The sequence below is a fragment of the Nocardia sp. NPDC056564 genome, assembly GCF_042793755.1.
GTDB lineage: Bacteria > Actinomycetota > Actinomycetes > Mycobacteriales > Mycobacteriaceae > Nocardia.
On the sequence record NZ_JBHTUR010000006.1, the window covers coordinates 173,015 to 288,357 of the forward strand.

At 69.1% G+C, this 115,343-nt stretch carries 73 protein-coding genes (2 of these 73 running past the window's edge); 39 read left to right on the forward strand and 34 right to left on the reverse strand.

Annotation, left to right across the window (positions count from 1 at the left end; all coding sequences use genetic code 11):
- The 6 genes in view from ACFQ9K_RS17870 to ACFQ9K_RS17895 are tightly spaced (at most 28 nt apart) and all read right to left on the reverse strand, a layout consistent with a single transcriptional unit that may run on beyond the window.
- A protein-coding gene (locus ACFQ9K_RS17870; protein ID WP_378715619.1) for a GNAT family N-acetyltransferase crosses the window boundary here: on the reverse strand, positions 1-417 show its 5' portion. Its footprint begins 261 nt before the window's first position; 417 of the gene's 678 nt are visible here — the first part of the coding sequence; its start codon is at positions 415-417; its stop codon lies beyond the left edge, outside the window.
- On the reverse strand, positions 418-1,560 hold the full coding sequence (locus tag ACFQ9K_RS17875; RefSeq protein WP_378715617.1) for an acetyl-CoA carboxylase biotin carboxylase subunit family protein: 1,143 nt from the start codon (positions 1,558-1,560) through the stop codon (positions 418-420).
- On the reverse strand, positions 1,547-2,665 hold the full coding sequence (locus ACFQ9K_RS17880) for a pyridoxal phosphate-dependent aminotransferase (protein ID WP_378715615.1): 1,119 nt from the start codon (positions 2,663-2,665) through the stop codon (positions 1,547-1,549). The genes ACFQ9K_RS17875 and ACFQ9K_RS17880 overlap by 14 nt, the downstream gene beginning before the upstream one ends.
- Positions 2,655-3,638, reverse strand: coding sequence for an arginase family protein (locus ACFQ9K_RS17885; protein WP_378715613.1), 984 nt, complete (start codon positions 3,636-3,638; stop codon positions 2,655-2,657). Before ACFQ9K_RS17885 ends, ACFQ9K_RS17880 begins: the two co-directional genes overlap by 11 nt.
- The gene (locus ACFQ9K_RS17890; RefSeq protein WP_378715610.1) at positions 3,631-4,653 is read right to left on the reverse strand and encodes a methyltransferase domain-containing protein; all 1,023 of its coding nucleotides are present in this window, start codon (positions 4,651-4,653) and stop codon (positions 3,631-3,633) included. Before ACFQ9K_RS17890 ends, ACFQ9K_RS17885 begins: the two co-directional genes overlap by 8 nt.
- 28 nt (positions 4,654-4,681) lie before the next feature.
- Positions 4,682-5,908 carry a 4-hydroxyphenylacetate 3-hydroxylase N-terminal domain-containing protein gene (locus ACFQ9K_RS17895; RefSeq protein WP_378715608.1) on the reverse strand — a complete coding sequence of 409 codons (1,227 nt, stop codon included), beginning with the start codon at positions 5,906-5,908 and terminating at the stop codon, positions 4,682-4,684.
- A 663-nt stretch (positions 5,909-6,571) separates the two neighbouring features.
- Here ACFQ9K_RS17895 and ACFQ9K_RS17900 point away from each other — a divergent pair.
- The 9 genes from ACFQ9K_RS17900 to ACFQ9K_RS17940 all read left to right on the forward strand — a co-directional run bounded on the left by ACFQ9K_RS17900 (position 6,572) and on the right by ACFQ9K_RS17940 (position 19,597).
- Positions 6,572-11,398, forward strand: a complete 4,827-nt coding sequence (locus ACFQ9K_RS17900; RefSeq protein ID WP_378715606.1) for an SDR family NAD(P)-dependent oxidoreductase — start codon at positions 6,572-6,574, stop codon at positions 11,396-11,398.
- Positions 11,395-12,237, forward strand: coding sequence for a 3-hydroxyacyl-CoA dehydrogenase family protein (locus tag ACFQ9K_RS17905; protein WP_378715604.1), 843 nt, complete (start codon positions 11,395-11,397; stop codon positions 12,235-12,237). Before ACFQ9K_RS17900 ends, ACFQ9K_RS17905 begins: the two co-directional genes overlap by 4 nt.
- A 54-nt stretch (positions 12,238-12,291) precedes the next feature.
- On the forward strand, positions 12,292-12,558 hold the full coding sequence (locus ACFQ9K_RS17910) for an acyl carrier protein (protein ID WP_378715602.1): 267 nt from the start codon (positions 12,292-12,294) through the stop codon (positions 12,556-12,558).
- Entirely contained in the window at positions 12,558-13,709 is a 1,152-nt protein-coding gene (locus tag ACFQ9K_RS17915) for an acyl-CoA dehydrogenase family protein (protein ID WP_378715599.1), read from the forward strand. The genes ACFQ9K_RS17910 and ACFQ9K_RS17915 overlap by 1 nt, the downstream gene beginning before the upstream one ends.
- 21 nt (positions 13,710-13,730) lie before the next feature.
- Complete coding sequence (locus ACFQ9K_RS17920; protein ID WP_378715596.1) at positions 13,731-14,798, forward strand: HAD-IIIC family phosphatase; 1,068 nt, start codon at positions 13,731-13,733, stop codon at positions 14,796-14,798.
- Complete coding sequence (locus ACFQ9K_RS17925; RefSeq protein WP_378715593.1) at positions 14,795-15,553, forward strand: thioesterase II family protein; 759 nt, start codon at positions 14,795-14,797, stop codon at positions 15,551-15,553. The genes ACFQ9K_RS17920 and ACFQ9K_RS17925 overlap by 4 nt, the downstream gene beginning before the upstream one ends.
- The gene (locus tag ACFQ9K_RS17930; protein WP_378715590.1) at positions 15,547-16,290 is read left to right on the forward strand and encodes a 4'-phosphopantetheinyl transferase family protein; all 744 of its coding nucleotides are present in this window, start codon (positions 15,547-15,549) and stop codon (positions 16,288-16,290) included. Before ACFQ9K_RS17925 ends, ACFQ9K_RS17930 begins: the two co-directional genes overlap by 7 nt.
- Positions 16,287-18,002 (forward strand): fatty acyl-AMP ligase, encoded by a 1,716-nt coding sequence (locus tag ACFQ9K_RS17935; protein ID WP_378715587.1) that lies wholly within the window; start codon positions 16,287-16,289, stop codon positions 18,000-18,002. The genes ACFQ9K_RS17930 and ACFQ9K_RS17935 overlap by 4 nt, the downstream gene beginning before the upstream one ends.
- Positions 18,003-18,133: 131 nt before the next feature.
- The gene (locus ACFQ9K_RS17940; RefSeq protein ID WP_378715584.1) at positions 18,134-19,597 is read left to right on the forward strand and encodes an AMP-binding protein; all 1,464 of its coding nucleotides are present in this window, start codon (positions 18,134-18,136) and stop codon (positions 19,595-19,597) included.
- 7 nt (positions 19,598-19,604) lie between these two features.
- Here ACFQ9K_RS17940 and ACFQ9K_RS17945 read toward each other — a convergent pair whose 3' ends face one another.
- Positions 19,605-20,402, reverse strand: coding sequence for a class I SAM-dependent methyltransferase (locus ACFQ9K_RS17945; protein ID WP_378715582.1), 798 nt, complete (start codon positions 20,400-20,402; stop codon positions 19,605-19,607).
- 97 nt (positions 20,403-20,499) lie between these two features.
- Between ACFQ9K_RS17945 and ACFQ9K_RS17950 the strand changes: the two genes are divergently transcribed.
- From ACFQ9K_RS17950 to ACFQ9K_RS17970, 5 genes are all read left to right on the forward strand, one after another.
- A complete protein-coding gene (locus ACFQ9K_RS17950) occupies positions 20,500-21,240 on the forward strand; it encodes a GNAT family N-acetyltransferase (RefSeq protein WP_378715580.1) in 741 nt (246 codons plus the stop codon).
- A gap of 191 nt (positions 21,241-21,431) precedes the next feature.
- Positions 21,432-21,632, forward strand: coding sequence for a hypothetical protein (locus ACFQ9K_RS17955; RefSeq protein ID WP_378715578.1), 201 nt, complete (start codon positions 21,432-21,434; stop codon positions 21,630-21,632).
- A 29-nt stretch (positions 21,633-21,661) separates the two neighbouring features.
- Complete coding sequence (locus ACFQ9K_RS17960; protein WP_378715575.1) at positions 21,662-22,543, forward strand: helix-turn-helix domain-containing protein; 882 nt, start codon at positions 21,662-21,664, stop codon at positions 22,541-22,543.
- Positions 22,544-22,660: 117 nt separating this feature from the next.
- Positions 22,661-23,119, forward strand: a complete 459-nt coding sequence (locus ACFQ9K_RS17965) for an SRPBCC family protein (RefSeq protein ID WP_378715572.1) — start codon at positions 22,661-22,663, stop codon at positions 23,117-23,119.
- Between the two features lie 106 nt (positions 23,120-23,225).
- Entirely contained in the window at positions 23,226-23,672 is a 447-nt protein-coding gene (locus tag ACFQ9K_RS17970; protein ID WP_378715569.1) for a nitroreductase/quinone reductase family protein, read from the forward strand.
- A 19-nt stretch (positions 23,673-23,691) separates the two neighbouring features.
- Here the strand turns inward: ACFQ9K_RS17970 and ACFQ9K_RS17975 are convergent, their stop codons facing one another.
- The 7 genes from ACFQ9K_RS17975 to ACFQ9K_RS18005 all read right to left on the reverse strand — a co-directional run bounded on the left by ACFQ9K_RS17975 (position 23,692) and on the right by ACFQ9K_RS18005 (position 30,142).
- Positions 23,692-24,561, reverse strand: coding sequence for a CPBP family intramembrane glutamic endopeptidase (locus ACFQ9K_RS17975; RefSeq protein ID WP_378715566.1), 870 nt, complete (start codon positions 24,559-24,561; stop codon positions 23,692-23,694).
- A gap of 82 nt (positions 24,562-24,643) precedes the next feature.
- Positions 24,644-25,615, reverse strand: coding sequence for a glycine betaine ABC transporter substrate-binding protein (locus tag ACFQ9K_RS17980; protein WP_378715563.1), 972 nt, complete (start codon positions 25,613-25,615; stop codon positions 24,644-24,646).
- Entirely contained in the window at positions 25,612-26,343 is a 732-nt protein-coding gene (locus tag ACFQ9K_RS17985; protein WP_378715561.1) for an ABC transporter permease, read from the reverse strand. Before ACFQ9K_RS17985 ends, ACFQ9K_RS17980 begins: the two co-directional genes overlap by 4 nt.
- Entirely contained in the window at positions 26,340-27,617 is a 1,278-nt protein-coding gene (locus ACFQ9K_RS17990; RefSeq protein WP_378715558.1) for an ATP-binding cassette domain-containing protein, read from the reverse strand. The genes ACFQ9K_RS17985 and ACFQ9K_RS17990 overlap by 4 nt, the downstream gene beginning before the upstream one ends.
- Positions 27,614-28,258: an ABC transporter permease gene (locus ACFQ9K_RS17995; RefSeq protein ID WP_150401229.1), complete on the reverse strand. Its 645-nt coding sequence runs from the start codon at positions 28,256-28,258 to the stop codon at positions 27,614-27,616. The genes ACFQ9K_RS17990 and ACFQ9K_RS17995 overlap by 4 nt, the downstream gene beginning before the upstream one ends.
- 262 nt (positions 28,259-28,520) lie before the next feature.
- Positions 28,521-29,456 carry a TauD/TfdA dioxygenase family protein gene (locus ACFQ9K_RS18000; protein WP_378715555.1) on the reverse strand — a complete coding sequence of 312 codons (936 nt, stop codon included), beginning with the start codon at positions 29,454-29,456 and terminating at the stop codon, positions 28,521-28,523.
- 113 nt (positions 29,457-29,569) lie between these two features.
- Positions 29,570-30,142 (reverse strand): CGNR zinc finger domain-containing protein, encoded by a 573-nt coding sequence (locus tag ACFQ9K_RS18005; protein WP_378715553.1) that lies wholly within the window; start codon positions 30,140-30,142, stop codon positions 29,570-29,572.
- 70 nt (positions 30,143-30,212) lie between these two features.
- On the opposite strand from ACFQ9K_RS18005, the gene ACFQ9K_RS18010 reads away from it, so the two are divergent.
- From ACFQ9K_RS18010 to ACFQ9K_RS18050, 9 genes are all read left to right on the forward strand, one after another.
- A complete protein-coding gene (locus ACFQ9K_RS18010) occupies positions 30,213-30,956 on the forward strand; it encodes a class I SAM-dependent methyltransferase (RefSeq protein ID WP_378715551.1) in 744 nt (247 codons plus the stop codon).
- A 70-nt stretch (positions 30,957-31,026) separates the two neighbouring features.
- Positions 31,027-31,272 (forward strand): CsbD family protein, encoded by a 246-nt coding sequence (locus ACFQ9K_RS18015; RefSeq protein ID WP_378715549.1) that lies wholly within the window; start codon positions 31,027-31,029, stop codon positions 31,270-31,272.
- Between the two features lie 76 nt (positions 31,273-31,348).
- Positions 31,349-31,690 carry a plasmid stabilization protein gene (locus tag ACFQ9K_RS18020; protein WP_378715546.1) on the forward strand — a complete coding sequence of 114 codons (342 nt, stop codon included), beginning with the start codon at positions 31,349-31,351 and terminating at the stop codon, positions 31,688-31,690.
- An 84-nt stretch (positions 31,691-31,774) separates the two neighbouring features.
- Positions 31,775-32,239, forward strand: coding sequence for an SRPBCC family protein (locus ACFQ9K_RS18025; RefSeq protein WP_378715543.1), 465 nt, complete (start codon positions 31,775-31,777; stop codon positions 32,237-32,239).
- A gap of 37 nt (positions 32,240-32,276) precedes the next feature.
- Positions 32,277-33,602, forward strand: coding sequence for an NAD(P)/FAD-dependent oxidoreductase (locus ACFQ9K_RS18030; protein WP_378715540.1), 1,326 nt, complete (start codon positions 32,277-32,279; stop codon positions 33,600-33,602).
- 10 nt (positions 33,603-33,612) lie between these two features.
- Positions 33,613-34,257, forward strand: a complete 645-nt coding sequence (locus ACFQ9K_RS18035; RefSeq protein WP_378715535.1) for an endonuclease — start codon at positions 33,613-33,615, stop codon at positions 34,255-34,257.
- A gap of 46 nt (positions 34,258-34,303) precedes the next feature.
- Complete coding sequence (locus ACFQ9K_RS18040) at positions 34,304-35,236, forward strand: CHAD domain-containing protein (RefSeq protein WP_378715533.1); 933 nt, start codon at positions 34,304-34,306, stop codon at positions 35,234-35,236.
- Between the two features lie 232 nt (positions 35,237-35,468).
- Positions 35,469-35,975 (forward strand): hypothetical protein, encoded by a 507-nt coding sequence (locus tag ACFQ9K_RS18045; protein ID WP_378715531.1) that lies wholly within the window; start codon positions 35,469-35,471, stop codon positions 35,973-35,975.
- Between the two features lie 136 nt (positions 35,976-36,111).
- A complete protein-coding gene (locus ACFQ9K_RS18050; protein WP_378715529.1) occupies positions 36,112-37,008 on the forward strand; it encodes an aromatic prenyltransferase in 897 nt (298 codons plus the stop codon).
- Between the two features lie 3 nt (positions 37,009-37,011).
- Here ACFQ9K_RS18050 and ACFQ9K_RS18055 read toward each other — a convergent pair whose 3' ends face one another.
- Entirely contained in the window at positions 37,012-37,746 is a 735-nt protein-coding gene (locus tag ACFQ9K_RS18055) for a MerR family transcriptional regulator (RefSeq protein ID WP_378715527.1), read from the reverse strand.
- Positions 37,747-37,948: 202 nt separating this feature from the next.
- On the opposite strand from ACFQ9K_RS18055, the gene ACFQ9K_RS18060 reads away from it, so the two are divergent.
- The gene (locus ACFQ9K_RS18060) at positions 37,949-38,440 is read left to right on the forward strand and encodes a hypothetical protein (protein WP_378715524.1); all 492 of its coding nucleotides are present in this window, start codon (positions 37,949-37,951) and stop codon (positions 38,438-38,440) included.
- 221 nt (positions 38,441-38,661) lie between these two features.
- Positions 38,662-39,042, forward strand: a complete 381-nt coding sequence (locus ACFQ9K_RS18065; protein ID WP_378715521.1) for a PLDc N-terminal domain-containing protein — start codon at positions 38,662-38,664, stop codon at positions 39,040-39,042.
- Here ACFQ9K_RS18065 and ACFQ9K_RS18070 read toward each other — a convergent pair.
- The 4 genes from ACFQ9K_RS18070 to ACFQ9K_RS18085 all read right to left on the reverse strand — a co-directional run bounded on the left by ACFQ9K_RS18070 (position 39,039) and on the right by ACFQ9K_RS18085 (position 42,804).
- Positions 39,039-40,616 carry an MFS transporter gene (locus tag ACFQ9K_RS18070; protein WP_378715518.1) on the reverse strand — a complete coding sequence of 526 codons (1,578 nt, stop codon included), beginning with the start codon at positions 40,614-40,616 and terminating at the stop codon, positions 39,039-39,041. The two genes, ACFQ9K_RS18065 and ACFQ9K_RS18070, sit on opposite strands and share 4 nt — an antisense overlap.
- A gap of 145 nt (positions 40,617-40,761) precedes the next feature.
- Positions 40,762-41,838, reverse strand: coding sequence for a hypothetical protein (locus tag ACFQ9K_RS18075; RefSeq protein ID WP_378983365.1), 1,077 nt, complete (start codon positions 41,836-41,838; stop codon positions 40,762-40,764).
- 9 nt (positions 41,839-41,847) lie between these two features.
- Positions 41,848-42,327 carry a hypothetical protein gene (locus ACFQ9K_RS18080; RefSeq protein WP_378715512.1) on the reverse strand — a complete coding sequence of 160 codons (480 nt, stop codon included), beginning with the start codon at positions 42,325-42,327 and terminating at the stop codon, positions 41,848-41,850.
- Positions 42,328-42,348: 21 nt separating this feature from the next.
- Complete coding sequence (locus ACFQ9K_RS18085) at positions 42,349-42,804, reverse strand: ester cyclase (protein WP_378715509.1); 456 nt, start codon at positions 42,802-42,804, stop codon at positions 42,349-42,351.
- A gap of 326 nt (positions 42,805-43,130) precedes the next feature.
- Between ACFQ9K_RS18085 and ACFQ9K_RS18090 the strand changes: the two genes are divergently transcribed.
- The 5 genes from ACFQ9K_RS18090 to ACFQ9K_RS18110 all read left to right on the forward strand — a co-directional run bounded on the left by ACFQ9K_RS18090 (position 43,131) and on the right by ACFQ9K_RS18110 (position 50,155).
- Positions 43,131-45,743: an AAA family ATPase gene (locus ACFQ9K_RS18090; RefSeq protein ID WP_378983368.1), complete on the forward strand. Its 2,613-nt coding sequence runs from the start codon at positions 43,131-43,133 to the stop codon at positions 45,741-45,743.
- 122 nt (positions 45,744-45,865) lie between these two features.
- A complete protein-coding gene (locus ACFQ9K_RS18095) occupies positions 45,866-46,678 on the forward strand; it encodes an adenylate/guanylate cyclase domain-containing protein (RefSeq protein ID WP_378719330.1) in 813 nt (270 codons plus the stop codon).
- A 124-nt stretch (positions 46,679-46,802) separates the two neighbouring features.
- Complete coding sequence (locus tag ACFQ9K_RS18100) at positions 46,803-48,164, forward strand: hypothetical protein (RefSeq protein WP_378719331.1); 1,362 nt, start codon at positions 46,803-46,805, stop codon at positions 48,162-48,164.
- Positions 48,164-49,534, forward strand: a complete 1,371-nt coding sequence (locus ACFQ9K_RS18105; RefSeq protein ID WP_378719333.1) for a PQQ-binding-like beta-propeller repeat protein — start codon at positions 48,164-48,166, stop codon at positions 49,532-49,534. Before ACFQ9K_RS18100 ends, ACFQ9K_RS18105 begins: the two co-directional genes overlap by 1 nt.
- A gap of 78 nt (positions 49,535-49,612) precedes the next feature.
- The gene (locus ACFQ9K_RS18110; RefSeq protein ID WP_378719335.1) at positions 49,613-50,155 is read left to right on the forward strand and encodes a VanZ family protein; all 543 of its coding nucleotides are present in this window, start codon (positions 49,613-49,615) and stop codon (positions 50,153-50,155) included.
- Here the strand turns inward: ACFQ9K_RS18110 and ACFQ9K_RS18115 are convergent.
- Positions 50,121-53,453, reverse strand: a complete 3,333-nt coding sequence (locus tag ACFQ9K_RS18115) for a BTAD domain-containing putative transcriptional regulator (RefSeq protein WP_378719337.1) — start codon at positions 53,451-53,453, stop codon at positions 50,121-50,123. The genes ACFQ9K_RS18110 and ACFQ9K_RS18115 overlap by 35 nt on opposite strands.
- 431 nt (positions 53,454-53,884) lie before the next feature.
- On the opposite strand from ACFQ9K_RS18115, the gene ACFQ9K_RS18120 reads away from it, so the two are divergent.
- Positions 53,885-69,124 (forward strand): amino acid adenylation domain-containing protein, encoded by a 15,240-nt coding sequence (locus ACFQ9K_RS18120; protein ID WP_378719340.1) that lies wholly within the window; start codon positions 53,885-53,887, stop codon positions 69,122-69,124.
- Positions 69,124-89,823, forward strand: a complete 20,700-nt coding sequence (locus ACFQ9K_RS18125; protein ID WP_378983401.1) for a non-ribosomal peptide synthase/polyketide synthase — start codon at positions 69,124-69,126, stop codon at positions 89,821-89,823. Before ACFQ9K_RS18120 ends, ACFQ9K_RS18125 begins: the two co-directional genes overlap by 1 nt.
- 18 nt (positions 89,824-89,841) lie before the next feature.
- Here ACFQ9K_RS18125 and ACFQ9K_RS18130 read toward each other — a convergent pair whose 3' ends face one another.
- Genes ACFQ9K_RS18130 through ACFQ9K_RS18160 form a run of 7 tightly spaced genes read right to left on the reverse strand, consistent with a single transcriptional unit; the run spans position 89,842 to position 97,103 of the window.
- Positions 89,842-90,564 (reverse strand): aspartate/glutamate racemase family protein, encoded by a 723-nt coding sequence (locus ACFQ9K_RS18130; protein ID WP_378724937.1) that lies wholly within the window; start codon positions 90,562-90,564, stop codon positions 89,842-89,844.
- Positions 90,561-91,865 (reverse strand): NAD(P)/FAD-dependent oxidoreductase, encoded by a 1,305-nt coding sequence (locus ACFQ9K_RS18135; protein ID WP_378724939.1) that lies wholly within the window; start codon positions 91,863-91,865, stop codon positions 90,561-90,563. Before ACFQ9K_RS18135 ends, ACFQ9K_RS18130 begins: the two co-directional genes overlap by 4 nt.
- Before the next feature lie 7 nt (positions 91,866-91,872).
- Positions 91,873-92,748: a family 3 encapsulin nanocompartment shell protein gene (locus ACFQ9K_RS18140; protein ID WP_378724941.1), complete on the reverse strand. Its 876-nt coding sequence runs from the start codon at positions 92,746-92,748 to the stop codon at positions 91,873-91,875.
- Positions 92,749-92,790: 42 nt separating this feature from the next.
- Positions 92,791-93,630 carry an SDR family NAD(P)-dependent oxidoreductase gene (locus tag ACFQ9K_RS18145; protein WP_378724944.1) on the reverse strand — a complete coding sequence of 280 codons (840 nt, stop codon included), beginning with the start codon at positions 93,628-93,630 and terminating at the stop codon, positions 92,791-92,793.
- A 4-nt stretch (positions 93,631-93,634) separates the two neighbouring features.
- A complete protein-coding gene (locus ACFQ9K_RS18150) occupies positions 93,635-94,591 on the reverse strand; it encodes a sulfotransferase (protein WP_378724946.1) in 957 nt (318 codons plus the stop codon).
- Positions 94,588-95,760, reverse strand: a complete 1,173-nt coding sequence (locus ACFQ9K_RS18155) for an MFS transporter (protein WP_378724948.1) — start codon at positions 95,758-95,760, stop codon at positions 94,588-94,590. The genes ACFQ9K_RS18150 and ACFQ9K_RS18155 overlap by 4 nt, the downstream gene beginning before the upstream one ends.
- Positions 95,757-97,103 carry a DegT/DnrJ/EryC1/StrS family aminotransferase gene (locus tag ACFQ9K_RS18160; protein WP_378724950.1) on the reverse strand — a complete coding sequence of 449 codons (1,347 nt, stop codon included), beginning with the start codon at positions 97,101-97,103 and terminating at the stop codon, positions 95,757-95,759. The genes ACFQ9K_RS18155 and ACFQ9K_RS18160 overlap by 4 nt, the downstream gene beginning before the upstream one ends.
- A gap of 610 nt (positions 97,104-97,713) precedes the next feature.
- On the opposite strand from ACFQ9K_RS18160, the gene ACFQ9K_RS18165 reads away from it, so the two are divergent.
- On the forward strand, positions 97,714-98,853 hold the full coding sequence (locus ACFQ9K_RS18165) for a beta-mannosidase (protein ID WP_378724952.1): 1,140 nt from the start codon (positions 97,714-97,716) through the stop codon (positions 98,851-98,853).
- Here the strand turns inward: ACFQ9K_RS18165 and ACFQ9K_RS18170 are convergent, their stop codons facing one another.
- The 4 genes from ACFQ9K_RS18170 to ACFQ9K_RS18185 are packed head-to-tail and all read right to left on the reverse strand — an operon-like array spanning position 98,854 to position 105,439.
- Entirely contained in the window at positions 98,854-100,530 is a 1,677-nt protein-coding gene (locus ACFQ9K_RS18170) for an ArnT family glycosyltransferase (RefSeq protein WP_378724954.1), read from the reverse strand. It lies immediately after the preceding gene.
- Positions 100,527-101,996, reverse strand: coding sequence for a glycosyltransferase (locus tag ACFQ9K_RS18175; protein WP_378724956.1), 1,470 nt, complete (start codon positions 101,994-101,996; stop codon positions 100,527-100,529). Before ACFQ9K_RS18175 ends, ACFQ9K_RS18170 begins: the two co-directional genes overlap by 4 nt.
- Positions 101,993-103,492, reverse strand: a complete 1,500-nt coding sequence (locus ACFQ9K_RS18180; RefSeq protein ID WP_378983373.1) for a hypothetical protein — start codon at positions 103,490-103,492, stop codon at positions 101,993-101,995. Before ACFQ9K_RS18180 ends, ACFQ9K_RS18175 begins: the two co-directional genes overlap by 4 nt.
- Positions 103,493-105,439, reverse strand: a complete 1,947-nt coding sequence (locus tag ACFQ9K_RS18185; RefSeq protein ID WP_378722309.1) for a hypothetical protein — start codon at positions 105,437-105,439, stop codon at positions 103,493-103,495.
- A 224-nt stretch (positions 105,440-105,663) separates the two neighbouring features.
- Between ACFQ9K_RS18185 and ACFQ9K_RS18190 the strand changes: the two genes are divergently transcribed.
- Positions 105,664-107,592, forward strand: a complete 1,929-nt coding sequence (locus tag ACFQ9K_RS18190; protein WP_378722308.1) for a M3 family metallopeptidase — start codon at positions 105,664-105,666, stop codon at positions 107,590-107,592.
- A 15-nt stretch (positions 107,593-107,607) separates the two neighbouring features.
- Here ACFQ9K_RS18190 and ACFQ9K_RS18195 read toward each other — a convergent pair whose 3' ends face one another.
- A complete protein-coding gene (locus tag ACFQ9K_RS18195) occupies positions 107,608-108,066 on the reverse strand; it encodes a MarR family winged helix-turn-helix transcriptional regulator (protein WP_378722307.1) in 459 nt (152 codons plus the stop codon).
- Between the two features lie 103 nt (positions 108,067-108,169).
- Here ACFQ9K_RS18195 and ACFQ9K_RS18200 point away from each other — a divergent pair, with 103 nt between their 5' ends.
- The 4 genes from ACFQ9K_RS18200 to ACFQ9K_RS18215 all read left to right on the forward strand — a co-directional run bounded on the left by ACFQ9K_RS18200 (position 108,170) and on the right by ACFQ9K_RS18215 (position 111,945).
- Positions 108,170-108,928, forward strand: a complete 759-nt coding sequence (locus tag ACFQ9K_RS18200; RefSeq protein WP_378722311.1) for a dioxygenase — start codon at positions 108,170-108,172, stop codon at positions 108,926-108,928.
- Between the two features lie 38 nt (positions 108,929-108,966).
- On the forward strand, positions 108,967-109,527 hold the full coding sequence (locus tag ACFQ9K_RS18205; protein ID WP_378722306.1) for a DoxX family protein: 561 nt from the start codon (positions 108,967-108,969) through the stop codon (positions 109,525-109,527).
- A 160-nt stretch (positions 109,528-109,687) separates the two neighbouring features.
- Positions 109,688-111,007, forward strand: coding sequence for a preprotein translocase subunit SecY (gene secY, locus ACFQ9K_RS18210; protein ID WP_378722305.1), 1,320 nt, complete (start codon positions 109,688-109,690; stop codon positions 111,005-111,007).
- Positions 111,008-111,009: 2 nt separating this feature from the next.
- Positions 111,010-111,945: a response regulator gene (locus ACFQ9K_RS18215; RefSeq protein ID WP_378722304.1), complete on the forward strand. Its 936-nt coding sequence runs from the start codon at positions 111,010-111,012 to the stop codon at positions 111,943-111,945.
- Here ACFQ9K_RS18215 and ACFQ9K_RS18220 read toward each other — a convergent pair.
- A complete protein-coding gene (locus ACFQ9K_RS18220) occupies positions 111,912-113,351 on the reverse strand; it encodes a short-chain fatty acid transporter (RefSeq protein ID WP_378722303.1) in 1,440 nt (479 codons plus the stop codon). The two genes, ACFQ9K_RS18215 and ACFQ9K_RS18220, sit on opposite strands and share 34 nt — an antisense overlap.
- Positions 113,352-113,644: 293 nt before the next feature.
- Here ACFQ9K_RS18220 and ACFQ9K_RS18225 point away from each other — a divergent pair, with 293 nt between their 5' ends.
- On the forward strand, positions 113,645-114,841 hold the full coding sequence (locus tag ACFQ9K_RS18225; protein WP_378983376.1) for a glycoside hydrolase family 76 protein: 1,197 nt from the start codon (positions 113,645-113,647) through the stop codon (positions 114,839-114,841).
- Here the strand turns inward: ACFQ9K_RS18225 and ACFQ9K_RS18230 are convergent.
- On the reverse strand, positions 114,822-115,343 hold the 3' portion of the coding sequence (locus ACFQ9K_RS18230) for a hypothetical protein (protein ID WP_378722299.1). The gene runs 75 nt beyond the window's last position; the window shows 522 of its 597 coding nt (coding positions 76-597); its start codon lies off the right edge, out of view; the stop codon is at positions 114,822-114,824. The two genes, ACFQ9K_RS18225 and ACFQ9K_RS18230, sit on opposite strands and share 20 nt — an antisense overlap.

The window sequence follows — 115,343 nt, forward strand, 5'->3', positions numbered from 1 at the left end:
CGGCAGGGCGTAGCCGAAGTAGTCGGGTTCGCCGATGCAGCCGTGCATGCCCATATCGTGTTCGGGCGTGTCGTAGTAGTCGGCGACCACGTCGAGCGCGGCGAAGTACAGCTCGGCGTACCCGCCGTGCCTGCCGTCCTGGCCGACGAGGAAGGGCCGGGTCTTGTTGTCGGAGAACTGGAATTCGATCTCGTCCTGCCAGCCGGCCCGGTCCCAGTCCTTGTGCATCGCGAACTCGACGTGCGGTCGCGCCATCCACTCGACCACCTGGTCGATCTCGGCCGGGGTGTCCGGCGTGACCGGGGTGAGCTCCCACGGCGGCGGCAGCGTCGGCGCCTTCCACTCCTGGAAGGCGAAGTCGGTCAACGGTTTCCCGTGCCGCCGGGACCGATCGATGGGCCTGCGCTCACTCGCCACTCACGGCACCTCGTTCGCGGTGGCCAGCAGTTCGAGCGCGGCCAGTACGGCGTCGGTGCGGCCGGTGAGCCGCGCGCGTCCGCCGAGCCGGATGCGGTCGAAGGTGGCTTCGACGTTATGGTTTTCGATGAGTTCGGCGCCGGCGATCGGCTGGCCGACGCGCCACATCCAGCCGCCGGAGGCGTCGGCGTCGGCCTTCGGTTCGTCCCAGCCGAGCCCGGCCTGCACCCGGAGATTGAGCAGTTCCAGATCGATGCCGGTGATGATCCTGGACTGGAACGGGACCTCGCCGCCGGATGCCCGCGCACACACCTCGCTGACCACGACGTCCTCGAAAGCGCCACCGCTGGACAAGTATTCGACGTGCGCGGTGAATGTGCCGTCGAGGCCGAGGGCGGTGCACGTCCGGATCGCCAGGTCGGCCAGCTTCGCCTCGGTCGCCGGGTCGGTCCTGGCCGAGCCGGAGCCGCCGCCGCGGGTGAGATCGAGCAGCGAGCGGATGTAGAGCCCCGAGAACAGATGCGTCACAGTGCCGTTCACGACGAGCACTTCGGAATGGTATTGCGGGCCGTCGAGTAGTCGTTCCACCAGATCGTCGCTCAGCGCGGTGAGATCGACGGCGCCGAACCGTTCGGTCCGGATGCCGCGCAGGTTGGCCTCGGCGGCGGGTTTGACGATCACCAGCTCGTCGTCGGCGAATCCGGTGCAGCCGCCCGCCTTTTCGACGCTGCCGCCGGCGATGATCAGGGTCTCCGGGACCGGGATGCCGGCCGCCTCCAGGGTGCGGCGCATGACGCCCTTGTGCCGGTAGTTCTCCAGCGAGCCCGCGGGGATGGGTGTCGGCAGGCCCAGATCGCCGCACAGCCGTGCGGCGACACCGAGCAGGTACTCGTCATTGGTGACGATCGCGGTGGTCGCGGCCGGGATCAGCGACGCCCACTCGTCGATGTCGGCGATTCGTTCGTCGCCGATATCGTGCAGTGCCACATCGCCTTCGCGGATCAGCGGTACCTCGCCGGTGCGCAGAATCCGTAGTTCGGCGCCGGTGGCCGTGACGGCCGAGCCGAACTCGGCCAGCCCGACCGTGCCGAGCGACTGTTTCGCCTGTAACAGGACCACCGTTGCGCGATCACCTGATGACAACACGCCTCCATGCCTCTAGGTGCTGGTCCACGCGCTGGCAGCCGGTGACGATGGCTTCCGGATCGCGCGCCAGCGAGATTCGGATCAGATCGGTGCCGAGTTTCGGCTGGGCCCAGTAGAACAGCTCGCCGGGCAGCACGTGCACCCCGATCTCACCGAGTTCGGTGTAGAGCGCGCTGGCCTCGACGCCTTCCGGCAGCCGGAATGTATCGACGGAGATCCTGGATTCAGGATAGGCCGGTGCCAGGTTGATGTGGTCGCGGGCCAGGGTGCGGTTGCTCTGGATGCCGCCGCGCAGCCGGTCGTAGCCGCCGTGCCGGCCGTCCTCGGCGAACAATTCGACGATTCGCAGGATGAACGGCGACGCGGAGAGCATGTGGTCGGAGTACATCCGGGCGAGCGGGAGCGGGTTGCCCGCGTTCCAGTTCAGGAAACCGGCCTTCAATTCCTGTAGGGGCCACAGCTTTCCGGTGTCCTCGATGGTCGCCCAGTCGAGGTCGTACTGACCGAGCACGGCGTACATGTCGTACTGGGCGCGCAGATCCTGTGCGCGGAAGCAGGAGTCGATGACCAGCACGGTGTCGCGGTCGGCGCACGCGGCGGCGATCTGGTGCAGGCGATCGGCGTCGATGACGGTGCCCGTCGGATTGTTCGGCGAGACGGTGAACAGCACGCCGTGCGCGGGGATCACGTCTTCGAGTGTGCCGCAGGCCAATTCGGACTCGGCCACCGCGTGGATGGACAGCCCGTGACCGGCCAGCAGGTCGTGCAGGTTGTCGAACGTCGGCTCCACCATCGCCACTCGGCGGTCGGCGAGGCGAATCGCCTTGCCGATCATGTCGATCGCGGTCGAGGAGGAGTAGCAGCTGCGGAAGACGACGTCGTCGGCCAGCGCGCCGTGCTGCCCGATCGAGGACAGGAACGCGGTGCGCGCACTCCGCTCGACCACGTCCACCGGGAGCTTGCGCGTCTGCGCGAAGACCTCCGGGAAGCCGGCCACGATCTCGGATTGACTGCTGGACAACGACATTCGTGGATGACCGTCGGACAGGTTGACCCCGTCGACCAGCGCCTTGACTTCCAGGTCGGTGATGTTATCTGGCATGCAAACGACCATCCTGTTGCGTCTTGGTCCGCCGGGCGGCAGCGGCCATGGTCATGATTTCGAAGATCACCGCGACGCCGAGGTGCGCGGTGATGTCGGCGGAGTCGTACGGCGGCGAGATCTCGACCAGCGATACCGTGCGGATATCCGGCAGGTCGAGCTCGCGCAGCAGCCGCAGCGCGAACGCCGAGGAGGGCCCGCCGACCTCGGGGGTGCCGGTGCCGGGGGCGCACGACGGATCGACGAAGTCGATGTCGAAGGTCAGTGCGACCGGATTCGACCCGACCCTGTCCCGCACGATCCGGCCGAGTTCGCGCGGGCCGATGTCCAGCGCGTCCTCGCAGTGGATCACGGTGAAACCGAGGCCGTCGTCGGCCAGGTCCTCCCGGGGCACGCTGCCGCGCATGCCGATCTGGATGCTGGTCGTCGGATCGATCAGGCCTTCCTCGGCGGCGCGGCGATACACCGTGCCGTGGAAGTGCTTCATGCCGAAGTAGTTGTCCAGCACGTCTCGGTGCGCGTCCAGCTGCACCAGCGACAGCGGCCCGTGTTTGCGTGCGGCCGCGCGTAATTCGGCGATCGCCAGGCTGTGGTCGCCGCCAACCAGGATCGGCAGCGCGCCGACCTCGTGCACCGCGCTGACGCTGCTCTCGATCAGCTCGAGGGTTTGCAGGTGGTAGCCGGGCACGATGTGCACATCGCCGCCGTCGACGACGGTGAGCAGGTCGGTGATGACCAGGTCGCGTTCCCGGCTGCCCAGCCGGCCCAGCGTGCTCGCCGAGCGGACCGCCTCCGGCCCGAAGCGGGCGCCGCTGCGATAGCCGGTCGCACCGTCGATCGGCACGCCGAGGATGACGGCGTGCACCCCGTCCTCGGCGGTCAGCTCCCGGACCGGCCGGTAGGGCAGGCGGAAGAAGGTCCGCGGCCCCGAGCTCAGCCGGGAGACCGCCTGGCTGTCGGTATAGTCAGTCATCTCGGTTTTCCTTGGCCCGCAACAGCATTGCGGTCACGATCCCGGTCTCGTCCAGGCCGGGGGTGTCGACGTCGTCCACCACCACCTCGAGTCCCGCGCTGTCGTAGAGGTCCGTCCAGTACTGCTTGGGCGCCAGGCGCTGGTCGGTGAACGGGTGCAGCAGGAAATAGTGGTTGTAGTAGTTGGTGCGGTGCGGGTCGCGCATCTTCTCCGCGTCGTCCCAGCAGTAGTCGATATCGATGACCAGCAGTTCGATGCCGGGGTTGTTGTCGAACAACGTCCGCAGGAACCTGCGCACGCCGTTCTCGCCCTCCTGGCCGAGGATTTCGTGGATGACGAAGCTGATGATGCCGAAGTCGTAGTGCGCGTCGGTCTGCTCGAGATGGCCGATCGCGTCCGCGTTGACGATCTCGATCCGGTCGGCGTGCACCGACCCGGCGACGAATTCCACCGCGGCCGCGGCGCCCTCGGGGCTCGGCTCGATGCCGGTGAGCCGCATGTCCGCGTACTTCTCGGCCAGCGTGGTCAGGAAGATGCCGCTGCCGCAGCCGAGGTCGATGCCGCTGCGATAGCTCTTGCCCCGCTGGTCGAGCACCCGGTACATCAGCGGTATCGCGTCGTGCACACTGATCTCGCAGCTGCCGACGCCGACCATGCGGCCGTCGCGCGGCACCGCGGCGGGGTCGGCGAAGCCGCGGCCGATATCCAGGAAGGTCCGGCCGTAGCCGCCGATCATCATTTGATACCAGCCGCGCGCCTCCCAGATCCGCACGAGCTTGTCGGTGGCCCGATCGTTGTCGATGTAGCCCGCCGTGCGCAGGAACAGTTGCAGCGCTTCGACCCGCTCGGGCGTCGTGACCACCGACTCCAGCGCTTTGCGCGCCGAGACCTCGTTCACCACGATCTGTTCCAGCACACCGTGTTCGATCAGGTTGTACAGCACGGCCGACTGCACGTATCCGCTGAACGGCTCCAGCGCTTCGATCAGGCGATTCCGGTTAAGCATGTCGTTCATACCTCTCTTTCGGTCGGTGCTCCGCCGGTCAGCCAGCGGCGAGCCGATCGGGATCACCGACGAAGGCCAGCTCGTATTTGTTCTGTCGATATCCGTAGGCGCCCGAGGAAAGGTTGGTGAACAACGTCCAATCGGAGAGCTGCGGTGCGGCCGGAACGAGGCCGTGCTGCGTCGTACGCCCGGGTTTGGGGCAGATCAGGTCCAGCCCGGCGACCTGCGCGAGCAGCGTCGAGGCGCCCTCGATGCGCTCGGTGAAGTTGCCGATGCCCTGCAGCAGCAGGCTGCGCTCGGCGGCCCAGAAGCCGTAGCGTTCGTCGAAACCGGCCGAGTCGAGCGCGGCGCGGAAATCGCGTTCGGTGCTCTCCGCGAAGCGACGCAGTTTCGCCAGCACCACCGCGGGTTCCTTGACCGAGGTCCGGCCGCCGTCGAGCACGCGTTGCGCCAGCGCGTAGTACATCTCGGCCTTGGCGGCCATCCGGGCGAGGGCCTGGATCCAGGCGGGATGGGTCATGCCGGTGCCCGCCCGCAGCGTGTTGCAGCGGTCGATGGATCCATCGATGAAGACGCGCGAGTTGGGCACGAAGGCGTGGTCCAGCTCGATGATGGCGTCCTGTTCGTCGAGTGCGTCGATGGACTGGTCCGGCAGCTCGTGCGCGCCGCGGAAGCCGGGCCGGGAGTGCACGGTGACGCCGCTGCCGTCGGGCTCGATGGCGACGCAGAGCGCGGTGTAATCCTCGGCCGGGGTCAGCTGGCGGTAGGGGTAGATCAGCAGCACGTCGGAATAGAGCGCGAGCGTCGCGAGCTGTTTGAAACCGCTCAGGTAAATACCGTCGGCATCCCTGGCCACTACTTTGAGTAGGTGGTCTTCGGAAATGCGCCCGCGTTCGGAAATGTCGGAGATCGCGTGGGTGAGGATCCAATTGCCGGCGCGGCATTCGCGGTGGAACTCGCGGACGGCGTCCGCGCCGTCGCCGAAATGGTCGGCATTGGCGGCCCAGGCGGAGACGATGCCGGCCAGGAAGTCCGGGCTGCGTCCGAGCAACCCGCCGCTGAAGGTCGCGAATCGGCGTAACTGGCCGGCGTACTCCAGGAATTGCTCACGCGTTTCCGGTGGCGTCCAGATGCAGTCCCAGAACAATTTCATATCCGGATTGGTGCGCAAGCCGTCCAGCGTTTTCGCGAACGGCGTATCGGTGCGCTCCGCGAAGGTGGCCGAAATGCTTTCGGTGGAGCAGCTGATCTGCTGAGTTTCCACGGGATATCCTTAGTCCTGCGACCTGGCGGTCGGAAATGTAGCGGCGCGCGACTTCGGTCGGAAACTGCTGGTGGCGTTGGTGTTTGAGCGTCCGAGTAATCGGCTGACTACCCCCGGGTAAAGTTCAGGCAATGTCGACCTCTGATCAATTAATTCGAATTCATAACACCTCGGCTTCAGGATGGGCAAACCTGTAGCCCACCCCGCCTTCAAGGTAGCCGACCTACCGGTGTGTAACCATTGAAGTACCTGTGACGCTGCTCACATCGTAGCATTTCGCGATTTCTCGCCGACGGGTCGTTCCGCTTTATCTTAATGGCAGCGGACGGCCGGTTTGTAAACCCCCCGATCGGGGGGATCGAATTCGATGAGTAGCCCCCTTATTGGGGGGTTGCAGATCTGGTCGACAACGAGAGAATGTGACCTGGAGTGAGCTAGCAGCATACCCTTTCCCAAACGACCCTTAGTCAAATTTGTGCAGGTCGGTAGTATGCGGTGAGCGGCGTTGCGAGGTGGGTGTGTCGGTGCTAGATTCGGGGCCACCGGGGGCCGAGTTGTCCCTGATCGCATTCAGGCCGTGACCCCGATGTCTGAAGGGCGGTATTGGTGGAGACGAATCGGGTGGGGTCCGGTGGCTTCGATCGGCGAACGATCGAGGAATGGGTGGCAGAAAAGATAAGCCAGATCATCGGAATGAATCCGGCGGCTATCGATCGCACCACCACCTTTGCCGCATACGGTCTGACCTCGGCGGATGCCGTCGGGCTTTCGGGTGAGCTGGAGGAGTGGCTGGGCCGGAGCCTGCCGGAGACGTTGCTCTACGAGCATCCGACGGTCGAGCAATTGAGTGCCGCGCTGGTCGGCACGGACGCGCGAATAGACACTGCCGCAGCGGAATTCGGCGAGCTCGCGCAGACGGTCGCACCGATATCCGGGGTGCGCGCACCGGATTCCGACGACCACGCGGTGGGCATCGCGGGCATGGCCTGCCGGTTCCCCGGTGGGGCGAACACGCCGCAATTGTTCTGGCGCAACCTCGCCGACGGCATCGATGCCGCGGCCGACGTGCCCCGGCAACGCTGGGACGCACAGCAATTCTTCGACCCCGATCCCTATTCCCCGGAGACGACCTACACGACCAAGGGCGCGTTCGTCGACGATCTCGCCGGGTTCGACGCCCAGTTCTTCGGCATCTCGCCGCGCGAGGCGGTCCGGATGGACCCGCAGCAGCGGATGCTGCTGGAGACGGTGTGGGCGGCGCTCGAGGACGCCGCCATCCCGGCGGAGCAGATCCGGGGGAGCCGCACCGGGGTGTTCGTCGGCATGATGGCCGACGGGCGGTATGCGAACGTGCTGGTCGACCACCGCGGCCACGGTGAATTGGACGACCCGTACGTCGGCCTCGGGAGCGCGTCCAGCGTCGCGGCCGGGCGGCTGTCCTATCTGCTCGACCTGCGCGGGCCGAGCCTGGTGGTCGACACCGCCTGTTCGTCGTCGCTGGTGGCATTGCACTTGGCGATCAACAGCATTCGCAACGGAGAGTGCGATCGCGCCGTGGTCGCCGGGGTCAGCGCGATCGTGCATCCCGACACCTACCAGCAGGCCTGCAAGATGCGAATGCTCGCCGCCGACGGCCGGTGCAAGACGTTCGACGCGGCGGCGGACGGGTTCCTGCTCGGTGAAGGGTGCGGCGCGGTCGTCGTCGAACGGCTCGCCGACGCGCGGGCTCGCCGGCACCGGATGCTCGCGGTGGTGCGCGGATCGGCGGTCAACCAGGACGGCATGAGCAACGGGCTCACCGCGCCGAACCGCGCCGCGCAGGTCGCCGTCCTGCGCGCGGCCCAGCAGAACGCCGGAATCGGCGCGGACAGCATCGATTTCGTCGAGGCGCACGGCTCGGGCACCCAGCTCGGGGACGCGATCGAAATCGGCGCGCTGACCGAGGTTTTCGGTGCCGCGAGGGCGCAGGCGCGTCCGCTGTACGTGGGTGCGGTGAAGACGAACGTCGGTCACCTCACCGGGGCCGCCGGCATGGCCGGGTTGATCAAGACCGTGCTCGCGCTGAACCGGGGGACCATTCCGCGGAATCTGCATCTGCGGGAACCGAATCCGGCGATCGACTGGACCGCCGGTCCGGTTCGGTTGCCGCACGAGAACATTCCGTGGCCGCGCGAGGCGCAGCGGACCGCCACCGCGGGGGTCAGCTCGTTCGGCTGGTCGGGGACCAACGCGCATGTCATCGTGTCCGCGCCGCCGCTCGACCCGACCGAACCGAATTCCGCGCAGCAGTGGCACATTCTGCCGTTGTCGGCGCGCTCGCCGGAGGCGTTGACCGACACCGCGCACGCGATCTCGGAGTACCTACGCAGCCATCCGCGACTCGCGCCGGCCGACGTGGCCGCCACCTTGCAGACCGGGCGCGACGCCATGCCCTGCCGCACGGCGATCCCGTTCCGGTCACTGCTGGACGCCGCCGAGGCACTCGACGAGGTCGGGCGCCGGGTGCCGGTCGCGACGGTACCGCGGGGGCCGCGGCCGACCGTGCGATTCGTGTTGCCGGGCACCGGCGATCAGTTCGCCGGGATGGGCCGCGACCTGTACCGATCGCACCGGGTGTTCCGCTCCGCGATCGATCAGTGTGCCGAGATCGCGGCCGAGTCGCTGGGCATGGACCTGCGCACGGCACTGTATTCGGATGCGGCACCGGCGGCGTCGGATCCGTTCGCCGCTCTGCGTAGCGGTGCGACCGCGGCCGGCGAGCTGGTCACCCGGATCGACCTGGCGCACGCGGTGGTCTTCGCGCTGAGCTATGCCGCGGCACGGATGTGGCAGAGCTACGGGGTCGAACCGAGCGGCCTGCTCGGCTACAGCCTCGGCGAGTACTCCGCCGCCTGCGTGGCCGGTGTGTTCCCGGTCGAGGTCGCATTACCGCTGGTGGTTCGGCGCGCGCAGCTGGTCGCCGAGGCCGAAGCCGGCGCGATGCTCACGGTCGCGGCGCCTGCGGACCGCGTCGCGGAGTATCTCGGCCCGCACCTGTCCCGCGCCGCGATCAACAGCCCGAACACGATCGTGGTCGCCGGTACCGAGGAGGCGATCGCCGGGCTGGAGCAGCGCCTCGCCGCGGACGAGATCGCCGCGCGCCGGGTGCCGACCACCCGCGCCATGCACTCGCCGCTGCTGGATCCGTTGCGGGAGCGGCTGATCGAGTTGTTCGCGGACATCGAACCGCGCGCGCCGCGCATTCCGTTCGTGTCCAACCTGACCGGCACCTGGATCACCGACGCACAGGCGCGGGATCCGCGCTACTGGGCGGATCAGATGTGTTCGACGGTCGAGTTCGCCGAGGGGGTGTACACGCTCGCCGAATCGGACCCGTGCGTGGTGATCGATCTCGGCGCCGGTCAGCTGGCCAGCCTGGTCAGTCAGACGCTGGCGCGGTCCGGCGGGGCCGCGGCGCAGCCGACCTTGCGCGGCTCCGCGACGCGCGATCCGGACGAGATGATCGTTGCCCGCACGCTCGGCCGCCTGTGGGCCGGCGGTGTGGACGTGGACTGGTCGCGCATCGGCTCGCCGGGCATGTCGGTGTCGCTGCCGACGTATTCGTTCAAGCACCAGCAGTTCTGGCCGGAACCGGGGAAGGCCCGGCCCGGCCCGGTCAGGGCGCTCGCCCCGGCGGCCACCGGCGCACCGGAAGTCCTCGAACCGCAGTGGATCACGGTTGCGGCCGCCGCGGATTCCGCGGACCGGCAGGGCCCCTACCTCGTCTTCACCGATCCCGACAGCTGCGGTGCCGAACTGGCCCGGCATCTGGCCAAGATCCTGGACGGCGTCGACTGGGTATCCGTCGCTCCGGGAACCGAATTCGGCGTCTCCGGCGCGGACGGCTACCGCGTCCGGCCCGACCGGCCGGCCGACTACGCGGACCTGGTTGCCGCGCTGGCCGATCGGGACCTGTTGCCGCGCACCGTTGTTCATCTGTGGTCGGTGAACGGCCCGAACGCCGACCCGCGCGCCGGTGTGGCGGCGCATCGGCGTCTCGGGTTCGACAGCTTGATGGCACTGGCCGGGCAGCTGGGCCGCCATGCCATCGACGGCTGCCGGATACTGGTCGTCACCGACCACGCACAGATCGTCGATGCCGAGGACGATCTGCATCCGGGCAAGACCACCGTGACCGGTCCCGCGCTGACCGCCGGACAGGAATACCCTGGCCTGGCCGTGCGTACCCTCGACCTGGTCACCCCGGTCGACGATGCGGACGTTTCGTGGGACGAGCTGGCCGAAGCCGTTGTCGCCGAGACTGATTGGCCGGGCACCGACACCGCGATCGCTCGCCGCGGCCGGCGCAGGCTGGTGCGGCGCTTCCGGCCGCTGACCCTGGACGCACCCACGCCATACGTGCGTGCCGGCGGCGTCTACGTCATCACCGGCGGCACCGGAAGTATCGGACTCCAGGCCGCGGCGCACCTGGCCGCCGCGGCGGCCGAGGTGAAGCTGGTCCTGCTCGCCAGGACGCCGCTGCCGGATCTCGACGACGCGGAATCGCTCGCCGCGGCGGACGAGGCGTCCCTGGCGAAGGCGACCGCCGTGCGTGCGCTGATCGAAGCCGGCGCCGAGGTAATGGTGCAGTCCTGCGACATCGGTGATCGAGCGGCCACCGCCGCGGCAATCGCGAACGCGCGCAAACGATTCGGCCCGATCGACGGCGTGATCCACGCCGCCGGCGTGCTGTCGCCGGACGCGTTCACCACGATCGCCGAGACCTCCCCGGAGATCAGCGCGGCCCACTTCCGTGCCAAGGTCGACGGCACCATCGCGGTGGCCGACGCGCTCCGCGGCGAGCGCCCCGACTTCGTCGTCCTGCTGTCCTCGATGTCGGCGGTACTCGGCGGCATCGGCTTCGCGGCCTACGCCGCCGCCAACGCGTTCCAGGACCAATTCGCCGCGACGCGCGGCCTGCCCGGCGGGTCCGCCTGGCGCTCCGCCTGCTGGGACACCTGGCAGGCGACCGTCCGGCGCGGCGACCACCCCGGCGTAGCCGAATCGCTGGACAAGTACTCGTTCGCCGCCGCGGACGCGCTCGCCGTGCTCGACCGGCTCATCGCGGGCGGCCCGCGCCGCGCGGTGGTCTCCGCGGGTCAGTTGCACCAGCGCCTCGACGCCTGGGTCGGCGGCGGCGATCCGTTGCGCGCGAACACCTCCGCGGCCCCGGAGGCCACCGCCGAGCCACCCGAGCGCACCGTCGAGGACTACCGGCGCCGCCTCGCCGAGCTCTGGCAGCAGGCCCTCGGCGTCGACCAGGTCGGCCCGCACGACAACTTCTTCGAGGCCGGCGGCAATTCGCTGGTCGGCCTGCAACTGATCAACTCGATCAAACAGCAGTTCCGCGCCGTCATCCCGACGGTGGCGCTGTTCGAGGCGCCGACGATCGCCGACATGGCCGACTACCTGCTCGCGGCGGCCACAGCCGAAAGGAAGGCACGGACATGAAACTCGTCGGAGTGATCGGGGCCGGCGTCATGGGCACCGGCCTCGCCCAATCCCTTGCGGCGCACGGGATCTCGGTCGTGCTCGTGGACCGCTCGCGCGAACAGCTCGACCGGGCCGAGAGCGAGGTGGTCCGATACGCCCGCACCGGGCGGCTGTTCGGTCACGACACCGAGAAGTACGGGGACCTGACCCAGCGGGTCACCTACACCACCGATCTCGGTGAGGCGGCCCCGGCGGAGTTCGTCATCGAGAACATCACCGAGAACTGGGCGCTGAAGGCCGAGATCTATCCGGAGCTGGACCGGATCTGTTCGCCCGAAACGGTATTCGCGGCCAACACCTCGTGCATCCCGATCACCAAGATCGGCGGGGCGACCAACCGCCCGGACCGGGTGATCGGCATGCACTTCATGAACCCGGTGCCGATGAAATCCACCGTCGAGGTGATCCGCGGCTGGCATACCTCCGAGACCACCATCGCCACCGCGATGCAGTTGCTCGCCGACCTGGACAAGCGCGGCATCCTGGTCAACGACATGCCCGGCTTCGTGTCCAATCGCGTGTTGATGCTGATGGTCAACGAGGCGATATTCCTGGTGCAGGACGGGGTCGCCGCGGCGGCGGAGGTCGACGAGATCTTCCGGTCCTGCTTCGGGCACGCGTCGGGGCCGCTGGAGACGGCGGACCTGATCGGGCTCGACACCATCCTCTACAGCATCGAGGGCCTCCAGGAGTTCTACGGAGACAGCAAGTATCGCCCGTGCCCGCTGCTGAAGAAGATGGTGGACGCCGGACTACACGGCCGGAAAACCGGCCAGGGCTTCTTCTCGTACACATAGGGAGAGGGCTCGTACCACCGAACCAAGTGCCCCCTAATCGACAGGATCGCAGTTATGTTCTCCGATGCCCGTGCCGAACTTCGTGCATTCGTCGCCAAGCGGTTCCCCGACGGGAAGCTGCAGGACGACCACGACATCTTCGAAAGCGGCTTCGTCAACTCGCTGTTCGCGATGGAACTGGTCATGTTCATCGAGCAGAACCTCGATGCCCGGATTCCCAACGACGAACTGACGCTGGACAACTTCCGCACCGTGGACGTGATGACCGAGCTGGTCGGCAGGCTCGGCGACGGTCGTGGCACGGTCACCGAGGTGGCCTGATGGCCGTGCGGACCGAGGTGCGCCACGACTGGTCGCGGGCGGCGATGGCCGCCTTCGTCGACGAGGTGGTCGCGCCGCGGGCGGCCGAATTCGATCGCGCGGCGCGGATCGACCCGATCATGGTGACCGAGTTCGCCGAGCGTGGGCTGTGGGGTGCGGTGCTGCCCGCGGCCGACGGCGGGACCGGTGCGGGCATGATCGCGCTGGCCCGGGCGCACGAGGAGGTGGGCCGCGGGTGCTCGGCCCTGCGCAGCCTGCTGACCGTGCACTCCATGGCGTTGTACGCGCTGGATCGGTGGGGGACCGAGACGGCGAAGCGGCGGTGGCGGGCCGATATGGTCACCGGCGCCGCGCTCGGCGCGTTCTGCCTCACCGAGCCCGAGGCGGGCAGCGATTTCGCCGCGGTGCGGGCCACGGCCGAGCGGGACGGTGACGAGTGGGTCATCGACGGCCACAAGCTGTGGGTCACCGGTGGCCAGCTGGCCGACGTGCTGCTCGTGTTCGCCCGCACCGAGCGCGGGCCCGCCGCGTTCCTGGTCGACGCCGCGAGCCCCGGGATCCGCCGAATTCCGGTGTCGCACATCACCGGAACGCGCGGTAGCCAGGTCGCGGAGATCGTCTTCGAGCGCTGCCGGGTCGGGGCCGACGCGATCATCGGGCCCGAGGGCATGGGGCTGGCCATCGCGACGGGGGTGCTCGACATCGGCCGGTTCAGCGTCGCGGCCGGGTGTGTCGGCATCCTGCAGGCGTGCCTGCAGGCGTGCGTGAGCTACGCCAACGCGCGGCACCAGGGCGGGGCGCTGCTGCGCGAACACCAACTCGTGCAACAGATGATCTCCACGATGGCGACGAACACGCGTGCGGCCCGGTTGCTGGTTCGCGAGGCCGCACAGCTGAAGGATGCCGGTAGTCCGGACACCATCATGTCGACCTGTATCGCCAAACAATTCGCCGCCACCGCCGCGGTCGCCGCCGCCAACGACGCCGTGCAACTGCACGGCGCGCGGGGATGCAGCGACGAGTATCCGGTCGGCCGGTATCTGCGCGACGCGAAGGTGATGGAGATCATCGAGGGCAGCACCCAGATGCAACACGTGCTCATCGCTACCGACGCCTGCCGCAATCAGGCTCGGGTCGTCGAGGTCGATTGATCAGGGAGGGCAGGGAATCCGATGACAGCAGACGAGCGTGCACGTCCGCGCTACATCAAGTGCGTGGTCTGGGATCTGGACCACACGCTGTGGGACGGGATCCTGCTGGAGAACGCCGCGGTCACCGAGCTCAAGCCGGGCATCCGGGAAACCATCGTCGCGCTGGACGAGCGCGGCATCCTGCATTCCATCGCCAGCCGCAACGATCCGGAGATCGCCGTTGCCAAGCTCACCGAACTGGGGATCGCCGAGTACTTCCTGCATCCGCAGATCGGCTGGGACAACAAATCCGCCTCGGTCGCGACGATCGCCGAGCGGCTGAATATCGGCATCGATACCCTGGCGTTCGTCGATGATCAGGCGCTGGAGCGGGACGAGGTCCGGTTCGCCCATCCCGAGGTGCTCTGCGTCGACGCGGAGGAGGCGGCGGGGCTGGCGGACCGGCCGGAATTCCAGCCGAGGCACGTGACGGCGGATTCGCGGGTACGACGGCACATGTACCGGGCGAGCATCGAACGGTCGACGGCCGAGGATCAGTTCTCCGGGACGAACGACGAGTTCCTGGCCACGCTGGACATGCGGTTCACCATCGGTCCGGCAGGCCCGGCCGACATCGGTCGCGCCGAGGAGCTGGTCGTGCGGACCAATCAGCTGAACTCGACCGGGGTGATGTACTCGGCGGAAGAGCTTGCCGCGCATGCGGATTCCGATGATCATGTGCTGCTGATGGCCGAGCTGGAAGACAAGTACGGGACCTACGGGCAGGTCGGCTTGGCGCTGGCGCAACGCGGTGCCGAGCAGTGGCGGCTCAAGCTGCTGCTGATGTCGTGCCGGGTGATCTCGCGCGGAGTGGGGACGGTATTGCTGAATCATGTGGTCCGGCTGGCGCAGGCCGACGGTGCGCGGCTGGTCGCGGAATACGTGCCGACCGAACGGAATCGGATCATGTACATCACGTATCGATTCGCCGGTTTCACCGAGATCGGTGAGCAGGACGGCATCACGTTGCTGGCCGCGTCGCCGGCGCCGCCACCGCCGCCACCCGCCTACCTCACGGTGCGCACGCTCGCCGCGGAGCACCGGCGATGAACGCGCCCGCGATCGACGCGCGTAAATGGATGCCGTACCCGCCGCCCGGCGGCGCGGTGACGACCCTGTATTGCCTGCCGCACGCCGGGGCCGGCGCGTCGACCTACCTGCCGTGGCGTAAGCAGTTGCAGCCCGAGGTGGACGTGGTGCCGCTGCAACCGCCCGGGCGCGAACTGCGGATGCGCGACGAGCCGTTCGAGAATCTCGGACCGCTGCTCGACGACCTGCTTGCTGTGCTGGACGGCGCGTGGCGCGAGCCGTTCGTGCTGTTCGGGCACAGCCTGGGCGCCCTGGTCGCGTACGAGCTGGCCCGCAGGCTCAGCGCGGGGGCGGGCCCACGGCCCGCGCACCTGATCGTGTCCGGACGGCGCGCGCCGGACAAGCCGTCGCGGCTGCCGTGGGTGCGCATGGCCTCCGACGCGACGCTGCTGGAGATCGTGTACCGCCTCGGTGGCACGCCGGAGGAGGTGCTCGACGACCCGCAGATGCGTGCGCAGGTACTGGACTTGATGCGGGCGGACCTCGGGGTCGACCAGACCTATCGATACGAGCCGGAGCCGCGGCTGGACGTGCCGATCACCGTGCTCAGCGGCAGCTCTGACACGCACGTGTCCATGGCCGAACTCGAGCCGTGGACCGCGTGCGGTTCGGCCGGGGTCGACATCCGGCTGGTGCCGGGCGGGCATTTCTTCCCGATCACCCACCGGGACACCGTGCTCCGGCGGGTGCGGCACTGCGTGCTCGGCTCGTGCTGAGCGGCGACACCGCCCCGCGCCGGACGATCGCGCCCGACGGTGTCGCGCTGTGGTGGTTCGGGCTGAGCGGAAAGTGTTCCCCCGCTGATCGTCTGGTGCTGTCGGCCGCGGAGCTGGCGCGCAGCGACCGATTCGATACCGACGCGTTCGCCGCCGACTACATTCGCGTCCGCGCGACCGTGCGGCGCGTGCTGTCCGCGTATGTGGGAAGTCCGCCCGCGGAGCTGGTTTTCTCGGTGGGGGAGCACGGCAAGCCGGGTTTGGCCTGCGCGGCACCGGCGTTCAACCTCACGCACACCGCCGGGCTGGCCGTCATCGCCATCGCGGGGTCCGGCTCGATCGGGGTCGACGCCGAATCGCTGGACGCCTATTTCGATCTGGCCGGATTGGCGCCGCGGGTGCTGACCCCGCGCGAGGTGGAACGGGTCGGCGCGGACGCAGGCCGGTTCCTGCACCACTGGGTGGCCAAGGAGAGCTACCTCAAATGGCTGGGCAGTGGGCTGACGGTCTCGCCCGACACGATCGAGCTGAGCGTCGATCCGGCTGGGCGCGAGCAGGTTTCGGGCGTCGACGGCGTCGATCTGCCCGCGCGATACGTCCATCATTTCGGCCTCGGCACCCGGTACGTCGGGGCCGTCGTCGGCGACCGGGTGCCCCGTCGTTATCCGCTGCGCCCGGCCGAATCAGCCAGTGCCGGATCGACTGTGCGGCACCGGACGTCAGGAGTGCAACCATGACAACCTATTTCGCGGACGAACCCGCCACCCTCGCGGCCATGCTCACTGCCAGGGCCGCCGCCACGCCGGACGAGGTGCGTTTCCAGCACCTCGGTGACGGCGACGAGGTCACCGCGACCATGACGTTCCCGCAGCTGGATCGCGCGGCCCGGGCGGTGGCCGCGCATCTGGCATCGGTGGCCAGGCCGGGGGAGCGGGCGTTGTTGCTCTACGCGCCCGGCCTGGAATTCGTGGTCGGCTTCTACGGATGCCTCTATGCCGGCGTGATCGCCGTGCCGGTCGCGCCGCCGCAGCCGAACAAGCTGACGGACAGTCTCGCCCGGCTGGCGTCCATCACCGGCAACTCCGGTGCGCGGCTGCTGCTCACCAGTGCCGATATCGAGCCGCTGCTCGCGCCGGTGCTCGCGACGGCCGAGGGGTTCGCGGGCCTGCGCACGGTGGTGACGGACCGCGTCGACCTGTCCGCGGCCGATGGCTACCGCGATCCGGGCATCACGGGTGACACCATCGCCCATCTGCAGTACTCGTCCGGCTCGACCGGGGAACCGAAGGGGGTCGCGCTCACCCACGGGAATGTGCTCGCCAATCTCCGGCTGGTCACCGGGCAGATCGGCGCGGGCGTCGGCGTGGCCTGGTTGCCGACGTTCCACGACATGGGTCTGCTGAGCATGGTCACCTATCCGGTGTACAGCGACTCGACCGTGATCAGTATGTCGCCCTTGGCCTTTGTGCAGCGACCGGCCCGCTGGATCGCGGCGATGTCCCGGTTCGGCGCGACCCATACCGTCGCACCGAACTTCTCCTTCGCCCTCTGTGTGCGGCGAGTGTCCGCCGAACAGGTCGCGGGCTACGACCTGTCCCGGCTGCGCGTGGCGCTCTGCGGCGCCGAACCCGTTCGTGCGGATACCATGGCGTCGTTCGCCGATCACTTCCGCCCGTCCGGCTTCGACGCGCACAGCCTGTTCCCCTGCTACGGACTCGCCGAGGCCACGCTTCTGGTGACCGGCGGACCCCGGGGCAGCGGGCTCACCACCGTCGACGTGGATCCGACCGCACTCGCCAAGGGCCGGGTGGAGCCGGTGTCGAGCGGCGGCCGCCGCCTGGTCGCCAGCGGTGAACTCAACGACGCCTACGAATTCGTGCTCACCGACCCCGAAACGAACACCCCGCTGCCGGACGGCCAGGTCGGCGAGATCTGCTTGCGCGGCAACAGCATCGGCGTCGGGTACTGGGACGCACCGGAGGCGACCGAACACACCTTCGCCGCCACCATCACCGGCCGGGACGGTCGCTTCCTGCGCACGGGCGACCTCGGATTCGTGCACGAGGGACAGCTCTACGTCACCGGCCGACGCAAAGACCTCATCATCGTCGACGGCTACAACCACTACCCGTCCGACCTCGAAGCCGCCGCGATGGACTCCCATCCCGCGCTGCGCCCCGACCGCTGCGTGGCCTTCCAGGTGCTCGACCACGATGAACCGGCCCTGGTTCTCGTCGCCGAGCTGAACCGGGACCGAGCCGCCGAGGAGGTGGACAGGGGCGAGATCGTTACCGCCGTGCGCCGAGCGGTGGGCGAGCACAACGGATTACGGCTCGACGACGTCGTTCTGGTGACCTCGGGTTCGATTCCCCTGACCTCCAGCGGCAAAGTCCGCAGATACCTCGTCCGCGAGCAGTATCGCGACGGCGCCCTGACCGAGCTGCCCTGAGTCAGCTGCCGCGGGCCGGCCGCCGGGGCGCGGCATCCTCGGCTTCGACATCCGGCGTACCCCGGCGATCGTCGGTCGAATCGAATTATGCTGGTGGGTCACGTGTTTCGATCAACGATGATTGAGGAAAAATGGCCGAGATCCGATGTGGGCAGACGGTCCGTGACTACGACGAACTGCGGGTGCGGGTGGCGCGGGTGGCCGGCGGGCTGGCCGGACAGGGCATTGTGGCCGGCGATCGGGTGGCGATCTACCTGCACAACGACGTCGCGTTCGTCGAGGCCAGTCTCGGGGCGGGGCTGCTCGGCGCGATACCGGTGCCGGTGAACTGGCATTGGCAGGACGCCGAACTCGCCTTCCTGCTCGACGACAGCGGCAGCCGGGTCATCTTCGCCCACACCGATCTGGTCCCGACCGTCGAGGCCGTCGCCGGCGACCGGACCGTGATCGAGGTGCGCCGGGAATCCGCGCCGGCGACCGGCCGTCACCTCGACTACGAGGACTGGCTCGCCGCGCAGCAGCCGTGGGCCGAACCGCCCACGCAGGCACCGCAATCGATGATCTACACCTCGGGCACCACCGGGCGGCCGAAGGGCATCATCCGGGATTCGACCACGCCCGAACAGAGCCAGGCCCTCGCCCGGCTGGTATTCGGCACGTTCGGTCTGGAGCCAGGGATGCGCACCCTGGTTCCCGCGCCGATCTACCACACCGCGCCCAACGTGCACTGTCTCGTCAGTGCCGCGGCCGGCATCGACCTCACGATCATGCCGAGGTTCGATCCCGAGGAACTGCTGCGACTGATCGAAGCCCACCGCATCGATCACTTCCAGGCCGTCCCGACGATGTTCGTCCGCCTGCTGCGCCTGCCCGAGCCGGTCCGCCACCGCTACGACCTGTCCTCGCTGAAGGTGATCGTGCACGCCGCGGCTCCGTGCCCACCGGAGATCAAGCGCCGCATCATCGATTGGCTCGGACCGATCGTGCGCGAATACTACGGCGGTTCCGAAACCGGCGGCTGCGTCGCCTGCGACAGCAAGCAGTGGCTCGACCATCCCGGCACGGTCGGCGCGCCGATCGCGGACGCGGCGATCCGCATCTACTCCGAGGCCGGCGACCTGCTGCCCGCGGGCGAGTCCGGCCGGATCTACCTGCGACCGCCGACGGGCTGGCCGAACTTCACCTACCACCGGAACCCGGGCAAGCGGGCCGACATGGAACGCGACGGCTTCCTGGACATCGGCGACATCGGTTACCTGGACCACGACGGCTTCCTCTACCTCAACGACCGCAGCACCGACATGATCATCTCCGGCGGCGTCAACATCTATCCCGCCGAGATCGAGGCCTGCCTGCTCGAACTGCCCGGCGTCCGGGACGCGGCGGTATTCGGCGTCCCCGACAGCGATCTCGGCGAGGCGGTCGCCGCCCACGTCGAGGCCGCGGGCGTCACCGCCGAGGCGGTGCGCCACCACATCCGGGCCAACCTGGCCGGCTACAAGGTGCCGAAAGTCGTTGTCTTCGATGACAATCTGCCCCGCGAGGACACCGGAAAGCTGTTCAAACGCAGGATTCGCGCGCAGTACTGGCCCTGACCGCCGCTCAGATCCCGGCCGTGACCAGCCAGGCGCGCGAGCCGAACCAGACGCCGTCGCCGGTGTGGTGTGCGGTCATGATCGCGCGGAGGCGATCGAGTGCCCGCTCGGTTTCGGCGGCGTCGAACTCGCTGAGCAGCTCACCCGCCATGCGCAAGGCGAGCACGGAATCGACACCGGCCTCGGGATCCGTGCCGTAGTAGACCGGCTCGGAGGCGTCGGTGACCTCGACGCCGGTGAATCCGGCCGCGGTGAGCACGCGCCGTGCCACCTCCGGGTCGGCGAGGGAGAACGCGCCGCCCTCGGGAGCGGCGATCGGTGCGCCTGCCAGCGCCGTGCGGATCGCGACGGCCCATTCCTGCTGACCACCGTCCTGCCACACCAGCTGCACCAGGCGCGCACCTGGCCGCAACGCGCGGCCGATATTGGTGAACGCCGCGACCGGATCGGCGAAGAACATGGTGCCGAATCGGCTGACGGCGAGGTCGAACTGGTCCGGCGGGAACGGATGGGTTTGCGCGTCCGCCTGTTCGAAGCGCACGTTGTCGACGTCCTCGGCGGCGCTGAGCTGAACCGCGGTCGCCAGCATCGTGGTCGAGATGTCCACCCCGAGCGCGCCGCCCCGATGCGCGAGCCGGGCGGCGTCGCGGGTGATCTGCCCGGTGCCGCAACCGATGTCGAGCACCTGGTCATCGGGTTTCACCTCGATCGCCGCGCGCAACCGCCGATGGTAATGACGCAGCTCCGCGTCGTAATCGAAGGCGTTGTTCGAGACCGGTACGTCGGGATTCGCGCTATCGACCATGCGCACATCCTGGCAGTAGTGCCGACAGTGTGCAGCCGGAACCACCGCCGCCGTAGTCTCGCTACGGAAAACGGGCAAATGGGAGATCGGATCGACGATGGACGCTGAGGTGGTGCGAGGCAGTGGCGGATATCCGCTCGCCTACTACCGGGAGAAGAGCAGGCGGGATCTCCGCTGGGCGGACGATCTGTGCCTCGCCGAGGGGGCGTCGCCCGCCGATGCGGCGGCCCGCATCATGGCGGATCTGGCGGGTTGGGGCGCGACGGCGGAGGCATCGCTGAGCGCGCACCTGGTCGAGCGCGGCGCGAGGGTGCGGCACGCGTACGACACCTACACCTTCGGACTGCGCGAGCCCGCGCGTCCACTCGCGCGAATTCGATTTCCGCGGAACCTGTCTCCGCGCCCCGCCGGTGCCATCGACCCGGAGCTGTTGCGCGCCACCCATGCCGCCGCATACCCGCCGGGTCACCCGGACCACCGCACGGGCATGTTCGACGAGCTGCGAGCGCTGATGTCGGGCACCCTGATGGGCCCGCTGCTGCCCGCCAGCGCGGTGCTGATCGATAGCGACCGCGGCGTAGGTATCGCCGCGGTACTCGTCCAGGACCGTCCCGGCAGCCCGCCGGCGGAAGGCCCGTGGATCTCGGAGGTGTTCCGTGATCCCGCGCCCGCCTACCGCGGCGTCGGCGCCCTTCTGCTTCGCCACGTCCTGTGGTCGTCCGCGGCGGCGGGGTTGCCTGCTCTCGGGCTGGCGGCCACGGCCGGAAACCGCGCCGCGCAGCTGTACGAGAACATCGGATTCGTCCGCACCGCGCGCCGGGTCGACCTACTTCTCTGACCGGCCCATGGCCGCCACCGCGACCGTTCTTGCGGCGCAGGCAATTACCGCGGCTCGCCGGTCGGCCAGCTGGTCGGCGGAGACAACGACCTGATTGCGCCGCCGGACACGCACCGGCAAATCTCCTGGAATTGCCCTGACCTGCGGCTACAGTTTGGCGTACGGCACAAACAACAGGCGGGAGCTGACGGATGTGGGCGGTCGTCGACAGGTGGTACGCCGGTAGGTACGAGGGCTTCGGGGTCCTGATCACCGAGGACTGCGAGGAAGTTGTCGCACGAGATCCGGTGGTGGACAGCGACATTCCGTTGAAGGCGGGCGATCGCGTGCTGATCGACTACCTCTCCGGCGCCGACGGCGCGGGCACGATGAAGCTGGTCAAGGTCCAGTAGGAGTCATCCCATCGTCCTACGCTGGTGTGGTGTTCGACTCGCAAACCTTCGATCTGGCACCGTACGCGGACTTCGCCGACCTGCCCGCGCAGGTCCGGCGCACGTATTGCAGCTGGCACGACGCCAGCTGGCGGTCGCTGCTCGTGCAGACCTTCGACCACGCCACCGAGGCCGAGCACATCGCGTTGCCCGCAGTGGCCGACCTGCACCTCGTGCTGTGCGTCGCGGGCGATGCGGTCATGCGGACCCGCGCGGACGAGAACTCGGTGCGCCGCTGGGTCCCTGGCACGCTGGAACTCATGGTGCCCGGCCGGGCGAGCGTGGTCGGCTATCGCGGGGCGTCCGCATTGCGCACCGTCCAGGTGCACATTCCGTCGGCCACCGTTGATCGGGTCGCGGCGCAGGCGGGCCGCCCGCGTCCGGACTTCGAGGCGCTGGCGGCCAGGTTGCGGACCGGCGACGCGCTCGCCGAACAGCTGGTGCGCGCGCTGCCCGGCGTCGAACCGGAGAACGATCTCTATGCCGAGAGCGCCGCGACGTTCCTGGTCGCGCACCTGCTCACCGAGGGTAAGCCGGACCGCCTTGCCGGTCCCGAGCATGCCGCGGTCCGGGCCGCCACCGCCATCATGCGCGACCGGCTGGCGGAACCGCTGACGCTGTCCGACATCGCCGCCGAACTGCACCTGAGCGTGTTCCACTTCATCCGGGTCTTCCGGGCCGCGACCGGCGAGACGCCGCACCGCTACCTCACCCGGCTGCGCATCGAGCACGCGCGGCGGTTGCTGTCCGGCACCACGCTCACCGTCGAACAGATCGCCGCCCGTTGCGGTTTCGCCAGTCCCGGCGCGCTGTCCACGACGTTTCTGCGGCACGTCGGCGTCCGGCCATCGGTCTATCGCAGCAGGAACTGATCGATGTCCGGCAATCCCGCACCTGGTCTCCGGCTCGCCGCCTGTCTAGTTTCGAAGCGGCGCAGCAATTCTCGCGCCCGGGACCGGTGCAGGCAGTGAACGAAAGGATCTCCCGCCATGCAGTGCTATGACGTGACCGCGACCTCGGCCGCCTCGTCGGCCGACATCTGGCGCCTGCTCATCGACGCCCGCACCTGGCCCGACTGGTCGACCGTCGACGCGCTCGACACCGAGCGCTCCAGCGGCCTCGATCCCGACGGCCGCGATCGGGTCGGCACGGTCCGCGCGTTCCGCACCGGGCGAATCGTGACCGCCGAGCGGCTGATCGGCCTCGACGAGGAGAAACGCCTCACCTATGAGGACGAGTTCAACTGGGCCATCCGGGACTACCAGGCCGTCGTCGACCTGGTGCCGGCGGCGAACGGCGGCACCACCATTCACTGGTACGGAACCTACACCGCCCGTTGGGGATTGGGCTGGCTGATGCGCACGGTCATGCGTCGCACCATGCAGCGCATGGCGGACGGACTGGCCGCGCACGCCACCGTACAGTCCTCCGGTAGCAAGACCCCGTAGCCGCGGCACCGGGAATGCCTCCGATCCGGGCTATTGCGCAGGTATCCGGTACCGGTAGTCTGGGCAACGTCCGAGCTCGGTCGCGTTCAGCGTGGTGAGGAACCTCATGCCATCGAATTTCGCTCTCAAGACAATGAATACGGCACACCGGGTGCTGCTGAAGGTCAGCTGCGGGAAGCTGGGCAACGACTTCGGCGGGATGCCGTCGGTCGAGCTCGTGACCACCGGCCGCAAGTCGGGACGTCAGCACGCGGTGATGCTCACCGCGCCGATCGTCGACGGCGACACCTACGTCGTGGTGGCCTCCCGCGGCGGGGATCCGACGCATCCGGCCTGGTTCCTGAACCTGCGGGACAACCCGAACGTCCTGGTCTCGGTGCGCAGCGGACCGCGCGTGCCGATGATCGCCAAGGTCGCCGACGCCGCGGAGCGGGCGGCGCTGTGGCCGCGGGTGACCGCCGCGCAGAAGGTGTACGCCGGTTACCAGGAGAAGACCACGCGCGAGATCCCGCTGGTGCTGCTGAGCCCGGCCGCGGATCCCGCGTCGAACTGATCGTCGTCGACGGGCGGTCTCACTCCGGCGGTCGCCGCAGGTATCTGCCCGACAGCCGGTAGACGAGCACGACGCCGACCAGATTGGCGACCAGCGTCAGCACGCCCTGCTCGCCGAGCCACAGCCAGGCCCGCGATCCGGACGTGTGCGGGTCGAACACGCTCTGGATCACGCTGTTCCAGGAGGCGTGCAGCACGACGGCAGGCCAGATGCTGCCGGTGTCGAGCCGGAGCCGGGCGAACACGTACGACACCACCGTCACCTGAGCCACGAAGAGCGCGGCGATCACCGGCACCGATCCGCCGTTGCCGGTGAGGTAGCTGCCACCGAGGATCAACGGCAGATGCCAAGCGGCCCAGATCAATCCGCTGACCATGATCGGCTGCGGCACGCCCGCGTCGATCAGCCGGGTGAGCAGATACCCGCGCCAGCCGAGTTCCTCGCCCAGCGCGAACACCATCCCGATCGCCGTGCCCAGCCCGAGGCCGACGAGGAGTTCGCCGCCGAAGGCGATCCAGCCGGTGGCGGCGCCCGCGGGGGAGGTGTAATCGGCCAGCCCGCTCGCCCAGCCCGCGCCGTAGGCGGCTGCCGCGACGGCCACCGGATAGCCGAGCCCGATCAGCAACGCCCACCAGGTGCGCCTGCCACCGAGGCGCAGCGAGATATCGCCGAAGCCTTCCCGCAAGACCAGCCTGCTGATCAGCCCGGCCACGCCGGGCGCCCACATCAGCAACAGGATCGCGATCTCGTTCCGCGCGATCACCGCGTAAATCATGGCGGGCGCGGACAATACGACCAACCCGACCAGGAAGACGCCCACCCCGCGCCGCGCCGTCCGACGCCGATCCGCGGCCTGCGTCGGCAGATCTGTGTGCCGCCCAAGTGTCATGCGGGCACAGTAGGCGGCACCGGCGGGCCCGGTCGTCACCCCGGAGGCCGGTATTCGCCTCCGGGACAACCCTGACACCCGCTCAGGCGATCAGCTTTTCCCGCTTCAACCAGTCATAGGCCACATCGGCCGGATCCTCGCCGTCGATGTCGACGCGACCGTTGAGCTCCTGCATCAGCTGATCGGTGAGATGCTCGGAGATGGTCCCGAGCAGGGGCCGCAGCTGCGGGTACCGATCGAGGATCGCGCCGCGCACCACGGCGGTGCCGCTGTAGGGCAGGAAGAACTTCTTGTCATCATCGAGGACAACGAGATTCAGGTTCTTGACCCGCCCGTCGGTGGTGTACACCATGCCGAAATTGCACGGCGCGCCCTTGGCCGTCGCGGTGTAGACGACCCCGGCGTCCATCCGGGTGACGTTCCCCGACGGGACGCCATTCGGATCGTTATAGGGCACACCGTATTTCTGTAGCATCGGAATGAAACCATCGGAGCGACTGAAGAATTCGTCGTCGACGCAGAAGGTCCGATCGGGCACCGGCAGCTTCGCCACGTCCGAGAGCGACTTCACCCGCAACCGTTCGGCATTCGGCGTCGACGTGGCGAATGCGTAGGTGTCGTTGAAGTTCGCCGGCGGCAGCCACTCCAGATCGTGATCGCGTTTCTCGACCGCGTTCACGCGCTGCCAGAGTTCCTTCGGGTCCGCGATCGTCTCGGTCTCGTTGTGGTAGTTGACCCACCCGGTGCCGGTGTACTCCCACAGGATATCGGCGTCGCCGTTGAGCTGGGCTTGGCGCGAGGAGGCCGAACCCGGTGCGCCCGTGAGGTCTTTCACCTCGGCGCCCGCCGCCGCCAGATAGGTCGCGGTGATCTTGCCCAGCAGCACGCCCTCGGTGAAGCTCTTCGAGGTCACGACCAGTTTCGCCCCGTCGAGCGGCTGATCACCGCCGGGGAGGTGAGCCTCGTGGAAGGTCCCGGACGAGCTGACCAGCCCGCACCCGGCCAGCATCGTCACGAGCAGCGTGTAAAGCAGCACGGCGCGTGTCGATTTCATGAGATCCCCCGCGGGGTCGCGGCGAGTTCCACCAGCCGGCCGAGCCAATCGATGATCAACGCGAGCAACCCGACCAGAATCGCCCCGGAGATCAGCAGTTTCGGCAAGAACAGCGTGACCCCGGTGGTGATGAGCGTGCCGAGACTGGTCGCGCCGATGAACGTGCTCAGCGTCGCCGTCCCGACCAGGATCACCAGCGCCGTCCGCACACCGTTCAGAATCACCGGCACCGCCAGCGGCAATTCCACCTGGAACAGCGTGCGGCTGCCCGAATAGCCGATTCCGCGCGACGCCTCGATGGTCCGGTGATCCACCTGCCGCAGCCCGACGATCGTGTTCTGCAGGATCGGCAGGATCGCGTACACCACCAGACCCACGATCGCCGTGCGGAATCCGGTGCCCAGCCAGAAGGTGAACAAGACCAGCAGGCCGACCGCGGGCGCGGCCTGACCGATATTGGCGACGTTCACCGCGATCGGTTCGAGCCGTTTCAGCGCGGGCCGGGTCAGCGCGATGCCCAGCGGGATCGCGACGACGACCACGATCAGCGTGGCCACCACGGTCAGCTTGATGTGCGCGAGGATCGTGGTCTGCAAGTTGTCCCAGCCGAGCGACGCCTGTTCGGTCGGCGTGAACGTCGTCGACCGATACCAGAGCACATACCCGATGCCGATGACCGCGATGATGATCGGTTCGAACCACACGTCGATCGGAACGCGGCGGCTCATGACGGCTCGGCCGATCCGGGCTCCTCGTCGGCCGCCACCACCGGGGTCGGCGCCGGATCCGTTCCGTCGACGTAGGTTTCGTAGGACAGGTCGGCCTCCGCCGAGCGCACCTCGGCGAGCTTGGCCTGGATCGTCTCGGTCACCGAGCCGATGCTGAGCGAGCCGACCACCGCGCCGCGCCCGTCGGTGACCAGGGCCGCGCCCTGGCTCGCGGCGAGCATCGCGTCCAGCGCGTCGTTCAGCGTCGAGGACCGCGCGACCACCGGCAACCGCCGATCGAGGAAGTCCGAGACCTCCGGTTTGGTCGCCACCTCGGTCAGCGACGGCCACGATCGCGGCCGTCCCGCGTCGTCGACCACCACGACCCAGGTGTGCCCGGCCGCCTTCGCCCTGGCGATCACCGCCGGCGCGGACTCGCCGACCTGGGCCGTGATCACCTTGTCGTAGTCGACATCGCGCACCCGCTGCACGGTCAGGTAGGCCAGCTTCGCGCCGGACCCGACGAACTCCTCCACGAACGGCGTGGCCGGATCGGTGAGGATCTCCTCCGGTCGCGCGTACTGCTCGATGTGCCCGCCCTCGGACAGGATGAGCACCTTGTCGCCGAGCTTGGTGGCCTCCTCGAAGTCGTGCGTGACCACCACGATGGTCTTGCCGAGCTCGTGCTGGATCGCGATCAGGCTGTCCTGCAGGCGAACCCGGGTGATCGGGTCGACCGCGCCGAACGGTTCGTCCATCAGCAGCACCGGCGGATCGGCGGCCAGCGCCCGCGCGACACCGACCCGCTGCTGCTGGCCGCCGGACATGTCCTTGGGCAGCCGACCGGCGAACGTGCCCGGATCGAGCCCGACCAGATCGAGCAGGTACTCGGTGCGCTCGGCGATCCGCTGCTTGTCCCACCCGAGCACCCGGGGGATGGCGCCGACATTCTTGGCTACCGTCCAGTGCGGGAACAGGCCCCCGGACTGGATGACATAACCGATCGACTGCCGCAGCTTGTCCGGGTCCTCGCGGGTGACATCGCGGCCGCCGATGAAGATCCGCCCCTCGGACGGCTCGATCAGCCGGTTGATCATCTTCAGCGTGGTCGTCTTGCCGCAGCCGGACGGCCCGACGAACGCGACGATCTCGCCCGCGTCGATCTCCAGGTCCAACCGCTCGACCGCCGCCCTGTCCTGCCCCCGGTACCGCTTGACGACCCCGTCGAGCTTGATCGCCGCGCCGGTAACATTGCGCTCCGCCGCCGGAGCGGGCTGGCTGGTCACGTCAGTCATGACAGTCCCTTTGCGATCGTGAGGCGTCCGAGTAGGACGAGGAGCGCGTCGAACACCAACGCGATGAGGACGATGAGGATGGTGCCGGTCAGGGCCATTTCGATGGCGTTCGCGCCGCCGAGGCGGGACAGCCCGTTGAAGATCAGTGAGCCGAGGCCGGGGCCGAGGACGTAGGCGACGATCGCGGCGACGCCGACGATCATCTGGGTGGACACCCGGATGCCGGTGAGAATCACCGGCCAGGCGATGGGCAATTCGACGGTCAGCAGAATGCGCCAGCGGGAGAACCCGATGCCGCGCGCGGATTCGATCACCGAGGCAGGCACCGACCGCAGGCCGACGATGGCATTGCCGATCACCGGCAACGCGGCGAAGAACGCCAGCATGATGAATGACGGCACCACGCCGAGTCCGAACGGGACCAGCAGCAGCGCGAGCAGGGCGAGCGAGGGAATGGTCAGCGCGACCCGGCTGGAGGTCAGAGTGAGCGAGGACAACAGCGGGAGCCGATAGACCGCCACCGCGACGAGGACCGCGATCACCGTCCCGACCAGCACCGTTTGAAACGCCAGGGAGGCATGCTGATACGTGAGGAACGTCAGGAATTCACCCCGTCCCCGGACGTAATTCCATAGATTCACGCGATTCCCATCGTCAGGTGAAGTCGTTACCTGTTTTGTGCGTAGTCACCGGGCGCGAGCCGTCAAAGAGTAATCGACATCGCGCGTTCGGCTCTGGATGACGCGCGGCGGGTAAATCACCGGATTGCCGATCCGGCGCGTATATTCCCCGCGCTACGGGCGGTCAAACAATATGGTGCGGAGCAACTCACAATGGGTTCGCGGCATCGAATCGGGGTAACGGCACATGGTTTCGCGACGTCGGGAGATCCGACGACGGGAGTTATGCTGCCCCTTTCAGATCGATGGCCGAGTAGTACTCGGCATGGCCGGCGATCACCGTGCTCGGCGAGCCGTCGACGCCGACCGGGATGTTCCCGGCCAGGGTGATGCGGGTCAGCCTGCGGTGTTCGCTGCCGTCGTAGTCGTCGATGGCGTAGTGCTGGGTGGCGTGGTTGTCCCAGATCGCGACGTCGCCCAGCGACCAGTCCCAGCGGGTGGTGTGCTCCAGGCGGGTCACCCGGTCCTGGAACAGCCGGAACAGCGCGTGCGATTCGCTGGTCGACAGGCCGACGATCTGCTTCACGAAGCAGCCGAGCAGCAGGGCGCGTTCGCCGGTCTCCGGGTGCACGTGCACCACGGGGTGCTCGGTCTCGAAGTAGGTGGACTCGAACTCGCGACGGTAGGCCTTGCCGTTCTCGTCCAGGCCCGCCTCGGTCTCGGCGGCGTAGTCGTACTGATTGGTGTGCCGCGCGCGCAGGCTCTCGGCCAGCACCTTCAGCGGTTCCGGCAGTGCGTTGTACGCGGCGACGGTCGAGGCCCAGGTGGTCGAGCCGCCGTAGCTGGGCAGCGCGACCGCGCGCAGGATCGACGCCTTCGGCACCCGGTCGACGAACGTGACATCGGTGTGCCACACATTGGAACGACCGTGCTTCGAGTCGATGGCCAGGCTCTTCACCCCCGCCGAGGTGAGCGTCGGATGCGGGCTGGTCGGGGTGCCGAGCAGCTCCGCGAACTCGTACTGCCCGTCCTCGGTCAGCTGGCGCTGGCCGCGGAAGAAGATCACCTTGTGCTCGTGCAGCGCCGCGCGGATGGTCGCGACGGTCGCCGCGTCCAGGTCGGCGCCCAGCCGGACGCCCTCGATCCGCGCGCCGATGTGCGCGCCGAGCTTGACCACCCGCACGGCGGTATCGGTCTCCGGCAGGTGATCGACGGACATATCCGGGCCTTTCGCTCCAGCCTGATGGTCTCGTCCGACGAAACCATCCCGGATCGGGCCTGGCCAGTATTACGGTCACCCGGATCGAAACGGGCGGCCGCGCGTCGGCGGGCTCAGCCGCCCGAGGCGCGGCGAGCGCGGAATGCCGCTGTCTTCGACCGGTTTTGGCACGCGGTGCTGCAAAAACGCTTGGTCCCGTTGCGTGAGGTGTCCAGGTAGACGCGGTCGCAGTTGCCGGCCGAGCAGACGCCGATCCGGTCGGCGTGCTCGCTGCCGAGCACGAACGCGAGGCCGACCGCGGACGCGGCGGCGATGCCGTCGACCAGCGCGGCGTCGGGTGCGTGGAAGTGCAGGTGCCAGGGGCGGGTGCCGTGCCGGATCAGCGTCGGCCTGGCGCCGTATTCGGTGATCATCGCGTTGACCTGCGCCGCGGCCCGATCCATGTCGTCGTCGGCGACCGCGTCGAACACCGCGCGCAACTGCCCGGCCGCACGGGTCATGCCGTCGGTGTCGCCGGGCTGGACGAGGTAGCCGTACGCCGCCACCACGCTGTTCAACCGTTCGAGCAGCTCGGCCTCGTCGGCCGCCGGGGGATACGGCCTGCCGCGGCGTTCGCCGGGCACGGTGACGTTCACCAGCTCGACCCCGTCCCGGACAACGGCCAACGTGTGACTGTCTAAATGCACTTGATCAGTCACCTCACCTTCGATATTGTCGTTACTGTCGTTGAAGATTATGACAGTAACGGGAGTTGCTATGTCGCTCACACCCACCCTCGCCAAGTCCTGGATCGACCGCTGGGATCGCCAGCAAGAGGGGTACCTGCCCGATCGCGAGACCATGTTCGCGGTCATCGCCGACGCGGTAGCCGCCAATGCCGGGCGGCCGGATCCGCTCGTGCTCGACATCGCCTGCGGGCCCGGTTCGCTCGGCGCCCGCATCCGCGAACGGCTGCCGCGGGCCCGGGTGATCGGTGTCGACGCCGACCCGGTCCTGCTCGAATTGGCGCGTACCGCATACGGATTCGAACTTGTCGACCGCAACCTGGCCGACCCGGCCTGGACCGCCGAGCTGCCCGCCGAGCCGGTCGACGCGATCGTCAGCACCACCGCGCTGCACTGGCTCGACCGGGACCAGCTCGCCGCGTTCTACGCCGAGTCCGCAAAGCTGTTGCGCCCTGGCGGAATTCTGCTCAACGGCGACGACATGGCCACGCAGGCAACGGATATCGACCGTCTGCACGAGGTGCTCGGAACCCGTCAGGTCGAACGCGAAGGCGTCGGCGATCGCGAGGGCTGGGTCGAATGGTGGGCGGCGATCACCGCCGAACCGGAACTGTCCGCCGCCGTCGCCGAGCGCGACCATCGCCGCTGGGAGCATCCGGCCGACAACGGCGTGACCTTCGATCAGCATCTGAACCTATTGCGCGCGGCCGGATTCCGGACCGTCGAGGCGATCTGGCAATACGGCCGCCGACGCATCGTCGCCGCCGTCAACTAGCGGATTAGCTCCGGCGGCGGCGGGTAAGCGCCTCGTGTCAACCATTTATCGGATTGTGTCGGAGGTTGTGGTGTCGGAGCATGAAAGCGGACCCCGCGAGGGCATCGAAGGTGTGGTCGAAGACGTAAAGGGTAAGGCGAAGGAGGCTGCTGGCGTCGTCACTGGAGACGAGAACCTCAAAGGCGAGGGACAAGCACAGCAGGACAAGGCCGAATCCGAACGCGAAGCCGCGCAAAAGGAAGCCGCGGCGGAGAAAGCGCGCGCCGAGGCCAAGATCGACGAGGCGAAACAAGCCGGCTACCAGCACGACCAATAGCCGACCGGACACCCGCACGGCCCGCGTCGGTTTACCGCCGGGCCAGCGGGTTATCCGGCGGGCAGGAGGTGTGATCATGCCGAAGGAATGGACCGCCAAGCAGGAACGTCAGTACGAACACATCCGCGATTCCGAGAAGGCCCAGGGCAACAGCACCCGGGAGGCCGAGGAGATCGCGGCGCGCACGGTCAACAAGATTCGCGCGCAGGCAGGTCAGACCAAGACGGCCAGCCGGACGTCGGTGCAGGACATGACGCCGCAGCGGCGCGCCGGGCTGCGCGCCCATCAGCGCAACGCCCCGACCGGCCCCACCCGCGACCAGCTCTACAACGAGGCCCGCCAGCGCGGCATCGAGGGCCGTTCGAAGATGACCAAGAGCCAGCTGGCCAAGGCGCTGGACGCCAAGAAGAAGAAGTAGACCATTCACCGAGTCGCCGCGCGCGACCGTCGCAGGGCTCGACCCCGGTCGGCCGCAGGGCCGAGCCAGGAAATGAGGTTATCCATGAGCAGCACGTTGGCCGCCACCGTGGACGTCGAGGTACCGGTCCGGACCGCCTACAACCAGTGGACGCAATTCGAGTCGTTCCCCGAATTCATGGAGGGCGTCGAGGCGGTGCGTCAACTCGACGACCGGCACACCCACTGGAAGATCCACGTCGGTCCCGTGACCCGCGAATTCGACGCGACCATCACCGAGCAGCACCCGGACGAGCGGGTCGCCTGGAAATCCGACAACGGCCCGCAGCACGCGGGCGTCATCACCTTCCACCGCCTCGATGACACGCACACCCGGATCACGGCCCAAATGGAGGTCGACCCAGAAGGTTTCGTGGAAACCGCCGCCGACGTCCTCGGTGTGCTGAAGCACCGCGTGCACGGCGATATGCAGCGCTTCAAGCAGTTCATCGAGAGCAGGCACCACGAAACCGGCGCGTGGCGCGGCGATATCGCGCGCCCCGACGCCTGACCGTACGTCCACCGGACCGACGCAAGGAGGTGCCGGCGTGCCGGCAGACAACCAGCAGAGCCCGGAGCGGGTCGTGATCGTCGGCAGCGGATTCGCCGGCTTCACCTGCGCTCGAAAACTGTGTCGCCTGCTCGCCAAGGCCGACCGCGACGTCGAGGTGGTCCTCGTGACGCCCACCGACTACATGCTGTACACGCCGCTGCTGCCGGACGTGGCAGGCGGATTGATCGACCCGAGATTCGTCGTCATCTCGCTGGCCGACGCGTTGCCGCGGGTGCGTTTGGTCGTCGCGCAGGCGGAATCGGTTGACCTGCAACAGAAGACGATCACGGTGACCAGTGAGTACCGCCCGCCGCAGGAACTGTCGTGGGATCGGCTCGTACTCACCCCCGGCTCGGTGACCCGCCTGTTCGATGTGCCGGGCCTGGCCGAGCACGGACGCGGCCTGAAGACGGTCGCCGAGGCGCTGTACCTGCGCGAGCAGTTGCTGCGCCAGCTCGAATTGGCCGACCACGAGGACGATCCCGACGTGCGCAGCGCACGCCGCACCGTCGTGGTGGTCGGCGCGTCCTATGCCGGAACCGAATTGATCGCACAGCTGCGCGCCCTGGCCGACGCCTACGCGCGCCGCCGCGGCTTCGACCCGGCCGAAATCCGTTTCCTGCTGCTGGATATGGCCGATCGGGTGATGCCGGAGGTCGGGGCGAAGCTCGGCGACAAGGCCCTGAATGTGTTGCGCGGGCGTGGAATCGACATCCGGCTGCAGACCTCGCTGAAGGAGATGACCGACCGTCAGGTCGTGCTCACCGACGACACCGTCGTCCCGGCCTACACCGTCGCCTGGGTTACCGGCGTGACCGGCGCGCCGCTGCTGGAAACGCTCGGCCTGCCGCTGGAACGGGGGCGTTTGGTGGTCGACTCGTGCCTCGGCGTGCCCGGTCACCCCGACGTCTTCGCGGGCGGCGACGCGGCGGCCGTGCCGGATCTCGCGGCGCCGGGCAAGATCACCCCGCCGACCGCACAGCACGCGACCCGCCAGGGAAAGGCGCTGGCGCGCAATGTCGCCGCCGGTTTGGGGATCGGCCACGCCGCCCCGTACAAGCATCGCGACCTGGGGCTCGTGGTGGACCTCGGCCCCGGCTTCGCCGTCGCGAACCCGTTGGGCGTGCACCTATCCGGACGGCTGGCCAAGCTCGTGACCCGCGCCTATCACACCTACGCGGTGCCGCGCGGGGTCAACCGCTGGGCGATCTCCCTGACCTACGCCACCACCGCGGTGACGCCGCGTCCGCTCGCGCTGCTCGGGCTGGTCAGCCCGGAGGAGGCCAGTTTCGTTGGCAGCGAGGGGATTCCGAGCAAGTAAGGAGGACACGATGAGCCAGCGCGATATCGTGCACGCACTGCTCGACCGGGCGGGCACCAGCTACGCGGCCGAGGCGGGCATCACCCTCGCCGACCGGCCCGCGCCGCTGTTCCAACTGCTCATGCTCACCGAATTGCTGAGCACCCGCATCACCTCGGATCTCGCCATCGCCGCGACCAGAGAGCTGATCGGCAGCGGATATCGCACCCCGCAGCGGGTCGCCGACGCGGAATGGCAGGAACTCGTCGACGCGCTCGGCCGCGCGCACTACAAACGCTACGACGAAAGCGCGGCGACCAGGCTCGGCGCGAATGCCTCTCTCGTTCTCGACAAATACGACGGCGACCTGCGCAACCTCGCCGCGGCGGCGGAAAAGGATCGTCGGCGCGCGGCGTCGCTGCTGCGTGAATTCCAGGGGATCGGCCCCACCGGCAGCGACATATTCCTGCGCGAGGTGCAGAGCGTATGGACCTGGGCGCGACCGTATTTCGACGAACGCGCCTGCCGGGGCGCCGAACGGGTCCACCTGCCGACCGATGCGCACCGCCTGCTCGGCTTGGTGCCGGACAATCGCGCCGCCGAACTGGCCGCCGCCTTGGTGCGCGTCGCATCCGACGACAAGATCGCCGAGCAGGTCCTCGCCGACGCCCGTTGACCCGGCGGCGCTGTTTCGGCTGCGCCGCGCCGGGAAGGCTATATGGATGAAGGATGTAGCGGAACGTGAAACGAAATGGGAGGTCGACCAGGCATTCACGCTGCCGCCGATCGACGACGTCGGGCCGGGCGGGCAGGTCGAGGAAACGTCGGCCGAGCGCGCGATCCACGACTACCTGACCGCGCAGATCAACACGATCTTCGCCGGTGATGTGGCGCTGCGCCGCGGCGCGGACCCGATTCACGACACTCGCGTCGCGACCCGGCGGCTACGCAGCACGCTGCGGGTCTTCGGCCCGCTGCTGGATCGCGCCGCGATCGAGGGCATCGCGGACGAGCTGAAGTGGTACGCGGGGCTGCTCGGCGAGGTCCGTGACTGTCAGGTGCAGCGCCGCCGCCTGGCCGGCAAGGTCGGTGAGCTGCCGCCGGAACTCGTGCTCGGCCCGGTGGCCGCGCGCATCGAGACGACGCTGCTCGAACGACAGCTGGCGGCCCGCGCCGCGCTGGCCCAGGCCATGGACTCGCCGCGCTACCTGGCTTTGCTCGCCGTGCTGCGCTCGTGGAAGTCGGAGCCGCCGACCACCATTCGGCCGCGCGGGCGCGAACTCGTGCGGCGCGCCCGGCGTGCCGCACGCAAGGCCGACAAGCGGCTGGCCGAGGCGATGCGCACCCGGCGCGACGCGTCCCTGCACCGTGCGCGCAAAGCGGCCAAACGCGCCCGCTACGCCGCCGAGCTGCACAAACCGGTGCGCAAGCGGGCGGAGGCGAAGTCGAACATCAAGTACTACGAGCGGCTTCAGCGGGTGCTCGGCGACCACAACGACGGTGTCGTCTCGGCCGATTTCCTCTGGCGAACCGCGACCGCGGCAGGCACGGCGCAGGGCGAGAACGGATTCACCTACGGCCTGCTCTACGCGAACGAAAAGCATGCGGCCGAGCGCGCGCGAACAGCCGTCGCCGCGCTCGCCGACCGCCGGTAGCGGCATACCGGGTGGCCGGAATGTGCCGTAGCTTCAGTGAAAATGTTGGGAAATATCCAGGCGCCGACGTGATTTGGCTGTGATCCGGCACGGCAGCGGATCCTCGATTTTGTGATACCCGTCTGCTATTGATGCGCCATTGACAACCGGCGCATGGATGCTGAATTCTTTCCGGGTGACGGGGAATGGGCCGAGCCGGCGAAAATCGCCATCGCACGTGTTAGGAGAATTGATGACTTTGCCGCAGTGGCCGGACCAGGACATCACACAGCTACGTGAGGTCGCGGACCGAATCGCGACCCTCATCCAACGCAACACCGAGGGCAGCGGGGGACTGCCGCGTTTCGTCGACGCCCTGCGCCAGAGCGGGCCGATCGCGGAACTGCTGATCGAATACTCGGTCCGCTGGTTCAACGACAGCAATGGCGAGTCGGTTCTGCTCGGACCCGAGTTGTACTGGGTGCTCACCGAAACGGTTCCGGTCGAGGAACAGGTCGCGGCCGGGGAGGGCTTCGGCCAGGCGGGGATGAACTGCCATCCGGTCACCCGCACCCGGCAGATGCTGCTGATCTGCGTGCTGGAGAAGCTGTCGACCCGGCCGTGGCGCCCGGAAACCCCGGAGCAGGCCGCGGCGATGGTCAAGCGGCGCTACAGCGACAACGCGCGACCGGTGTTGCCCACGCGCTCGCCGGAGCCGGTCGGCGTCGAAGGCGTGATCTCGACCGCGCAGTTCCCGTAACGGGTTCGGCGGCGAAAGCCGGTACCGCGCACGGTCATCGCGGCTGATTGCCGGTCCGGCCTCCTCCGGGCGGCGCGAGCGCTATCGTGAATGCGCCCCGCATCTGTCCTGCCGTCGCAATCGAGGTGATGGTTCCATGCGCGCATCCGGTGTCACCGCAGAGATCTTCCGACGGGATATGCGTGAGTTCGCGCGCTTGGCCGAAACCCGTTATGACCCCGTGGTTGTCGACGCGGTGCTGGACGCGCTGGGTGACGGGTGGGCGGACGCCTGGCTGGCCGTGCGCACCACGACGCATCCGGTGCCGGTTCGGCAGGTCAGTGCGCGGTTCATGAATCTGCCGACGGCGGCCGATCCGGTCGGCAAGCTGCGCGCGGCCGGATTGCTCGAGTTCGTCGGGCACCCGATGGAGGAACTGCTGGCCCGGGTGTCGGCCGAGATTCCGGTGGACTGGGGCATCGATCTCGCCGTCGATCGTGGCGTGCAGAAGATCTGGACCGCCTTCCCGGATCTGATCAGCGTGGACCGCATCGTGGGTTTCCCTGGCATGCCTGCCGCTGCGCTGGCGCACGCCCGTTCGCTCACGCGCTGGGGCGGCGGCCACATCGCGCTGATGGCAGTCGATTTCGTCAACCGCACGCTGAATCTGTACTCCCAGATCCTGGCGCCAGGGCAGCTCACCGCGGCCGACATCGCCACGATCCTGCGCGAGCTCGATTTCGTCGCCGCCGACGAGGCCGAGCTGGCCGCGGTGGGCCTGCCCTACACGGTGTACGCGACCTTCGACTGGACCGCGCCGAACGTGCGGCGGATCTGCTTTCCCGCCCGCTACACCGCGGAGAGCTTTCCCTCGATGGATCCGGTGTTGACCCGCTTCGTCGCTGGCGCGCCGTTCGCCGGGCCCGGACCGCGCGGATTCGCGTTCTACGCCGCCTACGGTCCGGCCGAGCGGTACTACAAGGTCCAGGCCGACTACACCTCGGCGGCGCGGCAAAGGCTGCCGGGTGGGGTCGGTGTGCCGCAGTCGCGGTAGCGGTCACGCGCTGGGCGGCGCGACCACGAGTTTCTCCATCCGGCGGATGACGTCGATCTGCGCGGGGTTGTACAGGTCCGCGATGGCGGCGCTGATCGTCCGGCCGGCGAAGTGCGTGCCGTGCGGGGCGTCGGTGATCGGCGCGCGCAGCCGGGGGTGGCCGTCGAGCAGCGTTCGAAACGCGGGTGCCAGCCGCTCGGCCAGCTCGCCGCGGGTCTGTTGATCGGCGTCGGGCGGCAGCCGGTCCAGCTCGAGCACGCCGGGGTCGGCGTAGTAGGCCTCCAGCGTCTCGGCGTACATGCGCAGCGTCGAGGGGCCGAGCACGCGGGCGAGCACGACGAGGAGCGCCCGGTCGGCGTCCGGGATTTCCGCCGCCGTCGCGGCGGCGGCCAGCTCACGCGGCAGATCGGTCGGCGTGGGCTCGCGCATGAGCAACCCGAGTTCGCTCCGAATCCGTTGCAGCCGTTCGATGCTCGCGGCCATCTCCAGGTCCAGCGCGCGCAACTCGGGTTCCGGATGCGCGTCCTCCGCACCCATCTCCGCGATCCGGGTGAGCGAGAAGCCGAGATCCCGCAGGCGTTTGATGCGCAACAGCCGCACCAGGTGGGTGACGCCATAGCTCTTGTAGCCGTTGGCCTTTCGCTCCGGTTCGGCCAGCAGCCCCACGTCGTGATAGTGCCGTACCGCGCGCAGGCTCGTCCCCGCGAGCTCGGCGACCTGACGAGTACTCCACGCCACGACAACCTCCCTGGCTCGGATCCGCCGACACGGCCATGCCGACGCCTCACCAGTCAAGACCATGCCGCTACGACACGGTCAAACTCCGTGGCCATCCGGCCTGGCCGAGGGAATTCAGGGCAGAGTTGGGGGATCACCCCGATACTCGTTTTCGCCGAACCGGATCAGGATCGATCGATCAGCTGATTCGGGGAGGGATCCGATGTTGTCGACCACCGATAAGCGGGCGCGCACCGTGCCGGGCAGATGGACGAATGTGCTTCTGCTGCTGGCCGGTTCGGCCTCGATAGTGTTCACCATCGGCACCGCGCTGCACGCATTCGTGATCGTCAACCGTGACACGCTGACCCACATGATGATCCTGGCCGACGCCGATCCGGCCGGCGCGGAAGGATTCCTCGTTGTCTTCCGCCTGGTCGGGTGCGTCTACCTCATCGGAAACGCCATCGGCATCCTGGCCCTGCGCCGCGGCCCCGCAACCTGGCTGTTCTGGCTCGTGCTCGCCGTGAACGGCACCCAGGCAGCCGGCCTGAAGGCCGTCCCTCCGGAGATGTTCACCGCCGCCCGCGCCGAGTTCGGCTGGCCCGGCACCCTTCCCTCGCTCATCACCGACGGCGGCGCCGCCCTGCTCGCCCTGACCCTCTGCATCGCCTTCGCTGTCACCCGCACCACGTGGGGTCAGGTGCGCCGCTGAGCCTCGCCCCGCGACCGGCGCAGGTGGACACGACGCGGCCGTCGCGTGCGGTGCGCCGGTCGGATAGGGTATGGGCCGAGGGTGCGGCCGCGGGGGTTGATCGGGGCCGCTGAACGTTCATTTTGTGCCAGTTACGGGCGGGCATGCCTGGGCCGGTTGGGGGAGATTCGCCGCGAATCGCCGCACGGACAGGTCGGTGGCCGGCGTACGAGGAGGGTTTCGTGCCATACGCGGTTGTGGGTCTGCTGACGCTTGCGTTGTGGATCTACTGTTTGATCGACATCATCACCTGTCCTGAGGCAGGGATTCGGCATCTGCCGAAGCTGGGCTGGCTGATCATCGTCATCCTGCTGCCGACCATCGGCGCGCTGCTCTGGTTGATCGCGGGTCGCCCGCTCAACGAGACCGGCCCGCGCTCGACCACCAGCTATTCCGAGTACGACCGACCAGGCCGCTACGTCGCCCAGGACCCGGAGGCCGACGCGGAGTTCCTCCGCGGCCTCCGCGAGCGGGCCGAACAACAGCGTGCGGAAGCTCGGCGACAGGAGGCGGCCAGGCAGCGCGACCTGGACCGCAGGCGCGAGCAGGGCGAACAGCTCTAGCCGGGTTCCCCCGCCGGCCGGTCGCGCACGCCGCCGACCCGAACCCGTCCGGCGTCGGGAGCGGGCGAATCGCGGTGCGGCAACCAGATCGCCGCGCAGACCGCGCCGAGCGCGGTGATCGCGGCGGCGGTCCACGCGCCGGCGTGCATGCCGTCGGTGAACGCGCGTTCGGTGGCCCGGATCGCCTGCGCGCCAAGCGGATCGGGCAACCGCGTCGCGACCTCGAGCGCGGAGATCACCGAGCCCTTGCCGTGCTCGGCGAGCCGCGGCGAGATGCCGAGATCATGCCACTGCTCCGCGATGCGCCGGCGAAAGATCGAGCTCAACACCGACCCCATCACCGCGACGCCCAGCGCCACACCGACCTCCCGCGTGGTGTCGTTGACCGCCGACCCGACCCCCGCCTTGTCCGGCGGCACCGTGCTGATCAACGCGTCCGTCGCCGGCCCGGTGGTGAGCGCCAGACCGACCGCGACGATCGACATCGCCAGCACGATCGGCCCGAAATACGGTGCGTCGACCGAGATTACGGTGGTGATGAGGAAACCGGCGCACATGCAGGCCAACCCCGAGGCCACCACGATCTTGTTCCCGATCCGCCGGGTGAGCACGAGCGCGACCGGCGAGACGACCGCGACGCAGAGGGCGAACGGCAACGTCGCCACCCCGGTGCGCAGGGTGCCGTAGCCGCGCACGATCTGGAAGAAGAACATGATCATGAAGACCAGCCCGACCAGTCCGAAGAACGCGGTGGCGATGGCGCCGCACGCCACGGCGAAGCGCGGATTGCCGAAGAGCGAAACATCCAGCAGCGGTGCGGGATTGCGCCGTTCCCAGCCGTAGAACACCGCCAGCAGCACAGCCGCGGTCAGGAATGCGCCGACCGTCGTCCGGCTGGTCCACCCGTGTTCCGGCGCCTCGATAATGGCCCAGACGAACACGGTCAGCCCACTCGCGGCCGTCAGCGCGCCGAGCACATCGAACCGGCCGGGTCGCGGCGTCCGCCATTCCGGCACGACGATCAACGCGGCGACGATCGCGACGGCCGCGACCGGCACCGTGACCAGGAATACCGAGCCCCACCAGAAGTGCGCGAGCAACAACCCGCCGATCAGCGGCCCGAGCGCGATCGAGACCCCGGAGACCCCGGACCAGATTCCGATGGCCAGTGCCTTTTCGCCGCGGTCGGTGAACACCGCCGCGATCACCGCCAAGGTGGTCGGATAGATCAGCGCCGCCGTGACCCCCATCGCCGCCTGCCAGCCGATCAACGGTCCGATTCCGGTGCAGGTCGAGGCCGCCGCCGACGAGACGGCGAAGCCGGCCAGTCCGATCACCATCACCCGCCGATGCCCGTACCGATCCGCGAGATAGCCACCGACCAGAAGCAGCCCCGCGAACGCGAGCACATACGCGTCGACCACCCATTGCAATGCCGTCGTGGTAGCGCCGAGTTGAATGCCGAGCTCCGGCAACGCGATATTGACGATGGTGTTGTCGATCCCGATCACCAGCACCGCCAGGCATACCGTGACCAGGATCAGCCAGCGCGACGACCGTTCCAGTCCCATCATCTGCGACCACCTGATCGTCCGGTATGGATCGGTCCCCGGTCACCCCGACCGGCTGGTCTCACGGAATCGCAGCACCCATGCTATGCGGTATTTGCTGACCATTCGCCGTTTCGGCGATCTGGTGCGGGACTCGGCATCGGGGCGGTCAGGCGGAGGGCCGGCTCCAGCGTCGTGCCAATTCGTCGAGCCGGTCGCGGATTCGCCGGATTCGTTTGTCCGGCGGTGTCTTCCACGCGAACAGCGAGACCGACAGGGGATTCAATCGGGTGCGCGCGGGGTGCGGGGCGTCCGCGCGTTGGAGAATGCCGCCGAGCTCGGGGCCATAGCCGAGATCGACCACGATCTGGTCGGCGCGGTATTCGCTGCGGGCGACGAACGGTCGCGCCGCCAGCGCGGCGATCTCGGGGAGCGAGCGCAACAGCAGGGTCGGCGCGAGGCCGATGATCACCGTGGCCGCCGCGAGCGTCGGGCAGGCGACGAGTATCCGGCTGAACACGGTCCATCCGACTCGGAAAAGCCGAGAACTCCGCTCGGGCATCCGGCGTGCGATCGCGTCGCCGACCGCGACCAGGCCCAGACCCGACAGCAGGGCCCGTTCGATCCACACCACCGGCAGGTTGTAGTGCCGGAAAGTCAACTGCCAGAATGCCGCCCGCCCCTGAACCCGCTGTGCGAGCTGATGCGCGAGCGCCGCCTCCACCTCGCGCGGACGCAGCCGCCGCGGCGCTTCGGGCGGCAGGGTGATCATCCGGCTCGGCACCACGAACTGCCGGTCGGCCTCCTGCACCCACAGCGTGTACGACGCCGCGGAAACCCCGCCCTTGTGCGCGACCTTCTCCCACGCGGAACTCAGCGTGGCCTGCTCGTCATCGGTCGGCTGCCGCACCCGGAATATCCGCGGCAGCCAGCGTCGCGGCGGACTCCGGAAACACACCACACTCCACCCGAAACACACCACGAACCACGCCGCGGGCAACGCACCGGGAACGCCGACGCCGAGCGCGCGGCCGAGCCCGACCAGCAATACCGTCATCAACGCCGCAGACGGTATCGCAGACAACAGCAGCACAATCGATGCCCGTACGCGGTCGGCGTTCGACCGCCGGGCAACTGCAGTTCCGCCTGGGTAATTCGCCTTGGCGATCACTTCGGAGGTCATGCCCGACCGTACAGCGGATTCCGGCCACACCGTTAAACCGCCGGTGACCATCCGGTGGCTCACGGTGTGCCATCAAGTGCCAGGAATCGCCCGATGACCAGGGCCTTCGAGCGGATGTCCGGATTCCTCGGCCGTCGCGCCGGAGGTGTTCGTCTCACTCCGGCCCGGTCCGGCGTCCGTGCTGTCGTCCGTCCCGTAGCGCCTGCGCAGCAGATGGTGCGCGACCGCGAGGACGACGGCGGCGACCACGACGAGTGCGGCGAGGATCGGATCGATGTCCTTCGACAGGCTCGGCGCGGGATCCGGGCGAAGCCGCCAGATAGCAAGGGGGACAGCGTAAGTCGCGGCCAACGCGGCGGCGAACCAGCGCAGTGCGCGCAGCCGCGCGTCCCGCAGCGTGCCGATCAGCGCGATCGCCACCGGGACCACCGCCACCATGGCGAACTGGCCGATGATCAGGACCGGCACCGCCCAGGCCGAGAGGATGACGGACCGAGCGGCGGGATACCCAGCGTGGTCGGTTGCTGCACGCCGCGGTGTGCTGGTGAACATGTGGTTTCTCCTTCGAGCCGGTTAGAGCTGAACGCCGAGCGCCGCGAGCAGCACGTGCGTGTCCGAATTGACCCAGTAGTCGACGATCAGGCCCTGCTCGACGCGCAGAATGTCCGTTCCGGTGAACCGGATCGCGGTGCCCACCGGGGCGCTCGCGCCGGGGAACCCGCCGCCGTAGGTGCCGACGGCGATCCAGCGGAGCGCGAGCTGGTCGCGATCGATGATGGGGCCGACCTCCACGGTGAACACCAGCTCGGTGAACGCCGCGCGGATCTGCGCGATCCACCCGACCAGACCGTCCGGCCCGCGCACCGCGCTCCCGTCGCCGCCGTCCAGTATCGAAGCGTGCACGCCGAAGTCCGGCGCGACGATATCGCCGACCGCCGCGTAGTCGCCGTTCCACAGCGTCAGCCAGTCGGCTACCAGTCGCTGGTCGGCGCGCGCCGTGCTGGCCGGGGTGGTGCTGTTCTGTTCCATGGCGAACCTCAGATCACGTTGTCGGAGTTGCGGTTTCGATAATCCGGGTAGACGCGGTCCGGCCGTTCGAGATAAGTCGCCGATCGCTTTCCCCTGCCGATGAGTTTCGTGCCGACGCCGACGTACTCGCGTCGGTAATTCCTACCTATTACCTAGGGCGTGCTGCCGCCTGCGGCAGCCGTGATGAACGTGCCGAGTACCGGTCGCACGTGTGGCGACCGGGGCGGGGTGGCGCGGGGGCGGTGGGCAGGTCAAGATCGTCGGGTGATCCAGAGGTACTGCGCGGCGCGGCGGGCGTCCGGGCCGAGGGTCGGCGAGGGACGGTCGTGAGCTATCTGGTCGGGCGGTCCGTGGAAACGGCGCGGCTGTTCGCGCTGCTGCAGGAGGCCCGCGAATCCCGCGGTGGGGCGGTGGTCGTGCTGGGGGAGGCCGGCATCGGCAAGAGCTCCCTGTTGGAACACCTGGCCAAAGCATCCTCGGGGTTCATGGTCATGCGCGCCTCCGGCGCGGAGTTCGAAACCGAACTGCCGTATTCGAGCCTGCATCAGCTATGCGCCCCGGTGCTCGAACACCTGGACGCGCTGCCCGCCCCGCATCGCACCGCGCTGCGGATCGCCTTCGGCATGGAGACCGGCACACCCGACCCGTTCCTGGCCGGCGCGGCGGCCCTCGGCCTGCTGGTCGAAACCGATCGACCGCTGCTGTGCCTCGTCGACGACGCGCAATGGCTCGACCATGCCTCGGCGCGCGCGTTGGCCTTCGTGGCGCGCCGGATCGGCGCCGAACGGGTGGCGCTGGTCTTCGCCGCGCGCGAAGCCCGCGCCGCGCTGGAGCAACTGCCGCAGCTGAACGTCGAGCGGCTGAGCGAAGCCGAGGCGCGTTCGGTGCTGATCCGCGAGATGCCCGCCTCGGTGGACGTGCGGGTGCGCGACCGCATCCTGGCCGAGGCCCGCGGCAACCCGCTGGCCTTGGTGGAACTGCCGCGGACCGCGGGCCTGTCCGGCCTGGCCGGCGGTTTCGACCTGCCCGCGCCGCGCGTCGCCGAACGGAGTTTCCGGGCCCGCCTCGCGCAGCTGTCGCCCGAGGTCCGGCTGCTGCTGACGGTGGCCGCCGCCGAACCGGTCGGCGACCCCGGCCTGCTGTGGGCCGCGGCCGCGCGCCTCGGCATCGCGGACGCCGCCGCGGGCGAGGTACCGCTGGTCGAATTCGGCACCCGGATCCGGTTCATTCATCCGCTGGCCCGCTCGGCGGTGTACCACGCGGCGACCGCCGCCGAACGCCGCCGCGCGCACGGCGCGCTGGCCCAGGTGAGCGACCCGGTCGCGGACCCGGACCGGGTCGCCTGGCATCGGGGTCTGGCCAGCGCCGGTCCCGACGAGGCGGTGGCCGCTGCGCTGACCCGGTCGGCGGACCGCGCCAGGGCCCGCGGTGGGCAGGCCGCCGCGGCGGCGTTCCTGGAGCGGGCGGCCGCGCTCACGCTCGACCCCGGCAGTCGAGCCGAGCGGGTACTCGCCGCGGTCGAGGCGAAACTGTCGGTCGGCGACTTCGGCGTCGCGGCGGAACTGCTGTCGACCCTGGACGCCGAGGATCCGCGGGTCGACCTGCTGCGCGGCCGAATCTCGTTCGCCCGCTTCCGCGGTGAGGACCAGCCGACCGATCACCTGCTCCGGGCCGCCGCCAAGCTGGCCGGCCGGGATCCGGTCCGGGCGCGCGAGTGCTACCTGGACGCGATCGAAATGGCCACGCTCACCGGCGGTCTCGCGGCGGTGGTCGACGCCGCCCGCACCGCGCCGCCCGGTCCGGAGCCGCCGACGAGCGCGGACCTCATCCTGGACGGCATGGTCGCGCTGATCACCGAGGGGCATCAGGCCGCCGCGAAGCTGTTGCCCGCCGTCGTTGCCGACGGTGCCGACCCGGCCTGGTCCAGGTGGCCCTCGCTCGGATATCTACTGGCCCTGGAGTTCTGGGCCGGCGAGGCCATGCGCGGCATCGCCACCAGGGTCACCGAGTCCGGTCGCGAACTCGGCTCGTTCCACCTGCTGCCCATCGGCTTGGCCATGCTCGCCACCGTCACCGCGCACGCGGGCGACCTCGGCGCGGCCACCGCGATGATCTCCGAGGAGGAGGCGATCGCGGAGGCCACCGGCGCCGCCCCGCTCGTCTACCCGCGAATCCACCTGGCGGCGTTGCGCGGTAGGCGCGCCGAGGCGGCGGAGCTGTTCGCCGGCGTCGGTCCGCACATGTCCTTGAGCGTGCAATACGCCACCGCCGTCCTGCACAACGGCCTCGCCGACTATCCGGCCGCCCTGCGGGCCGCCGAACGAGCCGTCGCCGCGGGCAGCCTCGGGACGGCGGGCCAGGCGCTACCGGAACTCGTCGAGGCCGCGGTGCGCTGCCACGAATTGCCCACCGCGCGTGCGGCGCTCGCGTCGCTGGCCGATCGGACCGGCGCGGGCGGTCAGCCGTGGGGTCACGGAGTCGAAACGTACGCAAGAGCTTTGGTGAACGATGACGAGGACGCCTACCGAGAAGCCTTGTCGCTGTTGACACCCGGCAATCCCGTCTGGGCCGCCCGCGCCCACCTGATCTACGGCGAATGGCTGCGCCGCCAGGGCCGCCGCCGCGACGCCAGAACCGAACTCCGCCTGGCGCACGAGGCGTTCTCCAGTTTCGGCGCCGAGGCCTTCGCCGGCCGGGCCGCCGCCGAACTCCGCGCCACCGGCGAACAAACCCGCAGCCGATCCACCGACACCGCCGAAACCCTTACCGTGCAGGAGATCCACATCGCCCGCCTGGTGGCCGACGGCGCCACCTCCAAAGAGGTGGCCGCCAAACTCTTCCTGAGCCCGCGCACCGTAGACGCCCACCTACGCAACATCTTCCGCAAACTGAGCATCAACTCCCGCAGGCAACTGCGCGACCTCCCCGCCATCCGATAGCGTCGCCCCCACACTCGCGGCCTGCCCGACCATCGGTCCCGCGAGTGCCGGACCGCGCTGAACCCGCTCCGGTCGGCTAGGGTCGGATGCGCTCTGGCCGACCACTACCCGCGACGGATCCCATGATGATCGAGCTCGTACTCGCTGCGGTTGCCGCGCTGGAGGCCGTCGGTCTGGTGGTGTTGTTCGTGCTGCTGACGCGCAGCCGCCGCGCGTTGGACGAGCTGCGTCGCAAGGTCGACAGCAGGCAGCTGCTGATGATCAGCGGCAAAGAGGCGGTCAGGACCGTCTGGGATACCGCGAATCTGTTGCGCAAGAAGGGCTTCCGTGGCGCGGTGCTCACCTCGATCGAGAATCTGGCGGGCTGGGCGCAGGTTGAACGACCGGACCTGGCCGGGCTCACGCCGGACGGGCACGTGGTGATCATGTTCTCCGACATCGAGGGCTCCACCGCGCTCAATGAACGGCTCGGCGACCAGGCCTGGGTCAAACTGCTCGGCCGCCACGACCGGTTGATCCGCAACTGCGTCACCAAGCACGACGGGCACATCGTGAAGAGCCAGGGCGACGGCTTCATGATCGCGTTCGCCGAGCCCGAGCAGGCGGTGCGCTGCGCGCTCGGCATCCAGGGCGCACTCGGCAACGGGTCCAAACCCATTGGCCGCGAACGTGTCCGGGTGCGCATCGGCATCCACATGGGCAAGTCCGTCCGTCGCGGCGACGACCTGTTCGGCCGCAACGTGGCCATGGCCGCCCGGGTCGCCGGGCAGGCGAACGGCGGGGAGATCCTGATCAGCGAGGCGGTGCGCGAGGCCGTCGCCGACGAACCGGACATCGCGGTGACCGACCGGCGCGACGTCGAACTGAAGGGCCTGCACGGCATCCATCACCTCTACACCGTCGACCGCGCGCGCTCGGCGCAGCGGCCTCGGTAGTCGGCACCGGATCAGCACGAAAGGGTGACCTCGATGCCGGCCCGGTTCGCCCATGCCGAATCATGGACGGGTTCCGCGGGTGGCAGACCGCATCCGGACTCGACGGGCAGGGGCGAGACAGCAGATGGACAGTGGCGAGGATCGGGACGAGCGGGAGCCGTCGCCGAGAATGACCGGCTGGACGGTAGCGCTGATCTGTGTGGCGATCGTGGCCGGTGGCGTGATCGTCGGCGGGTTGCTGCACAGCCGGGAACCGGAGCTGACCACCGCGCCGGTGGTTCCGTCGACGACCACGGCTCCGCCTGAGGTCGACAGTTCCTACATCACTCCGCCGGTCGTGTACCCCGTGGACATCCCGGGGTGCGCGGTGGTCGAGCCGCCCAGTTCGGGTCCGTTCCGGTCGTTCATGGCGGTGGAACCTCGGGACTACGACAACCCTGCCTATCCGTGGTTCTCCGCCGCCAAAGCGGTGGCGATGTCGCAAGCGCTGCGCGACGCGCTCCCGGATGCGGTGGATGTCGGGTTCGCGCCGGTCGAGGATTCGCTGCTGTTCGGGCCGATCTTCGATCCGCCCACCGATTCCGGCGACAGGGAGGTCGCTGCGGGCTGGACCACGGCCCACGGGCCGCTGCTTCGGGACGGCAAGCCTGGGCAGCTGACGGTGTCGGTGAAGCAGTCCGGTGCTCCGGTTCCGCCCTGTGTGGCAGGGGATCTCGATGAACGCCGTCGTCTCGCCGACGGCACGACCGTCGACGTGCACGACACCTGGAGCGAGAGCCGCGGGGTTCGCATGTTGTCGCGGTCCGCGCACGCGTACCTGCCCGACGGCACCGTCGCCACCGCCAGCGCGACCGATGACCGCACCGACGGCAGCGGCCATTCCGGCACGGTGCCGCTGTCCGTCGACGATCTCGCCGCGGTCGCCACTGCTGCCGGACTCCGCGTCACCGCACCGGTGCCACCGGGCACCCCGGGTGTGCCGGAGACCTGTCACGGCGCTTCGGATGGCAGCGGCACGATCGACGCGGCCGCCGCCCACCGGCTGGATGCGGTGCTGGCGGGCATCCCGTTGGCCGGCCTCACCTTCGATCGGCCCCTCGGCCAGCTGCGACCGTCGGAGTTCGGCGCCGGCGGGGTGTGCCAGGCCGTGCGGGTGACTACCCCCGGTCGGCAATCGTTGCTGAGCATCGCGGTCTCCGTGGGACAGCGAGTTCCGGAGACCGTTGCTTCCGGGCCCGCCGGTGACCGCGTCCGGTTTCGGCAACTGCCGGACGGAGCGGTGGCGGAGAGCCGGGAGTCCCGGTCGACGAAGTACGCGAACGAAGCAGGCGCGCAGCCCATTCCGGAGATCGACCGCACCGTCACGGTCACCCGCCGGTCGGGCACCCAGGTCCGGGTGAGCTCCTCCGCCGAAGGTGGCGCCGACGCATTGCCGCTCGATCAGTTGGAGGCAATCGCCACCGACCCGGGCCTCGAGCTGCGCTGATGTCATCCATCCCTGGCCTGCGCGGCCTGATTCTCGCGGCCACCGCGGCGGTGATCACCAGTGCCGGAGCGGTTTTCGTCCTGATCCAGCCGGACGACACGACGCGCAAGATCACCGGCACCGTCGACGCGGCGCCCGGACTCGCCTGGTCGGTCGCCGCCGCCACCGACGGGAACGCGCAGGCGGAGTTCCGTAATCCGGTGGGCGGTACCGAGTTCGATATCGGCAGTTCGGGATTCGTTGATGCCGGTGACACCCTGGTCACCGTGATCGGCACCGCTCATGGCGGTATGGCCCTGCGGGATCCGACGATGGTCGGTATCGATGCGACGACCGGCGCGGTGCGCTGGCGCACGCCCGCCGCGGACCTGGGTGGTTGCGGTAGCGTCCCCGTCGACGGGCGCCTCGTGTGCTTCGCCGCCCCGGCCACCGGTCGAGGTGCCCTGGTCGGGTACGACGTCGACAGTGGCGAGATCACCCGGACGCCAACGGATTGGCTGGTTTTCGCGCTCGCGACCACCGCCGATCGGGTGTATGTCGCCGAGGGCGATGTCGAATCCGACGACGTCCGAGTGCATGCCGGAACCCTCGCCCGGCCCGAGGCGACCTGGTCCCGCGCGTTCCCCATGGGCGCCTCCTGGGAGGACGTCTCGACCGACGCGCTGGATGTGGCCCACGGCCAAGGCCTGCTCACGCTCGGCGGCCAGGTCGCGGGATTCGACCTCGGCACCGGCGAGCCCACCTGGACCGCGGACCTCACCGGCTGTGGCGGCACCGAGGCAACGAGCCCGGCGCTCGTCGTCCGGACCGCCGCCGACTGCTCCGGTCACGGGATCACCGGCACCGACCTGCTCGACCGGACCGGACGCGTGGTGGCGGCCAGCGATATCCCGGCGACCCACTCGCTGTCGCTCGACCGACCCGCCGACGACACCATCCCCGTCCTGCTCGGCGACGGCGCTCGCGATCGCCACACCGGAACGCTGGTGTGGACCAATCCGGACCTGGTCGCCATCAACGGCACCGCGATCGCCGTCCTGGGCGACGTCGCGCTGCTCCGAGATGACTTCGCGCACAAGATGTCCGGTCTGGACATGCGTACCGGACGCCGGCTGTGGCAGATCGATACCCAGCGTTCCGGCACCGCGGACGCCTGGGACGGACACGTCGTCATCCTCTCCGACGCCACCGGCCTCTGGGCGCTCGATCCGAAGACCGGCACGACGAGGTGGGACATCCCATACCGCGCCGTGCACGACACACCCGAAGCCATCACCGGCGGTGGGCAATTGGGCGCGCGCGGCAACGGCCGCTACGTCTACGCCAGCCCCCATACGATGATCGGCCTGCGCCCCATCGACTATCGATAGGTGTAGCCGCGGTGTGGACCGTGTCGATGGTTGGCGGAGCCGGTTTGCGGCACAGGGTATTCGGGTGAGACTGGCGACGTGAACGAGACCTGGACGGACTGGGGCGGCGTCGTGCTGGCCGCGATCGCCGCGATACCGATCGCCGCGGTCGCGGCGTGGTGGCTCGCGCGGCGCCGCGGCCGGCGCGCGGCGTGGTGCGAGGTCGGCATCGTGGTGGGCACCGCGCCATGGCTGTGGATGATCCTCACGCCCAAGGGAACCGGGCGCTCCCTGAACCTCGTCCCGCTGCGCGACCTCGCCGAGCAGTTGGCCGAGCATCGAGTCGTCGAACAGTTCGGTGGAAACCTACTGGTCTTCGCCGCGCTGGGCTTCCTGCTGCCGATCCGCCTGCCCTGGTTCGCTCGTCCGTCGCGCGTCCTGCTGGCCGGCGCGGCCGCCTCGATCGTCGTCGAGACCCTGCAATTCACCCTCGCGATCGGCCGCCACTCGTCGGTCGACGACGTTCTGCTGAACGCCGCCGGCGCCCTGCTCGCGAGTCTCCTCTCGCGATCGTGGTGGGCGCGGCGCGACGCGGCGTCGCCCTGCCTCACGACATCTCCCGATCGACCATCGCGGCCATAGCCGACGCACGCAGCGCCGGTGTCATGGTGGTCCGGATCAGGTCCGCGGCCCGGCGGAACTCCGCCGACTGCGTCTCCGCGGTCCTGGTCGCCGTGCTGGCGAGGAACGTCGAGTCGATGCTCGCAACGTGATTGGCGATCCGCTGGGTCTCCGGGATGCCCAACCCGGCCGCGATCGTCAACGCCGCCTTCCAGCGCTGCCGGGCCACCGAGAAGCGCGCCGAGCAGTAGTGCACCGTGGCGATCGCGTCGTTGGCCAGCACCTCCTCGTACGGCGACCCGGACGCGTAGGCGATGTGCAGCGCCCGCTCGTACTGTGCGAGCGCTTCTCGATACTGCCCCTTTCGGCGATGCACGTCGCCGATCCCGAGATGCGTGCAGCACTTGAGGATCAGGTCGTTGTTCCGGTCGGCCCGCGCCGACGCGGTCCGGAATCCGTCCAGCGCCAGATCGAACTGCTTGAGCGCGCAGTACACATTGCCGACGCGGATCGAGAAGTAGTTGTGGAACAACGTATTCGACGGCATCGGCGACAGCGCCTTGCGCGCGTCCTCTAGGTGGGCGAGGGCATCGTCGTAGCGGCTGATCCGCATGTCGGTGTCGCTCAGCCGCATCAGCGCACAGGCCCGCAGATACGGATCGCCGGTCTCGTCCGAGACGCCTACCGCCTGGCGCAGGTAGTCGAACGCGTCGTCGTAGTAACCCATCCGCTCGTGCACCTGCCCCAAGCCCTGTAACGCGTAGCCCTCCATGAACTTGTCGCCGCTCCACCGCGACAACGACAGTGCCTGGTGGTATCCCATCAGCGCATCGCGATACCGGCCCTGCCGGAAGTAGACCAACCCGCTGTGGTGCATAGCCCTTGCGGCACTGGCATAGTCGTTCATGCCGTGGGCCAGCCGCAGCGCGTCGTCGAGCACCACCAGGGCCTGCCGGCAGTGCCGCATCCGCCACAGCGTGTACCCGAGATTGACCAGCATGCGGCACTCCTCGGCCTGCTCGCCGCTGTCGCGCGCGACCTCGACCGCGTCGAAGTGCAGCGTGATGGCGTCATCGGAGCATCGGAGTCCGGTCACGTAGGGCCACCAGAGGATTTCGGAGAACAGCCGCGTGTAATCGGACCACCGCCCCCTGGTCGCTTCGCGTGCAATAGCGAGCAGATTCAGTCGTTCGCTGTGCAACCAAGCCACGCACTCCTGATGACCGGCGAGCGTGGGTGTCGGTGTTTCCGGCATCGGCAGGTCGGCGATGCGGCTCGTTCGATCGGGCAGAATCCGGCTGCCCACCGCCCAGGCGCAATACCGGTAGTAGTCGAACAGCCGGGTCAACGCGGCGCCGTATTCGGGATCCGACGCCTGCGTCAGGGTCGCGGCATAATCCCGCACCAGGTTGTGGAACCGGTACCGTTCGGGCACCACCTGTTCCAGCAGATGAACATCGACCAGCGCTTCGAGCAACTGCTCGGCGGCAGCTATCCCGATGTCGGCAAGAGCGGCAGTGGCATAGGTGTCGAAATCACGACCGGGGTGCAATCCGAGCAGCCGGAACGCGGTTTGCTGATCTACCGGCAAATCATGGAAGCTGGCCGAAAGCGCGGCCGCCACACTGCGCGAGCCCGCGGACAGGTGGTCGAGTCGATTGGTGGGTTGCCGCAGTCGCTCGGCCAGCCGATCGATCGGCCAGACTGGTCGTGCCCGCAGTCGGCCGGCCGCGATTCGGATCGCCAGTGGAAGGTATCCGCACAGTCGAACTGTTTCCTGCACCGCGTCGGGTTCGGCCATTGCTCGGTCGTCGTTGACGATGGTGGTGAACAACGTGGTTGCGTCGGTGCGTGAGAGCACGTCGAGGGAAAGTGTGGTGGCGACCTCTAATTCGACCAGTCTGCGTCGACTGGTGATCAACACCAGGCAACTGGGCGTACCGGGCAGTAGCGGCCGAATCTGGTCGGCATCGGCGACATTGTCCAATACCAGCAATGCCGCCCTGGTCGCGATCTCGGTGCGCCACAACGCCGCTCGCGCGTCCAGATCGGGCGGTATCGACTCGCTCGGCACGCCCAGCGCGCGCAACAGTCGCTCCAGCGCCACCATCGGATCGAGGGGCGTGCTGTCCGCGGCGTGTCCGTGCAGGTCCAGATACAGCTGGGCGTCCGGAAAGCGGCCGCTGAGCTGGTGTGCCGCATGGATGGCCAGCGTCGTCTTGCCCACGCCCGCCATCCCGTCGATGGCCTTGATCAGCACGGTCGGACGGACCGCCGCCGGCGGTATGTCGGTGAGCAGCCGCGCCATCTCGCCCTCGCGCCCGGTGAAGTCCGCGATATCGCCGGGCAACTGGTTCCGGCTGGCCACCACGTCGGGGCGCGGCTCGGTATTGCCGCTCAGGACCGTCGAGTCGGTAGCGGAAACGCCGTCCGCGGGCGGGTCCTGGGGCGGAAGCTGGTCCAGCCCGGTGAAATCCGCGACGCTGTAGACGGATTCATTCCGGCCGGCTCGCGTCCTGGTGGCCTCGGGCGGCGGCTCGATCTCGTCGCGCAGGATCCGACGATGCAGCTCACGCAGCTCGCGTCCGGGCTCGATCCCGATCTCGTCGGCGAGCCTGCGCTGCGCGTCCTGGAAGACCATCAGCGCCTCGGCCTGCCTGCCGCAGTGGTAGAGGCCGAGCATGAGCAGCGTGCGGAACCGCTCTTGCAGCGGATAGGAACTGACCAGCGGCGCGAGTTCGGCCACCGCCTCGGCGTGCTGGCCGCGCGCGAGCTTGATTCCCGCGCGGTGCTCGAGCGCCGCCAGATACCGCTCCTGCAACCTGCGGCGCTCGGCCTCGATGGTCGGTCCGGCCAGGCCGCTGAACGGCTCACCTCGCCACAGCGCGAGCGCGGCATCGGTGTGCGAGGCCGCCGCGGCCAGGTCGCTGTCGCGCCGGCAGCGCTCGGCCGTCGCGATCAGCCGGTCGAACGCGACGTGGTCCGACAGCGACGGGTCGCCGTGCAGCACGTAGCCGGTATCCGCGCGGACCAGTGCGGGTTCGGCGACCCGGCGGCGCGGCGCGAGGACCCGGCGCAGGCGGCTGACGTAGGTCTGTACACCGTTGCGCGCGTCGCTCGGCGGGTGTTCGCCCCACACCCCGTCGATAATGGCATTCACCGAAACTGGACGGTTCATTTCCAACAGGAGGGCCGCAAGGACCGCCTGTTGTTTCGCTGGACCCAACTCGATTTCACGGTCATCACACCATGCCGTGAACGAGCCGAGCACGCCGTATCTGATCTGTGTTTGCGCCATGGACAAGCCCTCCTGAACCATGTGCTGCCAGCGCTGAGCATAGGTGGCGCAGGACGTGTCACATGCCGGATCGGGCGATAGTTACCACTTTGACCAGTCATTTACGCACTAGTACAGCGTCAGTTATGCAGACTGCGACATCCTGATCGGGTGTGCGACAGCATGATTCGGGGGATACGAGTTCATCGGCGGTCGACCGGCTGTCCGGTGTGCCGCCGTGCGCCCGATCATGGGCAAGCGTCCAGTTGGTGTATCGAGCAAACGGTGCACCAACTGGACCGCTGTTGTGTCGTGCTGCCGCGGGTCGCGGACGGGGTTGGCGCTCACGGGGATTCGGGGTGTGCGGTGTCGTCGGGCGATGGGTGTGCGGGTGGTCGGTGGCACCGAGAGCTATGTCCCTCGGTAACCAGATCGGTACCGCCCGGCACAGGTGATAAGCGAGGGAGTTTGCCATGCAATCCGGTAACAAATCACTGCTGCGCAGTCTGACTTCTATTCAAAAGGAATTGTGGATAGCGCACGAGCTGGCGGATATTCCCAACAATTGCATCGTCTACATAGACATTCGCGCCGACCTGGATCCCGGCCAGTTTCTCGCCGCGGCTCGGCGGGCATTCGGTGAATCGGAGTCGCTGACCGTGAATTTCGTTCGCGGCGCCGACGGGCCGATGCAGGTCGAACGGGATATCGCCGACTGGGCGCCGGTCTATCTGGATCTCACGGAAAAGCCGGATCCGCTGGCCGCCGCGCTGGACTACATGGCCAGGGAGCGCGAGGTCGGTTTCGATCTGGAGCACGACGCGCTGCTGAGCGTCGCGTTGCTCGAGGTCGGCGCCGCGCACTACATCCTGTCGATGTGCTTCGCCCACATCATCATGGACGGCGTCGGCGTCGCCTCCTGGGCGCAGCGGGTGCTCGACGTCTATTGCGCGACGAGTGCCGGAAAACCCATCGCGCCAACCGGATTCGCGCATATCGATGACATCATCGACAGCGACCACGCGTACCGCCGCAGCCGGGAGGCGGCCGACCGCGCCTACTGGTGCAGTCGGATCCCCGCCGGGATCGACCCGCTGCGCCTGCCCGGCAGCGCCGAGCCCGGCACCGAGCCGGGACGAATCGGCTGCACCCACGGCTTTTCCGGCGCGGAGCTGGGCGAGCTGATGAGCACCGCGCGAGCGTTCGGGGTGAAGCTGCCCTACCTGCTGATGTCCGTCGCGGCGGCGGCCATCCAGCGCTACGCGGCGCGGGACGAATTCTGCGTGCAGATACCGGTTTCCAATCGGGACGAGGTTTCCGGCCGGACACCGTGCCAGCTCTCCGACACCGTGCCGATGCTGGTCGATTCGAGCCGGGAGCTGTCCCTCGGCGAGCTGGCCGAGCGGATCCACGCCACCATCGCCGGCGCCAGGGACCATCTGCGCTACGGCATGTCGGAGATCCGCCGTGACCTGAAAATGCCGAACTCCCCGGGGAATCCGTTCGGTCCGGTGATCAACGTGATGTCGTTCTTCGGCGCGTTGAGGATGACCGGCGGCGAGGCCGACCTGCAACTGTTCTCCGCGGGCAACAGCGGCGATCTCTCGATCGTCTTCTACTACGAGCGGGAGTCCGCGCGCGGTGGCTACCTGCGGATCGAGGGCGACGCGCAGCTCTACACCGACGCCGATCTCGCGGGCTATCTCGCGACCATCGCCCGGTATCTGCGGCAGGCGATCTCCGATCCGCGGGCGCCGATCGGGGCGCTCGACCTCCTCGGTGCGGATCGTGGGCTGGTGGTCGAGCAGTGGAACGACACGGCGGTACCGATCGATCCGGGGGCGACCCTGGTGAGCTTGTTCGAGGAGCAGGTGCGACGCGGGCCGGACGCGGTGGCGGTGGTGTCCGGCGATGCGCGGCTCTCGTATCGAGAACTCGACGCGTGGGCCGATCGGGTTGCGGGCGGCTTGATTTCGGGCGGGGTGCGCCCGGACAGCGTGGTGGCGGTGGCGCTGCCGCGGTCGGTGGAGCTGATCGTCGCGATTCTGGCGGTGTCGAAGGCCGGTGGCGCGTATCTGCCGATCGATCCGGCCTATCCGGCGCACCGGCTGGCGTTCGTGCTCGGCGATGCCGAGCCGATTGCGGTGCTCACCGACCGCACCACTGCGAAAGTATTGCCGCACAACGATATTCCGTACATCTATCTCGAGGAGGCCGAGCCGGACGGGGTGGCGCGGCCGGTCGCGCCGCTGCCCGGCCACCTCGCCTATCTGATCTACACCTCCGGTTCCACCGGGACGCCGAAGGGCGTCGCGGTCACCCACCGCAACGTGACGTCGCTCTTCCTGAGCACCGCCGCCTGGTGCGACTTCGGCGCGGACGATGTCTGGGCGTGGTGCCATTCGCAGGCCTTCGACTTCTCGGTCTGGGAGATCTGGGGTGCGCTGCTGCACGGCGGCCGGGTCGTGGTCGTGCCGTGGGACGTGGTGCGCACACCCGCGCAGCTGTGGCATCTGGTGGTCGGCGAGCGGGTGACCGTACTCAATCAGACGCCGTCGGCCTTCTACGCGCTGGCGGAGGCTCGATCAGCCTGCGGCAACACCGATTCCGCGCTGCGGATGGTGATATTCGGTGGCGAGGCGTTGAATCCGGCGAACCTGCGCGCGTGGCGTGCGTCCGGCCGCAGTGCCGGCCCGGCGCTGGTGAACATGTACGGGATCACCGAGACCACGGTGCACGTCACCCGGCTCGAGCTGACGGCCGACGCGACCCACAGCGGCAGCCCGATCGGGTCGCCGCTGGGCAATCTGCGCGTGTACGTGCTGGACCCGTGGTTGCTTCCGGTTCCGGTGGGGGTGGCGGGGGAGTTGTACGTGGCCGGCGCGCAGTTGGCGCGCGGGTATCACGGCCGGACGGGTCTGACCGCGACCCGGTTCGTGGCCGATCCGTTCGATCCGTCCGGTGGCCGGCTGTATCGCACCGGCGATGTGGTGCGCTGGACCGCGGACGGCGTGCTGGAGTTCCTCGGCCGGGCCGACGATCAGGTGAAGATCCGCGGGTTCCGGATCGAGCCCGGCGAGGTCGAAGCGGTGCTGGCGCAACATCCTTCGGTGACGCAGGCGGTGGTGGTGGCCCGCGACACCGACGCCGGCGAGCAGCTGGTCGGGTACGTGGTCGCCGATCGGATTCGCTCGGTCAACGGCAACGGCAACGGCAACGGCAACGGCAACGGCAACGGCAACGGCAACGGCAACGGTCACGTGCTCGACGGCGCGGCGGTGCGCCGATTCGCCGCCGAGCGGCTGCCGGAGTTCCAGGTGCCGTCCGTGGTGATGGTGATCGACGCGGTGCCGCTGACCGCCAACGGGAAGCTCGATCGGGCCGCGCTGCCGGTTCCGGAGTTCGCCTCCTCGGTGGCGTACCGGGCGCCGGGCAGCGAGCGGGAGCGGGTGCTGGCCGGGTTGTTCGCCGAGGTGCTCGGGCTCGATCGGGTGGGTGTGGACGACAGCTTCTTCGAGCTGGGTGGTCACTCGCTGTCCGCGACCCGGCTGATCAGCCGGATCCGGGCGGTGCTCGGTGTCGAGGTGCCGATTCGGACGGTCTTCGACGCGCCGACGGTGGCGCGGCTGGCGCCTCGGCTCGACGCCGGTGTGCGGATGCGTCCGACTCTGCGGGCGCGGCCGCGCCCGGAGATCGTCCCGTTGTCGTTCGCGCAGCGGCGGCTGTGGTTCATCCACCGGCTGGAGGGACCCTCGGCCACCTACAACATGCCGTTGGCCGCACGCCTGACGGGCGCGTTCGATCCGAGTGCCTTCGCGGCCGCGGTCGCCGATGTCGTTGCCCGGCACGAGAGTCTGCGCACGATCTTCGTCGAAGCCGACGGCGTCCCGACCCAGCGGGTGCTCCCGGCCGGCAGCGTCGAGGTTCCGATCTCGGTGACCGACGTCGATCCCGCGGGCCTGGCCGAGGCGGTCGCCGGCGCGGCGCAGTACCGATTCGACCTGTCCACGCAGCTTCCGTTGCGGGCCAGCGTATTTCGCTGCGGGGCGGCGGAGTGGGCGCTGGTATTGCTGATCCACCACATCGCCGGTGACGGCTGGTCGGCGACGGTGACGCTGGCGGATCTGTCCGCCGCGTACGCGGCCCGGCTCGAGCATCGGGCACCGGACTGGCGGCCGCTGCCGGTGCAGTACGTGGATTACGCGCTGTGGCAACAGGAGTTGCTGGGTTCGCCGACCGACCCGGACAGTCTGCTGTCGCGGCAATTCGACTACTGGCGCACGGAACTCGACGGCTTGCCGGAGCAACTGCGGCTGCCGATGGATCGCCCGCGGCCACGGGTGGCCGGCTATCGCGGAGACGTGGTGCGGTTCGGCATCGATGCCGCACTGCGCGGCGAGGTGGAGCGGCTGGCCACCCGCGAGGGCGCGACGGTCTCGATGGTGCTCCAGTCGGCACTGGCCATCCTGCTGTTCAAACTCGGTGCGGGAGAAGATATTCCGATCGGCGCACCGATCGCCGGGCGCACCGACGACGCCCTGTCCGAGCTGGTCGGCTGCTTCGTCAACACCTGGGTGCTGCGAACCGCCGTCACCCCGGCGGCGTCCGGCACGGAAATCCTGCGTCAGGTCCGGGCGAAAGCGCTGGCCGCGTACGAGAATCAGGACGCGCCGTTCGAGTTGCTGGTGGAGTTGCTCAACCCGGTCCGCTCGGCGGCGCATCATCCGCTGTTCCAGGTGCTGCTGACCCTGCAGAACAACGCGGTGCCCACCCTGGAACTGCCGGGGGTCGCGATCGAGCCCTACCCGGCGCCGACCACCACCTCGCGCTTCGATCTGACCTTCGACATCGGTGACGCCGTGACCGTGCGCGGGAACAACGGCGACGCCCCCGCGCCGCTCGGCTGGGACGGATACATCGAATACGCCACCGAGCTGTTCGACCGGTCCACGGTCGAGGCCATGGCGGGCCGGCTGGTGCGGATCCTGCGGCAGCTGGTGCGGGACCCGGCCACCCCGGTGCGGTCGATCGACGTCCTCGACCGGGACGAGCGCGACCTGGTGCTGCGTCGATGGAACGACACCGCCGCCCCGGTCGAGCAGGACGCCACGATCGCCGAGCTGTTCGAGGCACGGGCCGCCGAGACGCCGGACGCGGTGGCGATCGTCTGCGCGGACGCCGAGTTGTCGTACCGGGAGCTCGATGCCCGCGCCGATCGGCTGGCGCGGCTGTTGATCGCGCGCGGGGCCGGGCCGGATCGCGTTGTCGCGGTGGCACTGCCGCGGTCGGCGGCGTTGATCACGGCACTGCTCGCGGTGCTGAAGGCCGGTGGTGGATACCTGCCGATCGATCCCGCCTACCCGTCGGATCGATTGGCGTACATCCTCGCCGACGCGGCCCCGGTGGTCGTGCTCACCGACCGGGCCACCGCGGACACCCTGCCGCACAGCACCGTGCCACACCTCTATCTCGACTCCGACATCGCCGAGGCGGGCAGCCTGGCGCGGTCCGTCCGGGTGCGGCCGGGCAATCTGGCCTATCTGATCTACACCTCCGGTTCGACCGGTGTGCCGAAAGGCGTTGCGGTCACCCACCGCAACGTGGTGACCTTCGCGTGCAAGCCGGAGTGGCGGGACGGCGCGCACGACCGGGTGCTGGTGCACTCCTCGGTCGCGTTCGACGCGTCCACCTACGAGATATGGGTGCCGTTGCTGGCGGGCGGGCGCGTGGTGGTCGCGCCGCCGGAGCGCACCGACATCACGGCGTTGCGCCGGTTGATGGTGGTAAACGGGGTCACCGCGGCATTTGTGACCACGCGGTTGTTCGAGCTGTTCATCGATGAGTGCCCCGACGCGCTCGCCGGGCTCCGCCAGGTCTGGACCGGTGGCGAGGAAATGCCGCCGGAGGTCTTCGGACGCGCCTTGCGGATACTGCCGGATACGCGCGTCGTGCACGTGTACGGGCCTACCGAGACAACGACATTCGCCATCCGCCGGGCGTTCGGGGCCGGCCGGCGGATCGAGGGCGGGTCGGTGCCGATCGGGTCCGCGCTGGCGAATGTGCGGGTGTTCGTGCTGGATTCGTCGTTGCGGCCGGCTCCGGTCGGGGTGGCGGGGGAGCTGTATGTGGCCGGGGCGCAACTGGCGCGCGGCTATCACGGGCGGGCGGCGTTGACCGCGGCGCGGTTCGTGGCCGATCCGTTCGATCCAGCCGGTGGCCGGTTGTACCGCACCGGTGACGTGGTGCGGTGGCATCCGGCGGGGCAGCTGGAGTTCGTCGGCCGGGTCGACGATCAGGTCAAGATCCGCGGCTTCCGGGTCGAACCCGGCGAGGTGGAAACCGCACTGGCGCAGCACCCGTCGGTCGCCCAGGCGGTGGCCGTCGTGCGCGACGCCGACGGCGGCAAACAGCTGATCGGCTATGTGGTTGCCGCTCGGGGTGATTCGGCCGACGGCGGGCAGGTGCGCGCCTTCGTCGCGGACCGGCTGCCCGAGTACATGGTGCCGGCCGCGGTGCTGGTGATCGACGCGGTGCCGTTGACCGCCAACGGCAAACTGGATCGCGCGGCGCTGCCCGATCCGGAGCTGGTGTCCTCGGTGCGCTATCGGGCGCCGGGCAGCGCGCGCGAGCGCGCCCTGGCCGGGCTGTTCGGCGAGGTGCTCGGTCGCGACCGGGTCGGCGTGGACGACAGCTTCTTCGAGCTGGGCGGGCATTCACTGCTGGCGACCCGCCTGGCCAGCCGGATTCGGGTGGCCCTCGGCGTCGAGGTGCCGATCCGGACCATCTTCGACGCACCGACCGTGGCGCAGCTGGTCACCCGGCTCGATGCCGGTGTGCGGGTGCGCCCCGCGCTGCTGGAACGGCAGCGGCCGGAGGTGATTCCGGTGTCGTTCGCGCAGCGGCGGCTGTGGTTCATCCATCGGCTCGAAGGGCCTTCGGCCACGTACAACATGGCGCTGGCGGTGCGGTTGCACGGGTTGCGGGTGTCCGCGCTGCGGGCGGCGATCACCGATGTGGTCGCGCGGCACGAGAGTCTGCGCACGGTCTTCGTCGACGCCGAGGGCGTGCCCTCGCAGCGGGTGCTGGCGGCCGAGCAGGTCGCGGTGCCGTTCACGATCGCCGAGGTGGACACCGAGGGGCTCGAGGCGTCGGTGACCGCGGCGGTGCGGTACGGATTCGACCTGTCGACCGAGATCCCGATCCGCGCCGAGGTGTTCCGCACGGCCGCCGACGAGTGCGTGCTGGTGCTGCTGATCCACCACATCGCCGGTGACGGCTGGTCGCTGACGCCGTTGCTGCGGGATCTGTCGGTGGCGTACGCGGCGCGACTCGACGATCGCGCCCCCGGGTGGCGCCCGCTGCCGGTGCAGTACGTGGACTACACGCTGTGGCAACGCGAATTGCTCGGCTCCGCCACCGATCCCGACAGCGTTCTGGCGCACCAGTTCAACTATTGGCGCGCCGAACTCGACGGCCTGCCCGAGCAACTGCGGTTGCCGATGGACCGGCCACGGCCGCGGGTGGCCGGCTATCGCGGGGACATGGTGCACTTCGATATCGATCCGCCGACCCGTATCGCGGTGGAGCGGCTGGCCGCCCGCGAGGGCGCGACGGTATCGATGGTGCTGCAATCGGCGTTGGCCGTGCTGCTGTTCAAACTCGGTGCCGGAGAGGACATTCCGATCGGCGCGCCGATCGCCGGGCGCACCGACGAGGCGTTGACCGAGCTGGTCGGCTTCTTCGTCAACACCTGGGTGCTGCGCGCCAGGGTGTCCCCGTCGGACTCGTTCACCGAGCTGCTGAGCCAGGTGCGCGCGAAAGCCCTGGCCGGGTACGAGAACCAGGACGTCCCGTTCGAGCTGCTGGTCGAGTTGCTCAACCCGGTCCGCTCGGCGGCTCATCACCCGCTGTTCCAGGTGACGATGGCGTTTCAGAACAACACCCTGCCCGCCCTCGACCTGTCCGGGGTGCGGATCGAGCCGTACCCCTCGGGTACCGGGACCGCGCGATTCGACCTGTTCTTCAACATCGCCGACGGGCCGGCCGGCGCCGGGTGGGACGGGTTCGTCGAGTACGCGACCGAGCTGTTCGATCGGGGCACCGTCGAGACGATGGCAGAGCGGTTGGTGCGGATCCTGCGCCTGCTGGTGCGCACGCCACAGGTCGCGGTGGGGGCGATCGACGTCCTCGGCGCCGTGGAACGCGAACGGGTGCTGCGGCGCTGGAACGACACCGTCGTGCCGATTCCGGACGACACGGTGGCCGGGCTGTTCGAGACGCGGGTCGCTCGGACACCGGACGCGGTCGCCGTTGTCTGCGCGGATACCGAACTGACCTACCGGGAACTGGATGAGCGGGCCGACCGGCTGGCGCGGGTGCTGGTCGGACGCGGGGTGGGCCCGGAAGGGGTGGTCGCCGTCGCCCTGCCGCGATCCGCGGAACTGATCGTCGCGCTGGTGGCGGTGGTGAAGGCGGGCGGCGGGTATCTGCCGATCGATCCGGCCTATCCCTCGGATCGGCTCGGCTTCATCCTCGCCGACGCCGAGCCGGTGGTCGTGCTGACCGATTCCGTCACCGCGCCCTTGCTGCCGCGGGCGACGACGCCGCGGCTGTACCTCGACACGATCGAGGCGGAGGACCGGGTCTGCGCGGCTCGGCCGGTCGCGGCGGCGCCGCAGAACCTGGCCTACGTCATCTACACGTCGGGATCGACGGGTGTGCCCAAAGGCGTTGGTATCACGCATCGCAACGTGGTGAACCTGGTCGCTCAGGCCTGGTCGGCCGCCGCCGCGGATCGGGTGCTGGTGCACTCCTCGGTCGCGTTCGACGCCTCCACCTATGAGATCTGGCCCGCCCTGTGCGGCGGCGCCACCCTGGTCGTCGCCGGTGAACAGCGATCGGATCCGGTGGAGATCACGCGGCTGATCGCGACCCGCGCGGTGACGAAGATGTTCGCCACGCCACCGCTGCTGTCCGCGCTGGTCGAGCACGCGGAGTCGCTGCCAGACAATCCGTTCCAGAGCCTGACGCAGGTGAATACCGGGGCCGACACCCTGACCGCCGGCCTGGCGGACGCGCTGCGGCGCACGTGCGGGATCGCCCGGATCGATAACCTGTACGGCCCGACCGAGGCGACGGTCGACGTCACCTCCCATACCGTGCCCGACGACGCGGCGACGGCGGGCGCGGTGCTGCCGATCGGCGCCCCGGTCGCCAATACCCGCGTGTTCGTGCTGGATTCGTGGTTGGTGCCAGTGCCGGTCGGCGTTCCCGGCGAGCTCTACGTCGCCGGCGCACAGCTGGCCCGTGGCTACCACGGGCGCCCGGCATTGACCGCGGCACGGTTCGTCGCCGACCCGTTCGACCCGGCCGGTGGCCGGTTGTATCGGACCGGTGATGTGGTGCGCTGGAACAGCGGCGGGCAGTTGGAGTTCGCCGGTCGCGCCGACGACCAGGTAAAGATCCGTGGCTTCCGGGTCGAGCCCGCCGAGGTAGAAACGGTACTGGCGCAACATCCTTCGGTCGGTCACGCCGTGGTCGTCGCCCGGGACAGCGACACCGGCGGCAAGCAACTGGTCGGATACGTGGTGGCCGATCGAACGGGGCCGATCGTCGGCGAGGGCGAGCTGGTGGGGCAGTGGCGTCGCGTGTACGACGACCTGTACGCCGAGGCCGACGTCGCCGAGGCGGCCGGCCTGCGCCCCGATTCCGGTGACGGCGCGGAATTCGGCGCCGGTTTCGACGGCTGGGACAGCAGCTACACCGGATCCCGGATTCCGGTCGGGCAGATGCGCGAATGGCGGGCGGCCACCGTCGACCGCATCCGGGCCCTGAAACCCAAGCGGGTCCTGGAGATCGGTGTCGGCTCGGGATTGTTGTTGTCGCAGTTGGCCCCCGACTGCGAGGAGTACCGGGCGACCGACCTGTCCGCCGCGACGATCGCCGTCCTGCGCCGGCAGCTGGCGGATCTCGACGCGCGCTGGGCGGATCGGGTCGTGCTGAGCGCCCAGGCGGCCGACGACATCTCCGGATTGCCGGAGAGTCATTTCGACACCGTGGTGCTCAACTCCGTCGTCCAGTACTTCCCGAGCCAGAACTACCTGCACACCGTCCTCGAACAGATCCAGGGCCTGCTGGCCCCCGGCGGCGCGGTGTTCGTCGGCGACGTGCGCAATCTGGCGCTGCTCGCGGAATTCACCACCGCGGTGCAGATCAGCCGCAACGGCGACGACGATCCGGTCGCGGTCGCCGAACGGGTTCGCCGCGACATCGCGGCCGAACAGGAGCTGCTGCTCGCCCCGGAGTACTTCGTCGGAATGTGCAGCGACGCCACCGGATTCGATGCCGTCGACATTCAGCTCAAGCGCGGGTTCGCGGTCAACGAGCTGACCAGATACCGCTACGACGTCGTCCTGCACAAGGCCCCGACGAAGCCACGGTCGGTCGCCGATACGCCGAAAGCCGGCTACCGCGGCCAGGATTGGCTGCGCACCCTGCTGCGCTCCCGGCATCCGGACGGCGTTCGCGTGACCGCGATCCCGCATGCCGGACTGGTCGGCCAGGTGGCGGCGGCCGACCGGATCCGGGCCGGACGGTCCGGCACCACCGCCGACGCACTGGGCGTCGATTTCGAAGGGATGCTCGACCCCGCCACGGATCGGCGCGGACTGTTGCCGGAGGACCTCTACCTGCTGGGCGAGCGGCTCGGATACACGACGGCGGTCACCTGGTCGGCGGAGCCGGGCCGGATGGACGCGGTCTTCCTCGATGCCGGTGCGGCACCGGGCCGGCCCCTGACCGACATCTACGCGGTATCGGCACCGGTGGACGATCCCGGCGCGTACGCCAACAACCCGCAATCCGGCCTGCTGGCCGCCGACGTCCGGCGCTGGGCGACCGAACGTCTGCCCGAGTTCATGGTCCCGGCGACGGTCGTGGTGATCGACGCGGTGCCGTTGACCGCGAGCGGCAAACTCGACCGTGCGGCCCTGCCGGACCCGGAGTTCGCCTCCTCGCTGGAATACCGGGCGCCGACCAGTGAGCGCGAGCGGGCACTCGCGGACCTGTTCGCCGAGATCCTCGGGCTCGACCGGGTGGGGATCGACGACAACTTCTTCGTGCTCGGCGGCCACTCGTTGCTGGCCACCCGCCTGGCCAGCCGGATCCGCGCGGTCCTCGGGGTCGAGGTGCCGATCCGCACGGTCTTCGACGCCCCGACGGTCGCGGAGCTGGTGACCCGGCTCGACGCGGAAGTACGAGTGCGCCCGCCCCTGACCGCCCGGCAGCGACCCGACGTGGTCCCGCTGTCGTTCGCCCAGCGGCGGTTGTGGTTCATCCATCGGCTCGAAGGGCCCTCCGCGACCTACAACATGGCGTTGGCGGTGCGGCTGCACGGCGTGGACGTCTCGGTGCTGCGCGCGGCGATCGGTGATGTCGTCGCGCGGCACGAGAGCCTGCGCACGACCTTCGTGGATGCCGACGGCGTGCCGTCGCAGCGCGTGCTCGACACGGTCGAGGTGCCGGTGCACGTGTCCGACGTGGACCCCGCCGGGGTGGACGCGGCGGTCACCGCCGCGGTGCGCTACGGATTCGATCTCTCGACCGAAATTCCGATCCGCGCCAACGTCTTCCGGTGCGGACCCGGCGAATGCGTTGCCGCGATACTGATCCACCACATCGCCGGTGACGGCTGGTCGATGACGCCGCTGCTGCGCGACCTCTCGGAGGCGTACGCGGCCCGGCTCGAACATCGGGCGCCCGGCTGGCAGCCGCTGCCGGTGCAGTACGTGGATTACACGCTGTGGCAGCACGAAATCCTCGGCTCGCACACCGATCCGGACAGCCTGCTGTCCCAGCAGTTCGACTACTGGCGGGCCGAGCTCGACGAGCTGCCCGAGCAGTTGAGTCTGCCGACGGACCGTCCGCGTCCGCTGGTGGCCAGCTACCGCGGCGACATGGTGCTGTTCGGCATCGATCCCGAGATCCGTACCGCGGTAGAGCGATTGGCCGCCCGCGAGGGTGCCACGGTGTCGATGGTGTTGCAGTCGGCGCTGGCCGTCATGCTGTTCAAACTCGGTGCCGGAGAGGATATTCCGATCGGCTCACCGATCGCGGGCCGCACCGACGAGGCCCTGGCCGATCTGGTCGGATTCTTCGTCAACAGCTGGGTGCTGCGGGCGCGGGTGGCACCGGCGCTGGCATTCACCGAGCTGCTGGCCCGGGTCCGGGCGAAAGCGCTGGCCGCCTACGAGAATCAGGATGTTCCGTTCGAGTTGCTGGTCGAGCTGCTCAATCCGACCCGCTCGGCGGCGCATCACCCACTGTTCCAGGTGTCGCTCGCCTTCCAGAACAACACCCTGCCCGACCTCGAGCTGTCGGGGGCGCGCATCCAGCCGTATATCGCGACCACCGCGACCGCCCGGTTCGACCTGTTCTTCAACGTCGCCGACGCGCCCGCCGGGCAGCGGTGGAACTGCCTGGTCGAGTACGCGACCGAGCTGTTCGACCGGCCGACGGTCGAGGCGATGGTGGCCAGGTACGTGCGGATCCTGCGGCAGATCACCGCGGATCCGAGCGCACCGGTCGGGGCGATCGATGTGCTCGACGCCGACGAGCGTGACCGGGTGTTGCGCTGGTGGAACGACACCACCGCCGAGGTCGCCGGCGACACCGTGGCCGGGCTGTTCCGCCAGCAGGTCACCGCGACCCCGGACGCGGTCGCGGTGGTGTGCGCGGACACCGAGCTGACCTATCGGGAACTCGATACCCGGGCAGATCGGCTGGCGCACAGGCTGATCGAGCGCGGGGTCGGGCCGGACACCGTCGTGGCCGTCGCGCTGCTCCGATCGGTGGACCTGATCGTGGGACTGCTCGGCGTGCTGAAGGCGGGTGGCGGGTATCTGCCGATCGATCCGGGGTATCCGGCGGACCGGCTGGAATTCATCCTCACCGACGCGGCGCCGGTAGTGGTGGTGACCGATTCGGCGACCGCACCGCTGCTGCCGCACACGCAGGCACCGCGGCTCCAGCTCGACACCACCGATCTGCGCGATCGGCCGAGGGCCGAGACGAGGGTCGCACCGCAGAATCTGGCGTACGTGATCTATACCTCCGGTTCGACCGGCGTGCCCAAAGGCGTTGGCATCACCCATCGCAACGTGGTCAACCTGATCGCCTCGGCCTGGACGACGTCGGCCGAGGATCGAGTGCTGGCCCACTCCTCGATCGCCTTCGACGCCTCGACCTATGAGATCTGGCCCGCGCTGTGCGGCGGCGCGACCCTGGTGGTGACCGGCGAGCAGCGTTCCGATCTGCCGGAGATCACCCGGCTGATCCAGGCCCGGTCGGTGACGAAGATGTTCACGACGCCGCCGTTCTTGTCGGCGCTGGTCGACCACGTGGAATCGTTGCCCGGCAGTCCGTTGCGGTCGATGCGCCGGGTGATCGTCGGTGGAGCGGAGCTGACCGCGTCGGTCGTGCACAAGCTGGCCGCGGACTATCCCGACGCCCAGGTGATGAACGGGTACGGGCCGACCGAAACCACCGCGTGCGTCACCGATTACGACGCCGAGGACGAGGTCGACGGCGCGGTGCCGATCGGCCTGCCGGTGACCAATACCCGGGTGTTCGTGCTGGATTCGTGGTTGGTGCCGGTGCCGGTCGGCGTCGCCGGCGAATTGTATGTGGCCGGTGCGCAAGTGGGGCGGGGCTATCGCGGCCGGGCGGGGTTGACCGCGGCGCGATTCGTCGCCGACCCGTTCGATCCGTCCGGCGGTGGCCGGTTGTACCGCACCGGTGACGTGGTGCGGTGGACCTCGGCCGGGGTATTGGAGTTCGCCGGCCGGGTCGACGATCAGGTCAAGATCCGCGGGTTCCGGGTGGAGCCGGGCGAGGTCGAAGCGGTTCTGGCGCACCATCCTTCGGTGTCCCGGGCGGTGGTTGTCGCGCGCGACGCCGAGGCAGGCAAGCAGCTGATCGGATACGTCGTCGCCGATCGATCGGGTCCGGTGGCCGCCGAGGAAGAGCTGGTCGGTCAGTGGCGTCGGATGTATGACGACGTGTACGCAGGGGCGAGCAACGGGAACGGCAACGGCGCCCACCGGGTCACCGGCGCCGGATTCGGCGCGGACTTCGGCGGGTGGAACAGCAGCTACACCGGCGCGGCGATTCCGGAAGAGCAGATGCGCGAATGGCGTTCCGCCACGGTGGACCGGATTCGGGACCTCGGACCGCGACGCGTCCTGGAGATCGGCGTCGGTTCGGGATTGCTGCTGTCCCAATTGGCCCCCGACTGCGACGAATACTGGGCCACGGACTTCTCCGCCGCGACCATCACGACCTTGCGCCGGCGATTGGCCGAGTTGAAGGCGGGCTGGGTCGATCGAGTCGCGTTGCAGGTCCAAGGCGCGGACGATGTCACCGGATTGCCGGTCGGCTACTTCGACACCGTGGTGCTGAACTCGGTCACCCAGTATTTCCCCGGCGAACGGTATATGCGTCGCGTGCTCGAGCAGATACACGGGCTGCTCGCGCCGGGCGGCGCGGTGTTCGTCGGCGATGTCCGCAATCTGGCGTTGCTGACCGAATTCACCACCGCGGTCCAGATCAGCCGCAACGGTGACGAGGACCCCGCGGTCGTCGCCGATCGCGTGCGCCGGGAATTGGTCGCGGAGCAGGAGATGCTCTTGGCGCCGGAGTACTTCCTGGCGATCTGCCACGGCGGCACCGGCTTCGGCGCCGTCGATATCCAGCTCAAACGCGGCTTCTCGGTGAACGAGTTGTCCCGCTATCGATACGACGTCGTCCTGCGCAAGGCGCCGGCGAATCCGCGCTCGGTGGCCGACCTTCCGACCGTCGACTTCTACGGCCTCGCCTGGCTGCGCACGCTGCTGCACACCGGCGACCCCGACGGCATTCGCATCACCGGAATTCCGCACGCCGGACTGACCGGGCAGGTCGACGCGGTCCACCGCATCCGGACCGGTCAGCCGGTATCCGCAGGCAGCCGAACCGATCCGCGTGCGGTGAGTTTCGAAGGAATTCTCGCCAACCGCGGGCCCCGCGTCGACGCGGGCATGCTGCCGGAGGATCTGTATGAACTGGGACGGCAACTCGGATACCGCACAGCGGTCACCTGGTCCACGAAACCCGGCCAGATGGATGCGGTATTCCTCGACCCCGCGACCGCGGCGGAGCAACCGCTGACCGACGTGTACCGGCCGGCCGAGCCGGTGGGTGACCCGGCGGCCTACGCCAACAACCCGCACGATTCGCTGCTGCCCGCCGCGGTGCGCGGATTCGCGGCCGAGCGATTGCCCGACTTCATGGTGCCTGCCGCGGTCATGGTGATCGACTCGGTGCCGTTGACCGCGAACGGCAAGCTCGATCGCGCCGCGCTGCCGGATCCGGAGTTGGTGTCGGCGAGGGCCTATCGCGCCCCGCGCACCGAGCGGGAGAAGATCCTGACCGAGTTGTTCGCCGAGATCCTCGGCGTCGGCCGGGTCGGGGTGGACGACAGTTTCTTCGCGCTGGGCGGGCACTCCCTGCTGGCTACCCGGCTGGCCAGCCGGATTCGCGCGGTGCTCGGGGTCGAGGTCCCGATCCGGGTGATGTTCGAGGCCGCCACCGTGGCCGAGCTCGACGCCAGATGGCCGCAGCTGGCACCGTCGCGCCGACCAGCTCTGCGCAGAATGAATCGAGAGGTGGGTCTGTGATGATTCCATTGTCGTTCGCGCAGCGGCGGTTGTGGTTCATCCACCGGTTGGAGGGGCCCTCGGCCACCTACAACATGCCGCTGACCGTGCGGTTGACCGGCGTCTTCGACGCACCCGCGTTCGCGGCCGCGGTCGGCGACGTGGTCGCCAGGCACGAGAGTCTGCGGACGGTCTTCGTCGAGGCCGACGGTGTGCCCGGCCAGCGGGTGCTGGATGTCGAAGCCGCCGAGGTGCCGGTGACGATCACCGACGTGAGCGCCACCGAGCTGGACGCGGCGGTGATCGCCGCGTCGCGGTACGCCTTCGACCTGTCGACGGAAATACCCATACGCGCCACCGTGTTTCGCGTCACCGCCGACGACTGCGTGGTGATGCTGCTGATCCATCACATCGCCGGTGACGGGTGGTCGATGGGGCCGCTGCTGCGCGATCTGTCGGTGGCCTACGCGGCCCGCAGGCAGGGCCGGGCGCCGGGGTGGGAGCCGTTGCCGGTGCAGTACGTGGATTACACGCTCTGGCAGCAGGAATTGCTCGGCTCGCAGGCGGATCCGGACAGCGTGCTGTCGCAGCAGTTCGAGTATTGGCGAGCGGAGCTGGCCGGCCTGCCGGAGCAGTTGCGGTTGCCGATGGATCGGCCGCGGCCGCGGGCGGCCAGCTACCGCGGCGACCTGGTCGTCTTCCGGGTCGAACCGGAGATCCGTGCCGCGGTAGAGACCTTCGCGGCCCGCACGGGTGCGACCGCGTCCATGGTGTGGCAGTCGGCGTTGGCTGTGCTGTTGTTCAAACTCGGTGCGGGGGAGGATATTCCACTCGGCGCACCGATCGCCGGACGGACCGACGACGCGCTGACCGAGCTGGTCGGGTTCTTCGTGAACACCTGGGTGCTGCGGGCCGCGGTCGCGCCGGGGCAGTCGTTCACCGAGATCGTGGCGCAGGTCCGGGCGAAGGCGTTGGCCGCCTACGAGAATCAGGACATCCCGTTCGAGCTGCTGGTCGAGTTGCTCAATCCGGCGCGGTCGGCGGCCCATCATCCGCTGTTCCAGGTGCTGCTGAGCGTGCAGAACAACGCCGCGCCCACCTTGGAGCTGGCCGGGGTCGAGTTCGAGCCGTACGCCCTCGCGGCGAAGACCGCGCAGTTCGACCTGACCGTCAACATCAGCGACGCCGCCGCGGCGGCGTGGGATGTGTATGCCGAGTACGCCACCGATCTGTTCGACCGGTCCACGATCGAGGCGATGGTCGCCCGGCTGGTGCGGGTGCTGCGGCTGCTGGTGGCGAATCCCGCTGTCCCCGTTGGCTCGATCGATGCGCTCGACATCGATGAGCGGGAGCTGGTGGTGCGTCGGTGGAACGACACCGCCGTGGCGGTGCCGGACGGCACCCTGGTCGACTTGTTCGCGGAGCAGGTCGCGCGAACGCCGGAGGCGGTGGCGGTCGTCTGCGCGGACGCCGAAATGACCTATCGGGACCTCGATACCCGGTCCAGCGGGTTGGCGCGTGCGCTGGTCGCGCGGGGCGTCGGCCCGGACGGGGTGGTCGCGGTCGCGTTGCCGCGGTCCGCGGACCTGATCGTGGCGATGCTGGCGGTGTCGAAGGCGGGCGGTGGGTATCTGCCGGTCGATCCGGGCCATCCCGCGGAGCGGTTGGCCTTCGTCCTCGCCGACGCCGCGCCGGTCGTCGTCGTGACCGATTCCGCCACCGCGGAAACGTTGCCCGACACTGCGATACCGCACCTCTGTCTCGACACGACCGAGGTCGGCGAACGTTCCGATAGCGATCCGGTCGTTGCCGTACGGCCGCAGAATCTGGCGTATGTGATCTACACGTCCGGTTCCACCGGTATCCCCAAAGGTGTTGGTATCACACACCGTAACGTCGTCAACCTGATCGCTCAGGCGTGGTCGGCCGGTCCCGGCGACCGGGTGCTCGTGCATTCCTCGATCGCGTTCGACGCCTCCACCTATGAGATCTGGCCCGCGCTGGCGGGCGGCGCCACGCTGGTGGTGGCGAGCGAGCCGCGGTCGGATCCGGCCGAGATCACCCGGCTGGTGGAGTCGCGGTCGGTGACGAAGATGTTCGCCACGCCACCGCTGCTGTCCGCGCTGGTCGATCACGCGGAATCGTTGCCGGGCACGCCGTTCCAGAGCTTGACGCAGGTGAACACCGGCGCGGACACGCTCACCGCCGGGCTGGTGGACGCGCTCGAGACCAAGTGCGGGGTCGGCCGGGTCGACAACCTCTACGGTCCGACCGAGGCCACGGTGAATGTGACCGCGTACGTCGTGCCCGACGACGTGGTGGACGCGCTGGTGCCGATCGGTGGGCCGGTGGCCAATACGCAAGTGTTCGTGCTGGATTCGTGGCTGGCGCCGGTCCCGGTCGGGGTGCCCGGTGAGCTGTATGTGGCCGGTGCCCAGCTGGCGCGTGGCTATCCCGGGCGGCCGGGGCTGACCGCGGGCCGATTCGTCGCCGATCCGTTCGATCCGGCCGGTGGCCGGCTGTATCGCACCGGCGACGTGGTGCGCTGGACCGCGGACGGCGTGCTGGAGTTCGCCGGCCGGGTCGACGATCAGGTCAAGATCCGCGGCTTCCGGGTCGAGCCTGGCGAAGTCGAAACCGCACTGGCGCAACACCCTTCGGTCTCCCAGGCGGTTGTGGTGGCCAGGGACACCGAAAACGGGAAGCAGCTGGTCGGTTACGTGGTCGCCGACCGGGCCAGTTCCGTCGAGGGCACCGGCCTCGCGGGCGCGGAGGTGCGCCGGTTCGTGGCCGAGCGGCTGCCGGACTTCATGGTGCCCGCGGCGGTGCTGGTGATCGACGCGGTGCCGCTGACCGCGAACGGGAAACTGGATCGCGCCGCGTTGCCGGTCCCGGATCTGCGGTCGACGGTGGCGTATCGGCCGCCGACGAGTATCCAGGAGCAGATGCTGGCCGCGTTGTTCGCCGAGATCCTCGGGCTGGACCGGGTCGGCATCGACGACAGCTTCTTCGCGCTGGGCGGCCATTCGCTGCTGGCCACCCGCCTGGTCAGCCGGATTCGGGTCGTCCTCGGCGCCGAGGTGCCGATCCGGACGGTGTTCGACGCGCCGACGGTGGCGCAGTTGGCGACCCGGCTCGAGGACGGCGCTCGGCAGCGTCCGGCGTTGCTGGCCCGGCAGCGTCCCGAGCCGGTTCCGCTGTCGTTCGCGCAGCGGCGGCTGTGGTTCATCCATCGGCTGGAAGGTCCTTCGGCGACCTACAACATGCCGCTGGTGGTGCGGTTGCACGGGGCCGACGAGTCGGCCCTGCGGGGCGCGATCGGGGATGTGGTCGGGCGGCACGAGAGTTTGCGCACGATCTTCGCCGAGGCCGACGGTGTGCCCGCCCAGCGGGTGCTCGACGCGGACCGCGTCGAGGTGCCGATCGTGGTGACCGAGGTGGACCCGGCCGAGTTGGCCGCCGCGGTCGCCGCGGCGATGCGCTACGGATTCGACCTGGCGGCGGAGATCCCGGTGCGCGCCAGTGTGTTTCGATGCGGCGCCGACGAGTGTGTGCTGGTTCTGCTGATCCATCACATCGCCGGCGACGGATGGTCCGCCGGGCCGCTGCTGCGCGACCTTTCGGTGGCGTACACGGCGCGCGTCGCGGATCGGGCGCCCGACTGGAGTCCGCTGCCGGTGCAGTACGTGGATTACACGCTGTGGCAGCGGGACGTGCTCGGGTCGTCGGCCGATCCGGACAGCCTGCTGTCTCGGCAATTCGACTACTGGCGTGCCGAACTGGATGGGTTGCCGGAGCAGCTGCGGTTGCCGACCGATCGGCCGCGGCCGCGGGTCGCCAGCTATCGCGGTGACATGGTGGGCTTCGAGATCGACTCCGCGCTGCGCGCGGACGTGGAGCGACTGGCCGGGCGCGAGGGCGCGACCGTGTCGATGGTGTTGCAGTCGGCGTTGGCCGTGCTGCTGTTCAAACTCGGTGCGGGGGAGGATATTCCGCTCGGGTCGCCGATCGCCGGGCGCACCGACGACGCGCTGACCGAGCTGGTGGGGTTCTTCGTCAACACCTGGGTGCTGCGGACGAAGGTATCGCCCGCGGCGTCGTTCGCCGAGATCGTGCGCCAGGTCAGGGCGAAGGCGCTGGCCGGGTACGAGAATCAGGACGTTCCGTTCGAGCTGCTGGTGGAGTTGCTCAACCCGGCGCGCTCGGCGGCGCATCACCCGCTGTTCCAGGTGTCGCTCGCGTTCCAGAACAACACCCCGCCCGCCTTGGAGCTGCCCGGGGTGCGGCTCGAGCCCTACGACGCGTCCGTCACGACCGCGCGCTTCGACCTCTTCGTCAATATCGCCGACGCCGCCGCGGGTCAGCCGTGGAACGGGTTGGTGGAGTATGCCACCGACCTGTTCGACCGAGCCACGGTCGAGACGATGGTCGCGCGGTTGGTGCGGACGCTGGCCTCGGTCGTAGCGGATCCCGGGGCCGCGGTGGGTTCGATCGATGTGCTCGACGCCGACGAGCGCGCGACGGTGGTGCGGCAATGGAACGACACCGCCGCCGAGGTGCGGGACGGCACCCTGATCGGGTTGTTCGAGGCGCGGGTCGCCGCGACTCCGGACGCGATCGCCGTGCGCCACGGTTCGGACGAGGTGTCCTATCGGGAACTGGACGCCCGTGCCGATCGGCTCGCGCGGCGCCTGCTCGCGCGCGGGGTGCGCCCGGATGGTGTGGTCGCGGTGGCACTGCCGCGATCGGCGGACCTGATCGTGGCACTGCTGGCCGTCGCGAAGGCGGGCGGTGGGTATCTGCCCATCGATCCGGGCTACCCGTCGGATCGGTTGGCGTTCATCCTCGCCGACGCCGCCCCGACCGTCCTCGTCACCGATTCGGTCACGGTGCAGGCGTTGCCCGACAACGAGACTCCGCACCTCTACCTCGACCTGCCCGAGGCCGACGGGACCGGTCCGGCCCGGGCGGTCGCGGTGGCGCCGCAGAACTTGGCGTACGTGATCTACACCTCCGGTTCCACCGGCGTTCCCAAAGGTGTTGGCATCACGCACCGTAACGTGGTGAACCTGGTCGCACAGGCCTGGCCGGTCGACCCGGCGGATCGGGTGCTGGTGCACTCGTCCATCGCCTTCGACGCCTCCACCTACGAGATCTGGCCCACCCTGTGCGGCGGCGCGACCTTGGTGCTGGCCGACGCACCGCGATCGGACCTGGACGAGGTCACCGCGCTGATCGCCGGTCGATCGGTGACCAAGATGTTCGCCACGCCACCGTTGCTGTCGGCGTTGGCCGAGCACGCGGAGTCGTTGCCCGGCAACCCGTTGCGGACATTGCGCCGGATCATTGTCGGCGGCGCCGAGCTGACCGCGGCGGTCGTGGATCGATGGAACGCTCGACACCCCGGCGCTCAGGTGATGAACGGGTACGGGCCGACCGAAACCACCGCGTGCGTCACCGCCTACGACGCCGAGGCGGCAATCGGCGGCACGGTGCCGATCGGCCGTCCGATGGGGAACGTGCGGGTCTACGTGCTGGACTCCTGGCTGGTGCCGGTCCCGGTCGGGGTCGCCGGTGAGTTGTACGTGGCGGGTGCGCAATTGGGGCGTGGCTACCTCGGCCGCGCCGCGTTGACCGCAGCCCGGTTCGTGGCCGATCCGTTCGATGCCGCGGGCGGGCGGCTGTACCGCACCGGCGACGTGGTGCGCTGGAACGGCCAGGGGCAGTTGGAGTTCGTCGGCCGCGTCGACGATCAGGTCAAGATCCGCGGCTTCCGGGTCGAGCCAGCCGAGATCGAAACCGCGCTGGCACAGCATCCTTCGGTGTCGCAGGCGGTGGTAGTCGCGCGCGAGACCGGCGGCGGCAAACAGCTGATCGGTTATGTCGTCGCCGACGGGTCCGCGCTCGACGGCGCGGACGTGCGCGGGTTCGTGTCCGAACGACTGCCGGACTTCATGGTGCCGACCGTGGTGCTGGTCATCGACGCGGTGCCGCTGACCGCCAACGGCAAGCTCGATCACGCCGCGCTGCCGGAGCCGGAGATCACCTCCTCGGCGCGGTACCGGGCACCGCGCACCACCGCGGAACGGATACTGACCGAGGTGTTCGCCGAGTTGCTCGGGCGCGCCGCGGTCGGCGTGGACGACAGCTTCTTCGAACTGGGCGGCGACAGCATCCGCTCGATCCAGGTGGTGTCGCGGGCGCGGGCGCTCGGGGTCGAGATCAGCCCGCGGGAGGTGTTCGAGCACAAGACCGCCGCGGCGTTGGCCGCCGTGGCCGCGGGGCGGCACACGTCCGCCCCGGTCCTGGCGGAACTGACCGGCGGCGGCGTGGGCTGGCTGCCGCTGCTGCCGGTCGCCCGGTTCGTGCGGGAGCTGGGTGCCGGGTTCGACAGTTTCACGCAATCCTTGGTGCTCGAGTTGCCGGTCGGGATCGACCGGGCGGGCCTGGTCGCGACGCTGGCCGCGGTGATCGATCGCCACGATGTGCTGCGCGCGCGGCTGGTCGACGATGAGCGCGGTCCGGGGCTCGAGGTGGCGCCGGTCGGTTCGATCGACGTGGACGGCCTGCTGCATCGGGTGGAAACGCCTGCCGCTGAACCGCATTCGGCCGAGGTGCGGGCCGCGCAGGTGCGCGCGGCGGTGGCTCGGCTGGACCCGGCGGCCGGGGTGATGCTGCAATGCGTGTGGTTCGACGGCGGGCGCACGCGGGCGGGATCGCTGGCCGTCGTCGCCCATCATCTGGTGATCGACGGCGTGTCCTGGCGGATTCTGCTGCCGGACTTGGCGTCTGCCTGGCAGGACGTGTCGGCAGGTACGCCGCCGGCGCTGGTGCGGACCGGCACCTCGATGCGGCGGTGGGCGCACGGCCTCGTCGAGCAAGCGCAGACACCGCGGCTGGTTGAGCAATTGGCCTGGTGGCGTGCGGTGCTCGACGGCCCCGACCCGACGCTGGGCACCCGGCCGCTGAACCCGAGCGTCGATGTCATGGCGACCGTGGACCAGGTGCGCGTTCAGCTTCCCGCCGCCGAGACCGAGGCCTTGCTCACCACCTTGCCCACGCTGTTCCACGGCGGGGTCGAGGACGGATTGCTCGCGGCCCTGGCGGTCGCGCTCATCCGCTGGCGGCACACGCACGGCATGGGCCAGGAATCGGTGCTGATCCGATTGGAAGGCCATGGGCGCGAAGAGGACACCGTTCCTGGGGCCGACCTGTCCAGCACGGTCGGCTGGTTCACCAGCATGTTCCCGGTGCGCCTGACGGCGTCCGCGACGGAGTGGGACCAGGTGTGCGCCGGTGGCGCGGCGGCAGGCGCCGTGGTGAAATCGATCAAAGAGCAATTGCGTGCCGTGCCGGACAAGGGCATGGGATACGGCATGCTGCGCTATCTCAACCCCGAGACCGAGGCAGCGCTGCAACAGCATTCGGCCGGGCAGATCGGGTTCAACTACCTCGGGCGGCTCACCGCCGCGGATCTGCTCCCGCCATCGCGGAGCCGGGCGTGGGCCCCGGCCGAGGACTCCGGCGGCGCCGATGCCGCCCCCGACCCGGCCATGCCTGCGATGGCAGTGCTGGATGTCACCGCGATGGTGGTCGACGCCGAGCACGGGCCGACGCTGCGCGCGGTGTTCGCCACGCCGGCCGGGGTGCTGGCGAAGGCGGACACCGAGGACCTCGCCGACCTGTGGCGCGCGGCGCTGACGGGATTCGCGCGGCACGTCGAGACGCCGGGCGCAGGGGGCCTGACGCCATCCGACGTGCTGGTCGACGGTCTGGACCAGGACGCGATCGAAGCACTGGAGAACCGGTATCCGGGCCTGGAGGATGTGTGGCCGCCGACCCCGATGCAGTCGGGGCTGCTGTTTCACCAGGCCCTGGCCGAGCCGGGCTTCGACGCGTATCACATGCAGGTCGTCTTCGGTCTCGCCGGAGAAGTGGATCCGGAGCGGATGCGGGCGGCGGGCCAAGGGCTGCTGGATCGGTATCCGAATCTGCGGGCGGGCTTTGCCCCGGCCGCGCACGGGAAGACTGTTCAGGTCGTCGTCGCCGACGTCGAATTGCCCTGGCGGGTAGTGGATCTGCGGCACCTCGACGGGGCCGCGCGGGCGGCGGCAGCGGCCCGGCTGTTCGTCGACGATCAGCGTGCGCATTTCGACATGGCGGTGCCGCCGCTGCTGCGATTGACGCTGGTGGTGCTCGGCGAAGACCAGGCGGAGTTGGTGTTGACCGCCCATCACGTGCTGCTGGATGGCTGGTCGTTGCCGCTGTTGATCCGAGAGTTGTTGCGGCTCTACAGTTCTGCCGGTTCGGCGCGGGAACTGCCGGCCGCGCCCGCGTATCAGACGTTCTTGACCTGGCTGGGGGAGCAGGACGCCGAGGCAGGCATGCGGGCCTGGCGTCAGGAGCTCGACGGCGTGCACGAGCCGACCCTGCTCGCGGACAGTGTGCGGGGCGCGGGCGGCCCCGCGGGCGTCGAACGCGTGCAGGTGCCGCTCACCGCCGAGACCGGCGCGGGGCTGGGCAGGCGCGCGGGCGAACTCGGCATCACCGTGAACACGGTCGTGCAGGCCGCCTGGGGGATTCTGCTCGCCGCGATGACCGGACGCCACGATGTCATCGTCGGTGCCACCGTGTCCGGCCGTCCGCCGGCGATCGCCGGCGTGGACTCGATGGTGGGCCTGTTCATCAACACCGTGCCGGTCCGGGTGCGATTCGGTGCGCGGGACTCGCTCGCCGATCTGCTGACCGGCTTGCAGGCCCGCCAGTCCGCGCTGCTGGACTATCACCACGTCGGGCTGAGCGATATCCACCAGGCGGCCGGGGTGAGCGTCCTGTTCGACACCCTGATCGCGTTCGAGTCCTACCCGGTCGACCGGAGCGGCATCGCGGCGGCGGTCGACACCAGCGGCATCGCCATCACGGACCTGCGCCCGACCTCGTCGACGCACTACCCGCTGACGGTCATCGCGGGTGCCGCGCCGGCCTTGACGCTGTATCTCGACTATCGCACCGATGAATTCGGCCGGGACACCGTCGAATCGATGGCCGCGCGGCTGGTGCGGATCCTGCGGCAGCTGGTCGCGGATCCGGATGCCCCGGTGGCCGCGATCGATATTCTCGGTGCCGACGAACGCGAACTCGTACTGCGCCGGTGGAACGATACCGAAGGCCATATCCCCGACACCACCGTCGTCGGACTGTTCGAGGCGCAGGTTGCCCGGACGCCGGACGCGGTCGCGCTCACCTTCGCGAACGCCGACGTGTCCTACCGCGAACTCGACAGCCGAGCCGAAATGCTTGCGCGAGTGCTGATTTCGCGCGAGGTCGGGCCGGACCGCGTTGTCGCCGTCGCGGTGCCGCGGTCGGCGGAGCTGATCGTGGCGTTGCTGGCGGTGTTGAAGGCAGGCGGTGCGTATCTGCCGATCGACCCGGCCTATCCGTCGGATCGGTTGGCGTTCATCCTCGCCGACGCCGCGCCGGTGGTCGTGGTGACCGATCGTGCGACCGCGGACACGCTGCCCGACACGACGACGCCACGGGTCTACGTCGACGCCCGCGAGATCGCGGACGGCCAAGCGGGGATCGCCCGCCCGCCGCGCCCGCAGAATCTGGCCTACGTGATCTACACGTCCGGTTCGACCGGAACGCCCAAGGGCGTTGGCGTCACCCACCGTAACGTCGTGAATCACGTGTCCCAGGGATGGCTGTCCGGTACCGCCGAGCGGGTGCTGGTGCACTCGTCGATGGCCTTCGATGCCTCGACCTACGAGATGTGGGCGGCGCTGTGTGCCGGCGGCGGGCTGGTGATCTCGGCCGAGTTGCGTTCGGACCCAGCGGAAATGATGGAGCTCGTCGCGGATCGTGCGGTGACGCGGTTGTTCGCGACGCCCGCGCTGTTGTCGGTGCTGCTGGATCATGCGGAAACGCTGCCCGGCAATCCCTTTGCCCGACTGGCCCAGGTGATCGCCGGCGGCGCCGAACTGTCCGCGACGTCGGTTCGCCGGGTGCACGACCTCGCCGCGGGCGTAGCCGTGGTGAACGGTTACGGTCCGACGGAGACCACGGTGTTCGCGACGACTTTCGCCGCCGATCCGGCGGTGGACGGGCCGGTGCCGATCGGGCGTCCGCTGCTCGGCATGCGGACCTACGTGCTGGATTCGTGGCTGCGGCCGGTACCGGTGGGTGTCGCGGGTGAGTTGTACATCGCCGGTACGCAATTGGCGCGGGGGTATCAGGGGCGGGCCGGGCTGACGGCATCGCGGTTCGTGGCCGACCCGTTCGATCCGGCCGGTGGTCGCGTGTATCGGACGGGCGATGTGGTGCGCTGGAATTCGGCGGGTGCGCTGGAGTTCGTCGGCCGGGTCGATGATCAGGTGAAGATCCGTGGCTTCCGGGTGGAGCCGGGCGAGGTCGAATCGGTTCTGGCGCAACATCCCTCGGTGTCGCGCGCGGTGGTTGCCGTGCGCGACACGGAGACCGGCGGCAAGCGGCTCATCGGGTACGTGGTCGCCGAGCGCGGCGGCGCGGTCGACGGCGCGGCGGTGCGTGACTTCGTCGCCGAACGGCTGCCCGACTTCATGGTGCCTGCGGCGGTCGTGGTGATCGACGCGGTGCCGTTGACCGCGAACGGCAAGGTGGACCGCCAGGCCCTGCCCGACCCCGAACTGACGTCGTCGCGGGCGTACCGGGCGCCGGTATCGCCGGAGGAACGCGTCCTGGTGTCGGTATTCGCCGAGGTGCTCGGCCTCGACCGGGTCGGCGTGGACGACAGCTTCTTCGAACTCGGTGGCGACAGCATCCGCTCGATCCAGGTCGTGTCCAGGGCGCGCGAGCTGGGCGTGGAGGTCACCCCGCGCGAGGTGTTCGAACAGCAGACCGCCGGGGCACTGGCCGCGATCGCGACGGGGCGCGAGGTAACCGGCCCGGTATTGGCGGAGCTGCCCACCGGCGCGGTGGGATGGATGCCGTTGCTGCCGGTCGCCCGGTTCGTGCGGGACCTGGGCGGCGCGGGGTTCGACAGCTTCACCCAGTCGATGGTGCTGGATCTGCCGGTCGGCATCGATCGGTCCGGGTTGGTCGCGACCTTGTCGGCGGTGCTCGATCGCCACGACATGTTGCGCGCACGGCTGGTCGAGGACGAGCGCGGGGCCGGGCTCGACGTGGCACCGGCCGGTTCGGTCGACGTGGACGCGCTGGTATCCCGGGTATCGGTGACCGGAGTCGACGACATCTCGGCCGTCGTGGTGGCGGAGATGGGCACCGCGGTGGGCCGATTGACGCCGGCGGCGGGCGTCATGGTTCAGTTCGTGTGGTTCGACGCGGGTCCGGATCGGGCGGGGTGGCTGTCGATCGTCGCGCACCACCTGGTGGTCGACGGCGTGTCGTGGCGAATCCTGTTGCCGGACTTGGCGACCGCGTGGCAGGACGTGTCCACCGGCGGGACGCCGGTGCTGGCGCGGTCGGGCAACTCGATGCGGCGGTGGGCGCACGGCTTGGTCGAGCAGGCGGCCCGGCCGGAGCGGGTGGCCGAGTTGTCCTGGTGGCGTTCGGTGCTCGACGGACCCGATCCGATGCTCGGACGCAGGCCCCTGGATCCGGCCATCGATGTGATGGCCGAGGCCGGTCATGCGCTGGTGCGTATTCCGGTGGCGGCCACCGAGACTCTGCTGACCACGTTGCCCGCGGCATTCCACGGCGGTGTCGAAGACGGGCTGCTGGCGGCCCTGACGGTCGCCGTGCGCCGCTGGCGTGAGCGCAGGGGCGTGCGCGAGGCGTCGGTGCTGATCCGGTTGGAGGGGCACGGTCGCGCGGAAGACGTGGTGCCCGGTGCGGACCTGTCGACCACCGTCGGCTGGTTCACCAGCATGTTCCCGGTGCGGCTGACCGCGCCCGCGGCGGCGTGGGACGAGCTGTGCGCCGGCGGGCCTGCCGCGGGCGCGCTGGTCAAGTCGGTGAAGGAACAGTTGCGCGCGGTGCCGGACAAGGGCATGGGATACGGCTTGCTTCGCTACCTGAATCCCGCGACCGAGCAAGTGCTGCAACACTATTCGTCCGGGCAGATCGGCTTCAACTACCTCGGCCGGTTCACCTCGACGGATCTGCTGCCGCCACGGCTGCGCGGCGCGGGCTGGACCCCGTCGGTCGATGCCGGGCAATTGATCAGCCCGGTCGATCCGGCATTGGCGGCGATGCCTGCGATGGCGGTGCTCGACGTCAACACGATCGTGCTCGACACCGACGAGGGCCCGGTGTTGCAGGCGGTGTTCGCCGCGCCCGCGGCGGTGCTGGCCGAGAACGAGATACAGGAGCTGGCCGGCCTGTGGCAGGACGCGGTCGCCGGATTGGCCGGGCATGTGGCGGCGGGCGGGGGTGGGCTGTCTCCCTCGGACGTCCTGGCGAAAGGCATGCCGCAGCAGGAGATCGACGCGTTGGCGGACCGGTATCCGGGCTTGGTCGATGTGTGGCCGCTGACCCCGATGCAGTCGGGCCTGTTGTTCCACCAGGTCATGGCCGGGTCCGGTTTCGACGCCTACCACATGCAGATCGTGTTCGGGCTGGCCGGTCAGGTCGACGCCGAGCGGATGCGGGTGGCCGGTCAGGGGATCCTGGATCGGTACGCGAATCTGCGGGTGGGATTCGTCGCCGATCGCCGGGGTGACCCGGTTCAGGTCGTCCTGGACCGGGTGGAATTGCCCTGGCGCGTGGTGGATTTGAGCGGACTGACCGAACCTGCACGGGATGCGGCGTTGCAGCGGCTGCTGGCCGCGGATCGGGATGCGCATTTCGATGTGACGGTCCCGCCGCTGGTGCGGTTGATGGTGGTGCGACTGAGCGCGGAGCGGTCGGAGTTGGTGCTGACGGCTCATCACGTGCTGCTGGACGGGTGGTCGCTGCCGCTGCTGGTCGTGGATCTGTTCCGGCTGTACGGCGGGTCCGGTGCGCTGCCGCCGGTCGCGGAATACACAGAGTTCTTGAAGTGGCTGGGGGAGCAGGACGCCGACGCGGGCGTACGGGCCTGGCAACGGGAACTCGACGGTGTCCATGAGCCCACGCTGCTCGCCGGCCGCCTGAGCGGCGCGACCGAGAGTTCCGAGCTGCCGGACGTGGACCGGATCGACGTCCCCCTGCCGTCGGCGACGGCGGCGGAATTGATTAGGCGGGCCACGGAATTGGGGACGACCCTGAGCACCGTGGTGCAAGGCGCCTGGGGAATTCTGCTGGCCGCGGCGACGGGCGGCCACGACGTGATCGCGGGCGCCACGGTGTCCGGCCGGCCGCCGGCGATCGCCGGGGTGAACTCGATGGTCGGGTTGTTCATCAATACCGTGCCCGTGCGGGTGCGATTCGACCCCCGCCGCAGCCTCGCCGCATTGCTGACGGACTTGCAGGCGCGACAGACCGCATTGCTGGACCATCATCATGTCGGTTTGAGCGACATCCATCAGGCCGTCGGGGTGAATGTCCTCTTCGACACGCTGATCGCGTTCGAGTCCTATCCCATCGACCACACCGGCATCGGCGAAGCCACCACCGCGGGCGGCCTCGCGATCAGCGCTGCCCGCCCCAACGCGCCTACGCACTATCCGCTGACGGTCATCGCGAATACCGCGCCGACCCTGACCCTCCAGCTCGAATACCACCCCGCCGCATTCGATCGGTCCACGATCGAGGCCACGGCGGAGCGGCTGGTGCGGATCCTGCGACAGGTGGTCGCGGACCCGGCCGTGCCGGTACGGTCGATCGACCTGCTCGGCGCCGATGAGCGCGAATTGGTGTTGCGCCGGTGGAACGACCGCGCCGCGCCGATCGAGCCGGGGCGAACCCTGGTGGGGCTGTTCGAAACTCAGGCGGCCCGGACGCCCCTGGCGATCGCGTTGATCGGCGCCGGTGCCGAGGTGTCGTACGCCGAACTCGACGACCGCGCCGAACGGCTTGCGCGGGTACTGGTTTCGCGCGGGGTCGGGCCGGACCGCATCGTGGCCGTGGCGGTCCCGCGGTCGGTGGAGTTGATCGTGGCCTTCGTGGCGGTGCTGAAGGCGGGCGGTGCGTATCTGCCGATCGACCCGGCCTATCCCTCGGATCGGCTGGCGTTCATCCTCACCGACGCCGCGCCGGTCGTCGTGCTGACCGACCGTGCCACCGCGAGCATCCTGCCGAGCACGGCCGCGCCGGTGCTCCCGCTCGACGCCGTCGAGCAGCCCGATGGCGCCGACCGAGCCGGTCGCGTCGCGGCCGGGGCGGAGAATCTGGCGTATCTGATCTACACGTCGGGCTCCACCGGTGTGCCCAAAGGCGTTGCCGTCACCCACCACAACGTCGTCAACCTGGTCGCGCAGAAATGGTCGACCGGCCAGGACGAGCGCGTGCTCCTGCACACCTCGGTCTCGTTCGATGTCTCGACCTACGAGATCTGGCCGACGCTGTGCGACGGTCACACGCTCGTGCTGACCGACGCGCCGCGCTCGGATCCCGCCGAGATGGTCGAGTTGATCCGGACCCGGGCGGTGACCCGGGTGTTCGCGACGCCTGCCCTGCTGTCGGTGCTGCTCGACCGAGTCGAGGCGACGCCGGGCGAGCCGTTCCGCACCGTGGCGCAGGTGGTCGCGGGTGGGGCGGAGGTCTCCGCGGCGCTCGTCCGGCGGGTGTGGGCGATCGGGCCCGGCATCGAGGTGGTCAACGGGTACGGCCCGACCGAGGAGACGGTGTTCGCCACGGTGTGCGCGGCCGACGCCGCGACCGTGCGGACCGCGGCGGTGCCGATCGGGCGGCCGCTGGCGGGGGTGCGGGCGTTCGTCCTGGACGCGTGGCTGACGCCGGTGCCGATCGGGACCGCCGGTGAGCTGTACCTCGCCGGATCCCAAACGGCGCGCGGGTATTTCGGCAAGCCGGGACGCACGGCGGCCCGCTTCGTGGCCGACCCGTTCGATCCGGCGGGCGGCGGGCGGTTGTACCGCACCGGCGACGTGGTGCGCTGGAACACCTCGGGGCAGCTCGAGTTCCTGGGCCGGGTCGACGATCAGGTGAAGATCCGTGGTTTCCGGATCGAACCCGGCGAGGTCGAAAGCGTGCTGGCACAGCATCCTTCGGTATCGCAGGCCCTCGTGGTGGCGCACGACGCCGGGGCCGGTGGCAAGCAATTGGTCGGCTATGTGGTCGCCGATCGCACCGGCTCGACCGCGCTCGACGCGGGCGAGGTCCGCCGATTCACGGCCGAGCGGTTGCCCGACTACATGGTGCCGTCGGCGGTGCTGGTGCTCGACTCGGTGCCGCTGACCGTCGCGGGCAAGGTGGACCGGCAGGCGCTGCCGATGCCGGAGTTCGCCTCGTCCGCGGCATATCGCGCGCCGCGCGGTGACGACGAACGGGTACTGGCCGCGTTGTTCGGCGAGGTCCTCGGCCGTGATCGGGTGGGAATCGACGACAACTTCTTCGAGCTGGGCGGCCATTCCCTGTCCGCCACCCGGCTGGCCGGCCGGGTCCGCGCCGAGCTCGGGATCGAGGTGCCGATCCGGACCGTCTTCGACGCGCCGACGGTGGCGCGCTTGGCCACCCGGCTCGACGCCGGCGTGCGGATTCGCCCCGCGCTGGTGGCGCAGCCGCGCCCGGACGTGGTGCCCGCGTCGTACGCGCAGCGGCGGTTGTGGTTCATCCACCGGCTGGAGGGGCCGTCGGCGACCTACAACATTCCGCTGGCGGTGCGGATGCACGGCCTGGACGTGGCGGTGCTGCGCGCCGCGATCCGCGACGTGATCGCCAGGCACGAGAGCCTGCGCACGATCTTCGTCGAGGTGGACGGCACACCCGCGCAGCAGGTGCTCGACGCGGACTCGATCGAGGTGCCGGTGGTCGTCGCCGAAACGGATCCCGCCGAGTTGGACGCCGCGGTGACCGAGGCCGTGCGGTTCGGGTTCGACCTGGCCGGCCAGATACCGATCCGGGTCACGGTCGTGCGCCCCGGCAGCGAAGACTGCGTGGTGGTGCTGGTGATCCACCACATCGCCGGCGACGGCTGGTCGATGGCGCCGCTGCTGCGGGACCTGTCGGTGGCGTACGCGGCCCGCGTTCAGGGCCGGGCGCCGGAGTGGGCAGCGTTGCCGGTGCAGTACGCGGACTACACGCTGTGGCAGCAGGACCTGCTCGGTGCGGCCGAGGACCCGGACAGCTTGCTGGCGCGGCAGTTCGAGTATTGGCGCGGCGAACTCGACGATCTGCCCGAGCAACTGCGGCTGCCGACCGATCGGCCGCGGCCGCGGGTGGCCAGCTACCGCGGTGACATGGTGCTGTTCGACATCGATCCGGACCTGCGGGCCGGGGTGGAGCGGCTGGCGGCGCGCGAGGGTGCGACCGTGTCCATGGTGCTGCAATCGGCGCTGGCCATGCTATTGTTCAAACTCGGTGCCGGAGAAGATATTCCGCTCGGCTCGCCGATCGCGGGCCGCACCGACGAGGCGTTGTCGGACCTGGTCGGGTTCTTCGTCAACACCTGGGTCCTGCGGACGCGGATCTCGCCGTCGGACTCGTGCGCCGAGGTGCTCGGGCAGGTGCGGACCAAGGCGCTGGCCGCCTACGAGAATCAGGACGCGCCGTTCGAGCTGCTCGTCGAGCTGCTCAACCCGGTCCGCTCGGCAGCCCGGCACGCGTTGTTCCAGGTGACGTTGGCATTCCAGAACAACAACCTGGCCAGTCTCGAGCTGCCGGGCGTCCGATTCGAGCCCTACCCGGCGTCCATCGGCGCCTCCCGATTCGACCTGTTCTTCAATATCGGGGACGCGCCCGCGGGCTATCCGTGGAGTGGGCTGATCGAGTACGCGACCGAGCTGTTCGATCGCGGCACGGTCGAGACCCTGGCCGAGCGCTTCGTCCGGACGCTGACGGCGATCGTGGCGGATCCGGGTGCGCCGATCGGGGCGGTCGACGTACTCGACACCGCCGAGCGTGCGTCGGTGGTGCGCCGGTGGAACGAGACCACGGTCGCGATCGAACCCGATCTCACCGTGGCCGGGCTGTTCGAGGCGCAGGCCGCGCGGACGCCCGACGCGGTCGCCGCGATCCACGCGAATACCGAGGTGTCGTATCGGGAACTCGATGCTCGCGCGGATCGGCTTGCGCGAGCGCTGGTTTCGCGCGGTGTGCGGCCGGACAGCCTCGTGGCGGTGGCGGTGCCCCGGTCGGTGGCGTTGATCGTGGCCTTGCTGGCGGTGTGGAAGGCAGGCGGTGCGTATCTGCCGATCGATCCGGCGTATCCGTCGGATCGGCTGGCGTTCATTCTCGCGGACGCGGCGCCGGTCGTGGTCGTCGTCGATCCGGCCATCGCCGAGGCATTGCCGGAGACGTCCGCGCCGCGGCTGGCGCTGGATGAGGTCGGCGCCGAGGAGCCGGGTGCGGCCCAACGGGTTGCGGCGCGGCCGCAGAATCTGGCGTATGTGATCTACACGTCCGGCTCGACCGGAGTTCCGAAAGGCGTGGGGGTCACGCACCGGAACGTGGTGAATCACGTGTCCCAGGGGTGGTTGCCCGGCTCGGCCGAGCGGGTGCTGGTGCATTCGTCGATGGCGTTCGATGCCTCGACCTACGAGATGTGGGCGGCGTTGAGTTCCGGTGGCGCGCTGGTGCTGGCGGGTGAGATGCGTTCGGACCCGACCGAAATGCTGGAGCTGGTGGCGGCACACTCGGTGACGCGGTTGTTCGCGACACCCGCGCTGCTCTCGGTGCTGCTCGACCACGCGGAAACGCTGCCGGGCAACGCTTTCCATGGGCTGACGCAGGTGATCGCCGGCGGCGCCGAGCTGTCCGCGACGCTGGTGCGCCGGGTGCGCGACCTCGCCGAGGACGTGCAGGTGCTCAACGGCTACGGACCGACGGAGACCACGGTGTTCGCGACGATCTTCGCCGCCGACCCGGCGGCCGAGGGCTCCGTGCCGATCGGGCGACCACTGCTCAATATGCGCGCCTACGTGCTGGATTCGTGGCTGAGGCCGGTACCGGTGGGTGTCGCGGGCGAGCTGTATGTGGCCGGCGAACAGCTGGCGCGCGGATATCAGGGGCGGGCGGGGCTGACTTCCACCCGCTTCGTGGCCGATCCGTTCGATCCGGCCGGTGGCCGCGTGTATCGGACGGGCGATGTGGTGCGCTGGAATTCGGCGGGTGCGCTGGAGTTCGTCGGCCGGGTCGACGATCAGGTGAAGATCCGTGGCTTCCGGGTGGAGCCGGGCGAGGTCGAATCGATTCTGGCGCAACATCCCTCGGTGTCGCGCGCGGTGGTTGTCGTGCGCGACAGCGACATCGGCGGCAAGCAGCTGGTCGGATATGTGGTGCCCGATCGATCCGGGCCCGCGGTCGGCGAAGCCGAACTGGTCGGGCAGTGGCGCCGGGTATACGACGACCTGTATTCCGCCGACAGTCCGGCCGACGGCGAGACGGTCGGCGAGGTCCGGTTCGGCGCCGACTTCGGCGGCTGGAACAGCAGCTACACCGGGGCCGCGATTCCGCTGGACCAGATGCGGGAGTGGCGGGCGGCCACGGTCGAACGGATTCGCGGGCTGGCGCCGCGACGGGTGCTGGAGATCGGCGTCGGTTCCGGCCTGCTGCTGTCCCAGCTGGCGCCCGACTGCGCGGAGTACTGGGCCACGGACTTCTCCGCCGCGACGATCGGCACGCTGCGGCAACGACTGGGCCGGCTGAACGAGGACTGGGTCGACCGAGTCGTGCTGAGCGTCCGCGGCGCGGACGACACCGCCGGGTTGCCGGAGCGCCACTTCGACACCGTCGTGCTGAATTCGGTGATCCAGTACTTCCCGAGCGAGCAGTATTTGCGCCGCGTCCTCGAACAGGTACTCGCGTTGCTGGCGCCCGGCGGCACGGTATTCGTCGGCGACATCCGCAACCTGGCCCTGCTGGAGGAGTTCACCACGGCGGTCCAGATCAGCCGCAACGGCGGGGACGACGCGGCGGCCGTCGCCGATCGGGTGCGCCGCGACATCGCCGCCGAACAGGAATTGCTGTTGTCGCCGGAGTACTTCGTGTCGCTGAATCGGCGGCTCGGCTTCGGTGCGGTGGACATCGGGCTCAAACGCGGATTCTCGGTGAACGAGCTGACCAGGTACCGGTATGACGTCGTCCTGCACACCGCCCCGGTGACGGCCGTCTCGGTGGCCGACGCGGCGAAGGTCGAGTTCCGCGATCATGTGTGGCTGCGCGCGCTGTTGCGCACCAGCCACCCCGGCGGCATTCGGGTGACCGGCATTCCGCACGCCGGGCTGACCGGCCAGCTCGAGGCCGCGAACCGGATCCGGTCCGGTGACCCGGTGCCGGCCACCGGCCGGCTCGTCCCGCTCGCCGTGGGCTTCGAGGGAATCGTGACCGACAGCGCCGCGCGGATCGATGCGGGTGTGCTGCCCGAGGATCTGCACCGGCTCGGCCGGCAACTCGGCTACGCGACCGCGGTCACCTGGTCCGCACAGCCGGGGCAGATGGACGCGGTCTTCGTCGACACCGCGACGGCCGGGGACCGGACGCTGGCCGACGCGTATATCGCGCCCGGCCCGGTGGTGGATCCGAGCGTCTACGCCAACCATCCGCAGGCGGGTCTGCTCGCCGCCGAGGTCCGGCGCTGGGCGAGTGAACGGCTGCCGGAATTCATGGTGCCCGCGACCGTGCTGGTGCTCGACAGCGTTCCGCTGACCCCCAACGGAAAGCTCGATCGCGCCGCGCTGCCCGACCCGGAACTGCTGTCCGCCAACGACTATCGGGAACCGCGCACGGACAGGGAGCGGACCCTGGCGCAGTTGTTCGCCGAAATCCTCGGGCTCCCGCGCGTGGGTATCGACGACGACTTCTTCGAACTGGGCGGGCACTCGCTGCTGGCCACCCGGCTCACCAGCCGGATTCGGGCGGTCGTCGGCGTCGACGTCCCGGTCCGGCTGATCTTCGACGCCCCGACCGTCGCCCAGCTGGCGCCGCGGCTCGACGAAGGCGCCGCCGGGGGAACGGATTTCGATCCGGTGCTGATCCTGAAGGCCGCCGGCACCCGGCAGCCGCTGTGGTGCCTGCATCCCGGCGGCGGCCTCGGCTGGTTCTATCAGCAACTCGGCAGGCACCTGCCCGATCGGGCGGTCTACGCCATCCAATCCCGTGGACTGGACGGCGGGCCGACGGCCGGGTCGATGGCGGAGATGGTGGCGGATTACATCGACCGGATGCGGACCTTGCAGAGCGAAGGGCCCTACCATCTGCTCGGCTGGTCCTACGGCGGGGTCGTCGCCCAGGCGATGGCGGCCGAATTGTCCCGGCGCGGAATGGAAGTGGGCTTCGTCGGCGTGCTGGACAGCCAGCCACCGCGCGGCTCGGCCGCCGATTTCGACGTGACCGACGAGGAGGCGATGGCCGGCGTGCGGGCCTGGGCGGTCGAGCGGTTCGACGGCCAGCTCGACGCGCCGGTGATCCAGCAGCTGGTGGAGCGGCTGACCACCGTGCTGATCAACAACTGCAAGCTGTGGGACGGCTATACCTCGCCGTTCTACGCCGGCGATCTGACCGTTTTCGGCGCCACCTTGGACCAGGCGGGAAATCGGACGATCGATGTCAAGACCGAGCTCGAACAGGCCTGGCGCTCGTATATCGGTGGCCGCATCGACGTCATCGAGGTGGACTGCGCGCACGGTGACTTCGATCGGCCCGAAATGATGAGCCTGGTCGGCCGTATGCTGAACGACCTACTGTGATCCGCGGATTCGGGGCGCCTACTCCCGGGGAAAGGGGCGGTGGCTCAGGGTGCGGTGGACCATTTCGGTGAGGGTGACGATGTCGAAGACCGGCAGGCCGAGACGGTCTTGGATGGCGTGGCCGTAGGGGACCAGGTCGGTGCATTCGATGACCAATGCGCCCATGTCGGGATTGGCGGCGGCGAGGTGGTCTATTTCGTCCAGGACTTCCTCGCCCAGGCGGTCGGCGTCCAGTTCGTCGCGGCGGCCGTCGAGGATGACTTCGCGGAATTCGGGGTGATCGTCCATGCCGGCTACGCAGATCGGTACGGATTCGCCGCCGATCGCTTGCAGATGCCGGGGAGTCAGGGCCGACTTCTTCGCCACGAGCAGACCCACTTTTCGGTCTGCGCCGAGCATTCGGTGGACCATCGGAACCTGGATGAGGCTGGAGCTGTAGAGCGGGATCTGCACGGCGTCGGCCAATTGCTGCTGGAAGATGACCAGGAACCCGCAACCGCTGGTGATCGCCGCGACGCCGCGAGCCTGGAGTTCCTTGGCGGCGACGATGAACGGGTCGAGCAGAGTCGGGTCCGCCTCGGTGACCATGCGGTGCGGGGTCGCGCCGTGCACGACCTGGTAGTCGACCGGAAAATCGAAGGTCGTCGGATTGCGGATGTGGCCGGGAATCTTGGTGAAGGCGGTGTCCAGGCAGAGCACGCCGATTGTGGTGTCGCCCTTGACACCTGGATGTTCGTTCACTGGTGCAGCCTTATCGAGCGGGTTCTGCTGAAACGTTCCGGCCGCAGCGGGACGGGGTCGGTAATCGGCGCCTCGCCGCCGAGGAGATGGCTGACGAGTTCGCCACCGGCGGGGGCCAGGCCCATGCCGATATGGCCGTAGCCGGCCGCGACCACGAGGTTGCGCAGGCCGGTGCGGCCGATCACCGGCAGGCCGTCCGGCGCGCACGGGCGCAAACCGCTCCAGGTCTCGCGGGTGTGCGTTTCCTCCAGGTCGGGGAGGTATTCGGTGACCGTGCGCAGCATGCCGCGCACCCGGCGTTCGGAAACGGCGGTGCTCATTCCGGTCAGTTCGAGGCGGCCGCCGATGCGCAGGCGATCACCCAGCGGGACCATCGCCATTCGGCCCTCGCTGAGCAGTACCGGCCTGCTCGGCCCGCTGGGCGGCATGTCCACGGTGACGCTGTAACCCTTGATCGGTTGCAACGTCAGGCCGACGCCCGCCAGGCGCGCGCATGCGGTCGACCACGCACCCGCCGCGACCACCACGTCCCGGGGACGGAAGTCGCCCCGATCGGTATGCAGCCGTTCGACTTTGCTCGCGCAGACGTCGAAACCGGTGACCTCGCTGTGCTCACAGATCTCTACGCCCATGGCGCGCAACAGCTTCCCGAATTCCAGGACGAACTCCGGCACGTGCAGGTACGCGCCCTCCGGGTTGTACAGTGCGCCCTGGATATCGAAGCGAGTCTTCGGCTCCAGGTCATCGAGTTCCCCGGGGCCGAGAACGCGCAGCGGCACGCCGTTCGCGACGGTTCGCGAGACGGAACGGCTGGCATCCGCGAAACCCTGCGCGGTCTTGTACGCCAGCACGATGCCCGGCGACTCGAAAGTATCGGCGATGCTCGGGGTTTCGCACAGCTCGAGCAGGATGTCCAGACTGCGCTTCTTCATCGCGATCAAGGTGCGGAAGCCCGCCGCGGCGGCGAGCGGAGTGCAGGCGCGCCCGAAATGCCAGAGCCAGCGCAACAATTCGCGGTCGGCCCGCGGCCTGACGTAGAACGGCGCGTCCACGCTGAGCATGCCGAGGGTGCGCAGCGATCGCATCCCCGGCTCGGCCAGCGGCGCGGCACCGTGCGTGCCGACGAAACCGGTGTTCCCATAGGAACACGACTGCGGCCCGCCGAGCGCGCCCCGCTCGAGCACGGTGACCGACGCCCCGCCGCGCCGCAGGTAGTACGCACAGAACAGCCCGGCGACCCCGCCGCCGACGACCAACACATCGGGGTCGCTGCGCACGGGGGCCGCCTCGTCACTCGTCACGATCCACCTACACGGTCACGACGAAGAAGTTGGTCGGTAGGTTGACCACGACCCGCTCGTAGATCTCCGCCATGACCGCCGGACCCGGCTCGGCGAAGGTGCCCGGCGGCGGCTCGGCGAAGCGGATCACCGAGCGTCCCGCGTCGAAAAGCTGTGCGCCGTGGCCGAAGTCGCCGACGATCGCGCTGCCCGGCTCGACCAGCCTGGTGCGGCAGATGAACACGCCGTTCTCCTCGAGGTCGGCCATCAGGCGGCCGGTACCCAGGGCGCGGTAGTAGTCGGCCGGATTGATGATCAGCCCGTCCGCGGTGCCGCCCATCTGCTCGACCTCGTTGCAGGCCCACAGGATCGTCGAGGTGAACGGCCCCGGATCGGTGATCCTGGCGATGCCGGGGATGTTGAGCAGGCCACCCTCGCCGCTGATGATCGTGTGGTTCTCGGCGGTGCACAGCCGCACGATCAGCCGGTAGTTGATGAACGACTCGAACGTCTCCGGGTCCTCCCACATCCGGGGCGGCACCTGCACCCACGCGGTGGTGGTGAGCAACTCCGGGATGGGCGACTTGTGGAACCGGCTGGCCAGCTCGCGGCGCACCTCGGCGCCCTCGATCGGCGCGTCGTCCGCGCCGGGCGCGCTCTCGTGCCAGTAGAACTGGCGCGGATCACGGGACAGGTCAATGGCTTTGAGCACATTGCGCGCGGGGTAGCGCGGTTTGCGCCGCGAGCTGGTCAGGGTGTCGGTGATGGTCACGTCGTACTCGACCGACGCGTCGAGCCCCTGCTCCGCGCAGGCCTCGACGAACATCCGCCCGGGCGAAAGCTCCTTCTTGCGATCCGAGACGACCTGCGCCAGCGTCTCTTTGATGCCCTCTGTCTTCAGCATGTAGCGATTCCTTCCCTGTCCTCGGCAACGCGCCGCGACTGTTCACTCCGGGTCTGCGGGTCCGTGCACGTCGGCTTCCCAGGGCAGGTGCGCCGAGGTCGGTCCGAGCACGCTCGCGCCACCGTCGACGAGTTGGACCGTGCCGGTGAGATAGGAGGCACGCTCGCTGACCAGGAAGGCGGCCACCGCGGCCATCTCCTCCGGCCGGGCGATCCGGCCGACCGCCGTGTGCGTGCCCATGGCGTCGAACCGGGCCTCGAGCGAGCCGTCGGTGGATTGTTGTGCCGCAACGCGTTCCAGCAGGGGAGTGCGGGTCGCGCTCGGCGCGAGCACGTTGACCGTGATGCCGTCCCGGCCTGCCTCGGCGGCGAGGGACTGGGCGAAGCGCACGATGGCGGCGCGGGTCACCCCGGACATGGCCAGGCCGCTGATCGGGACGCTCGCGGTCTCCGACGCGACGAACAGGACCCGGCCCCAGCGCGCGGTTCTGAGGTGGGGCAGCGCGGTGAGTGCCACGTCGACGGCGGGCAGCAGGACCGCGTCGACCGCGGTGCGGTAGTCCGCCATCGCGAAGCTCGCCGCGTTGCCGGTCGGCGGCGTCCCGCCGCTGACGACGACGACGTGCAGCGCGCCGAATTCCGCGGCGACCTCGTCGATCCAGCGGTGGGTGGCCGCGCTGTCGGTGATGTCCACGCTCGTGGCGTGCACGCGCCCGCGCGCGACCTCCTTGACGGCGGATTCCGCCGCCGCGAGCCGACCGGGGTCGCGCGCGCCGATCGCGACGTGCGCGCCCTCGGCGGCGAGTTCCTTGGCGATCGCCAGGCCGATACCGCTCGATCCGCCCGCTACCAGCGCGACTTTGTGTTCGAGACCCAGGTCCACTCGGTCAGCCCCTTCCGTTCGAATCCGTTGCGCCGAAGCGGTATCCGTACCGATGGGCGAGCGGCCACGACAGCGCCGCGACGGTTCGCCGGGCCGGCCGGGACAGGCCGCTCCGCCAGGAATCGTCGGTCGGGCGGATGACGGTGGCCCCGATGTTGAACCGATCCGGGTTCCCCGTGACCGTGTGATTGGTGTGCAGCTCGACGGTTCGATCGTCGAGCGGGTTGTCCGCCGGATCGCTCCCGCACAGCCGCAGCAGCTGATCGACCGTGCCCGCCGGATCGGCGATGAAATCCTCGTACCGCAGGAACATCGATCGCTCCGGATAGCGCCGGGTGAGCGCGTGCGCGGCGAGATTGAAGCCGGTCCAGTAGCCGGTGCTCTTGGCCGGCCCCATGGCGTACACGTATTCCTTGGGCTTGCTCCAGGATTGGGCCACCGCGCGCGGGTCACGGACCAGATGGACGTAGTACGGGGTGATCCCGTCGAGGTGCTCGAGCAGTGCCGATTCACCCGGGATCTTGGTGGTATCGACGATCACGCGGGACTCGGTGCGCTTCGCCACGGCCTGGTAGACCTGGGTCATCAGGTCGGCGTGCGCGCGAATCTGCGCGTTGTGCAGGCCGCGCCGGAGTACCTGCCAGGTGTGCCTGGTCCGGACGTTGCCCAGCTGCCGCCGGATGACCTCGTCGGCGTGCTGCACGAGGGTGGCGCCCGCGGGCTGGCCGATCGGCAGGATGGTCGACCAGACGGGGCAGTCGACCAGTGTGCGGCCGCAGCCGCAGTCCTCGTTCACGCCGCGGCCCGCCGCGTTCTTCCACAGGAAATGCAGCTCGCCGACGTGGAAGAAGCCGGGGATCTCGTTGAGGATGTTGCCGATGATGGTGCTGCCGTTGCGGCACCAGCCGGTGATACACAGGACCTTCAGCGGTTCGCTGCTGTCCGATGATGGGTTGGTCATCTGTCGACTGCCTTCTCGAGGGACACCGATTGCCGCAGCGTCATGGCCAGCGCCGAGGCGGCGAGCGCGCAGGCCGCGCCGACCACGAAGACGGCCGGGTAGCCGAAGCCGGCCGCGATCGCGCCGGTCGCCGGGCCCCACACGAACAGGCCCAGATCCCAGAACGAGGTGTAGGCGCCGAGCGCGGCACCCTGCTTCGAGCTTTCGGTGTTGTTCATGACCATCAGCGCCAACGAGGGGTGCAGCAGGGAGAATCCGACGCCCATGACGAGGGCGCCGAGCACCGCGATCGGCAGGTTCGGGGCCCAGGCGATGATCAGCAGTCCCGCGGCTTCGCCCGCGCCACACCAGATCGCGACCCGGCGCGGCCCGAGCTTGTCCGGCAGGTGCCCGATGACGAGCCGGGTGCCCGCGTAGACCGCGCTGAAGGTGCTCAAAACGATGACGCCCGAGTCGATTCCGCGTGCTTGCAGGCCGGTGATGACGAACGCCGCCAGGCCGACGTAGCCCGCGGCACCGAGTGCGAGGCCGAGACCGGGCAGCACGGCGGGGCGCAAGAGGAGTCCGCGCCCGCCGCCGCCGGACGGTTCGGCGTGGGGCTGCGGCGGGACGATGCTGATCAGCACGAGGCCGACCAGCGGTGCGATCGCGCAGAAGGCCCACACCGCGTCGATCCCGAAGTGGCGCAACACCGCACCGAGCGCGGTGCCCAGCGAAATGCCGCCCCACATCGCGACGCCGTAGAGCCCGATCACTTGGCCGCGGCGGTTGTGCGGGGCGAGGGTGACGGTCCAGACCGCGCCCGCGACGAACAGCGCGGCCTCGCCGACGCCGAGCAGCAGCCGCACCGCCAGCAGGCCGACCAGGCCGATCGGCAGGAAGTAGAGCAACCCGCCCACCGCGATGGCGAGCGCGCCGAAGCGCATGACGGTGCGGTGACCGTGCCGGTCGGCCAGCCCGCCGAAGATCGGGCGGGTGAGCAGCGCGGTCAGGGCGGTGGCCGTGACCGCGATGCCGACCGCGAGGTCGCTGGCGTCGAATTGGTCCCTGACGTAGGCGGGAATGACCGGGATCGCCGCCGACAAGCCGAGGTATCCGCAGAACAGTCCGCCGAATACCCCGGCGAGCGCGAGACGTGGCATCGCCGTCGCGTCCGAGGGTGCGGTCATCGTTGTCCGGCCCACGCGGAGCTGGAGTCTTCGCCGGTGGCGATCGGGACATCGCTGGCGGCCACCTTGCGGACGGCCGCGACGAGTTCGTCGCAGTCCGCCGGCGACAGCGTGGAGGAGAGCGGAATGTCCACCGCGCGTTGCAGATAGCGAGTCGCGTTGGGCAGCAGCTGCTTGATCGCCGGGGTCTGCATGCCGCGGAACATGAACCGCCAGTTCCAGAAGGCCCGGATGTTGTGGTCGTCGTCCGAGCCCAGATTGCGCGCCTCGATGCCCTCGTGGCACAGCGCCCGGGCGAACCACTGCGCGCGGCCGGTCGGGACCAGGAAGATGAACGCCTCACCGAGGTAGGCGCCGGCGGCGACCGGCCTGCGGATGTGAATCCCGTCGACGTCGGCCAGGGCCGAGGCGACGTAGTCGTAGTTGCGCCGGAACGCGGCCAGGCGCACGGGTAGCCGGCCGAGCTCGGCGCGCAGCAGCGCGGCGCGGATTTCGTCCATCCGGAAGCTCAGCAGCGGCAGGTCCAGATCGGTGGCGATCGGTGGCTCGCCGTCCGGGAAATGGCGGCGCAGCCGGCCCTCGTAGGCGCCGGAAAGCACTGTGGCACGGGCGAACAGGGTGCTGTCGTCGGTGAGCAGGAAGCCGCCCTCGCCGCTGTTGAGCGACTTGTCCGACTGGGTGCTGAAGCCGCCGGCCAGGCCGAAGGTGCCGAGCTTGCGGCCGTCCAATTCCGCGCCGAGCGCGGGGACCGCGTCTTCGAAGACCGGGACGCCCATTTCGTCGGCGAAGCGCAGCAGCGCGGTCATGTCGCCGGCGAAGCCGCGCATGTGCACCACCATGATCGCCTTGACCTGCGGGGTCCATCGGCTGCGCAGGTCGGCCACGTCCAGGTGGAGGTTCTCGTCGACATCGACGAGGAAGGGGGTGCAGCCGGCCAGCAGGATGGCGCTCGGCGTCGCCGCGAAAGTGAAACCGGGGCAGGCGATCAGGCTGCCCGGCTCGATGCCGGCGGCCATGATGGCCAGCGCCAGCGCGGTGGTGCCGCTCGACGTCGCCAGCGCGTGCTTACATCGGAAGTAGCGACAGAGCTCTGCCTCGAACTGGCTGCACTCGGTCTCCTTCGCCGGACGGTAGTCGTAGCGGAAGTAGAGGTGGCTGCGGATCGCCCGCATTGCCGCGTCCTCGTCCTCCGGATACACGCATACCGCGCCCCGGTCGTACGTCGGCCATGGTGTGCGCCGAATAGGGTCGCCACCATTCAGGGCCAGTCTCGAATCGGCGGCAATTGCCGCACCCGGCAATTGCCGGGCCGATGCCGAATCATCGATCTCATTGTCCGCCATCGCAATTCCTACCCAACTGAAACTCAAAACATCGGCGAGCCGCCACCGTAACGCCCGCCGAGTTTTGCGGTAACCCCCCGGCAGGACGTTTGCGCAACGCTACACCGAACTTTCATTACGGATACCCGAAATCGATTGCTCGCCAATGACATCGGAAGTTGGGGCTTGCCTGAGATCAACTTGTCCGGTTGGACGAATAACCCCCCGGGTGGGGGGTGTCGCGGAAGTGTCAGAGCACGAAAAGGGTCGCGGGCAAACAGGTTTGATGCATTGTCTGCGACAAAGTTGTCAGGTGGCTCGGCTGACCGGATTGCCGACGCGGCTTGCGCGCCGTGCCGAAGGGGGATCGCCTGCCGTCGGGGCGGCGTGCGGCCTCGCCGATGGCGACGCGGGAGGTATCGAACGGGCGGTCGGCCGGTGAGTTGGCCGAGTGGTCCGGTCGCGCCCTACGGTGGGACGAGACGAACGGGCCGCATCGAACGCTACCGCGGGTGACTGTGGCGTGGTGCCGGGGTAAGCGCCGGTGTCGCGCGTAACGTGACCCCTGTGACCACGTGTAATGCGCAGGATTGCCCGGGTTTCACCGTCGAGCGCGGGCAGTAGGCGGGCGATGGCTGCCGAGCGGGTTCGTCTCGCCGCCCTGCTGGCGATCGCCGGCCTGGTCGTGGGCGGTTGTGCGGACGGGCCCTACCCGCACCCCGACGAGCGCCCGCCGCGGGAGTCGCGTCCGGCCGCCGAGGCGGTGGTCACCGCTACGCCGCAGGGATTGCGACTACGGGGCGCGCCCTGGTGGCCCGCCGGATTCAACGCACCGCAGCTGGCGACGAACTGGTCGGTGAACTTCGGCTGCGGCGCGCAGACGGATCTGGACAGCTATTTCGGTGCGCTACCCGCCAACGCGCTGACCCGATTCAATCTCTTCCAGGCCCTATCGATCAATAAACGCACCGGCGCGCTGGATTTCAGCGCCGCGGACGCGGTATTCGCGGCCGCCGAAAAGCACGGGCAGATCGTGCTTCCGGTGCTCTCGCCGCAGGACGGCGGCTGCGCGGACGAGCAGTTCAAACAGCGGCAGTGGTATGTCAAGGGTTGGCACACCCGCAATCCGGTGCACGGCCGGTCCGTGCTGAGTTTCCGGGACTGGGTCGAGACCGCCGTGGACCGGTGGAAAAGCATTCCGGTCCTCGCCGGGTGGGAGCTGGTCGGAGAACCGGAGCCGAGCAATTGCACAGGCAATCACTGTGATCTGCCTGCCCGCACGTGCCCGCCGGATGCCGCGGCGGTGCTGCGCAAGTTCATGGACGATGCCGGAGCCATTGTGCGGGAACTGGATCCGCAGCGGCTGATCTACGCCGGCTTCGCGGGCGGCGGCCAGTGCGGCACGCAAGGGGATGAGTTCCGCACGGTGAGCGCGTCGCCCGGGATCGATGTCGTCGAATATCACGACTATATTCGCGACTCGCTGCCGGGAGATCGGTTCAACGGCCTGGGCGTTCGACTGCGGCAGGCCGCCGAACTGGGAAAACCGTTGCTGGTGGCCGAGATCGGCGAGGAGGCCGGGTCCTGCGGCAGTCTGGAGGATCGTCGAGCGCACCTGGACGCGAAGTTCGTCGCACACCGGGCCGCGGGTTCGGCGGGCGCGCTGATCTGGGCGTTCGTGCCCGACCCGCGACCGGATCAGTGCACCTTCGATGTCGGGCCGGATGATCCGCTCTGGTCGCTGGTGGCCGAGCGGACGACCGCGGGTTGATCAGTCCGCGCCGAGTACCCGGTATATCCGCCATTCCGGCTGTCCTGCACCATCATTGGGTGCCTCCAGGGCCAATGTCGCGATACCGCCGCCGTTCTCGTACATGGTCGGATAGCGGCGATTGACCGCGTCAGAGGTGCCACGTCCGGTATTGGGCACCGCGAGAATGTATTTCACGCCGCGCTCGGCGGGCCGGTTGAGCACCCGCACGAAATCGCGATCGGACGGAACGACGAACTGATCCGGCCGGTGCGAGGCGACGACGACGGCGAAGCCGTACACGGTATCCATCAGCACCGCGCCGCGCGGCAGGTTCATCGCGTCCAGATAGTTCGCCAGCCGCCGTTCGGTGCTGAACGTCGCGGCGATCCGGCGCTCGTCCGCCCGGCGTTCGGAGGCGTTGTCCGGGTCGGGGAACAGCACCGCGCCGAGGGAGTACTCCTGCACGGAGATGGCATGACTCGACATACCCCACGCGGTCAGCGGAACGGCGCCGGCCAGCAGTGCGAGCGTCAGCGCCATCCCGACCGCCGGTGCGCGCCAACCTGTTCGAGCCCGATGCCTGCCGGTGACCGGGGCCGGTTCCATGGCCGACATGCGTGCGTGCCGCCCAGGACGACGGCTCGGCGGAAACCCGCGCACGGGCGAAACCTGTAGCGTCAGAACGGCGGTCAAGGGAATCGCCGCCACATAGAAGCGCAGGAACGCGAACGTCGAACCGCTCGCATAGCTGAACGCTTGAAAGGCGAGCACCGATCCGTACAGCAGGATCGGCACCACCACCTGTACATCGCGCCTGCGCACCGCGAGTGCGGCGACGATCGGCACGAGCAACGGCAGCGCGGGGCCGAGAATGAGCGTCGCGGCCGTCGAATACTCCAGCGCGGCAGTGGTTTCGGTCGCCGACGAACTGGACTGCTGCAAGATCGACGAGTTCCCGTACTGCGAACTGAACTGCTGGAACGCCAGCCCGGTGATCAACCAGCTGGTCGCCGCCCACACCACGAACGCCGCCGCGACGGGCAACACGACCAGGATGAAATCCATGACGGCGCTGTGCCATCGGTTGTCCTCGCCACGACAGCGCCGGTACGCGACCACGAAGACGAGCGCGCCGGTGGCGGCGGCGGGGGCCAGCGCGTCGTACCTGGTCAGGTAGGCGAGGCCGAGCGCGATGCCGCACGCGGTCAGGTCGTTCGCGTCATCGGTGCGCATCCACCGGATCAGCCGCCGCAGTGCCCAGCACAGACAGAACAGGAACGGCGCCTCGCTCATCCCGTTCGCGCCGTAGAACACCACCATCGGATTGAGCGCGAACAGCAGCGCGACACCACCGCTGAGCCACAGCGGCGCGCCGCGATCGGTGCCGATGCCGAACACCATGACCACGGCGCCGGCCATGAACAGCGCCGACATCAGCACGCCCGATAGTCCCCAGGTGGTGATGCCCGGAAACCACTGCGCGAGAGCGACCATCGGCAACTGGGCCAGCGAGGTCAGCGGCGTGAACACGAAGCCGATCGCCGACAGGTGCGGATCGCGGCTGAACAGCGTTGCCTGCGTGGCGGATACCCGGCTGAGCGCGTCGCCCATCAGGAACCCGTTGCCCGCGCTCAACCAGGTGCCCGCGGCGAGGTACAGCAGCGTCGACGCCACGAAGATCCAGCGCGCTCTCACTCGTCGGCCTCCTTGGTCCCGAGCCCGTGAAAGGTCTTCTCCCAGTAGGAGGGATTGCGGATCAGCTGATAGCAGCCCTTGGCGGCGGCGATGCTCATCAGCAGCCAGTAGAGCGGCACGGTCAGGCACGCGACCAGCAGATCGGACCGGTTGTTCTCCCGGCAGGCGAGCAGGTTCATGTAGATCGTCGCCCCGTTGCCGAGGATCATCGCGATCAGCGAGGGAAAGTACACGGCGGCGGGGAAGAGCTGGCCGATTACCGCGGGCTGACCGAGGATCCAGGACAGGGTGATGAACCAGAACACCAGGTTCAGGCAGGCGATGATCGGCGTGCCCGCGAGGATCAGGGTGAACCGGATGAAGCTGACCGTTCCGATGCTGCGCCACAACCGGACCGGACGCCGGGTGTGCACCAGCCAGGTCTGCAGGTAGCCCTTGTACCAGCGCGATCGCTGGCGAACCCAGTTGATCGGGTCGGGGTTGGCCTCTTCGAGGGTGGTCGAGTCGATCACCGCGGTGCGGTAGCCCGATGCCGCGATGCGCACGCCGAGGTCGGCGTCCTCGGTGACGTTGTAGGGGTCCCAGGCGCCGATGTCGGTCACCACGTCGCGTTTGAAGTGATTCGACGTGCCGCCCAGCGGAATCGGCGCCTTGCTGCGCATGAGCCCCGGTAGGAGGAAGCCGAACCACAGCCCGTAGTCCGCGGTGAACCAGGCGGTGAGCAGATTCTGCCTGCCGTTGTGGAAGGCCAGTTTGGCTTGGATGCAGACGACCTCCGGCGGCAGCTCGGCGAAAGCCGCCACCACGCGCCGCAATTGGAGCGGGTCGGGGATGTCCTCGGCGTCGTAGATGGTGACGATGTCGCCGGTCGCCTGGTGCAGGCCGTAGTTGCAGGCCTTGGGCTTGGTGCGCGGCTGGGCCTCCGGCACGAGCACGATGGTGACGTGGTCGACGCTGGCCAGGGTGCCGATGCCGGCCCGCCGGGCCGCCTCGATGGTGGGGGAGTCGTCCTCCTCCAGCAACAGCAGCACCTGCAACCGGTCCTTGGGATAGTCGAGCGCGGTCATCGCGCCGATCAGGTCGCCGACCACCTCCGGTTCGCCGTACGCGGGAACGAGAATCGTGTAGGGCGGCAGTTCCGCGTCGGTGAGTGCGAGCGCCCGCGCGTCGCTGACGGTCATGATCGCGTCCCTGGCCATGCCCCGCTGGAAGATCAGGACCCGGTCGCCCATGGCGGCGAGATAACCGAGGGTGCAGAGGGCGACGAGCACGACGCAGGTGCCCATCGGGAAGAACCCGGCGCACACCGCGACCACCAGGACGAGCGCCAGCGCGGTATTACGTTGCCACGGTAGGAATGCCACCGAGGCCGAGGCGAGCGGATCGGATTCCCGCAGCCCGTGCACCGCGGAGTGCAGTGCCCGCGCGCTGTCCGAACCCGGCTGCGGCGCTTGCCCGGCCGTCATCGTTTCCCCGTTTCCGCCACGATCGACCGCGCGACCGAGAGCAGCATGTCCTGGTCCTTGTGCTCGGCGTCGGAGTCGACCTCCTCGGATTCGGAGTCCAGGACGACGGCGTTGCCGCGCAGGAACTGATGCAGGAAGTTCTCGAAGATGCCGAGCATCGACGGCTGCGGCGCCGGGAACGTGGCGTCGGGCTCGTGATTGTCCGCCGCGATCAGGCTGATTCGCTCGGCGCCGCCGGTGCCGCGCCAATTCCAGGTCAGCCAGGTCCAGCTGAGCAGGCGTCGATCGTCGAGCACGGTATTGAGCCTGGCGGTGATGCCGTGGCCGAGGTCGATCCGGATCGGCGGGCTGATCCGCGGCTGCGGCAGGTTGTAGAGGACGAACTCCGGGTATCGGTCGATCGCGTACCGATCATCGGCGCGGACGGTGTCGACGACTATGCGGCGACGCCGGGATTCGTTGTCCCACAGCGGGTTGTACTGATCGGCGCGGATCACCTGCCGGGTCATCGTGGTGCCCTGTCCGAAGTACTTCTGCGCCCAGGGATATCGCCGCTCGCTGAGCTGGCCCCAGCCGGGCGGCACGGTGTGCGGCTGGGCGACCACGAGTCCGGGCATGACCGGGAAGTTGCGGTCGTAGTCCGGGGGGATCGGGATGATCATGATCAAGAGCGCGGCCACGGTCACCGTGGCCGCCGCCGCCCACGCCTGCGGCGCGGTCAGCGGATCGAGTTCGCGGTCCAGCGGTTTGAGCGATGTCCCGCGCCGGCGCCGCCAGTCCACGTACATCACCGCGGCGACGACCAGCACCGCGACCACCGAGGGAATCGCCTGATAGACGAGCACTCGCGCGGTCGGCCACCAGATGCGCAACGCCACGAGGACCACGCAGCCGACGGCGAACGCCAGACCGGCGCCGACCCAGGCGCGGGTTCGGGTGCGGCCCACCGCGATCGCGGCGGCGAACGCGGCGAACAGGAGCATAGTCGCGCCCGCCGGCACGCTGCCGCCGCCGATGATGACCCGCATCGCGCGATACGGCGGCGGGAACGCGGCGAGCAGCAGCAGCCAGCACGGCCAGTACCGGGTGACCGGGCGCAGGCCGAACAGCAGCACGCACGCGGAGAGGACGAACAGCCACGCCGCCAGCAGGTCCAGATGCAGCATCTCGTACAGGTAGCGGTAGCGCGGAGTGAGCAAACCCAGTGTGCAAGCGGACAATCCGAGCCCGATCAGGCCGACGATCAGGTCGGTCTGCCGATCGTGGATGGGTAGTTCCGCCCCGCGGCGCAGGGTGAGCCCGATCGCGGAGAAGACCGCCAATACCGGTAGGACGAACACGAATCCGATGCTCGAACCGGTCCAGGTGTCGTGCACCAGCCGCACCCAGGTGGTCCAGAACGCGGCGGCGGTGGCCAGCAGGATCAGCACGATCCGCGCCGCGATTCTGGTGACGGTCCCGCGGACGTGTCCGCGCGCCGCCGTGCCGGTGGACATCTACCGCCTGCCGCGCCGCAGCAGCAAGATCAGGCCGATCAGCACTCCGATCAGCACCACCGCTGCCCCGGCCGCGGTGAGAATCTTGGCCAGCGAGGTCATCTCGGAGCTGTCCGGGGTCGTCGGGGCCGCTGCGGCCGGATCGAGGAACTCCGGCGTCCGGTCACCGGCCTGGAACAGCACGGCGCCGTGCAGGCGCGACCAGCGGTTCAGGTCGGCGTTGAGCCAGCCTAGCACTCGGTCCAGGTGTTCCGGTGTGTCGCTGGCGGAACCGACGACCACCGTCCGGCCGCCGGACCAGGTGCTCTGCAGCGAGGCGAACGGAATCGCCGGATCGGTGGTGATCCTGCTGATCGTCTTGCCGTCCTCGCCGGTCAACGCCAGTCCCGCGTCGGTCTGCCGCAGCGGCAGCCGGATCGATTCCGGCACATCGCCGTTCGCCGCGATCAGCACCGCGGGCGACGTGCTCGCGACGGCCTGGTCGAAGGTGACCAGTTCGGGTCGCAGCGGAATGCTGGTCAGCCGCTGCAGTCCGGTCAGCACCGTCACCGCGCGCACGGTGTCCGCGAAACCCGGTGTGCGCAAACCGATCTGCACCTCGGGGAGCAAGGCCTGCGGCAACGCGCCGAAGCCGCCGGGGATCGGCGGGGTCGCGACGGCGCTGGTCACCTCGCTGCTCGTTTCGATCGTCAGCGTCTGCGGTGCTTCCAGCCCGCAGCCGTGGGTGAGCCCGGCCTGCTGAAGCGTCACCGAGAGCGTGGTGAATCGGCCGAGGGCCGAGTTCGGGATGGAGATCCACCGATCGAACCGGCCCGAGCCGTCCACCGGCCAGCTGTCGATATAGGTCGTGCCCGCGCTTACCGTGAGCTGCCCGTTGAGGGTGTCCGGCAGCGGGGTGTAACTGCCACGCAACCGAACTCGTACGTCCTTCGACGGGCGCCCGAGCCGGGACTGATCGATGCCGACATCGACGCGGACCGGGCCGATCGCGGTCGTGCTGAGCTGAGTTTGACCGAGCTCACCGAGTGTCGTGCTGTCCGGGGCGATCTGGGGCGCGGGTGGCAGCGCCACCGCCGTCGCGGCCGAGGAGATCGCTACCTTGGCCACATCGCTGATCAGCAAACGCATCTGGTCCGGCAGGGTCTTGTCGGTTCCGTTGATCGTGAGCACCGGCGTCGGTCCGGCCGCCAATCGCAGTGCCGCGTCGGCCGATTCGCCGATCACCACCTGGCGCTCGAGGAACCCCGGCGGATGGTCCGGGACCGTCGCCCCTGGCTGCACCGCCCGGACCTCGACCGCCACCGGCTGATTGCCGTAGCGGGCGATCACCGCGGTGGTCAGCGACATCGCCGCCGCACTCTCGACCTTGCTCGGGCCGGCGGGCAGGTAGACGGTCAGCTTTTGCAGCACCGGCGGGAGGAAGTCCGCGATGGTGGCCGGCTGCTGCTCCTCGCCGTTGTAGACGACCGCGGCCTCGGTCAGGGTCAACGGCCGCCCCAGCCAGTCGACGACGCACGCGCCCGCCTCGGAGATCAGCGACGACGTGACCGTCACCGCGATCGCGTTGTCGACGATCTCGGCGCCGGCCAGCGACAACCGGATCGGCCCGCGCGGCACCAGCGGCAACTCGACCCGGTCGATCAGCCGCTCGCCCGAATGCACCTCCAGCGACCCCCGCGCCACATGCGGCGGCAGTTGAATCGTGCCGATCAGCGCGGTCGGCGCCAGACCGGGCAGCACCGGAACATTCACCGAGACCTGATGCTCGGCGCCGGGGAAGGCCAGCGCGGTCCCGAGACCGAGCGACGGCAGTCCGAGCGGTACGTCGCGCGGCTCGGCCCGCGCGATCGGCACTGCGGACAGCGCCAACGCCGCGGCCAGCAGCGCCACCGACCGCCGCCACCGGGGTAGTCGACGCGTCTCGCCGGAGTCTGCACGCAAGGTCATCAGCCGTCTCCCTGGTGTCAACCGCGGCGACAGACCCTGGCCCGGATCGGCCAGCACCGCTCGAGCGAATCCTGGACCTACCGCTGGAATTCTAGGATGGACCTGCGTGGACAGGTTGGCGACATGCCAAGATCAGTTACTTATTCGACATCCAGCAACCTTGTGGCTGACCCGCGTCGTCGCGATCGTTCGGCCGACGTCCGGTCCGGAGTTACTGTCGAGGAATGAGTCCGCAGCCGCTTGCCCTGCCCGCCGACGACTGGTCCGACTGGCTCGCCGGTTATGTGAACGACAGGCTGGAGACCGTCGCACAGACGTTGGCGCGGCTGCGGGACGGCAGCCGCCGCGACACCGCCGACGTGCTCGGCCGGTGGAACGACGCGGACATCGCGCTGCGCGGCGCCGACTCGGCCGCCCTGTTGTTCGTCGAGGTGCACCCCGATGCGGCGGTGCGCCGGCGCGGTGAGGAATTGGTCCAGCAGGTGGATCGGGTGCGGACCGCGCGCGATCTCGACCGCGCGCTCTACGACGTGGTCGCGGCCACCGACCCGGCGGGCCTGGACGAGCAGGCCGCGCGCATGCGCGAGCACGTGCTGCGCGACTTCCGGCGCGGCGGTGTGGACCGCGATGACCGGACCCGCGCCCGGCTGCGCGAGATCGCCGAGCGGCTCACCGTGCTCGAGCAGGATTTCGGCCGGGCGATCCGGGACGACGTGCGCGCGATTCGCCTCGCCCCGGACCGGCTGGCGGGGCTGCCCGACGACTTCGTCGCGGCGCATCCGCCCGCCGAGGACGGATTGGTCGCGGTTACCACGGACTATCCGGACTATCGCCCGTTCCGCGCCTACGCGCGCGACGCCGAGGCCCGCCGCGACCTCACGATCGAGTTCGAGAGCCGCGGCTGGCCCGCGAACGACGCTGTGCTGCACGAGATGTTCGATCTCCGGCACGAGAAGGCGCGGCTCGTCGGTTACGACAGCTGGCCCGACTACGACGCGGCGGTCAAGATGGTCGGCACCGGCGCGGCCATCACCGAATTCATCGAACGGATCTCGGTCGCCGCGGCCGCCGCGGGCCGGCGCGACCTCGACGCGGTGCTCGCGCGCCGGCGCGCGGACGATCCCGCCGGCACTGCCGACCGCTCCGAGATCAGCTATTACACCGAGCTGATCCGGCGCGAACAGTTCGATGTCGACGCCAGGGAGGTGCGCAGGTACTTCGATTTCACCCGGGTGCGAGCCGGTCTGCTGGAGGTCACCGGGCGGCTGTTCGGCCTGGAGTACCGCCCGGTCGACGTCCCGCGCTGGCACCCGGACGTCACCGCCTACGACGTCTACGCCGAGGGTGACCGGCGCGGCCGGATCTATCTCGACCTGCATCCGCGCGACGGCAAATACAAGCACGCCGCGCAGTTCGATCTCGTCGGCGGGGTCACCGGCCGGCTGCTGCCCGAGGGCGTGCTCGTGTGCAACTTCCCCCGGGGGCTGATGGAACACCAGGACGTGGTCACGCTGTTCCACGAATTCGGGCACCTGATCCATCATGTGCTCGGTGGGCGGCAGGACTGGGCGCGGTTCTCCGGAGTGGCGACCGAGTGGGACTTCGTCGAGGCGCCGTCGCAGATGCTCGAGGAATGGGCGTGGGACGCTTCGATTCTCGGCACGTTCGCGGTCGACGAGACCGGCGCGGCCATCCCGGCCGATCTGGTGGCACGGATGCGGGCGGCGAAGGACTTCGGCAAGGGATTCGCGATCCAGACCCAGGTCGGCTACACCGCGGTCTCCTATCTGCTGCACCGCGACCGGCCCGCCGACCACACCGGGGCCGTCTCGGACGCGATGGAACGCTACGGCGTGCTCCCCGCGCTGCCCGGCACCCACTTCCAGGCCTCGTTCGGGCACCTGGCCGGCTACACCTCCGCGTACTACACCTACCTCTGGAGCCTGGTCATCGCCAAAGACCTGTTCTCCGCCTTCGACCCCACCGACCTGCTGGATCCCGCAGTGGCCCAACGCTATCGCGACCTGATCCTCGCGCCCGGCGGATCCCGCAACGCCGCCGACCTGGTCACCGCCTTCCTCGGCCGCCCCTTCACCTTCGCCGCCTTCGCCACCTGGCTCGACCGCGCCCCGGCCCCGCAGCCGGCCCGATAGGTCCGAACGCCGGAGCTATTCCGAACGGAGTCGGGTGGCGACCTCGCCGAGGCCGTCGGCGAGGGCGGTGACCTGGGCGGGGGTGAGGACGTCGATGAGGAGGGCGCGGACCAGGGCGACGTGGCCGGGGGCGGCGGATTCCAGTTTGCGGAGGCCGGCGGGGGTGAGGGTGGCGATGATGCCGCGGGGGTCGTCGGGGGCGGGGCTGCGGCGGACGAAGCCGGCCTTGGTCAGCTGATCGATCTGGTAGGTCAGGCCGCTCTTCGAGGTGATCAGGGCATCGGAGAGTTCGGTCATCCGCAGCTTGCGGCCGGGTGCTCGTTCCAGTCGGACGAGCACCTCGTACTGGGCGTGGGACAGGTGGGCGTCGTCCTTGAGCTGCTGCTCGATTCGTCGATTCAGCAGGGCCGTCGCGGCGAGGAACGCGTGCCAGGCGCGCATCTCCTCGTCGTCAAGCCAGCGCGGTTCGGTCATCGGACCACCTTACCGGGGTTGTTCAAATTCGAACAATAATCTACGATCGAGGTAGAAGTTCAAATTTGAACTACTGAGAAAGGGTGTGGTGAGACCGATGCGCATGCCGGTTGTCTACCTGTCGCACGGCGCTCCGCCGCTGGCCGATGATCCGATCTGGCCGGGCCAGCTCGCCGCATGGTCCGCCGAGCTGCCGAAACCCGAAGCGGTGCTGATGATTTCGGCGCACTGGGAGGACGCGCCGTTGGCGCTCGGCGCGACGGCCACCATCCCGCTGGTCTACGACTTCTGGGGTTTCCCGCAGCATTACTACGACGTGACCTACCCCGCGCCCGGCGCGCCGGACCTGGCCGAGGACGTGCGCAAACTGCTACGCGGACCCGGCATGCCGGTGCACGACGTGCCGGATCGCGGCCTCGATCACGGCGCCTACGTGCCGATGGTGGAGATGTACCCCGACGCCGACGTGCCCGTCTTGCAGATGTCGATGCCGACCCTGGACCCGGCGGGCCTGCTGGAGATCGGCCGCAAGCTGGCCCCGCTGCGCGACCAGAACGTGCTGATCGTCGGCAGCGGCTTCTTCACGCACAACCTGCGCGCGCTCAACGACGACGGATCGGTGCACCCGGTGATGGCCGAGTTCGACGAGTGGGGGCAGCGCGCGCTCGACGCGGGCGATGTCGACGCCCTGCTCGATTTCGAACACAAGGCTCCCGCAGCGCACTTGGCGCACCCGCGCACCGAACACTTCGCGCCGCTGTTCGTTTCGCTCGGCGCGGCCGAGGCCGATCTGGCCACCCAGCGCAGCGTGATCGACGGCTTCTGGCTCGGCCTGGCCAAACGCTCCCTCCAATTCGGCTGACCCCGGTCGAGCTCACCCCACCGAAAGGAACACCTGAGATGAGTTACACCGCAACGACTTCGCCGACCGAGGCCGTCCCGGCGCCGGTCGAGTCCACCGGCCATGCCGCCCCGGCGCACGCCTACGACGCCGGACTGCTCCTGCTGCGCATCGCGGTCGGGCTCACGATGGCCGCGCACGGCGCGCAGAAGCTGTTCGGTTCGTTCGGCGGCGGGGGACTGGAGGGTACCGGAAAGTTCTTCTCCAGCAAGGGATATCCGGCCGGTGAGACGATGGCGCTGGTCGCCGGGGTGACCGAGACGTTCGGCGGGCTCGCGCTCGCGATCGGCCTGCTCACCCCGCTGGCGGCCGCCGCCGTGGTCGGTACGCTGCTCAATGCGATCGTGGTCAAGGGCACCGGTGCGTTCTTCGCGCCGAAGGGGATCGAATACGAGCTGATCCTCACCGCGGCCGCCGCGTCGATCGCGCTGACCGGTCCCGGTCGCTATGCCGTAGATCGCTTCGTGCCGGTATTGCGCTCACACCGCCTGGTTTACGGCCTCGCGGCGATCGTGCTCGCGCTGCTCGCCGCCGGCGCGGTGCTGCTGGTGCGCACCTAGACCGCCGTGTTCCCCCGATCGGGGGAACACGAAATCCGACTCACGGGCGACGTGGACGCGTACCGAGGATCCGTACCGTCGAAGGCCCTGACCGGCGCATTTCCCTTGGCTCGCCACGGGATTCGCCCGGTTCGACCGCGTCGCTCGTCTGGAGGATTGTGTGTTTTCCGCCGTGGTATCGGCTGTGCGGACCCCGGATCTACGGCGGAAGATGTGCTACGCCTTGGGTTTGCTCGCGCTGTACCGACTCGGCGCGGCGCTGCCGTCGCCCGGTGTGGACTATCGGTCGGTGCGCGAGTGCATCGGGATCGTCTCCGGCGGTGAATCGGCCGGTATCTACCAGCTGATCAACCTGTTCTCCGGTGGCGCGATGCTGCATCTGTCGGTGTTCGCGATCGGCATCACGCCGTATATCACCGCGGGCATCATCATCCAGCTGCTGACCGTTGTGATCCCGCGGTTCGAGGAGCTGCGCAAGGAGGGGCAGACCGGGCAGGCGAAGATCACGCAGTACACCCGGTACCTGTCGATGGCCCTCGCGGCCTTGCAGGCCTCGACGCTGGTCGCGCTGGCCGCACGGGGTCAGCTGCTGCGTGGGTGTCCCGAGGACATCCTGTCCGACACCTCGGTGTTCGGGATGATCATCATCGTGCTGGTGCTGACCGCGGGCGCCGCGCTGGTCATGTGGTTCGGCGAGCTGATCACCGAGCGCGGCATCGGCAACGGGATGTCGCTGCTGATCTTCACCGGTATCGCGGCGCAACTCCCGAGCCAGGGCAGGTCGATTCTGGACAGCCGGGGCGGGCTGATCTTCGCCGGCGTGTGCGTGGCGGTGTTCCTGGTGATCGTCGGGGTGATCTTCGTCGAGCAGGGGCAGCGGCGGATCCCGGTGCAGTACGCCAAGCGGGTGGTCGGGCGGAAGATGTATGGCGGCTCGTCGACGTATCTGCCGCTGAAGGTCAATCAGGCGGGGGTGATTCCGGTGATCTTCGCGTCCTCGCTGCTGTATCTGCCGCAATTGCTCGTGCAGCTGACGCAACACGGCGCGGGGCCGCAGGCCGAGTGGCAGGAGTTGATCCAGAAGTACCTGGTGAACCCGGGCAGCCCGGTGCACGTCGCGATCTACTTCGCGATGATCGTGTTCTTCACCTACTTCTATGTCGCGGTCACGTTCGATCCACGGGAACGCGCGGACGAGATGCGGAAGTTCGGCGGGTTCCTGCCCGGCTACCGGCCGGGAAAGCCGACGGCGGACCACCTGAGTTCGGTGCTCAGCCGGATCACCCTGCCGGGCGCGGTCTACCTCGGTGCCGTGGCGGTGCTGCCGAACCTGCTGCTCGGCGCGGGTTCCGCCGGCCCGACGGCGGGGCTTGCGTTCGGTGGCACCTCCGCGCTTATCGTGGTGAGCGTCGGACTGGATACGATCAAGCAGCTCGAGAGCCAAGCGATGAACAAGAACTACGAAGGGTTCCTCCGCTGACGATGAACGCACGGTCGGACTCGGCGTCGAATCACCCGTTGCTCAAGGTAGCTTCGTCATTCGTCCTCGCTATCACCGCGGCGACGCTGTCGGTGACCGGCGTGCCCAGCGCCACCGCCGCGGCGAGCGGCACGGTCGAAACGCATCAGCCGATCGATTGCCACCGAGAGGTCGATCGGGCGCAGACCGACACCGATGCCACATCGCGCTCGACGATTTCGGTTCTGCTGGCCGATAATCACGCGGTGTTCCGTTCGGGTCTGCGGGCGGCGATCGGCACGCAGCCGGATATCGAGTGCGTCGCGGAGGTCGATCACGGGGTCGCCGCGATCCGGGAGATCGAGCGGCTCCGCCCGGATGTCGCGCTGCTCGACCTCGACATGCCCGGTATCGACGGTCCGGCCACCATCGACGCGTTCGCCGGACTCGGCGGCGCCACCCGGATTCTGACGCTCACCAGCTCGGATACCGACGAGAACCTTTACCGCGCACTGTGTCTCGGCGCGTCCGGATTTCTGGTGAAGACCCTGCCGTCGACGGGACTGATCTCCGCCATCCGGATGGCGGCTCGCGGCGACGCGCTGATCGATCCGAGCCTGACCCGTCGCCTGGTCACCCGCCTGGCCACCGGTATCGAGCCGTTCCCGGCCGCGCCGGAGGTCGAGCACCTCACTGCTCGTGAGCATCAGGTGCTGCTGCTCATCGCGAAGGCGTACACCAACCCGGAGATCGCCGAGGCGCTCGGCGTCGGCGCGCAGACCGTGAAGACGCATGTCTCGAATGTGCTGGCCAAGTTGGGTGTTCGCGATCGGGTGCACGCGGCGGTCTACGCGCACACCCGTCGCCTCGTTGCGCAGGAGGGGCCGGATACGTTCCCGCGCTATGACATTCGCGGCGCGTCAGCTCACGGCGCGGCCGGCATGATCGGCGGGACGTAGTCGAAGGTCAAACCGAGCAACCACACGAGCAGCAGAATCACCGGCAGGTGAAAGATGAACTGCAAGAACGTGAATCCGACCAGATCGCGCGCCCGTAGCTTGAGCACCGCGAGCAGCGGCAGCATGAAGAACGGGTTGATGAGCGTGGGCAGCGCCTCGGCCACGTTGTAGATCTGCACGGTCCAGCCGAGATTCATGTGCACGTCGTTCGCCGACTGCATCACGTACGGCGCTTCGACCAGCCACTTCCCGCCGCCGGAGGGGACGAAGATGCCCAGCACCACGGTGTAGATGGCGATCACGACCGCGAAGCTGCCGCCGCCACCGATGCTGGTGAAGAACTCCGCGAGATGATGCGAAACGGTGAATCCGCCACGGCCTTTCGCCTTGGTGAGGATCGCGGCCATGGCGGCGTAGAGCGGGAACTGGACCAGAATGCCCGCCGTGGCGGGCACGGCGAGGGTGACCGCCTGGAGGAACCGGCGCGGCGTTCCCTGCAGCACCAGACCGAGGATCAGGAAGACGAGCAGGTAATTGTTCAGACTGCTGACCACGGTCAGCACGGGCTTGTCGAGCAGCTGAAAGATCAACCAGGCCAATGTCAGCAGACCGGCCAGGACCGGCAGGATGCGGCTGTATTCGAGCCACTCGCCGGGGCGGGAGCGCGGCGTCACCTCCTCGGGCTGGTCGTCGAGGTCGACCTCCAGGATCTCGGCGGTCTTGATCGCCTCGCCCTTCGGCGCCGACAGATGCGCGATCACCGCGGTCAGCGCCATGAGGATGACGCACGTGAGCAGGGACTGCCAGGTGAAGATGGTGCGCCCGAAGTCGAGCACGCCGGTGATCTTCAGCAGGGCCGGCGGCAGCGAGCCCGCGGTGGCCTGGAGCTGCGCGGCCGACGACGACAGGCCGAGCGCCCAGACGCCGCCCAGCCCCATGAAGGCGGCAGCGCCGAGCGCGCGGTAGTCCACGCGCAGGTCGGTCCGCCGCGCGATCGCCCGGCAGAGCAGCCCGCCGAAGACCAGGCTCAGGCCCCAGTTCAGGAACGAAATCGACATGGAAAGCAGCGCAACGAAACTCACCGCGCCGGCCGCGGACTTCGGCAGCTCCGCGAGCCGGTCGATCAGCCGGGCGACCGGCGGGGACGTGGCGACGACATAGCCGGTGAGCACCACCATGGTCATCTGCAAGGTGAACGCGGTCAGATCCCAGAAGCCGTCACCGAACGCGGTGGCGACCGTTTTCGGTGACGCGCCGTTGACGAACGCGGCGAGCGCTACGATGAACACGCCAGCTAAGGCGAAGACATACGCGTCCGGGAACCACTTCTCCGTCCACCGTGCGAGCGACTGCGCGATCCGCGCCAATCCCGTTTCGGAGCTTGCTTCTTCAATCGTGGACGTCATCGGAGTTGTTCCTCTACCTTCCAAACGCTGCCCGCGCACGTGTGACCCACCGCACACGGGTTCGGTTGGTCAGTATTGGTGCCCCCCTGTGCGCAGACAAGGGGTAAATGCGCAGGTGCCATCTGCGAAAGTGCAGAAACCGCCGGTGGTCAGGCCACACGAGCGCCCATCGATGCCCAAAATGTCTGGCATGCCCGAAAGTTCGGGTGGCCTGGATGGTGGCAAACGCCGACGGCGCGTCCCGGATTCGGGTGGGGGCAGCGGATAGAGTCGCCGGGCGAAGGAGGTCGTCGATGTCTCGCGGTCCAATTGGGGTGAGTAGGCGGACGGTGCTGTGGGCGGCCGGGGCGGGGGTGGTGGCGGCCGGATCGCCGGTGCGGGGGTCGGCGGCGCCCGAGCCGCCGGCGGCCGTTGCCGAGTCCGCGCGGCGGGCCGGGCTGGCGGAGCAGGCGATTCTGGCTCGGCATGTGCGGCCGGTGTGGGGACTGCCGGGCACGTTGCTCGGGGTGACCGCGTGGCCGCCGTCGCCGCTGGAGGAGGTGTTCGAGGAGTGGGACTACTGGTTTCAGGCGCACCTCGTGGAGTGCGCGATCGACGCCGCTGTGCGCGCGCCGGCGCCGGAACGGCGCGATCGAGTCGCCGCGCTCGTCCGCGGCATCCGCACCCGCAACCTCACCGGCTGGACGAACCAGTACTACGACGACATGACCTGGCTTCTGCTGGCGCTCGAAAGAGCCGATCGCACACTCGGAGTCAGGTTCCCCGACGGCATCGACGCCCTGCGCGCGGCCTCGGCGGAGAGCTGGAATCCGGACGTCGGCGCGGTGCGCTGGCGTGTCGGCTCCGACTATTACAACGCCTGCACGAACGCTCCCACCGGTATCGCGCTGGCTCGGTTCGGCGATCTGGCCCGGGCCACGCGGCTTGCCGAGTTCATCGATACCCGGTTGCGCGACAACAACTCCGGCCTGATCGCCGACGGCGTGCACGAACCAGGCGGCCGGCTCGAGACCGCCGTCTACAGCTACAACCAGGGCACGGCGATCGGTCTGGACGCCGAATTGTCCGCGCGCACAGGCGCTCCCGAGTACCGCCGTCGAGCGGCCGCGCTGATCGCGGCGACCGGCGAGACGATGACCGGCGACGGCGTCATCACCGGCGCGGGCGGCGGTGACGGCGGCCTGTTCATGGGCATCCTCGCCCGCTACCTCGCGCTGGCCGCGATCACCTTGCGCGACAACACCGCTGCCCACATCGTCCATGCCTCTGCGCAGGCCGCCTGGGCACACCGCGCGGACGTCGACGGCCTGCCCCTGTTCGGCACCGACTGGTCGACCCAGGCCACCGTCCCCGACCGACCCGAGGACCGGACGAGACTGTCGAACGGTCGAATCGCCGCCTCCGCGACCCCGAACCGGGACCTCTCCGTCCAGCTCAGCGGCTGGATGCTGCTCGAAGCCGACCATCAGCTCACGGCATCCGGCCGGTAGCGGCGTTCCCGGCAGGCAGCAGCAATCGATCCAGGAGGAACGCCGCGGCGGCCATGAGCAAGGCCCCGTCCAGATAGTGGCAGGCCATGGCCCCGAGATAGGTGGGGCCGCCCCAAGCGTTGGCGGTGAAGTTCGGGTCGAGGCCGCCGAGGATTTGCATGCCGATGCGGAACGGGCTGTAGATCAGTAGGGCGATCGGCACGAACCCGAGGAGCAGGCGGAGCAGGGCGGTCGGGTGGTTCAGGATCGATCGGAACGTGCGGGCGAGGCGTTGGGCGGCGGTGGCGCTCAGCGGCGACAGCACCATGGTGACGAACGCGGCGGCACCGCGTCGGCGCAGCACGGCGAGGGTGAGGGCGATGGTCACGGCCAGCAGTACGGCATGTACTTCCCATGCTGCCGTGCCGTCGACATGGTTCTCGCGCTCCGGCGAGCGGTCGAGATAGCTCAGTCCACCGGTCACGATGCCCGCGGTCAGCGATGCCGCCGCGAGGACGAGCAG

Coding starts and splice junctions, on each gene's coding strand:
- ACFQ9K_RS17880 (WP_378715615.1), bottom strand. CDS start 2,665: ATGCCAGATAACATCACCGACCTGGAAGTCAAGGCGCTGGTCGACGGG.
- ACFQ9K_RS17885 (WP_378715613.1), bottom strand. CDS start 3,638: ATGACTGACTATACCGACAGCCAGGCGGTCTCCCGGCTGAGCTCGGGG.
- ACFQ9K_RS17890 (WP_378715610.1), bottom strand. CDS start 4,653: ATGAACGACATGCTTAACCGGAATCGCCTGATCGAAGCGCTGGAGCCG.
- ACFQ9K_RS17905 (WP_378715604.1), top strand. CDS start 11,395: ATGAAACTCGTCGGAGTGATCGGGGCCGGCGTCATGGGCACCGGCCTC.
- ACFQ9K_RS17910 (WP_378715602.1), top strand. CDS start 12,292: ATGTTCTCCGATGCCCGTGCCGAACTTCGTGCATTCGTCGCCAAGCGG.
- ACFQ9K_RS17915 (WP_378715599.1), top strand. CDS start 12,558: ATGGCCGTGCGGACCGAGGTGCGCCACGACTGGTCGCGGGCGGCGATG.
- ACFQ9K_RS17920 (WP_378715596.1), top strand. CDS start 13,731: ATGACAGCAGACGAGCGTGCACGTCCGCGCTACATCAAGTGCGTGGTC.
- ACFQ9K_RS17925 (WP_378715593.1), top strand. CDS start 14,795: ATGAACGCGCCCGCGATCGACGCGCGTAAATGGATGCCGTACCCGCCG.
- ACFQ9K_RS17935 (WP_378715587.1), top strand. CDS start 16,287: ATGACAACCTATTTCGCGGACGAACCCGCCACCCTCGCGGCCATGCTC.
- ACFQ9K_RS17940 (WP_378715584.1), top strand. CDS start 18,134: ATGGCCGAGATCCGATGTGGGCAGACGGTCCGTGACTACGACGAACTG.
- ACFQ9K_RS17945 (WP_378715582.1), bottom strand. CDS start 20,402: ATGGTCGATAGCGCGAATCCCGACGTACCGGTCTCGAACAACGCCTTC.
- ACFQ9K_RS17950 (WP_378715580.1), top strand. CDS start 20,500: ATGGACGCTGAGGTGGTGCGAGGCAGTGGCGGATATCCGCTCGCCTAC.
- ACFQ9K_RS17955 (WP_378715578.1), top strand. CDS start 21,432: ATGTGGGCGGTCGTCGACAGGTGGTACGCCGGTAGGTACGAGGGCTTC.
- ACFQ9K_RS17965 (WP_378715572.1), top strand. CDS start 22,661: ATGCAGTGCTATGACGTGACCGCGACCTCGGCCGCCTCGTCGGCCGAC.
- ACFQ9K_RS17970 (WP_378715569.1), top strand. CDS start 23,226: ATGCCATCGAATTTCGCTCTCAAGACAATGAATACGGCACACCGGGTG.
- ACFQ9K_RS17975 (WP_378715566.1), bottom strand. CDS start 24,561: ATGACACTTGGGCGGCACACAGATCTGCCGACGCAGGCCGCGGATCGG.
- ACFQ9K_RS17980 (WP_378715563.1), bottom strand. CDS start 25,615: ATGAAATCGACACGCGCCGTGCTGCTTTACACGCTGCTCGTGACGATG.
- ACFQ9K_RS17985 (WP_378715561.1), bottom strand. CDS start 26,343: ATGAGCCGCCGCGTTCCGATCGACGTGTGGTTCGAACCGATCATCATC.
- ACFQ9K_RS17990 (WP_378715558.1), bottom strand. CDS start 27,617: ATGACTGACGTGACCAGCCAGCCCGCTCCGGCGGCGGAGCGCAATGTT.
- ACFQ9K_RS18000 (WP_378715555.1), bottom strand. CDS start 29,456: ATGTCCGTCGATCACCTGCCGGAGACCGATACCGCCGTGCGGGTGGTC.
- ACFQ9K_RS18010 (WP_378715551.1), top strand. CDS start 30,213: ATGTCGCTCACACCCACCCTCGCCAAGTCCTGGATCGACCGCTGGGAT.
- ACFQ9K_RS18020 (WP_378715546.1), top strand. CDS start 31,349: ATGCCGAAGGAATGGACCGCCAAGCAGGAACGTCAGTACGAACACATC.
- ACFQ9K_RS18025 (WP_378715543.1), top strand. CDS start 31,775: ATGAGCAGCACGTTGGCCGCCACCGTGGACGTCGAGGTACCGGTCCGG.
- ACFQ9K_RS18035 (WP_378715535.1), top strand. CDS start 33,613: ATGAGCCAGCGCGATATCGTGCACGCACTGCTCGACCGGGCGGGCACC.
- ACFQ9K_RS18040 (WP_378715533.1), top strand. CDS start 34,304: ATGAAGGATGTAGCGGAACGTGAAACGAAATGGGAGGTCGACCAGGCA.
- ACFQ9K_RS18045 (WP_378715531.1), top strand. CDS start 35,469: ATGACTTTGCCGCAGTGGCCGGACCAGGACATCACACAGCTACGTGAG.
- ACFQ9K_RS18050 (WP_378715529.1), top strand. CDS start 36,112: ATGCGCGCATCCGGTGTCACCGCAGAGATCTTCCGACGGGATATGCGT.
- ACFQ9K_RS18060 (WP_378715524.1), top strand. CDS start 37,949: ATGTTGTCGACCACCGATAAGCGGGCGCGCACCGTGCCGGGCAGATGG.
- ACFQ9K_RS18070 (WP_378715518.1), bottom strand. CDS start 40,616: ATGATGGGACTGGAACGGTCGTCGCGCTGGCTGATCCTGGTCACGGTA.
- ACFQ9K_RS18080 (WP_378715512.1), bottom strand. CDS start 42,327: ATGTTCACCAGCACACCGCGGCGTGCAGCAACCGACCACGCTGGGTAT.
- ACFQ9K_RS18085 (WP_378715509.1), bottom strand. CDS start 42,804: ATGGAACAGAACAGCACCACCCCGGCCAGCACGGCGCGCGCCGACCAG.
- ACFQ9K_RS18095 (WP_378719330.1), top strand. CDS start 45,866: ATGATGATCGAGCTCGTACTCGCTGCGGTTGCCGCGCTGGAGGCCGTC.
- ACFQ9K_RS18100 (WP_378719331.1), top strand. CDS start 46,803: ATGGACAGTGGCGAGGATCGGGACGAGCGGGAGCCGTCGCCGAGAATG.
- ACFQ9K_RS18105 (WP_378719333.1), top strand. CDS start 48,164: ATGTCATCCATCCCTGGCCTGCGCGGCCTGATTCTCGCGGCCACCGCG.
- ACFQ9K_RS18115 (WP_378719337.1), bottom strand. CDS start 53,453: ATGGTTCAGGAGGGCTTGTCCATGGCGCAAACACAGATCAGATACGGC.
- ACFQ9K_RS18120 (WP_378719340.1), top strand. CDS start 53,885: ATGCAATCCGGTAACAAATCACTGCTGCGCAGTCTGACTTCTATTCAA.
- ACFQ9K_RS18125 (WP_378983401.1), top strand. CDS start 69,124: ATGATTCCATTGTCGTTCGCGCAGCGGCGGTTGTGGTTCATCCACCGG.
- ACFQ9K_RS18140 (WP_378724941.1), bottom strand. CDS start 92,748: ATGCTGAAGACAGAGGGCATCAAAGAGACGCTGGCGCAGGTCGTCTCG.
- ACFQ9K_RS18150 (WP_378724946.1), bottom strand. CDS start 94,591: ATGACCAACCCATCATCGGACAGCAGCGAACCGCTGAAGGTCCTGTGT.
- ACFQ9K_RS18155 (WP_378724948.1), bottom strand. CDS start 95,760: ATGACCGCACCCTCGGACGCGACGGCGATGCCACGTCTCGCGCTCGCC.
- ACFQ9K_RS18160 (WP_378724950.1), bottom strand. CDS start 97,103: ATGGCGGACAATGAGATCGATGATTCGGCATCGGCCCGGCAATTGCCG.
- ACFQ9K_RS18165 (WP_378724952.1), top strand. CDS start 97,714: ATGGCTGCCGAGCGGGTTCGTCTCGCCGCCCTGCTGGCGATCGCCGGC.
- ACFQ9K_RS18175 (WP_378724956.1), bottom strand. CDS start 101,996: ATGACGGCCGGGCAAGCGCCGCAGCCGGGTTCGGACAGCGCGCGGGCA.
- ACFQ9K_RS18180 (WP_378983373.1), bottom strand. CDS start 103,492: ATGTCCACCGGCACGGCGGCGCGCGGACACGTCCGCGGGACCGTCACC.
- ACFQ9K_RS18185 (WP_378722309.1), bottom strand. CDS start 105,439: ATGACCTTGCGTGCAGACTCCGGCGAGACGCGTCGACTACCCCGGTGG.
- ACFQ9K_RS18190 (WP_378722308.1), top strand. CDS start 105,664: ATGAGTCCGCAGCCGCTTGCCCTGCCCGCCGACGACTGGTCCGACTGG.
- ACFQ9K_RS18195 (WP_378722307.1), bottom strand. CDS start 108,066: ATGACCGAACCGCGCTGGCTTGACGACGAGGAGATGCGCGCCTGGCAC.
- ACFQ9K_RS18200 (WP_378722311.1), top strand. CDS start 108,170: ATGCCGGTTGTCTACCTGTCGCACGGCGCTCCGCCGCTGGCCGATGAT.
- ACFQ9K_RS18205 (WP_378722306.1), top strand. CDS start 108,967: ATGAGTTACACCGCAACGACTTCGCCGACCGAGGCCGTCCCGGCGCCG.
- ACFQ9K_RS18215 (WP_378722304.1), top strand. CDS start 111,010: ATGAACGCACGGTCGGACTCGGCGTCGAATCACCCGTTGCTCAAGGTA.
- ACFQ9K_RS18220 (WP_378722303.1), bottom strand. CDS start 113,351: ATGACGTCCACGATTGAAGAAGCAAGCTCCGAAACGGGATTGGCGCGG.
- ACFQ9K_RS18225 (WP_378983376.1), top strand. CDS start 113,645: ATGTCTCGCGGTCCAATTGGGGTGAGTAGGCGGACGGTGCTGTGGGCG.